This is a genomic window from Rhodococcus sovatensis, assembly GCF_037327425.1.
Taxonomy (GTDB): Bacteria; Actinomycetota; Actinomycetes; order Mycobacteriales; family Mycobacteriaceae; genus Rhodococcoides; species Rhodococcoides sovatense.
Genome location: NZ_CP147846.1, coordinates 5,120,643 through 5,235,985, shown reverse-complemented (window position 1 = coordinate 5,235,985; position 115,343 = coordinate 5,120,643). Strand labels below are relative to the sequence as shown.

Here is a 115,343-nt window from a genome sequence, read left to right as displayed (position 1 = left end):
CGTCCTCACCGAAACGCATCCAGGCAATGTCGTCACCGATGGTCTCGGCGCGCCATCCTGGGATGGTCGGCTGAATCATCGCCAGGTTGGTCTTGCCACAGGCCGACGGGAACGCCGCAGCGATGTAGTACGCCTTGTCCTCCGGCGAGATCAGCTTGAGGATCAGCATGTGCTCGGCGAGCCAGCCCTCGTCGTGCGCCATCGCCGACGCGATACGCAGCGAGTAGCACTTCTTGCCGAGCAGGGCGTTGCCGCCGTAGCCCGAGCCGAAGCTCCAGATCTCGCGATCCTCGGGGTAGTGCGTGATGTATTTGGTGTCGTTGCACGGCCACGGCACGTCGTCCTGGCCTTCGGCGAGGGGAGCGCCGAGCGAATGCAATGCCTTCACGAAGAATCCGTCTTCGCCGAGCTTGTCGAGCACAGCGGCACCCATGCGCGTCATCACGCGCATGGACACGACGACGTACTCGGAGTCGGTGATTTCGACGCCTAGCTTCGGATCCTCGGCGCCGAGCGGGCCCATGCAGAACGGGACGACGTACATGGTGCGTCCGCGCATGCAGCCGCGGTACAGCTCCGTCATGAGACTGCGCATCTCCGACGGGTCCATCCAGTTGTTGGTCGGTCCGGCGTCGATCTCGCGCTTGGAACAGATGTAGGTCCGCGACTCGACACGAGCGACGTCCGACGGGTCCGAGTTGCCGAGGAACGAGTTGGGCTTCTTCTCGTCGTTGAGGCGGGTGAAGGTGCCAGCATCCACCAACTGGGTGGTCAGACGCTCCCACTCTTCGTCGGAGCCGTCAGCGAAAACCACACGTTCCGGCTCGGTGAGTTCTGCTACCTGCTGCACCCATGCAAGGAGTTCCTTGTGCTGGGTGGGAGGTGCGGCGTCAGTGCCGTTCAAACCGGGAATGGTCGCTGAGGTCATCTAACTCTCCTGGGGTGGGCCGGAACCAGAAACGACATCCAACCACTGGGGGGCAGAACAGCGGTTGGAGCAGATCCGATCATCCCCTCTCGGTGGGGAGCTGCCCGATCACTCGATCTGCGTATACCGCATCATAGACGGTTACGTCAATCCGAGGACAGGGCGCCGGGTGTCCTGGCCTTAGGTTAACGCTGGAAGTTCTCAATCCGGAATCTGGGTGTTGTCCGATAGGTCACAAGAACGATTCAGCTACCCGCAAGTAGGCTCCCACAGGCCCCGAGCAGCGCGAATTCCTTGTCAGGACATTACGTACTGGGTGCTCCAGCTCACTCGAATACGTCCCCGGACGAAGCCTGCTCCCACCTCGACGTGCCATCGGCAGCCCGAAAAATCTCCCATGTCTCGTAATGCCCACCACGTCCGACGGTGGTGAACGTATCCATCACACCATCGGCGTCGCGGTCTCTGGCGACCGTCATTCCCGCCTCGGTGTAGCTCGTTCGCGTTTCCTCGTATCCGTCTCCGTCGACGTCGAACATCTCGACCGAGTCCACGGCGCTCCCCAACGACTCCCCATCGTCTGCATGCGCATGACCCTCATCAGAAAACACATCGCTAGAAAACACGTCGCCGAGATCCATCATCCGCACTCCGATCGTCCAGCCACCCGACAGAACTGCCACCTTCTTGGTCAGACGCACGGACAGCGCCTCCGGTTCCATGCTCACCGGGTTACATGCCCGCCGACGCAGCTACCTCTCCGACGGCTGATAGGCGCTGCGGATGGGGCCGCCGAATCGCTCGATGCCACGATCAAGAGTCGCCAGGTCGCGGTCGCACCCAGCCAGGACGGCAGCCCGACGCTCGGCCGCCGCTCGCAGTTCGGACTCGACGCGCTCCAATTCTGTGTCCGCCGAGAGCGCGACCGAGCGCGAGGTCTCGTGGGTGGCAGCGGAGAACGCCGTCTCGGTCGCGAGAATCCGAGCCAGAGCCCCTTGTTCGAGTCCCGATCGTGCCGAGGCGGACACATCGGCGACCCAGGTCCGCAGATGCGCTCGGTCGGCGACGAGTGTTCGAGATCGGACCAGCCACCACGCACTCACGGCGCCGAGGACCAAGGACACCGGTATCACAGCGATGTCGAGTGCCGGAACCACCGACAGCGGTGACATGACGATGCGCCCCAGCCCCACACCAGCCGAAGCGCCGACAAGGATCATCATCTTGTCCTCGACACCTCGGCTGCGGACTGTGGGCTCCGCGCGGTCGACGATCAGAGCCCCCGAAGGTGGAGGTTCCGCTGACAGCGCGAGTTCGATGTCGACAGCACGCAGTCGTTCGATTAGTCGGGAATCTACGCTCGAAGCCACCAGTGCGAGCTGATCGGCCAGCTCGACGTGCAGATGCCGCAGTCCCGCCCGCCCTGCGGACTCGATCGCTCCCCTCGCCGACACTGCGTATCCGCGGGTCGCGTCGTTGATGTCATGAATGGTCTCGGAGCGTGCGAGTTGCATTCTGCTGCGCAGTGCGGCGGAGCGTTCCGCGCGCGTCCTGTCTCGAACATCGACGAGGCGTGCGCGTTCGGCACGCAGTCCCGCAGTGTTCGAGACGCTGGTCACCGCCCGCGCCTTGGCGAGGATTTCCTGTCTGGCACCGGCGGCAGCGTCCCGAACAGCGGCGTTGTACTTACGCTCACGCAACACATCTCGGTGTTGTGTGAGGGCGCTCTCGACGAATCCGTGGACATCGACGATCCCGGACTCCTCGTACAACGTCGAGCGCATCCTCGGGTCGACCGCGATACGAGCGCGCTCCGCGAGTGTGGCCGACGTCGGCCAGAAGGACGCATCGACCGCACGGGGGACGTACTCGGCGATGGACGCTGCCACGGCCCGCTGCACATCCCGCCAGTCCCGGTGTACGTCGATCTTGTTGACGAGCAGTCCGGTCGTCGTGGATTCGAGCGCCGATGCAAGATCGGTCAGCGCTCGCCGCCCGAGAGGTGCGGACGCGTCGAGCACGAACAGCACCACCGCTGCCGACGCCACGTCGGGGGCGCGTTCGAGCCGCGAACCTGGCAGTAGGTCGAGTTCGGCTTCGATCGACGACACTCCCGAACCACTCGTCCCGGCGATGAACACGCCAACCGGGTCGGCCTCCCGGGCGGACGCGATGGAATCCACGCCTGGTGGAAACCACCGCTTGACGACGCTGTCCATGTCATTGGGGAGGTCGATCATCGCTCGCGCATTCGCAGGTATCCCCGGGTGACAGCGAGGGCAGCCCGTGCTCGAGCCGGCTCGTCGGTGCTCTGCCATCGGCTCTGCCAGTGCTGGGCTGTGCTGAGGGTGGGGAGCTTTTCTTCCGGCTCGCCGAGCGCGCGTAGCGCCGAGCGCATCATCGCGACGACAGCCTCGTCGGAGCCCAGGTAGCGCTCGAGCTCGGTCGCGTCGGGATGCTGGGCAACGAGTTCGGTGAGCCGGTGCAGCAATTTCCCCTGGCGATCGATACGGACAGTGTCGACAGCCCGGCGCACCGCTCGAGCGACAGCGTCGACCCCACTTCTCTCTGCCAGCAGCAGCCGCAGCGTTGCATCATCGGTATCGGGATTGACCGTGAGCGTGTCGACCGCGATTCGCACTCCGCAGGTCTCGACCTGTTCGAGGAGTTCCACTCGCGCCTGCCTCGGCATCTGAAGTGTTGCTCTGACGAAGCGTTCGGGCGTCAGCAACATATCCGTGGTGACGGCATTCGCGGCCGGTCGCAGCAACCCGAACGAGGACGGGAGCCCCCGCATGACGCTCGCTGCGATGGTCGCCATGAGCGGATACACCGGTGCGCCGACCACGGCCGACAGTCTCTCGATCACTGTGTCGAGGTGATCGATCGTGTCTGCTTTGGCGAGTACGAACACGACTTCGGTTGCCGGCGCCACGGCATCGATGTCCGCTTGATGAGCTCCGCTGGCCAACACGTGAACCAACACATCACCGTCGAGGACGGGATCCGGAGACCATGGAACATCGATCGATGCGGCTTCCACGATGTCGACGCCGTCGATCCGTAGGTCGTGATGCGCGGTGAGCACCGTCCGTACCGAGGACTTCCCTACTCCCGTGCGTCCGGACACCTGCACTCGAACCGCCGAGAAACACCGGTCCGCAGCATCGCCGATTGCGCGTCCGAGAGCGGTGCCGTGCTCCGCTAGCCCCCGAACGATCGCCGAAGACACGCCATTGTTCGCCTCGTCGTTCACGCGATTCCCCACCCCTAGATCGTTGTAGATCCTTTTCGACCGGTCCCCACCCGTCGCGCTGCGCAATTCTGGCACAGATGACCGACAGAAGGCCGGAGAGAAGGCAGCTGGCCTGCGTAGACATCAGAAGTCTCAACTTCAACTCGAGACCCACCTGTCACACACTCGCCCGATGCGCGACAATGGGTGAGTGAACGACGCACGGAGCAGCACCCAACACCTCGATTCGGCACCTGACGACGCCCAAGGCGTCGAGCCTGAGCAGGGCGCCGAGCCTGAGCAGGGCGCCGATCGAGGCTCGCGGCTCTACCCGCGCGTGACCAGCTTCCGGTCGAGGCGAGGCGCGCTGACCGATGCCCAGCAACAGACGTGGGACTCTCTGTGGCCCCGCATCGGGCGCGACGTCGCCGACGACCGTATCGACGTCGACGCCTGGTTCGGCCGGACGGCGCCGACCGTTCTGGAGATCGGATCCGGTACCGGCACGGCCACGACGTCGATGGCCAAGGCCGAGCCGCACGTCAATCTGATGGCCGTCGAGGTCTATCGGCCCGGTCTCGCGCAGACGTTGCAGCAGATCGAGCGCGAAGGTATCGACAACATCCGCTTGCTGCGCGGCGACGCGATGGATGTACTGGAGAACATGCTGACCTCCGAGTCCCTGACGGGCGTCCGCGTGTTCTTTCCGGACCCGTGGCCGAAGGTGCGTCACCACAAGCGCAGACTGCTGCAGGGACCGACGTTCGCGATGATCGCAGATCGACTCGCACCCGGCGGGGTTCTGCACGTGGCCACCGACCACGCGGAATACGCAGAGTGGATTGCCGAAGCAGGGAACGCTGAGCCCGGATTGACCGTTCTCGACTGGAAATCTCCGATGACACACGAGCGGCCCGTCACCAAGTTCGAGGGCAAAGCCCAACTTGTAGGCAGCTCGGTGACGGAGCTCGTATGGGGAAAGAGTCCACGATGAGCTTCAACGAAGAGCTACCCGAGGCCACGGTTGCGCCCCTTCCTCACATCGACACGGGTGATTCTCGTCACACCAAGCGCGTGCTACTGGTCTGGGACGCACCGAATCTCGACATGGGCCTCGGCGCGATCCTGGGGGGTCGACCGACGGCTGCGTATCGCCCCCGATTCGATGCGCTGGGCCGATGGTTGCTTCAACGCACCGCTGAACTCTCGGTTACGGAGTCGTCGACACTCGAACCCGAGGCGACGGTCTTCACCAACATCGCCCCAGGTAGCGCCGATGTAGTTCGACCGTGGGTAGAGGCCTTGCGTAACGTGGGCTTCGCGGTATTCGCGAAACCGAAGGTCGACGAGGACAGTGACGTCGACGCCGACATGCTCGACCACATCGAACTGCGCAATCACGGTGGCGGGCTTGCAGGCGTCATGGTCGCGTCCGCGGACGGTCAGGCGTTCCGCGAGCCGCTGGAAAGCATTGCTGCAACCGGCGTGCCCGTTCACGTGCTCGGATTTCGAGAGCATGCGAGCTGGGCAGTCACGTCGGAGACGCTGACGTTCCTCGATCTGGAGGACATCCCCGGCGTCTTCCGTGAACCTTTGCCGCGGGTCAGTCTGGATTCACTGCCGGACGAGGGCGCATGGTTGCAGCCGTTCCGCCCACTGTCCGCCCTGCTCGTCGGGCGCCAAGGAGTTTCGTAGTGTTCGCCAGATGGGGAGATCTCGTCTACCGCTTGCGGTTCACGGTCATCGGAGTAATGGTGGCCGGCCTTCTGGGCTTCGCGGCGTACGGACTCGACCTCAGCGACCATCTGAGCCAGAGCGGCTGGGACGACCCCGGTTCCGAGTCGGTGGAGGCTGCGCGTCTGGCCGACCAGGCGTTCGGGCGTGACAAACAGGGCGACGTGATCGTCCTGTACACCGCACCCGAGGGTGAGACGGTCGACGATCCCGAGTTCAACGCCAAGGTCACCGACAGTCTCAATTCACTCGTCTCCGACAACCCCGATCAGATCGAGAAGATCAACGGCACCTACTTCAAGGTCGACGGCGTGGTCAGTGCACCCGCACTGGCGACGGTGGACCGTACGCACGCCATCGCCAGCATCGCCATCGTGGGTGCCAACGACACCGAGCTGACCAACAACTTCCAGGCCGTCAAGGACGTCTTCTACATCGATGGTGTCGACGTGCAGGTGACCGGTCTGCAGGCTGTCGCAGGAGCCCTGCAGTCGACGATGGCCGGCGACATTCAGCGCATGGAACTGCTGGCCATTCCGGCCGTCGCAATCCTGCTGTTCTTCATCTTCGGCGGTGTGGTCGCGGCCGCGCTCCCGTTGATCGTCGGTGGCCTGACTGTCGTAGGCGCCAACGGAATCGTCAAGGTCTTCACCAACTTCACCGAAGTCAACAGCTTCGTGGCACCGGTCGTTTCGCTCGTCGGGCTCGGCTTGGCAATCGACTACGGGCTCTTCATCGTCTCGAGGTTCCGCGAGGAACTCGGTGACGGGTACTCGACGCAGCAGGCGGTGCGCAGGTCGGTCATGACGGCCGGTCGAACCGTTGTGTTCTCGGCGACGATGATCGTCGCCAGCCTGGGCGGTCTGCTGCTCTTCCCTCAGGGATTTCTGAAATCCGTAGCCTATGGATCCATCGCGACGGTGGCGCTGGCCGCACTGACAGCGATCACGATCCTGCCCGCGATGCTGGCAATCCTCGGACCTCGCGTCGATGCCCTCGGGCTCAAGTTCATGCGCAAGACCAAGTCGTCCGAGGAAATCGAGAACGGCATGTGGGGCAAGTTGACCAGGTGGGTCATGCGCAACCCACTCAAGGTCACCATCCCCATCGTCCTCGGCTTGGTACTGCTGACATTGCCCGTGGGCAACATCAAGTTCGGTGGAATCAACGAGACCTACCTGCCGCCGGACAACGTCACCCGGCAGGCACAGACCGAGTTCGACACCTTGTTCCCCGGTCAGCGCACCGAGCCGATCAAGGCGGTCATCGAGAACGCTCAGGGCGCGAATCTGGCTGCGATCACCAGCCAACTGAACCAGGCGCCCGGGCTCATCGAGAAGTTCTCGCCGACGGGCGCCAGCAAAGACGGAATCATCGTTTTCAAGGCCGGACTGGTCGACCGGAACGACTCGACACCGGCCATCGACTATCTGCGCAGTATCGACGTCCCCGAGGGCGCGACGGTCATGATCACCGGTACGCCCGTCATCGAGCAGGACTCGATCGCGGCATTGATCGACAACCTTCCGCTGATGGCGATTCTCGTCGTGTTCATCGTGACGCTCCTGATGTTCTTGACCTTCGGATCGTTGGTGTTGCCGATCAAGGCCGTCCTCATGACGACGCTCGGCCTCGGTGCGACGATGGGCATCTTGACGTGGATATTCATCGACGGCAACGGCGCCAGTTTCATGAACTTCACGCCCGGTCCGATCATGGCTCCGGTTCTGGTGCTGATCATCTCGATTGTGTTCGGGTTGTCCACCGATTACGAAGTGTTCCTGCTCTCGCGCATGGTGGAAGCCCGAGAGAAAGGCGCGAGTACCAGCGAAGCCATCCGCGTCGGTACCTCGCATACCGGGCGCATCATCACCGCTGCGGCACTCATTTTGATCGTTGTGACCGGAGCATTCGCGTTCTCGGATCTGGTGATGATGAAGTACATCGCCTACGGCATGATCGCCGCACTCATCATCGACGCCACCTTGATCCGGATGTTCCTCGTGCCTGCGACCATGAAACTGCTCGGCGACGACTGCTGGTGGGCACCTGCGTGGATGAAGCGTATCCAGCAGAAGCTCGGCCTCGGCGAGACGATCCTCGAGGACGAGCTCATGCCGGCAGACGTCCCGGAGCTCGCAACCGTAGGCGGGGTTGCACGTACCACCGTCGCACCGCCGATACGGCCGGCGGCGCGCCCGAGTGAGCCACTCACCGAACCTATTCCGGTCGTCGCACCGGTAGGTTCGGGGCCGATTCGCGCCACTCACGTGGCCAAGGAAGACGAGCGTCGGTCGGCAACGGGTAGGCCCGCGCGCGCCCCGATCGTCGACCAGCAGGCGGAGCCGGCGTGGCGGTCGCAGCAGCCTGCCACACGTGAGCCCCAGGTTCCGCCCGCAGTGTCCACCCCACATGGGGTGTCGACCCCACAGGCAGAAACGACCCCACCGGCACGACCGGCTCCGCAGGCGCCCCCGGCACCGGCGCAGTCCCCTGCTCGCGAGCCCGCGCGGTCGAACGGTCATCGCACGCCCGTGCCGGATCCGAGGTCCATCGAGAGCTGGCTCGCAGATCTCCGAGCACCATCCGACAAGCCCCAATCCGAGCCCCAGCGTTCAGTAACACAGCGTTCAGAAGTACAGGGCCCGGAGGTGCCCAAGGGTTCCGATAGCGACAGTCCTGTCTCGAGCGGAACATCGGCACGGAACGGGCACTACTCGCCCACCGTCAACGGGTCGGGCAGCAACAGTTCGGCCACCAACGGCCGTCAGCCCTACGGCACCGGCTCAGCTCCCGGCGGCCCCGACCGCAGTGCCAGCAGACCCACGCCGGACACCGCTGGCTCGAACAGCAGTCCAAGGCCCGGGGGCATTCGCGGATACTCGCAAAGTGCCGGTAGCGCGAACGGTGGCAACGATCCACGAGTGAGACCGGACAGCCCCACTGCAAACGGACATGGGTCGAGCGGGCATGAACAAGAACGACTTCCGAGCACACCCCGTGCCCGCTACGACATCTCGACGCGGAATGCGCCTCGCAACCCGACGCCCGAGGACGCGCCGAACCGATCACGATCGGGTGGTGCAACACCGGATTCGACCGCTCCGCAACCATCCCGTCGAGCCGCCGAACCCGACGATGCAGACGCCACGGCCGACAACGACAGCGGCAAGCACCGCGGCGGTGACGGTCGACAAGCACTGAGCGTCAGCGAATTGCTTGCGCGGGAGCGACGACAGTAGATCGACGCGCTGGTCGGTCGGCGGCCGCAACACCCTCCGGTAGGGTTCCGATGCGCGAACCTCGACGACGGATCTTGGTTCGATGCACCGCCAGCCGTCCGACAACTTGCGAGGAGCAGCCTGAGTGTTCGCCACCTGGGGAGATCTCGTCCACCGCTGGCGCTACACAGTGCTGGGCGTCATGATTGCCGGCTTGTTGGCGATGGCCGGATACGGAGTGGGCTTCGAAGACCATTTGAGTCAAGGTGGTTTCGACGATCCCGGCTCCGAGTCAGTCGAAGCCGGCATTCTCGCCGACAGCACCTTCGGCCGAGACACACAGGGCGACGTCATCGTGCTGTACACGGCACCCGAGGGCAGGACCGTCGACGATCCCCAATTCAGCGCTGCAGTTGCCGACAATCTGGAAACCCTTGTCGCCGAACATCCCGATCAGATTCTGAAGATCAACGGCACATACTTCCCCGTCGAGGGCACGCTCAGTGTTCCCGCGCTGGCGACCGCGGATCGACAACATGCCATTGCCAGCATCGCGATCGTCGGCGACAACGACACAGAGCTGACCAACAACTTTCAGGCCGTCAAAGATGTCTTCTACATCGACGGCGTCGACGTGCAGGTGGCCGGTCTGCAAGCAGTGGCGGGCGCCCTGCAGTCGACAATGTCCGAGGACATCCATCGGATGGAAATTCTCGCGATTCCCGCGGTAGCGATACTGCTGTTCTTCGTATTCGGAGGTGTCGTCGCCGCGGCACTTCCGTTGATCGTGGGCGGTCTGACGGTCGTCGGCGCCAACGGAATCGTGCGTGTGTTCACCAACTTCACCGAGGTCAACACATTCGTCGCGCCGGTGGTGTCGATGGTGGGCCTCGGTCTTGCGATCGACTACGGCTTGTTCATCGTCTCCAGGTTCCGTGAGGAACTCGGAGACGGACGGTCGACCCGCGACGCAGTGCGGCGTTCGGTCATGACAGCCGGCCGCACCGTGGTCTTCTCGGCAACGATGATCGTCGCGAGCCTCGGTGGGCTACTGGTGTTCCCACACGGATTCCTGAAGTCGGTCGCCTACGGATCCATCGCCACGGTCGCACTCGCTGCACTGACGGCGGTCACCGTTCTCCCTGCACTGCTTGCGATCCTCGGCCCGCGAGTCGACGCATTCGGATTCAAGTTCATTCGGAAGACCAAGTCGTCCGCGGAGATCGAGAACGGCATGTGGGGCAAGCTGACCGAGTGGGTGATGCGCAGGCCGATCAAGGTCGCTGTCGTCATCGTGCTCGGGTTGCTCGTCCTCACGCTCCCGGTCAGCAAGATCGAATTCGGCGGGATCAACGAAACCTATCTGCCACCGGACAACCCGACGCGCGTCGCCCAGGAGCAGTTCGACGAATTCTTCCCCGGTCAGCGCACCGAACCGATCAAGCTCGTCATCCAGGGTGCTCAGGGCGCGTCCCTCGGGCAAATCACGAACCAGGCGAACGAGGCCCCGGGCCTTATCGAGAAGTTCACACCCGAGGGGTCGAGCAAAGACGGGATCATCATATTCAAAGCCGGACTCGAAGATAGAAACGATTCCGCCGAGGCCATCGAGCACCTGAGAAGCATGGAAATCCCGGACGGTGCAACGGTGTCAGTCGCGGGGACGCCTGCCATCGAGTACGACTCGATCGCTGCACTGGAGGACCGTCTCCCGCTGACGGCGCTACTCGTCGTGTTGATCGTGACGCTGTTGATGTTCCTGACCTTCGGCTCGCTTGTGTTGCCCATCAAGGCCGTGTTGATGACCGCTCTCGGCTTGGGCGCGACAATGGGCATACTGACCTGGATCTTCATCGACGGCCACGGTGCGAGCCTGATGAACTTCACGCCCGGCCCGATCATGGCGATGATTCTCCTCTTGATCGGTGCCATCGTGTTCGGATTGTCCACGGACTACGAGGTTTTCCTACTCTCCCGCATGATCGAAGCGAGAGAGAAGGGGGCCAGCACAACTGAAGCCGTGAAGATCGGTACCGCCCATTCGGGCCGGATCATCACTGCTGCTGCGCTCATCCTCATCGTGGTGACCGGTTCCTTCGCGTTCTCCGATCTGGTCATGATGAAGTACATCGCCTACGGAATGATCGCTGCCCTCATCATCGATGCCACCGTGATTCGAATGTTCTTGGTGCCCTCGGTGATGAAGCTTCTCGGCGATAGCGCGTGGTGGGCTCCGAAGTGGATGAAGCGAGTTCAGCAGAAATTGGGACTGGGCGAAACGTACCTCTGATCCGTGCGCGGAAACCCACAGCACAGCATGGTTTTCCGCGCACAGTCGTCAGCTCGCTGCCCGATCCGCGAACACCTTCGCGTATCGCGTTCCGGCGAAGAGTAGAAGCAATCCGACGACGATGAACGCGCAAACACGGAACAGTCCGTCGAGCGCAACCAGGTCGAAGAGGAACAGCTTCGCAACGGATGCCGCCGTCAACGACAGGCCAGCCAACAACGCTGTGTGAGCATACTTCTCACTACGCAATCCAAGGACCAACAGCGCCATCGCTACTGCCATCCATTCGATCGTGGCCGCGCAATGTCCTGCGACGAATCCCGTCATACCTCCGATTGCCACAAGTCCGAGTGCAACGGTCGCCGATGTCAGCGCGTACAGCGACACAAGGCCGGCCCCGACCCAGAACGCCTGCAGATTCTTGTCAGCGATTTTCAGCTGTGCAGCGACGTACACCAGGCCCGCCGCGACCGCCACCAGTAGCAATCCGGCGAGAACGACACCGAATTCATCTACCGCATAGCGTGAGTCCGTGATCGAAGCCGGGGGTGACACGACGACATATCCGAGCGCCCCCAAGGCGGCGAACGCTACGCCGACGAAGTAGGCCAACACGGACGACGTGCGATACGCGGCGACCACCAACACCGCGGCAACCACGAGCAGCGCGAGCGGACGGAGTTCGACCGACGTCGGGACCAACACTGCCTGCAGAAGTGCCAGTGAACCGACCACCGCAAGGACGATCTTGGCGCCGGCGGGGAGCCACGTGCCCACAGCGATCACCAGCAGACATCCGAGTGCCACAAGACCGTGCACGAGCGTTGCAGTCCACGGCTCGAACAGAGCACCCACGACCAGGACCGGAATCGCCGATGCCGCCATCATCGCTGTCGCCATGACATCTGCGACGTTGCGACGCAACAACTCCACCGAACTACCGATCCCAAACGTGGCGACGATGGCAGACACGATCAAAAGCGGTATCGCCTCCGATACGGACGCACCCCAGTTCTCCGCTTGCGCAATTCCGAACAGCGTGACGAGGACGACCGGCAGCGTCCGTGCGCCCGACAATATCGGCCAGTCTCGGCCCAGTTGCGCCGCGAAGCTTGCGATGAAGGTTGCCGTGAAGAATGCGATGAGCGACAAAGTGACTCCGCCGGTTACCACGGGCGCACAGATCGCGACCCCGATCAGAATCAGTACCGCCATCGGCTGCGACCGCCACGACACCGCAAGTGCGACGCCTGCCGCCGCGATTCCGAAGGCGGCGATCAATCCGATGACCGGTTCGAGCCATTCGTAGAGGACGGTCACCGCCACGACATCGAGGTAGAGACCCGCGATGCCAGTCGCAGCAGTCGCTATTCCCCCGATTCTGCCGCCTGACTTGCCGTAGATCCGAGACCCGATGTACACCAGCGCGATCGAGAACACCGCGCCCGCGCCGACTCGAAGTTCCGGGCCGAACCATCCGGCTTGTGCCGCGAGGACGAGCAACATGACCACACCGATCAGGGTGACGCCTGCGCCTGCGACGGCCAGAACACGGCTGATGACCCCGTCACGTTGCCACCACGGCTCGGACTTCTTCGTTGATGTCGCCCGCCGCGACGGTGCGTGTGGCCTCGGCCGAACTGCCGGCGCACGTGGAGGCGTCGGGGGTTGCTGAGGCTGGGCTTGTTGGGGCTGGGCTTGTGGGTGGGTCTGCTGTGGGTGTGTGGGTTGTGGGTATGCGGGTTGTGGGTACGGGGGCTGTGCGTGAGCTTGGGGGTATGGCGGCGCTGGATGCTGCTGCACAGGCTGGCGCGGTACCGGCGCAACGATCTGCGCCTGGAGAACGCCAAGATCACCCGATACCCGACGCATCTGTTCGCTCAGCGTCGCGAACTGGCTCGCGAGGCCTGAAATCAATCGCGGATCTATCGCTGGTGTCGTCATACATCGATACTTGCCGTCCGCGTCTCCGAAGTCGTGAGTAGTTCTACCCCCTCGACCCGAGTACTTCCGCCCGCATACGTTCGGGCATCCACATCGCGTAGGCGGCCTCAGTGCCCGAGCATTCTCCGAATTGACGTGCCGAACGGATGCTTGGCGGTGACGGACCCGAACCGAATCTTGCCCCGCACGACGACGTGCAGTGGACCGATGGGAGGACCGGTACGAACTTTGTTGCTCGCACTTCCACCGACCGTCTCGACGGCATTGAGATCGACGGTCGCCTCCTGCGGCACGATGATAGAGAGGGTGCTGCAGTAGTCGTCGACCGTCACCTCGACCACCTGACTCGACATGATGGCCTGAGTGAAGTCGAGGGTAACGGTCGACATCTTGCTCTGAATTCCGAGCTGCGGTGGAACGTGCCACGGGCCTTTGCGTGTGACTGTGGACATCGTGCCGCGGACGATGTCGTTCGTGCTCGACTGTGTGCTGTGAGGGCGCGAGGTGTAGCCATGCGGCGAGTAAGACTGTGATGCGTAAGTCTGCGGTCCGTACGACTGCGCTGCATGTGGCTGAGCTGCATGTGGCTGTGCAGTAGGCGGGGACGGTTGCCAGCTCGGCGGTCGATGCTGCTCGGCGATCTGCATTCCGGGAAGGTCGGCGAGGACGGAATTGAGTTCACCGCGAGTCTTGGCCGCGAGAGCGGTGTCCATCCGCTCGGTGAACTCACCGAGCGACAGCATCCCCTGCCCCACCGCACGCTGCAGCAGCTGACCCACGTGTTCCTTCTCTGCGTCAGACACCCGCAAATCCCTCGCCTCCATGCCCCAAGGATAGGGGGCCATGGGCGTGGTTGCCATGTTCGAGGACCTCGAGCATTCCGTCGACCGACGCGGGCCAGCCGAACTGCTCGGCACGGGCGCGGGCGGCAGTTCGGCCGGCGGCATTCGAGAGCTCGAAGACCCGGGACAGCTCCGACGCCAATCCACCTGCGGTGTCGTCGAAACGCCCGCCGCATTCGGAGGTCACGATGTCGGCCAGCGCGGACGATTTCGACACCACCACGGGCGTCCCGGAAGCGAGCGACTCCAATGCAGCAAGTCCGAAGGTCTCGTGCGGACCCGGAGCCACGGCAGCGTCCGCGGATGCCAGGAGTGCCGCGAGCTCTTCGCGTCCGTGGACGAATCCGAGAAATTCGACCGGCAGTCCGCGTGCTCGGCGTTCCAATCCGGATCGCCTCGGCCCATCTCCCGCGATCACGAGCCGCACATCGATCCCTGAATCAACCAATGCTGCAACCGAATCGATGCTGCGATCGACACGCTTCTCCACCGACAGGCGACCACAATGCACGAGCAGTCGTTCGGCGTCACCGTGCCAGGGCGAGCGAAAGCCGTCGACACTCGACCCGCCGTTTCTCGAATTATCGATACGACGCGTCGGATGAAAAATATCGAGATCGACACCGAGGGGGACTTCGGAAACGTTGCGGGCGCCGATGCGCTCGAACTCACGCCGAGCGAATGCAGTAGTGCAGACGACCGTGTCGTAGGAGTCGGCCGTCCGTCGGTTTGCGACGTCGGCGAACGCCCGAGCGACCGCGTGTGGGAACACTTGCCCGAGCAATCGATCGAGCCGTTCGTGCGAGATCATGACGCTGTGCACCCCTCGGCGTGACGCCCAGGCACCCATGCCACGAAGCGTCAGTCGATCCGATACCTCGATTACATCGGGACGAAGAGCCGCGGTGATGTCGGCGGTGGTACGTGGATCTACCGCACGGTACCCACCGGTGAACGGAATCTTCCTCGCAGGCCTGGTGATCCGCAGAACCCCGGAAGGCAATACCTCCTCGGACGCGACCGCACCCGGTACGACGAGGGTCACCTCGTGGCCGCGTGCTGTGTATCCCGCGCCCAATTGATCGATCGCGGTCCGCAACCCACCCGAGCGCGGACCGTAGAAGTTCGCAAGTTGCACGATGCGCATTGCAGCGAGTGTGACGCCGCGGCGTTACCACCCAGCGACGAGGAAGCGAACAGTGTCGACGTTGTCGGTGTCGATCGGGTTGCCTCTGTGACCGTTCACGACCCTCGAGCCGGGAAAATGACCGCATTCTGCGTTTTTTTCGGCCACTCGTCGGGTAAACACACTCATGGAGTTCACAATCGACGCGGTGGGATCCGCACCTGCGGGAGCCGTCTGGGAGAAGTACATGGACCCACGACAGTGGTCATCGTGGGCAACGCAGATCGTCGGCGTCGACTACTCCGAGGAGCGAATCACCGCCGGAACGTTCGGCCGCGTCGAGGGCCCACTGTGGATTCACGTCGACTTCGAAATACTCGACGTCGACGAGTCCGAGTGGATGTGGACATGGAGCGCGTGGTGGAAGCACCGACGTGTCGGGCTGACGTTGACGCACGGCGTGGCGTCGAGGACGGATGGGTCACGGACCTGGCTGAGAATCTGCGGTTCGCCCGCCCTCATCATCCCTTACCTGCCAGTCGCCAAACTCGCGCTGATGCGGTTGGTCCGGCGCTGAATTACTCCGATGCTGGATTACTCCGAGCGCGTGATCGTCTTCGGGTCGGACGGGTCGCCGCCGACGTCCTCGGGGTCAGGCGTCGGCAACGACTGAGAGTCGCCTGCGCCGTCCAGATGGCTGTCGAATTCAGCGATCGCTTCGCGGAGCTCGTCCGAGCTCTGGGCCGTATCGGCGTCGGTTCCGCGAGTCTTCTCGGTGGGATCGACGGTCGTGTCGACGGGCTTGTCGGTGTCGGTCATGAGTTGGAGAGTGCCCCGACCGCTGACCTCGCAAACCGAAGTTCACAACCCCTGTTCGATGGCATAGCGCGTCAATTCGACCCGATTCGCCAGTTGGAGCTTCCGTAGCGTCGCCTGCACGTGGTTTTCGACGGTTCGGTGACTCAGAGTCAGCTTCGTTGCGATCTGCTTGGAGCTCAACCCCTTTGCGACCAGCCGTAGGACCTCGGTCTCCCGATCGGTCAGAGTAGGACGAGCGATCGACTCGTCGACGGCAGGTGCGGAGGAGATTCGCCGGTACTCGCCGAGCACAAGCCCTGCAAGACCTGGGGTGAACACGGCCTGACCTGCTGCAGTAGAGCGAACTGCCTCATACAACTCTTCCGCAGACGCGCTCTTGACCAGGTACCCGGTGGCACCTGCCTTGATCGCATCGAGCACGTCCTCGCGTTCGGCCGAGGCGGACAACACCAGGATGCGACTGTCCTTCGAGCCTGCGAGCACCTCCGTGGTCGCGTCCGCGCCGTTGCCGTCGGGCAGATGCATGTCCATGAGTACGACGTCGGGCTTCGTCGCGGTGGCACGCCGCCCCGCCGCCCCGACACTGTCCGCTGTCGCCACGACGTGAAATCCGGCCGCCTCGAGGTCACGGGCGACTCCGTCACGCCACATCGGATGGTCGTCGACGACCATGATCGATATCTGCTTGTCAGTCACTTCGCGATCCCTTCGGTACCCGAATTTCCCACTCTGTTCCGGCACCGACGGCCGTGTCGAGCACTGCCGTCCCGCCGATGGCCTCGACCCGACCGAGGATCGACTTCGACACTCCCATACGGCCTTCCGCTTCGGCCGCAGCCAGGCGTCCCGGTGCGATACCGAAACCGTCGTCGCGGATACTGACGATGATCTCACCGTCCACGTCTTCGAGCAGAACGTAGGCGCGGGCACCGTCGCCCGCGTGCAGCGCGACGTTGGACAAGGCAGTCGCGACCACCGCCGAAAGCTCCTCTGCAACAACTCTGTCGACCAGTACGGGGTCCGGAGGGGCAGACACCGAGACGGTGGTGCTCCCCCGGGGACGCAGCAATGAACGCAGGTCGACTTCCGCTTGGGTCGCGTCGACTCGGTTCGCCTCGCCCTGTTCGGAGATGAGCATCCGCAGAGCTACTTCCTGCTCACCGGCAAGTTCAGCTAATTCCCCTGCTGCCCCGCCTATTTCAGAACCGCGCCGACGAACCAACGCGAGCACCTGCAGAACACCGTCGTGAACCTGACGGGCGAGCCGCTCTCGCTCCTCGGTGATCGCAGCCAGCCGCACGGCGCGTTCGAGTTCGGCGTGTGCACGCCGTGCGGTGTTGCTGGCCAGGCCGAGAGCGAGACCGACCGACACCAGGACCGGCGCGGTCGCGTCTGTCCACAGATCGAGATCGATCTGGTCCCGTACCACCGCGCTCACGGCGGACAGAAGGATGCCCGACGCGATTCCCCCCTTGGGTCCGAACAGGATTGCCGCCGAGATCACCGCGTTGGTGGACCACAGTGTCGTGGGGAGTGTCTGGTGGTTGCTGTACCAGTCGTAGTCCGAGACCAGGCGAGTCGACGCCATCAAGCCGATCACGACGAACTGGTCGGCCAGCACGACCTTCCACCGCGGCACGCTCGCGCGGGAGAGCAGCACAGCTGACAATCCCGTCCAGACGGCCATCAAGGAGACGAAGAACCAACTCAGCCGGACGTTGCTGTAGTACCCCATGGACGCGATCTGATAGCTGACGGCATACAGCAGCGTAACGAGCCGCAGAGCCTGCGACGCCCGCCACAGCGGAGTGACAGCGTCAGTCATCGTCCGGCTTCTTCAGCGACCCCGGGTCGAGTTCACGGTTGCGCGCATGCGGGCTGTCTGCGGTCGCCGGGAACAGCGGTTTCGAGGGGTCGTTCTCCTCCAGTTGCTCGTATACCTCGTCCGGATCCTCGGCGAGCAGCGAGCGAATCGCAGTGTTGAGCACCGCAACGATAGGAACGGCAAGCAGTCCGCCGACGATGCCTGCCAACAGAATTCCTACGGTGATCGCCAGAACCACAGCCAACGGATGCAACCGAACCGCACGACCGAGCAGAAGTGGTTGCAGCACATGCCCCTCCAGCTGCATGACTGCGACCACGATCCCGAGCGTGATGAGCGCGGTGAGCAACCCCTTGGTCACCAGAGCGATGAAGACCGCCACGAATCCGGTCAGGAATGCACCGATGATCGGGATGAACGCGCCGATGAACACCAGCGACGCCAACGGCAGCGCCAACGGCACGCCGAGAATGGCCAGGCCGGCTCCGATTCCGATGGCGTCGGCCGCCGCGACCGCAACAGTCGCGCGGACGTATCCGACGAGCGAACCGAAACCTTGACTGCCTGCCAACCGAATTCTGCGTCGTGCAGCCGTCGGCGCAAGCCTGGTGACGAACTCCCAGATTTGATCTCCGCCGTACAGAAAGAAGATCAGAATGAACAGGGTCAGGGCGGCTCCGGTGAAGATTTCACCGATGACGGTCGCCGTCGTCAACGCTCCGGACGTGACTGCGGCCTGGTTGTCCTGAATGACTTTGACGAGGTTCTCGCTCGCCTGGTCGATTTGATCCTGGCTGATGTGCAGCGGACCGTCCGCCATCCATTCCTGAACGCTCTTGATCGACGTCGTGAATTGATCTCCGAGCGCAGGCAGGCCCTCGATGAACTGTTCGACGACGAACGTCATGATGCCCGCGACGACGCCGATGCTCGCGATGATGGCGATGACGACCCCAGCCGCCCGTGGCACTCCGCGGCGCTGCATCCAGTCGACGATCGGTACCAACATCGCCGACGCCAACAATGCGAGGCCGAGGGGGATGATGACGATGTCGAGCCGCGCGACCATGTAGCAGAACGTGATGATTCCAGCGAAGATGACGAGTAGCCGCCACGTCCACTCGGCGCCCACCCGGACGAGCGGATGCACCGAATCAGCGGCCGACGAACGCCCCTCGAATGCCCCCGAAAGTGCGTTTGACGCTTCTGCCTGCGGCTCGCGTTCGGTCACCCGGTAAATTTAACCTGTGCTGGCATCTTTGAGAGCGGTCTCGCTCACTCTGAAGAGTCGCTGGCCGCTCTATATGCTCTCCATGCTGCTGTCGAATCTCTTCGGTGCGGTGCTCGTGTTCGCGTTCGTGCGTTACGGACTTCCCATCGAGGAATCGCAGTCGATCGTCGCGGATCGGGTTCGCAACGTCTACATCTTCGGCGCCTACCTAGTCTTCGCAGGCGCCGTCAGTCTCTACTACGCGGCCCGGATGCTTCGATCGGTCATCCGCTGGCAACTGCGCGGCGGTCCCCCGACTCGTCGGGAACAGATGACGACGCTGCATGCGCCGCTGCGTCAGGCCATCGTGCACCTCGTCCTGTGGATGATCGGCGGTGTCCTGTTCGTCGTGCTCACCGTGACCGACATGCCGTCGCTGGCGATCGCCGTCATCGTCACCGTTGTCATGGCCGCGACAGTGACGTTCGGCTTCACCTACATGCTCGGTGAGCGGATCCTGCGTCCCGTGGCTGCCATGGCTCTGAGCGAAGGTCGCTTCGACCGGACCATGACGCCGGGAGTCGGCACCAGAATGGCAATGACCTGGGGCTTGGGCACGCTGATGCCCGTCATCGGGATCATTTTGCTGTGTGCGACACAGCTGACGACCGATCTGGTCTTCTCCACCGATTCGCTCGCCATCGCGATCATCCTGCTCAGTGTTCTGGCGATCGGGCAGGCCTTCATTCTGTCGATGCTCACCGCGAGCCAGATCTCCGATCCGATCCGCCAGCTGCGTCGCGCCATCGAACGTGTCCAGCGCGGCGACAACGACGTCGAGGTCGACGTCTTCGACGGCAGCGAGATCGGTCGACTACAGGTCGGCTTCAACCGCATGATGGAGGAATCCGCCGAGCGACGGGTTCTGCGCGAGCTATTCGGCCAGCATGTGGGCGAGGACGTGGCGCGCCGCGCATTGCAATTCGGTACCGAATTGGGTGGCGAAACTCGCTTCGTCGCGGTGCTGTTCGTCGACATGGTCGGTTCGACCGCGACGGCGTCCGAGCGTCCGCCGGGAGAGGTCGTCGTCCTTCTCAACGAGTTCTTCCGAGTGGTCGTCGATGTCATCGACAAGCACCACGGTTTCGTCAACAAATTCATGGGCGACGCTGCTCTCGCCATCTTCGGTGCACCCCTCGATCGCCCCGATGCACCGACCGCCGCGCTCGCCGCAGCCCGTGACCTGCGGTTCGCTCTCGACGACATCACCGGGCTCGACATCGGCATCGGCGTGTCCGCCGGCCTCGCGGTCGCCGGAAACATCGGCGCAAAGGAGCGGTTCGAGTACACGGTCATCGGCGATCCGGTCAACGAAGCATCGCGATTGACGGAATTGTCGAAGCTGCGTCCGGGCCGTGTGTTGGCGTCGACCTCCGCTCTGTACTTCGCCAGCGACGAAGAGCAGGAGCATTGGGAGCTGGGCGATCGGGTTCAACTCCGTGGCCGGCGCAGGCTTACCCATCTCGCCTGGCCGGTCGAGCACCCCTGAGCCTGCGGAGTGACCGAGGTTCTCGAGCGGAGCCTGCGGACTGAGCATGGTTCTCGAGCGGAGCCTGCGGACTGAGCATGGTTCTCGAGCGGAGCCTGCGGACTGAGCATGGTTCTCGAGCGGAGCCTGCGGACTGAGCATGGTTCTCGAGCGGAGCCTGCGGAGTGAGCATGGTTCTCGAGCGGAGCCTGCGGAGTGAGCATGGTTGTTGTGGTTACCCTGTCATGGTGGCCGAACCGAGATCCGAGCACGCGGCCGGCGGTCCTCGCACGAGGAACCGCCTCCGTTGGCTCAAGTGGGTTGCCGGGATCGCCCTGATTGCACTGCTCGTAGGCGAGGCAATCTATCTGTGGCCGCGTTTGCACGAGTCGTGGCAGGCGCTCACCGAAATCCACTGGGGTTGGCTCGCGGTATGCATCGTCACCCAGGCCGTGTCCTTGAGCGCGTTCGGCCGGGTTCAGAAGCAATTGCTCCAGGCCGGTGGCGTGCGGGTTCGGCAGTCGAAATCGCTGTCGGTCATCTACGGCAGCACCGCGATGTCCCTTACTCTTCCCGCCGGCCAGGTGTTTTCGACGGCGTTCACATACCGGGAGACCAGGCGTTGGGGTGCGAGCCCGGTCGTGGCGTCGTGGCAGCTCGCCATCTCCGGCGTCATCGCGGCAGCCGGTTTGGCTGTCCTCGGTGTCGGCGGCGCATTGCTCGTCGGCGGGTCGGTCAATACATTCACACTCGTCCTACCGATCGCGGGAGTGCTCGCGATCGTGTTCGCCGTGCGGTACGTCTCCGAGCACCCCCAGTCGATTCGCAGCGTGGCACGGTGGGTGCTGCACAAGGTCAACGACGTTCGGAACCAGCCACCCGACGCTGGCCAGGGCCGGATCGACGAGGTCATCGAACAGGTTCAGTCGGTTCAGCTCGGTAAGCGAGACGCGGGGCTCACACTGTCCTGGTCCGTCGTCCACCGACTCGCCGACGTAGCGTGCCTCGGAGTCGCGTGTCTCGCCGTCGGTGCCGAACCACGGTTGTCCGGCCTGTTGTTCGCCTTCGCCGCAGCCAAAGCCGTCGGTTCGGTCCCCCTGGCGCCGGGCGGACTCGTGGTCGTCGACGCCACTCTCATTGCACTCCTCACCAGCGCAGCGTCGATCAGTGCATCCCAGGCCGTCGCAGCCGCATTCGTCTACCGGGCCGTCAGCTTCATCCTCGTCGCAATCGTCGGCTGGATCGTCTTCCTCGTCCTGTTCAGAAACCACCGGCATGAGGACCTCGAATACGACATAGCCTTCGAGCAGCGCGAAACGAAAGAGCTGCAGCGTGAGGCGAAGAACGCTCGTACGGACGCCGAGTTCGGCGGGGACGGCAGCACTCACCGCGAGCCGCAGAATCCGGGAATCGACAAGACGGATCCCGAGCCGGCGTGATCAGCGGTCGGTGCTTCGGTGTGTGCACACCCTTGGAGTGACCGAATGAGTCGTTCGCTCCCAGCCGGAGACCGAATCAGTCGTTCGGTCACTCTGAGTGACCCAATGAGTCGTTCGCTCCCAGCCGGAGACCGAATCAGTCGTTCGGTCCCATAACCGGGACCGGCTACTTAGCCAGAGTCATGATCTCGGCCCCGTGATCGGTGATGGCGACGGTGTGCTCGCTGTGCGCGGTCCGGCAGCCCGTAGAGCTTCGGAGGGTCCAGCCGTCGTCGTCGGTGACGAGTTCGGCGGTGTCGGCCATCACCCACGGTTCCAGGGCGAGCATCAGGCCGGGACGCAGTGTGTATCCGCGGCCCGCCCGGCCGGTGTTCGATACATGCGGGTCCTGGTGCATCGTCGACCCGATACCGTGGCCGCCGAACTCGGTGTTGATCGGATAACCCGCCGCGCTCAGGACGGAGCCGATGGCATGGGAGATGTCGCCCATGCGAGCCCCAGGTCCGGCGGCCGCTATTCCCGCCGCCAAGGCACGTTCGGTCGCGTCGATGAGTGCGACGCTCTCCGCCGGCTTGTTCTCGCCGACGATGAAGGAGATCGCGGAGTCCGCAGCGACACCTCCGAGGACAACGGCGAGGTCGAGCGACAGCAGGTCCCCGTCGGCGAGCTCGTAGTCGCGCGGTAGCCCGTGGAGCACGGCGTCGTTGACACCGGTGCAGATGTAGTGCCCGAAGGGACCACGCCCGAACGACGGCGCGTAGTCGACGTAGCAGGATGTCGCTCCAGCCGCGACGATCATTTCCTTGGTCCACCGGTCGATGTCGAGCAGATTGGTGCCGACTTCCGTCCGCTCCTTCATCGACTGGAGGATGCCGCCGACGAGAGCTCCTGACTCCTTCGCCTGGGCAAGCTGGGCGGAATTCAGAATCTCGATCATGCGACGCCTCCGAAACAGTCGAATAACTATACCGGCCGAACTATACCGACGACACGGAATAGATGCGGACCTCGGTCCGTTTATGTACAATACAGATTGAACCTTCAACCAATCAGGAGTTGCCATGACCACCGCTATCGCATTGCCCGAACTCTCCGCAGGAACCTGGAACATCGACCCTTCTCACTCGACCGTCGGTTTCTCCGTGCGCCACCTCATGGTCAGCAAGGTCCGCGGACGCTTCCAGGCATTCACCGGCACCATCACGGTCGCCGAGGACGGCACCCCGTCGGTCAACGCCGAAATCGACGTCACCTCCATCACCACCGACAACGAGCAGCGCGACGGCCACCTCAAGACTGCAGACTTCTTCGAGGTCGAGAAGTTCCCGACCGCAACGTTCACCTCCACCTCGGTCAAGGCCGACGGAAGCGACTTCGTTGTGACCGGTGACTTCACCCTCCACGGCGTCACCAAGTCCATCGACCTGAAGCTCGAGTTCAACGGCGTGAACCCAGGCATGGGTGCAGGCCCGGTTGCAGGGTTCGAGGCCAGCACCACGATCAACCGTCGCGACTTCGGCATCAGCATCGACATGCCCCTCGAAGGCGGCGGCGCAGTCGTCGGTGACAAGATCGCCTTGACGCTCGAGATCGAAGCCGGATTCGCTTCCTGATCAGCCTTCCCACGTGAATGTGCCGCCGCGTCAGTTCGATTGACGCGGCGGCACATTCATATCGTCCGGGAACTAGAGTAGGGCCGGTGAGCAGCCGCAGACCCGTCATCGCCGCCGTCATCGATCTACTGTTCGTCGTGATCTTCTGCGCCATCGGCCGCCGAAGCCATGACGAGGCAAACGCCGTCGCCGGACTCGCCACCACTGCATGGCCGTTCATCATCGGCGCACTAGTCGGCTGGGTCGCGACGTGGGTGCTGTACCGGGACAAGTTCGACGCCTACCTGATCATCCCGACGGGCGTGCTCGTGTGGGTATGCACGGTCGTCGCCGGGATGCTCTTGCGCGTGGTCAGCGGGCAAGGAACGGCCGTCAGCTTCATCATTGTCGCGTCGACTGTTCTGGCTGTGTTCTTGTTGGGCTGGCGAGGGCTGGCAAAATTGTTACCTGCCCCGAAAAACTGAGCTGATCTGCGCCATTTCGCCGCGTAAGTCTGGGACAGTTCACTCATGACCGACGTGCAGAGCAAGCAGGACACCGCGTTCTTCGGGCAGCCGTTCGCGCTGGCAAACCTCTTCGGCGTAGAGATGTGGGAACGATTCTCGTTCTACGGGATGCAAGGCATCCTCATCTACTACCTCTACTACTCGACCGCAGACGGCGGACTCGGTATCTCCGAGGCCTCGGCGACGTCCATCGTCGGCGCCTACGGCGGCACGGTCTACCTCTCCACAATCCTCGGCGCATGGATCGCCGACCGGCTTCTCGGATCCGAGCGCACGCTGTTCTACAGCGCTGTGATGATCATGTTCGGCCATATCGCCCTGGCCGTTTTGCCCGGATTCCTCGGTGTCGGAGTCGGATTGGTTCTCGTCGCATTCGGCAGCGGCGGGCTCAAGGCAAACGCGACGTCACTCGTCGGCGATCTCTACGACGAGAAAGACAATCGCCGCGACGCGGGGTTCTCCATCTTCTACATGGGAATCAACCTCGGCGCCTTCATCGGACCGTTGCTCACCGGGTTGGCCTGGGACACAGCCGGATTCCATGCCGGTTTCGGAATTGCCGCGGTGGGAATGGCTCTCGGACTCATCCAGTACACGATCGGCCGAAAGCACCTACACGGCATCGGAGCGGTTCCATCGAATCCGTTGCCTGCGAGCGAGCGCCTCCGGTGGGGCGGTATCGCCGTCGTTGCAATCGTCGTCATCGCATTGCTGTCCGTATTCGGCGCCATCACGGCGTCGAACATGTCCGACATCGTCGTCGGCGTCACTGTCGTCGCCGCTGTCGGCTACTTCGCGCTCATATTGTCCAGCAAGCGCATCACGCAGATCGAGCGTAGACGGGTCATCTCGTTCATTCCGATGTTCATCGCCAGCGCAGCTTTCTGGTCCCTCTATCAACAGCAATTCACCACGGTCCCACTCATCGCGAACAGCAGCCTGGACCGCAACCTGTTCGGCTGGGACTTTCCACCGAACTGGGTGCAGTCCATCAATCCGATCTTCATCATCATTTTTGCCGGTGTGTTCGCGGCGGTGTGGACAAAGCTCGGAGACCGGCAACCGTCGACTCCGCTGAAATTCGCAGCGGGTGTGTTCATCATGGGTCTGGCGTTCCTGGCCTTCGTGCCCTCCCTCGCCGGAAGCAGCATGCCGTTGCTCGCCCTCGTCGGCATCCTGCTGATGTTCACGTTGGCCGAACTGTTCCTGTCGCCGGTCGGCCTATCCCTCTCGACCAAGCTTGCTCCGGAGAACTTCCACACTCAGATGGTGGCATTGTTCTTCCTGTCCGTCGCGTTGGGCTCGGCAATGGCGGGCACCCTGGCCGGCTACTACGACGAGGATAACCCCGATCCGTTCTTCTACAGTGTCGGCGGAGCATCGATTGCCGTCGCTGTCCTGCTGCTGGCCGTGACACCGTGGATCAAGAAGATGATGAGCGGAGTCCGATGAGGGCGCCTATTTCCACATCAACCAGGCGGCCAACCCGAGACCGAGGATCCCGACGGCGGTACGCAGCACCTTCGGGGGAATGACCTTCACCACGGGCGGCCCGCAGTAGCCGCCCGCGAAGGCTCCGATCGCGAGAGCCAGTGCCGCAAGCCAGTTCACGTCGCCCGAAAACGCGAAGATGATCGCCGCGACGGCGTTGGCAATGCCGAGGAAGAAACTCTTGAGGATGCTGACGCGCCAGATGGAGTCCGAGGTGCAGATCAGCCCCAGTGCAAGGAAAATCACGCCGGCTCCTGCCCCGAAGTAACCTCCGTAGATGGCGACGAGGAACAGCGAGATCGGATACAGCGTCGGGAATTCTTTGTCGCCGGCCAGATTTCGGATGCGTGGTTGCAGCAGTAGAGCGACGGCCGCGAAAGCGACGAGGTAGGGGACGACCGCCTCGAAAGAACCTTCCGGCGCGACCAACAGCAGAATCGCACCAGCAAGACCACCGAAGGCCGAGACGATCGCGAATCGGATCAGCTGTTTTCCGCCCCTGGCGATTTCGCTCGACGCTTTGGTCGTTGCCCCGACGCCCGCCGCCACAAGCGCAACCGTGTTCGTGACATTTGCCGCGACCGGCGGTACGCCTGCGACGAGCAAAGCCGGATAGGACACCAGCGATGCGAGACCGGTGACGAACCCGACGAGACCGGCGAAATAACCGGCGACGACGAGGAGTCCGAATTCGAGCAGGGTCACAGAGAACAAAGCTACCGGGAGCGCAGCCTGCGGAGTGACCCGCGGGGGCAGGAGCGCAGCCTGCGGAGTGACCCGCGGGGGCAGGAGCGCAGCCTGCGGAGTGACCCGCGGGGGCAGGAGCGCAGCCTGCGGAGTGACCCAGATAGGCCGCGAGCGGTGGCCGGTGGTTATTCGGCGGCGCCGGAGTCCATTTCGCGGAGTAGCCGGGTGCTCATCTTCACGGCCTGGTCTGTTCCGTCGGCGTCTTCGATGTAGACGGCGAAGGCCAGGTCACCTCTGTTGGCGATGAACCAGCGGTCGTCGCCGCTGTTGCCGGCGAACCCGGTGAGACCGTCGTAGGCGTCGAGGCCCTCGTCGTGCGCCGAGCTCTGGAACATTTCGCGTAACTTCGCCAACGCGTCCGGGGGGATCGACGACGCCTCCGTGTCGGCCACCGCTGTCTGTCCTACGACGATCGATGGAAGCGGAGCGCTGCCTCGTGACACCGCTGCGCCCATCTGTGCTAGTCCGAACGGTGTCACGACTGCCTCAGTCGTCTCGTGTCCGACCGTGCGGAACCGTTCGATCGCAGCGCTTCCGGATGGGAGTTGTCCAGTGAACGCGTCGAGTCCCGGCATCGAGTAGTTCACGCCGATACCGAGCGCTGTGGCGTCGATGCCGTCGACAGTGAGCAGATCGGATGCCGATCCTGCCGGATACATTCCCGAGAATGCGATCTGACCTTGCTCGTTGGCGTAGCTGTTCTGCGCTGCGGCGACGATCGCGCCGGTCGACGGGACAATTGCCACGATCGAAGCAGGTGTACCGACGCTGACGACGGCCTCTTCTGCGGCGAGCTGGATTCGAGGATCGAGTGTCGCGTGCAAGTCGGGACCACCCGGGCCCTGGAAACCCGCCTGACGCGTCAACGATCCGTCGGGTCCGATTACGTCCACGGCCCATCCCGCGGTGGCATCACGATTCTGCTGCCACGCATTTCGAAGTGAATCGAGCAGCGGGGACGTAATTCGCCGGTCGCCGGCGATCAACTTCGGGGTCTGGGCGACGACCACACCCGGAATGGCCCGCAGGTCATCCTCGAGGACGGCGAAATCGTCGTCGCGCAGGTTGACAGCGAGGATCGAACTATTCGGAGATGCCGCGAGGTCTGAGAGCAGCGTGTCCGCGGTGATCAGCGGTGCGACGACATCGATGACGTCGGCGAGCTGTGCCGCAGACGCCGCCGGGTCCGGCATCTGGGCTGGATCGAGAAGGATCGCGTTGATCGTTCGCTCGTTCATCAGCACGTTCTGCGCCGAGTCGAACACCAACGGGGGCGCAGCATCGGTACGTACGTACCGCACGCTTCCACCCGGCGGTAGATCCGGTGCGAGAACGTCTGGTTCCCAAGCGATTCGCCACCCGACACTCAGCTTCTTCGCTGTGCCGCGGGTCGAGTACTGCCAGTCCTTGCCTTCGCCGAAGTTCCACCCACTGTCGACGGTGAAGAACCCGGAGTCGCCAGAGAGATCGATGAACTGCCCGAGTTCGAAGTCCCCCGTCGACGCACCGTTCGCCGACAGTCCGTCGAACATCTGAGTCAGGCTTGCTGCCGCGGCGTTGGGGTACGTCGTCAGCGCTGCGGCTGCTTGGATGTCGTGGTCGTTGAGGGCTGCGACGAAATCGTCGACGACTCCCTCGGCCTCACTCTTCGGGTCGTCGATCGTCCAGAACGCGACCGTCGACGTCAGCACGAGGCTCGCCCCCACAGCGACCACGTAGCGGCCGCGAATCCGGCGCACAACCGGCCTCCCCATAGAACTCATGAGTCACAATATTCACTGTAGTCACATAAGTAACAAGCACGGTATTCACACGCTACGGTCACGATTTCGCTACGCGGCCTCGGTGTGGGGCACAGACTCGCACCGAACGACTCATTCGGTCACCACCGCCGCCGAACGCGCACCTTCCAGCACACGCCCACGTTGCAACCTGCGCCCCGGCTGCAACCTGCGCAACCAGGTCACCGCACCCGAACCCGCACCGAACGACTCATTCGGTCACCACCACCGCCGAACGCGCACCTTCCAGCACACGCCCACGTTGCAACCTGCGCCCCGGCTGCAAACTGCGCAACCAGGTGGGACTACCGCAAGAACCGGCCCGCGGCTTCGAGGGCCGGCGCAGAGCTCTCACCACCCGCGACGAAGACCGCGAACGCCAGATCGCCTTGGATGCCGACGAACCAGCCGTGCGCCCCCTCGTTGTTCGGACCGAATTCGGCGGTACCGGTTTTGCCGAGCAGCCCCGGGATGTCCTGAAGCTGCGTAGCGGTCCCACCCGTGACGGTCTCGCGCATCATGGTCTTGACCTGCTCGGCGACCACCGCATCGACGGGCGCAGGCGTCACGTCGGCGACACCGGGCTGCCCGCTCACAAGGGTCGGAGCCTTCAGTGAACCACCGGCAATCGACGACGCCACCAACGCCATCCCGAACGGGGACGCCGTCACCTGCCCCTGCCCGATCGCTGCTTCGACACGAGCTGCGGGAGTGTCGGCGACGGGCACGCTACCGGTGACCGTCGTCAGACCCGGTGTCACGTAGTCGACGCCGAGCCCGTACTGCTGTGCGGTCAGCTGGAGCGCGTCCGCCGGCAGTCCGACGCCGAGCCGCCCCATCGTCGTGTTGCACGAGCGCGCAAAGGCGGTGTGCAGCGGAACATCACCGAGATCGAAGTTGTCGTCGTTCGGGATCTGACGCCCCTCGATGTTCTCGGTGCCCGGGCACGGCAGGATCGTGTCCGGTGTAGCGATGCCGGCGTCGAGCGCAGCGGACGTCGTCACGGTCTTGAATGTCGATCCCGGTGGGTACAGACCGGTGAGGGCGATGGGGCCCTCGGCGTCTGCCGCTGAGTTCTGGGCGACAGCCAGTACGTTGCCGGTGGACGGCTGCAGAGCGACGATCGCAGACTGCTGCGGAAGCGAAGCCAGTGCGTTCTCGGCTTTGATCTGTAATCCGCTGTCGAGTGTGGTCGCGATGTCGGGTGCCGGGCTCGCATCGACCCCTGCCAGCTGCTCGACGGATCCGTCCGCTTTCAGAGACTGAATCGACCAGCCCTTGTTGTCGTCGAGCTGAGTTTGCCAGAGATCGGCGACCCCGGTGAGCGCGGGCGAGGCGAGGGCGCGGTCGGTCGTCAGCAGACGAGTTTGTGGGGCGAGTGTGACTCCGGGCACTGCCGTCAGTTCCGCGGCGATCGGGTCGAGGTCCGACTGCCGAAGCGAGACGAGCGTGACGGAATTGCCCTGCGACTGAGCCTGATCCGCGGCAATGGATTGGGCAGTGATCGTCGGGACGATCGGCGTGAGGTACGACGCCACTACAGCGGGATCAGCCGTCGAATCGACGTTGACCAGTGTGACGACCTGCTGCGACATCAGCTCGGCGCCGGTTCGGTCGAACACTTTGGGCGTCACGAGCGCATCGGTCGAGATGTAGCGGACAGTCGAGTCGGCAGCGAGACCAGGCGCGAGCACCGCCGGGTCCCAGTTGATCCGCCAACCTTGGTCGGTTTCGGTCGCGGTGGCTGTGGTGTCGTACTGCCACTGCTTCGGCTCGCCGTCGGGCTCCTCCGTCCCGTCCGTCGTAGTCGAGAAACGCCATGTGGCATCCAGCGTCACCGATCCGCCCTCGTCCGAAGCCGATTCGACGGCGAAGTCGGGAGTCGCGGTGACAGTCCCGCTTGCGCTCAACCCGTCGTACAGCCCGGCCAGCGCTGCCGACGCAGCGGCCGGATCGGTCGTCAGCGCGGCCGCCGCATCAGCCGAGCCGCTGTTGATCGCGTCGACGAACTGCTCGGCGGTGGTCTGCGGTTCGGGCGGGCCGTCGTCTCCGCAGCCTGCCAGGACCAACGCCCCGACGGCGACGAGGGAGGAAACCGTCTTCTTCGATGTGCGCACCCGTCCGATCATGCCTGAATCGTGGCGAAGTGATGAACAACGGTGTAATCACGTAATCAGGAACTGAAAAGGAGTAGTCATGAGAAAGTTCGGAAGACCAGGCGGATGGCAGCAGGCCGATGTACCCGACGCGTCGGATGCGCCCGAGTGGTTCGGCGGCAGACTTCCCGAGAACTGGTTCGCCGGTGCAGCCACTGTCGAGGTGGACCGCGAGGAAATCGTTGTGATCGGTGAACTCCCCATCGGCGACGACGAGGGATCCGCGGCAACCGAGGGCCGGATCGCTCGATTCCGCGAGACCACACGTCAGGACAGAATGCAGATCGCCGACGAGGCCGAGGCGCGCTACGGCCGCAAGGTCGCATGGGGAGTGACCGTCGACGGGGAGGCCGTGCTCTTCACGCACCTCGCTGTCCCGGTCATGACGAGACTGCGCCAACCGGAACGGAAGGTGCTCGACACACTCGTCGACGCAGGGGTCGCGCGATCACGTGCAGATGCATTGTCGTGGGCGGTCAAACTGGTCGGGGAGCACACTCAGGACTGGCTGGGCGAGCTGCGTGAGGCAATGACGAAGGTCGACGACCTGCGCAAGAAGGGCCCGACGTCGTAATTCGGTTGCATGCTGCCGGTGATCCCACCTAACCTGGGAATTACCTTGTCGTCGACAGATTCGGAGAGGCCGTTGCTCGTTTAGAGGTTTTCACGCATGCCAGCACGCACGCACACCTCTGGAGCAACCTTGTCTACTTCACCATCCCTGTCCATATCCGGTCTCGATTTCACCTGGCCCGACGGCAGTCCGGTATTCGACGCACTCGATGCCGTATTCCCCACCGGTGCAACAGGTCTTGTCGGATCGAACGGCACCGGCAAATCGACGCTGTTGAAACTCGTCGTCGGAGAGTTGACGCCGACGCGCGGGTCGATCACGATTCCCGGCACTCTCGGCTACCTACCGCAGGATGTCGCGCTGCGGCCGGGTAGGCGCGTCGACGAGGTCCTTCGTCTTCGTGAAATCCGAGAGTCTCTGCACCGCATCGAATCCGGAGATTCGACCGAGAGTGACTTCGCGACCGTGGGGACACAGTGGGATGTCGAGGAACGCGCCGTGGCACTGCTCGACCGGCTCGGACTCGGCCATCTCGTCGCCGTGCCTGCAGATCTCGATCGGGTTCTCGGAACGCTGTCCGGCGGCGAATCGATGCTGCTTGCTCTGACTGCTGAACTGTTGGCCGAACCCGACGTCCTACTGCTCGACGAGCCGACCAACAACCTCGATCTGCATGCGCGCGCACGCCTCTACGAGGCGATCGGTGCGTTTCGAGGTGTACTGATCGTCACCAGCCACGACCGCGAACTTCTCGACGCCATGGATACCATCGCCGAACTCAGAGCCCACCGCGACGGTCCTACGCGACTGCGGATGTTCGGCGGGAACTACACCCACTATCGAGCCGTCGTCGATGCAGAGCAGGAGGCAGCCCGGGCCGCGGTGAACGACGCGAAAAACGATGTGCGCAAGCAGGAGCGGGAGCTGGTCGAGACGAGGACCAAGATCGACCGTCGAATCCGATATGGCCAGAAGATGTACGAGCAGAAGCGTGCGCCCAAGATCCTCATGGGCAAGCGCAAGAGAGCCGCGCAGGTGTCGGCGGGCAAACTGCGCAACACCCACCTCGAGAAAGTCGACGATGCTCACGACGTGCTCGCCGCCGCCGAGGAGCGGCTACGCGACGATCGCGAAATACGCGTCGCGCTGCCTGCGACGAAAGTTCATGCCGGACAAGCGGTTGCTCACGTTGGAGATCTCGAGATCGTCGGGCCCGAACGGATCGCGCTGATCGGACCGAACGGAAGCGGGAAGACGACACTGCTCGACACGATCGACGCTTCGGGGCCGGCCGTGCCGTGGCGCTACCTTCCGCAACGACTCGATGTCTTCGACGAATCACGCACCGTCGCAGAGAACGTCGCCGACGTCGCGGAAACCGCGTCGAACGAGCAGATTCGAGCTCAGCTCGCTCGATTTCTGTTTCGTGGCTCCGACGCGGACGCGGTCGTCTCGACGTTATCGGGTGGTGAGCGATTGCGTGCGGCGTTGGCACGGATTCTTCTGGCCGAACCAGCCCCTCGACTGCTGATGCTCGACGAGCCCACCAACAATCTCGATCTCGTCAGCAAGGCACATCTGACCGAGGCGCTGTCGAGCTACGAGGGAGCTCTCGTCGTCGTCAGCCACGACCTGCCGTTCCTCCGCGAACTGCACCCGACGCGGTGGATCGAGCTCTGACGCACTTCGCGCACCCCGGCCTGCGCATCGTCTCGCTGTGAGGTCGATACTGCAACGTATGTCCTGGACGAGCGGTCTCGGTCGACTGCCGGGTGTCGCGACGGCCCGCGCCTACCGCCGGGAATGGTTGCGAAACGACATCACGGCAGGGCTCGTTCTCACGGCCCTGCTGATTCCGGCAGGAATGGGGTACGCGCAGGCAGCCGGGTTGCCTGCATACGCAGGCCTGTACGCGACGATCGTGCCGCTGCTCGCATATGCAGTCGTCGGGCCGTCGAAGATTCTCGTCCTCGGTCCGGATTCATCGCTGGCGCCTCTCATCGCCGCAGCGATCGTGCCGCTGGCCGTCACCGACGATCCGGCGAGCGCGTTGGCCCTGGCCGGCGTCCTCGGCGTCCTTGTCGGCATCATCCTGCTGGCCGGCGGTTTCCTACGGCTTGGTTTCGTCACCGCACTGCTGTCGAAGCCCATTCGACTCGGCTACCTGAACGCGATCGCGCTCGTCGTCATCGTCGGTCAATGTCCGAAGCTGCTCGGTTTCTCGGTCGACGCCAGTGACCTTCTCGGACAGATCGAGCAGACCGTGCGATCGGTCGCCCTCGGCGGCGTCGACCCCGTCGCAGCGGCGGTGGGCATCGGCTCGATTGCCGTCATCGTCGCATTTCGTCGTTGGCTTCCCCGTGTCCCGGGAGTTCTGGTCGCGGTGATCGGAGCGGTCGTGGCGTCCGCTGCGCTGGATCTCACCGACCGAATCGACATGGTCGGCGCATTGCCGACAGGGTTGCCGCTGCCCTCGTTCGGCGGCGTCGACTGGGGAGACGTCGCCGCGTTGATCGGGCCGGCTGCGGCGATCGCCCTCATCGCATTCGCCGACACAGGAGTTCTCTCCCGAACGTTCGCAGCCAGACGCGGTGACGATGTGGACGGCAGCAGCGAGATGAAGGCGATCGGTGTCGCCAACGTCACCGGTGGATTGTTCGGTGGTTTCCCCATCTCTGCCAGCGGATCACGCACGCCGGTAGCCGAACAGAACGGTGCTCGAACACAACTGACCGGTGTTGTGGGCGCGCTCGCGGTCCTCGTCTTCGTTCTCGTCGCCCCCGGCGTCACCGCTTATCTGCCCGACGCGGCGCTCGGGGCAGTGGTGATCGTGGCGGCTACTTCGCTCGTCGACGTGAGCGGAACAGTACGAATGTGGCACCTGAGTCGCGTCGAATTCGCCACCGGTGCAGCAGCGTTCCTCGGGGTCGCACTCGTCGGGGTGCTGGAGGGCATTCTCGTTGCAATCGGTCTGTCCTTCGTCGCCGTCGTGGCGCGTGCGTGGCAGCCGTACCGCACGGAACTCGTTCGTACGCAGCACCGCCCGGGATTCCACGACGTTCAACGCCATCCCGACGGTCACCGCATCCCTGGACTCGTCCTGCTCCGATTCGACGCTCCGCTGTTCTTCGCCAACGGTGAGATCTTCGATCAGTACGTACGCTCGGTCGTCGACGCCGCCCCGACACCCGTCGAGTGGGTTGTCATCGCAGCCGAGCCCATCACCGGACTCGACACGACCGCCGTCGACGAGTTGGTCGACCTCGACCGATTCCTCCGAAGTCGAGAGATACGGCTGGTCTTTGCCGAGATGAAGGGCCCGATCAAGGATCGGCTCATTCGCTTCGGTGTCGGCGGTAGGTTCGACTCGACGCGCTTCTACTACACCGTCGAAGCCGCAGTGAACGCGTTCGAGCTGAGATAATCACCGTCGTGGACTACGCAGTGAACCCGGACGACGGCACTCGGATCGCATTTCAGGTCGTGGGCTCGGGCCCGCCCCTCCTCCTGGTGCATGGCAGCCTGTTGACGCACGCGATCTGGCGGACGTTCGGATACGTCAGAGCACTGCGTCCATCACGCACGCTGATTCTCCTCGACATGCGCGGCCACGGCCGCAGCGACAAGCCGCACCAGGTCTCGGCATACCGAATGGAGTCGATCGTCGGAGATCTCGTGGCGGTGCTCGATGCCGCCGGTGTGTCCAGCGCCGACTACTGGGGCTACTCGTACGGGGGACGCGCCGGATTGACACTGGCTGCCCGCGCACCGGAGAGAATCAACAGCCTCGTCGTCGGCGGCGGTTCCCATGGCCCGCAGCGCGGGGCATTCGATCGGCTGTTCTTCCCCGGATGCGCGGACGTGCTCGCAGAGCACGGAATGGGAGGGTTCCTCGACGAGTGGAACAACCACCGACTGTTCCCGGTCGACGCCGCGACCCGAGCGGTGTTCTCCGCCAACGATTCCGATGCGATGGCCGCATACTTCCGCGCATCCGATCTCGAACCCGGGCTTTCGGACGGCGATCTCGAGCAGTTCGATATGCCCAGCCTGTTCTACGTCGGCTCGGAAGACCGCACCAGGCTCGACGATTCACGTTCAGCGGCCCGGCTGGTCCCGCGCGCCGAGTTCCATCTCATCGATGGATTCGACCATTCCACGACGCCCGCCGCGAGTGCGGAAGTGTTGGGCGTCGTTCAGCCGTTTCTCGAGCGCAATGTCCCGTCTTACTTCAACCCCGCGAACTGATCGTCCCGCCACTCACCGGACAACACCTCACCTGAATCCTCACGCGCCCGCAGCTCCACCCGTCGAATCTTGCCCGAGATGGTCTTCGGTAGCTCGAAGAACTCGATTCGGCGCACACGCAGGTACGGCGCCAGATGCTCGCGTGCGTACTTCAATATTTCGAACGCGGTGTCCTCGTTCGGTTCCCAGCCCGCAGCGAGTGCGACGTATGCTTTCGGAACTGCCAGGCGAGTCTCGTCGGGGGCGGGTACGACGGCAGCCTCCGCCACCGCTGGGTGCTCGATCAACACGCTTTCCAGTTCGAACGGCGACACCTTGTAATCCGACGCCTTGAAGACGTCGTCGGTGCGGCCTACGTAGGTGATGTAGCCACGCTCGTCACGGGAGGCAACGTCTCCGGTGTGGTAATAGCCGCCTTTCATCACCTCCGCGTTGCGTGCCGGATCGCCCAGATATCCGGTCATCAGGTTGTACGGCTTCTTCGCCAGATCCAGACAGATTTCACCTTCGTCGGCTTCCAGTCCGGTCACCGGGTCGATGATGACGACCGGGACGCCGGGGAGGGGGCGTCCCATCGATCCGAACTTCAGCTCCGAACCAGGCGTATTGGCCACGAGCGCAGTGGTTTCCGTCTGGCCGAAGCCGTCGCGGATGTTGAGCCCCCACTCCTTCTGTACGTGCGAGATCACCTCGGGGTTCAGGGGTTCACCCGCTCCGATCGCTTCACGCAGCGCTCCCCCACCGCCGGAGATATCCGCTTGAATCAGCATGCGCCACACCGTCGGTGGGGCGCAGAACGTCGTCACCTCGGCGCGACGGATCTGACCGAGGAGGGCTTTGGCGTCGAAGCGCGTGTAGTTGTATACGAAGATCGTGGCCTCGGCGATCCACGGCGCAAAGAAGCAGCTCCACGCGTGCTTCGCCCAGCCGGGTGAACTGATGTTGAGGTGCACGTCTCCCGGTTGGAGCCCGAGGAAGTACATGGTGCTCAGGTGGCCGACAGGGTAGGAGACCTGCGTGTGCTCGACGAGCTTCGGTTTGCTCGTCGTTCCCGAGGTGAAGTACAGAAGCAGCCGGTCGTCGGGTGACGTGACGGCCTCGAACGGCTCCGCATCCTGCACGTCGTACGCAGCATGGAAGTCGGTCCATCCCGGAACGTCGCCGACGGAAATCTTCAGATAGTCACCGGGAACGTCGTCGAATTTCGCTGCATCCACTGGGTTGACGATGACAGCTTTGGCTTGCCCGCGCTCGATACGATCGGTGAGGTCGGCGGAACCGATGGCCGTTGTCGTCGGCATCAGCACAGCCCCGAGCTTCATGACCGCCAGCATCGATTCCCACAGCTCGACTTGGTTGCCGAGCATCAGCACGACGGCGTCGCCACGGGAGATCCCGAGCGAGGAGAGCCAGCGACCGACCTGGTCCGAGCGTCGGGACATGTCGTCGAAGCTGTATTTCGCCTCCGAGCCGTCTTCCTCGACGATCCACAGAGCAGTTCCGTCGTTGTCACGCGCGAACGCGTCGAACCAGTCGATCGCCCAGTTGAAGTTGCCCTCGAACGTGGGCCATTCGAATTTCTCCAAGGCGGTGTCGTAGTCGCCGTGGGCGCCCAGCAGGGTGTCCCGTGCCTGCTTGAACCTCGCGAATGCTGTTCCGTCCGTCATGGTCACTCCTTGCTGTGGCGCACATCTCACTGATCGACCACGGTATGGACCTCGGCTACGGGCGCGCTACCCCCGGATGGGGGCATGAGCACCGGTCGACGCGGCGGCCCGGACTGGGCCTAGTGGCGCGGTTAAGTGCACGGGAGTGCCCCCCCCCCCCCCCCCACTGGGGGCGGAGCCCCCAGGTAGACCTCGCTCAGATCCGCGCACCGGTCTCCGGGTGGAACAGGTGAATCGCGCCCTCGAGTCGGGTCAGGCCGATGCTCTCGCCGATCTTCGCCGGCGCCCGCACTGCGGACCGAGCAACGAGCGAAACCGGTCCACCGTCGAGACCCTTCACCTTGGGATCGTCCAAATGCGCGTACAGGTACGACTCGCTGCCGAGCTCCTCGATGAGATCGACCTTCCCCTCGAAGCCCTCACCACCGCCGTGCACGATGCCGAGCTGCTCGGGGCGCAGTCCGACCGTAACCTCGTCGAGCCCCAGGCTCGCAAGCTTGGTGAGTTCATCGCGCTCGAGCGGCAGCAGGAACTCCCCGATCTGAACTCCACCGGAGCCGATGGGCACCGTCATCAAGTTCATGGCCGGTGATCCGATGAAGCCGGCGACGAACGCATTGACCGGGTTGTCGTACAGATCCGTCGGGCTCGCGAACTGCTGCAGCTTGCCGCCGCGCAGAACTGCGACGCGGTCCCCCATCGTCATGGCCTCGACCTGGTCGTGGGTCACGTACACGGTGGTGGTGCCGAGCCTGCGCTGCAACGCCGCGATCTGAGTACGCGTCTGGACACGCAGCTTCGCGTCGAGGTTGCTCAGCGGCTCGTCCATGCAGAACACCTGAGGTTCACGAACGATAGCGCGGCCCATGGCAACTCGCTGCCGTTGGCCACCGGAAAGCTTGCCCGGCTTGCGGTCGAGGTACTCGGTGAGGTCGAGAATCTTGGCGGCTTCGGCAACTTTCTGCTTGCGCTCCTCGAGCGAAACGCCGCGCATCTTCAAGGCAAATCCCATGTTCTCCCCGACGGTCTTGTTGGGGTAGAGCGCATAGTTCTGGAACACCATGGCGATGTCGCGGTCCTTCGACGGAACACCGACCATGTTCTTGCCGCCGATTTCGATTGCACCACCGTCGATCTCCTCCAGCCCGGCGAGCATACGCAGAGCGGTGGACTTTCCGGAGCCGGACGGTCCGACGAGGACGACGAACTCACCGTCCTGGATGTCGAGGTCGAGCGAATCGACAGCGAGCTTGTCGGCACCTTCGTAGACGCAGGATGCCTTCTTGTACGTGATTGCAGCCATGACTTGTTTCTCCTGAGTTTCGAAAGGCCGAGTTACTTGATGGCACCGAAGGACAGACCGCGCACGAGCTTGTTCTGCGCAAACCATCCGGCAAGGACCACAGGGAGTGCTGCGAACGTCGCAGCCGCGGACAACTGGGCCCAGTACAGGCCCTGCCCGGTGATGAAGCCGACGAGGTAGACCGGGATCGTCTGGGCCTGAACGGCAGTGAGGTTGACGGCGAAGAAGAATTCGTTCCACGAGAAGATCACGCAGATCAGCGATGTCGCCGCGATACCGGGTGAAACGAGAGGCAGGATCACCTCGCGGACCGAGGTCCACAGTGATGCACCGTCCATACTCGCGGCCTCGAGCAGTTCGCTCGGCACCTCGAGGAAGAACGAACGCATCATCCACACCGCGATCGGCAGATTCATTGCGGTGTAGAGAATCACCAGCGTCCAGATGTTGTCCAGCATCCCGATATCGCCGACGATCACGTACAGGGGCACGATCGCCGCGACGACCGGGAGCATCTTGGTGGAGATGAAGAAGAACAGCACGTCCTTCGTCTTCTTCACCGGCCTGAGCGAGAGGGCGAACGCAGCGGGAACACCGAGCAGCAGAACGAGCAGCGTCGAAACGATGGTCGCGAACGCCGAGTTGAGCAACGCGGTACCGATTCCGCTTTCCAGCACCCCGCGGTACTGATCGAGGGTCGGGGTGAAGAACAGCTTCGGTGGGTCGGAGTAGGCATCGGCCTCCTGTTTGAACCCGGTCAGAACCATCCACAGCACGGGGAAGAAGAACACGATGCCTGCCACCCAGGCCACGACGGACCAGATTGTTCCCGTTCCCCAATTGCTGCGGCGTTTGATCGCCACGCCGTCAGATGTCTGCGGTGTCGATTTCTTGGACTTGTTCGTGGTCGCGGTACTCATCACGCCGCCTCCTCGTTTCCACTGAAGCTCTTGAAGATCAGTCTCAAAGCCAGGGTGCTGACGATGATGGTGGCCACCACGGTAACGACGCCCATGGCTGCGGCTTGACCGATGTCGAAGCCGAGGAACGCACGTTGGTAGATGTAGAACGGAAGGTTCGCCGACGCGACTCCTGGCCCGCCCGAGGTCATCATGTACACGGCGTCGAATGTGTTGACCAGGTAGATCGCGCCGAGGACGGCACCGAGTTCGATGAAGCGTCGTAGATGCGGGAACGTCAGTTCACGGAAGAGTGCGACCGGCCCTGCGCCGTCGACTCGAGCCGCCTCGGAGATGTCTTTCGGCATCGACTGAAGTCCGGCCAGGATCAACAGCATCATGAACGGGGTCCACTGCCAGATCAGGTTGGCCATCACCGCAGGCAATGGGAACCGCGAGACCCAGTCGATCTGGTCCACCCCGAACGGACTCAGCACGAAGTTGATCAGCCCGAAGACCGGGTCGAACATCGTGGTCTTCCAGATCAGCGCACCTGCAACGGGAGTGATCAAGAATGGGGTGATCAGCAACGTGCGAATCAGGCTGCGGCCGATGAACTTACGATCCAACAGCAAAGCCAGGAACAGCCCGAGAATCACCGAGATGATGACTGTTCCGACGATCATGATCACGGTGTTGAGCGCGACCTCACGGAACTGACTGTCTCGGAAGACATCGACGTAGTTGTTGAGCCAGTTGAACTCTCGTGAGCCCGGCCGGACGAGATTCCAGGACTGCGTCGAGTAGTACAGCGTGAACAAGAACGGAATCTGCGTGACGACTATCGCGAACACCATCGCCGGCAGCAGCGGGCCGCGTCGACGCCACCCCTCCGCCTTGGAGACGGTCCTTCGCCTCGGTACGAATTCTTCGGAATCGGCGTCCGCCGACCTCGTTTCGGTGGTGGTCATCCCTGGCCCTCCTGGTACGTCTTGCCGACCACTTCGGCGTACTGCTGCGCTTGAGCGAGCGCGTCCTGGACGCTGATTCGTCCTGCCACTGCTGCACTGATCTGCTGACTGACACGAGTTCCGAGATCCTGAAACTCAGGAATGGTCAGGAACTGCACTCCGGTGTAGGGAACTGGATCGACGGTCGGATCGTTGGGGTCCGCGCCGTTGATCGAGTCCAACGTCACCTGGCCGTACGCAGCCGACGCTTCCTTGTACTCGGGAATCTCGTAGGTGGACAGTCGGCTTCCGGGTGGCACTCGCTCCCAGCCAAGCTCGTTGCCGACCTTGTTCAGGTATTCCTTGCTGGTCATCCACGACACGAACTTCCAGGCGTCGTCCGGGTTTTCCGAGGTCGTCGGGATTCCGAGAGCCCAGGAGTAGAGCCAGCCGTTGTCACCCTTGGCTTCGCTCGGCGCCTTGGCGTAGCCGATCTTGCCGACGACATTGCTCGACGTCGGATCCTCCAGGACCGAGACGGCGGAGGTGGCGTCGTACCACATCGCAGTGTTGCCCTGCGACAGCTGCGTACCGCATTCGCTGAAACCACTTGTTGCTGCGCCTGCTTGACCGTGTTCGCGAACGGTGTCGACGTAGAACTGCACTGCAGCCTCGGTTTCAGGGCTGGTCAGCTGTGCATTCCAGTTCTCGTCGTACCAGCGTCCGCCGAAAGCGTTGATGACGGTGTTCAACGGCGCGAGTACCTCACCCCAGCCGGGCTTTCCGCGTAGGCAGATGCCGGAGACATCGTCACTGTCCAATGCGGCTGCGGCGTCGGCGACTTCCTGCCAGGTTGGCTCCTCGGGCATTGTGATCCCCGCCGCTTCCATCAAGTCCTTGCGATACATCAGGAACGAGGATTCACCGTAGAACGGCACCGAGTACATGCTTCCCTCGTAGGACAGCGATTCCTTCAGCGTCGGGATGAAGTCGTCCTCGTCGTACCCCGGCGTGGCATCGGCGTACTCGGAAAGATTGGTGAGCCAGCCGTTCTCGGCCCATTGCGGGGTCTCGAAGTTGCTGATCATCACTACGTCGAACTCACCGCCACCGGTGGCGACCGAGGCTGTGATCTTTGCGCGCGCCTCGTTCTCCGACAGCGAGACAAACTTCAGATTGATCCCGGGATTTTCGGCCTCGAATGCTGGCGCCAGGGAAATGGCGTCGGACATCTGCGAGTTCGAGACGATGGCCACGGTGATCGTCGTACCGTCGCCGTCACCGCCGAACGACCCCGCGCCGGCACAGCCGGACAGCACCAAGGTCGTCGTAAGCGAAGCCGCGACAACCACTTTCGGGAGTACCCTCATGTTACGAACCTTCTTTCGTATGCGCCATCAACCAACGCGCGCTTTCGATATCGGTCACCAATACGGTGGCGAATCCTCCGCGCAGCGCGCCGAGAATCGCCTGATGCTTCTTCTTCCCACCCGAGATCAGAATCGCCCGGTTGCAGTCACGGATGGCGTCGAGACCAACCGATACGGTGCGCCCAGGCAAGGATCCTTCGGTCGGAGTGCCGTCGGGACCGAAGAACCTGCCACCTATCTCGCCGACAGCGCCCAGGTGGTGCAGCTCATCGAGAATCTGAACGTCGAGGAAGCTGCCCTCGAAGAGCGTGGTGGACGTGGACACGGGACCGAGGCCGTACATCATCACGTCGGCCTCGGTCCCGGCCTGCAGGGCGCGTGAGATCACCGAATCCTGTTGCAGAGCAGTCACTGTGGCCGGGTCGGCGTACAGCGGAGCATTGAGGCGAACCGGCCTAGCCTGCAGATATTCGGCGCACCGCCCCAGGGTGTATTCGACGCCGGTCTGGTAGTCGGCCGCACTCATCGAACCGTCGAGCTGGACGACCTGGGCACATTTCACACCCCGAGACCTCAGCGAATGCGCGACGGCAACCGTCTCCGGCCCCCACGTGAATCCCAGGGTGTCGGTTGCACCCAGTCGACGCGAGAGCATTGCAGCAGCCGCACGTCCGAGAGAGCCGTAGCCGTTGTCGGTGCCGTCGATGACATCTGGAACCACCAGCGCCTCGGTGAGACCGAATGCGCGTTCGAGATCACGCTCGATATCGGCGTGGACGGTGCCCTGGAGTTCGTCGGGCACATTGATCTCGATGGTCACCAGCCCGAGGGCCCTTGCCTTGGCGACGAGCCTGCCCGCGGTGGGACGCGAGACACCGAGCTTGACCGCGATCTCGGCCTGTGTCGCTCCTTCCAGGTGATACATCGATGCGGCACGAAGAGCGAGCCGCAGGTCGTCGGTGCTTTTCGACGACCGCTGCGGGCCCGGCACCTCTGGAACCGTTGTGGTCACGACCCGCTCCCTTGACGTCGACCACTCTGAGCAGATGCTCATAGTGTGTTCTTCTGCTCACTAAGCTAACATCAAGGTGTGATCTACACAACACCCACCGATCGAAGGGATCCCGTGTCACAGTCGATGCAGGTCAGTGTTCTCACCGGGCCGCAGGAGATCCGTTTGGAATCTCGGCCGGTTCCGACTCCCGCTGCCGACGAGGTTCTGGTTCGCGTCACAGCGGTCGGCGTGTGCGGTTCGGACGCCCACTACTACCGCGAGGGACGCATCGGAGACCATGTGGTGAACGGCCCGTTGGTGTTGGGTCACGAGGCCGCGGGCGTCGTCGTTGCCGTCGGTTCGGCCGTGGCAGACACTCGAATCGGGCAGCGCGTGTCCATCGAGCCGCAACGCCCGGACCCCACGAGCTCGCAGTCGCGCGCCGGCCGATACAACCTGTGTCCCGCGATGGAGTTCTTCGCGACGCCGCCGATCGACGGCGCCCTGGCCGAGTACGTCCTGATTCAGTCCGTGTTCGCCCATTCGATTCCCGACGAGATTTCCGACGAGGCGGCCGCCCTCTTCGAACCGTTGTCCGTCGGTATCGCGTCGGCGCAGAAGGCGTGCATCACCGCCGGGTCGAGCGTCCTCATCACCGGCGCCGGTCCGGTCGGACTCGTCACCGCTCAGGTCGCCCGCGCATTCGGCGCAACTGAGGTGATCGTCTCCGACATCGACGAGAGCCGACGTTCCAATGCGTCTCGCTTCGGCGCGACTCGCGTCGTCGATCCCGCCGCGACCGACGTACGGAACCTCGAGGTAGATGCGTTCATCGACGCCTCGGGCGCACCGCGAGCCGTCGTCGACGGCATTCACGCGGTCCGCCCTGCCGGTACCGTCGTACTCGTAGGCATGGGCGCATCGGACTACGCGCTGCCGATCTCGCTGATCCAGAACCGCGAGCTCGTTCTGACCGGCGTCTTCCGCTACGCCAATACCTGGCCGATCGCCCGGGAACTGGTGCTCGCCGGACTCGTCGATCTCGACTCGATGGTCACTGCGCGCTTCGATCTCGCGGGCGTCGAGGATGCACTGAACGCCGACACAGTGGCGGGAAGCATCAAAGCTGTTGTCATTCCCGGATTCACGAAGGAGCACGACGCATGAAGTTGAACTCGCACAACCTCGACGACTTCATCGAAGATGTCGCAGTGCCGACCTACGATCGAACCGAGGTGACAGTCGGGATCGTCCATTTCGGGGTCGGCGGCTTCCATCGCGCTCATCAGGCCATGTACGTCGACCGCCTGCTGCAACAGGGTGAGGCGTCGCACTGGGGTATCTGCGGCGTCGGCGTCCTTCCCGGGGATCGGAAGATGAAGGACGTCATGGATGCGCAGAATTGCCTGTACACGTTGACCCTCAAACATCCCGACGGGACGTGGGACACTCGCATCATCGGCTCTATCGTCGAATACCTGTTTGCGCCGGACGACGCCGAGGCAGTGATCGAGAAGATGGCGTCCGAGTCCGTCAAGATCGTCTCACTCACGATAACCGAAGGTGGATACAACTTTTCGGCCACGACGGGTGAATTCGACACCGAGAACCCTGCGATAGTTGCCGACCTCGCAGACGGTGCAACACCGTCGACCACGTTCGGATTGGTCGTCGAGGCGTTGGCGCGACGCAAGAATCGTGGTCTGCAACCGTTCACGATCATGTCCTGCGACAACATCGAAGGCAACGGGCACATGGCGCAGTCGACGTTCACCACGTTCGCGCGCCTGCGCGATCCAGCTCTGGCGGAGTGGATCACGGCCGAGGGTGCATTCCCCAACTCGATGGTCGATCGCATCACCCCCGTCACCACCCCTGAAGTGATACAGGGACTTTCGGATCGATACGCGATCGACGATCAGTGGCCGGTAGCCGGTGAACCGTTCACGCAGTGGGTACTCGAGGACAACTTCACGCTCGGCCGTCCGCCGTTCGAGGACGTCGGAGTACAGGTCGTCGACGACGTCACTCCGTACGAGCTGATGAAGCTCCGGCTGCTCAACGCCAGCCATCAGGCACTCTGCTACTTCGGTTACCTCAGCGGCTACCGGTTGGTGCACGAGGTCGCGCAGGATTCGCTGTTCGCCGAGTTCCTGCTTGCATACATGAACACCGAAGCAACGCCGACGCTCGCGCCCGTGCCCGGCATCGACCTCGACGAGTACAAGAAGACGCTCATCGAGCGGTTCTCCAATCCGGAGATCCGAGACACCGTGGCGCGGCTGTGTGCGGAATCGTCGGATCGAATTCCGAAATGGGTCCTACCTGTGATTCGACAGAATCTAGAGACCGGTGGCGAAATCGCCCTGGCCACTGCCGTCGTGGCCAGTTGGGCTCGCTACGCCGAGGCCGTCGACGAGCAGGGGCAGCCCATCGAGATCGTGGATCAGCTGAAGGATTCACTCGTCCCACTCGCCCGCACACAACACGAGAATCCGACGGCGTTCATTTCCAACCGCGCTGTCTTCGGCGATTTGATCGACAACGAGCGCTTCGTCGCGGAGTACACGAAGCAGCTCGAGTCGCTGCACCTCAATGGTGCCCGGGCGACCCTTCAGTTGCTGCGCGCCTAGAGCGATCTCTCGCCTGCCCGTCACTGTTGCTGGGGCGTAACTTGTTCAGGAATGAAAGTCGCGTCGTCCCGCGGCCCGCTCGATATGCAAGCACGCAAGCATAGAAGGCTGCGGGGGCACGATCACTACGACTCGTGGTCGCGGAGTTGAGGGGACGTCCAGCTGCGCGGCAGACGACCGACCGCCGGACGCAAGAGCACGACGAACAGGGACACGAGCAGGACGGCCAGGGCGAACCCGGAGGCGACGTCGTGCAGATAGTGGACGCCTGCGGCCAGGCGGGAGACACCGACCAGCAGCGCGGCAGGGACCGCGAACCAGGCGGTGCGGGGCACGGAGACGATGCAGGAGGTGGCGAACGCGGCCGCCAGGACGGAGTGATTCGAGGGCCAGGACCAGTCCCCGACTTCGGGGCAGGCCAGAGCTGTGGCCACGTCCCACACGCGGCAGGGGCGTTCCTCGCTCACCAGCAGCTTCACAGCCTCGCTGATCACGTAGGCGATGATCGCGCCGACGCCTCCGCACACGAGCCGCCAAAACGCGGCACGGTCGCGCACCAGGGACCAGAGGGCAAGAAGCCCGGCCAGGGCAACCAGCGCGAGCAGCCCGTAAGAAGCCACGTCCGCGACAACCGAGGCTGCCGCAGAGCCCGCGACAGCCGGGGCGACGGCGAGGTATAAGTCTGCACGTACCGGCCAGGCGAACACGGCCAACAGGGCGAAGAGCCCGGCAATAGGAAGAGCCCGGGCGAGGACGGGCAGAGAGTTCTGAGGCATGTCTTCGACGCTAAAATTCCGCTAGTCCTCGCGAATCAGCCCCACGGTGGCGGTTCTCTACGACCTGGGTCGCAGGCGGGTTCTGCAGATGTCGTACCCGAGGCTGATCCGGATGCGGACGAGACCCAGCAGGATGGATGGCATGACCTCCTCTACGCACACCGCGCTCAGCCTGCTGGGCGTGATTGTCGTAGCCGCTGTCCTCACGCTGCACGCACCTGGTCCGTGGACGACGCTTCTTGCGATCCTGACGGCTCTCGTGTTGGGTGCTGGCCGGCACGGGGCTCGCTGGCTGATGACAGCGGCAGTCGCCGGGACGATCGGGACGGCGTTGATCGCGGCGGCCGGGCTTTCCTCTTGGGCGGAAGGGGCGCGGGAGCTGGTGTTCGCGCTGGCCTGGGTAGGGCTGCCGTGGTTGGCTGGCCTTGCCTGGCGGCTGCGTTCTCAGGTCCGGGCCCAGGCAGCGGAGCAGGCGCAACAGGAACGGCAGCAGCGCCTCGAACGGGAGCAGCGGGAGCGCGACGCAGAGCGTTTGGCGTTGGCAGGGATCCTGCACGACGACCTGGGGCATGCGCTGAGCCTGGTCGCACTGAACCTGGGGAAGCTCGAGCTGGACGAGTCTCAACATGATGCCGCACGGAAGACCGTGGAGACTGCGCGCGAGCAACTCACCGACGCGGTCGGCCGGCTGGGGGCCTCCGTGCGAATGCTGCGCAGCGGGCAGGTGTCCGGTCTGGCCCCTCAGAGCGAGGCAGATCTGGCAGGCCTGGTTGACCAGTTCCGGGCCGCGGGGGCGACGGTCGTTCTCGAAGGCCGCACCGGCTCCGGTGCCGACGAGTCCAGGGTCGTGAGGGTGGTCCGTGAGGCGCTGACGAACGCGGCCAAGCACGCTCCGGGTGCCGCGATCACCCTGAATATCGAGACCACGGCCGACGGGACCGCACGGGTGAAGGTGACCAACCCAGTGGCCGCTGCAGGATCGGAGCCCGGTACGGGGTCTGGTACCGGGCTGAGCGCCCTCGAGCAGGTTCTCACGGACGCCGGCGGTGCTCTCGAGGCTGGATTGCGGGACGACGTGTTTCGAATGGAGGCTCTGGTGCCGCCCGTCGATCACCGGGCAGTCGCCCCAGAGCCGGAGCGGCGTCCCGTCCAGGTCGGACGGCGCACGATGCTCATCGCTGCCGGCCTGGTGGTGTGCTCGGTGGTTGTGCTCGGTGGGCTACAGCTCTTCGCCCAGGCCGAGGCACGTCGTGCTCTGCTGCCCGCCGAGGACTACGCACGTTTGATCCAGGGCATGTCTCGCTCGGACGCCCAAGCCTTGCTGCCCGACCACGAGCTCCTGCCTGTCCCGTCCTCTCCGGCGGGAGTCGAGTGCCACGACTACGCCGTAGAGTCTGACTGGCTGGCAGACCAGTCCGGCGACGTCTACCGAGTCTGCTTCGTCGGAGACCGCCTGGCCTCGACTGCGCTGCTGGCCAGTCAGGGACGATGAGTGTTGTGGAGAATATTGCTGTGCGCGTCCTGGTAGCTGACGACGAGCCCCTGGTGCGAGCCGGGATCGTCGGGCTGTTGGGCACCGACCCCGGCATCGAAGTCGTCGCGCAGGCCGGCGACGGTCAGCAGGCCCTGGACGTACTGCGCTCCCGCCGTGTCGACGTCGCTCTGCTGGACGTGCGGATGCCTGGAACCTCGGGACTGGAGGCCCTGGCCCAGGCCCGGCGCGAGGGCCTCGGCGGGCGGTACGTGTTCGTCACGACGTTCGGCGAGGACGAGTACGTCTCTCAGGCGATCGTGCTCGGGGCCGACGGGTTCGTTCTGAAGGCAGGAAGTCCGCGCGAGTTGCTCATGGCCGTCCACGCTGCGGCATCCGGTGGCGCGTTCTTCTCCCCAGCCGTGGTCCGCCGGGTCCTTGAAGAAAGCCAGATCGCCGGGTTTGGTCAGGCCCAGCAGGCCCGCACGCTGTTCGACCGGCTGACCGCCCGTGAGCAGGACGTGATCCGACTGGTTGGCAGGGGCTGCTCCAACGCAGAGATCGCCGCCGACCTGTTCATGGCCGAGGCCACGGTCAAGACGCACATGACGTCGATCTTGAGGGCCACAGGCGCACGCAACCGGGTCGAGGTCGCGCTCGTCGCGGTACGCGCAAGCGAGGCCTGACCATCACTGAACGGCGCTTTCCAGGTGACCGAGCGCGCTCGATCTCGTTGTAACCGAAGCCACGTCACCACGAAGTACCAGGTGTCACCGAACTGTGCCCGGTAGTCCCGCATCTCCTCGGCATCGAGGTGGGCGAAGCGCCGCTCGTACGACAACCGACCGACAGAGAACCATCGCAAAGCGAACGAGTGCCGCAACATGTGCGCGGTCGCGGCCAACCCGATCGAACCTTCACGCTCGACCCGCCGGTGTGCGGTGACGAACGTGTGCTGCCAACCGTGCGGTATCCGCGGCATGCCGTCCTCGTTCACCCACAGCGACGCCGGGCTCAGCCCGCCGGCATCGTCGTGGAACCGATCCAGCCGCGCGGCCGGGTCGAGGGCGTCCAACGACACCACGGATTTAGCACCGCTGCGGTCGCGGAGTTCGAGCCGGCGGCCACCGAGCATACGAATCACTATCCGGCGCTCCAGGATCCATCCGTACGCAGCAGAAACGGTTGTCCCGCACGCGTCCCATGCCATCGGGCCCACTCCCACAACGAGGGCAACCCCGCCAGCACCGGATCGTCGACGACATCAGCCGACGAACCGGCTGGATTACACCAGAACACCTGCCACCGACAAAGACCGACCATTGCGAACCACCGTATCGGCAGGCACCACGCTGACGACCCGAAATCAGTCAAATCAATTGCAACAACAACACTTCACTGGCTAGAGACCTTCGGCTCCGTGCCCCAGTGGCTCGGTTGGGGCCCCTCGGGGACACTCAACCGTGCCACTGGGGTGGCTCCTACTTGCCGAATTCGGCCGTCCCGATGGTCCAGGCCTTGGCCTGATCGCTGAGGGTGAAGCCGAGACCGGGCCGGTTGGAGAGATGCATTCTGCCATCGCGGGTTTCGAGGTGCTCGTTGAACAGCGGGTCGAGCCAGTCGAAGTGTTCGACCCAGGTCTGCAACGGGTAGACCGCCGCGAGGTGCAGGTGAATTTCCATCGCGAAGTGCGGTGCGAGCTGCAGATTGTGGTGCTCTGCGAGGCCTGCAAGCTTCATGAACTGAGTGATGCCGCCGATGCGCGGAGCGTCGGGCTGGAGGATGTCAACCGATCCTGCTTCGATCAAGCGGATATGCTCACCGACGCTGGCGAGCATCTCACCCGTCGCAATCGAGGTGTCGAAGTTGCGAGCGAGCATCGCGTGCCCTTCGGCGTCGTACGCGTCGAGCGGTTCTTCGATCCAGACGAGATCGAACTGTTCGAGGATGCGGCACATGCGGTTGGCTGTCGGTCGATCCCATTGCTGGTTGGCGTCGACCATGAGCGGTACATCGTCGCCGAGGTGCTCACGAACGGCCGTGACGCGCGCGATGTCTGTTCGCCAATCTGGCTGGCCCACTTTGAGTTTTATGCCGCCGATACCTGCTGCCAACGATGCGGTGGCGTTGTCGAGCACTTCCTCGATCGGCGTATGGAGGAAGCCTCCGGAGGTGTTGTACGTCTGTACCGAATCGCGTGTCGCGCCGATGAGCTTGGCGAGCGGCAGCTGCGCACGCTTGGCCTTGAGGTCCCACAGCGCGACATCGATGGCCGCAATCGCCTGCGTTGCAACGCCACTGCGCCCGACCGACGCCCCGGCCCACTGCAACTTGGTCCATATCTTGCCGATATCGCTGGGATCCTCACCGATGAGTACCGGAGCGATCTCTTTGGCGTGCGCGAACTGCGCGGGGCCACCGGCACGTTTGGAGTAGCTGAAGCCGATGCCTTCGTGGCCCTGCTCGGTCCTGATCTCGGCGAACAGAAAAGCGACTTCGGTCATGGCCTTCTGCCGCCCGGTCAGCACTTTGGCGTCACTGATCGGGTTCTTCAACGGCAATGTGATCGACGACAGAGTCACGTGCGCGATCCGGTCGATCGTTGCGTCACCCGAAGCGAGGGCCTTGATCGCGGCGTCGGGAGCGGTGAGGCCGCTCGTGGGCTTCGAGGCTCTTGTCTCTACGTCGATGGACACTGCGGCTAGTCTCCCTTGATCGGCTGTGGTGGTCTTTGTTCACACGCTATTCCCGAGATCCATTCAAGTCCAAGACTTTTTGTGGATGCATTGATTCAACAACGGCATCACCCAGAAGTGGCACGGTTAAGTGCCCCCTGCGGGCTGTTGCTTTTTGAAGCCAACCGGTTCTGAGGACCGCGAACTAACGCTCTCAGATCGACGGAGAGTGGTTCGAGGGATCAAATCACTCTCCGTCGATTGGCCAACAGTCGTGATTCTCAGGCTTGGCTTTCATTTTGCAACAGCCCGCCTGAGGGACTCAACCGTGCCACTGAGGCCGCAGGACTCAACCTTGGCACTGAGGCCGCAGGACTCAGGCCGCCAGAACCTTCCTGCCCGCAGCGAGGATCTGCTCCAGCGCAAACTTGTCCTTCTCCGTAGCGTCGGTCAGCGGAGCGCGGACGGATCCGGCGTCGATGCCGCTGAACGTGACGCCTGCCTTCACCAGCGCGACGGCATATCCGGGCGTGGTGTCGCGCAGACGGACCAGCGGATGGAAGAACTCGCGATCCAAGGCCTCGACCAGTTCGGTGTTCCCGTCTTCCAACGCCCCGTAGTACGCGAGCGCCACATCGGGCGCGAACGCGAATGTCGCCGACGAGTACAGCGTCACCCCGATACTCCGGAACGCCCGCTGCGACACCTCCGCGGTCGGGAGGCCGTTGAAGAACTGGAACTCTTTGTCGCCGATACCATCACGAATGGTCCGAACGATCCTCGACGTCAGATCCAAATTTCCGACGCCGTCCTTGAACCCGATCACCTTCGGTAGCAGTGCCACGGCAAGCGCGCTCGCCTCGGTGAACTGCCCGTTCGCCCGGTGGTAGACGATGACCGGAAGTTCGCTGACATCCGATACCTGACGTACGTACTCGACGAGTCCAGCGGCGGGCGACCCGACGAGGTACGGCGGAAGCAACAGAATGCCGTCCGCGCCCGCCTCCGATGCGATCGTCACCAGTTCCTTGGCGATCGGCAAAGCCCCACCGGCTCCGGCGAACACCGGGACGCGGCCGGCGACCGCTTTCACCGTCGTTTCGACCACGACACGAAATTCAGCGGGCGACAGCGCATGGAATTCGCCTGTGCCGCAGGCGGTGAACACCCCGCCGGGGCCTGATGCGACGCCTGCCTCGATATGGGCGGTCAAAGCCGCGGTGTCGACATTGCCGTCGGTGTCGAACGGTGTCACGGGAAAGAACAGAACTCCAGCAAGCATTGTCGTCACTCCTGAGTGAGGCTGCCGTCGATGCGGCGCCAGATCTTGTCGGGGTTGCCGTCGGCGATCGCCGACGGAAGTAGTGCAGAGGGCACGTCCTGATAGCTGACGGGCCTGAGGAACCGATCGATCGCAAGGCTGCCGACCGAGGTCGTGCGGGAGTCACTCGTCGCAGGGAACGGTCCGCCGTGCACCATCGCATGACCGACCTCGACGCCGGTGGGCCAGCCATTGAACAGAATTCGGCCAACCTTGCGTTCCAACTTCTCGACGAGCACTTCGGCATCGGGCAGGTCGGTGTCGGTGGCATGGATGGTGGCGGTGAGCTGTCCTTCGAGACCCTTCACTACATCCAGCAATTGATCGAGGTCCTTGCACCGGACTACGAGTGACGTAGCTCCGAACACCTCCGCGTGCAGCGATGGGTCGGCCAGAAAGTTCTCGGCATCGGTGACGAGGAGTTCTGGTACCCCTTGGGACACGCACGAACCAGGTTGCCCGGTAGCGACGGAGTCGACGTCCCCGTGGTTTCGGAGCGCCTTCTGTCCTGACGCGTAGGCTGCAGCAATTCCCGGTGTCAACATCGCGGCCCCGGTGGAAGAACCGACCGCGTCCGACGCAGAGCGGAGGAACTCGCTCAGTTCTGCACCCACGACGGCGAACACGAGGCCGGGGTTGGTGCAGAACTGACCGGATCCGAGCGTCAGCGATACCGCGAAGCCTGCCCCCAAAGCGGCCGCGTCGGCACACAACGCGCCGGGCAACAGAAAGACCGGATTGATGCTGCTCATCTCCGCATATACAGGGATAGGAACGTCGCGTCCTGCTGCCGCCCGCGCCAAAGCCATGCCGCCACCGCGTGATCCGGTGAATCCGACGGCGGCGACGGCCGGGTCGGTGACGAGTTCGACGCCGATGGTCTGGCCGAGTCCGTAGATCAGTGAGAACGTGCCTTCGGGCAGACCGTGTTCGACGACGGCAGCCGCTATCGCCCGGCCGACCAACTCGGACGTTCCGAGGTGGGCGTCATGCGCTTTGACGATAACTGGACAGCCGGCCGCGAGCGCCGACGCCGTGTCGCCTCCTGCGACCGAGAAGGCCAAGGGGAAGTTGCTGGCCGCGAACACGACGACCGGCCCGAGAGGTATGTTGCGCAGCCGAATATCGCTGCGCGGAGCTGGTTTACGATCAGGCTGCGCGGGGTCGATGCGCGCACCGTTCCAGCTTCCTTCACGGAGTACTGCGGCGAAGAGCCTGAGCTGACCGGTGGTGCGTCCACGCTCACCTAGTAGCCGTGCTCGTGGCAGGCCGCTCTCGGCGGACGCTCGGTCGATCAATTCGTCACCGAGGTTGTCGATGTTGTCGGCGATGGACTCGAGGAAGCGAGCTCGTGCTTCCGACGTGGTCCGACGGTAGATGTCGAAGGCCTCGTCGGCCAACGCGGTGGCGTCGCGCACGTCTTTCGAGGTCGCGTAATGGAAGGTAGGCCCGAGAGTGTCGCCGGTGGACGGGTTCAGGGCCTCGATGGCGTCGCCTGCACCCGTTCTAGCCCTGCCGCCCACCAGAAATTCGCCGGTGATGGATGTGTTGATTGCCGTGGTCATCGAATGCTCCTAGTCGACGAGGCGTTCGCCGGTGACGGTCGAGAACAGGTGAGTGCGCTCGGCCGCGTAGGACAGGGTGATCTTCTCGCCGCGACGAGGCGGGATCCGGCCGTCCGCGCGGACGACGATGGGCTGCTTGGTCCCGTTGATGTCGGCCTGCCCGTAGACATAGGCGTCGGCGCCGAGCTCTTCCACGACGTCGATGGTGACTTCGAGGCCCGGTCCGGTCGTGAGTTCGAGGTCCTCGGGACGGACACCGAGGGTGACCAAGCTTTCGCCGATACCCGCGACGGCCGCGCGCGGAACGGGGACAACCTCCCCTCCGAAGCGGACCCCACCGTCGACGAGAGGCAGTTCGAGAAGGTTCATGGCAGGCGAGCCGATGAAACCGGCGACGAACACGTTGTTCGGGTGCTCGTACATGCGGCGCGGGGTGTCGCACTGCTGCAGCACTCCGTCCTTGAGGACGGCGACGCGGTCACCCATCGTCATGGCCTCGACCTGGTCATGGGTGACGTAGACGGTGGTGGTCGCCAGACGCCGCTGCAACGCCGAGATCTGCGCGCGAGTCTGCACACGCAGCTTGGCGTCGAGGTTGGACAGCGGCTCGTCCATGAGGAAGACCTGCGGCTTGCGGACGATCGCACGTCCCATCGCAACGCGCTGACGCTGACCGCCGGACAGTGCCTTGGGCTTGCGATCGAGAAACTTGGTGAGGTCGAGGATCTTGGCGGCATCCTCGACGCGACGCTTGATCTCGGCTTTGTCCTCACCTGCGATGCGGAGTCCGAAGCCCATGTTCTCCCCCACGGTCATGTGCGGGTACAGCGCATAGTTCTGGAAGACCATCGCGATGTCGCGATCCTTGGGCTGGAACTCGGTGACGTCGTTGCCGCCGATCGTGATGGCGCCGCGATCGACGTCTTCGAGACCCGCGAGCATTCGGAGTGACGTCGACTTGCCGCAGCCCGACGGTCCGACGAGGACGAGGAACTCGCCGTCCTCGATGGCGAGGTCGAGCTGGTCGACAGCGGGCTTGTCACCGCCGGGGAAGAACTTGGTGACGTTCTCGAACGCAACAGTTGCCATGATGGGTGTGCTCCTTCACCGGCAGGAACGTGCCGGACGATCCGAGTCAGGTGTTCATGTATGTGAACTTAGGTCAAGATGATGACTTCGTTTCGAACTATGCACTAACGTGATGCGCAGCACAAGACTTTTCGACGAGAAGCGAGGAAACATGACACGGCTTTTGATCACCGGCGCCGCCGGAAACATGGGAAAGATGCTTCGCCCGTTGCTGCGTAGACCGGATCGCCCACTTCGGCTTTTCGACATCGCCGAGATCAGCGATATCGATTCCGCTACAGAGGAATTCGTCCAGGGATCGGTCACCGACCGGGAGGCCGTGGCCCGCGCGGTCGACGGCGTCGACGCCATCCTGCACCTGGGCGGACTGAGCACCGAGGATTCCTGGGCCAACATACTGTCCGTGAACGTCGACGGATCGCAGGCCGTCTTCGAGGCCGCAGTCGCGCACGGGGTCACCCGAGTTGTCGCCGCGTCGAGCAATCACGCGGTGGGTTTCTGGACGCACGAAGAAGCAGGCGGCGAGGCCTTGGCCGGTGACGTCGGGCCTCGTCCCGATGGTTTCTACGGCTGGTCGAAAGCTGCGGTCGAGGCACTGGGGAGGCTGTATCACGACCGCTTCGGCATCGACGTCGTGAACCTCCGTATCGGATCGAGCTTCGAGAAGCCGCCGAACTACCGCGGCTTGGCCAGTTGGATGTCGCCGGCAGACACAGCGCGCCTCATCGAGGCATCACTGTCCGACAGCGCCAAGGGATTTCACACCGTGTGGGGAATCTCGAACAACTCGCGCGCCTGGTGGTCGGGTGCACAGGGTGAAGCGATCGGTTACGAACCCCAGGACGATGCAGAACAGTTCGCGGAGGAATTCCTCGCCGAGCACGAATGGACCTTCGACGATCCGATCCTCCAGCGCGTCGGCGGTGCCTTCTGCGACCATCCCCTCGGTCAGCGCATGCGCTGAGCAGGCGGTTTTGGGGGTTTGCCCGGGGGTGACCGAATGTCTGTTTCGGTCACCCCCGGGGTGAGCGAATGTCCCATTCGGTCTCCGGCAGTGAACGAATGTCCGTTTCAGTCACTCAGAGTGTGCGAATGTCTCTTTCGGTCACCCAAGCGCTAGCGAATGTCTCTTTCGGTCACCTCCGAGGCGAGCGAATGTCCCATTCGGTCACCTCCGGACCGCCGCTCTCCCCTCGCTAGAGCGTGTCTCCCAAATTTGAGAGGTGCTGTCAGCGATGATATTTCGATGACGCGCGTGGGAGTGATCAGTGACGAGTTCTGGGAGATCGTCGAGCCAGTGATACCCACCGACGTGGGAAAACGTGGGCGGCGGTTCGCCGAGCACCGGCGAATTCTGGAGGGCATCGCATACCGATTCCGTACCGGGTGTCCGTGGCGAGATCTGCCGGAGGACTTCGGTCCGTGGCAGACGGTGTGGAAACGCCACCACCGATGGTCCTTCGATGGCACCTACGACGAGATGCTTGCCGCGGTGGCCGAGGTGTTCGGTCTCGACCCGGAAGAACTCGACGGCGATATCGGGGCGGTGCTCTCGATCGACTCGACCAGCGTCCGGGCGCATCAGCATGCGGCCGGTGCGCGAGCCGACACTCTCACAGGGGGCCTTGTCGAATTACAAGAAATCCGTCGACGAACCCGCTGACCACGCGTTGGGTCGATCTCGCGGAGGATTCACCACGAAGATCCATGCACTGACCGACCTGACGTGCTCGCCGGTGACGATGCTGCTGACCGGTGGGCAAGCCGGGGACAATCCACAGTTGGTGCCGTTGCTCGATGCCCACCGAGCTGCCGGTGGGGACCAGGACTACCGATTGCTCGCCGACAAGGCGTACACCCATCCCAGTACCCGCACCGAACTGCGTCGCCGCAAGATCAAACACACCATTCCCGAGCGCAGCGACCAGAAGCAGCGACGGGCCGACAAGGGGTCCGCCGGTGGTCGTCCACCGGGTTTCGATCCGACGATGTACAAGCACCGCAACACCGTCGAGCGTGGCTTCGGGCGGCTCAAACAGTGGCGTGGTGTGGCCACTCGATATGACAAGTACGCCATGACATTCCTCGGGGGCGTTGTCCTGTGCGCGGCAGTTCTGCACTCCCGCAACCACAACCACCGCCCGGCGATGAAAACGAAAACGGACCCAATTTAAGAGACACGCTCTAGGCGTACTCGCGAACGATCGAGCCGAGGGCATCGAGTTGAGGCTGGTTGACGAGTCCGAGGTGGTAGAGGTGCAGCTCGTTGACCCCCGCCTCGACTGTGGCCGCGACGTGGGCTCCGACCTCGTCGAGCTTCTTCGGCGGCAGAACCGACACGTACGCACCGACGGCAACGTCCTCGCCGACCAGGGCGCGCGTCTTTTCCACGACAGACACCGTCTCGGCAGTCCCCGGCCATGCCGACACCAACACTGCGTCGATGTTCACAGCAGCGGTCGAGGTCAATGCGGGCGATGGGCCCGTCTTCCACGGATCAGGGTGTCCGTGCAGCGTGACGCGAACATCTGGGATCTCGGCTCGGACAGCTCCAAGAACCTCACCGCGAAGGAGGTCCGCGTCGGCATGCCGCACCGCCAACACAGCGGCAGCCTCGTCACCAGCAAGAACGTCATCGATCGTCGAGGAGGAGGACAACGTCCCGCCCGACAACGCGTCGATCCCGTCACGCAGCTTGGCGACGATCTTGTCCGAGTCGACTCCGCGCTCCGCCCAGGCCCCGAGCTCACGAGGGGTGCAGCTGATCGACATCAAGGTGTCGCCGATGCCGGGGTACGCACCGTCGGTCTTCTCGTGCGGGCCGACGTGCGCGAACCCCAGTTGACCGGCCGCCTCGATGGATACTCCGGCCAGTTCGACGCCCCGTACAGCTTCCGCGGCAAGGGTGCGTGCGTAGGCGACGATGTCAGGGTGACCAGGGGAAAGTGCATACGGGTAGCGGTCGCCAAACGCGTTGACCACAGTAGCGTCGGGATACGCGTGACCGAGAATAGTGCTGTGCGACAACACGATCCATGCGTGTACCGTGATACCTGCCGCGATCAACACTGCAGCGGCGTCGCCGAACGCGTCCTCGGCGCCAGCCCACGATGCCGTTCGAGCAGCAACGGCAAGCCCGTCCCATGCCTCCGAGCGCAATGGCCGATACAACGCCGCATGATGGGCGTCGACGACCTTGTGCGATGGGTGCAACGGTGTCGCGGCCCTGGTCGAGTGATAGCTGGCGGCAAGCGCAATCTCAAGGATGCCGAGCGCGTGCACGCGGTCGACGAAGTGCGGATCGCCGAGCACGTCCCATGGATATGCGTGCGCGACGATGCGATCGACAGAGGTCATTGAGCGGCCCTTCAGAGTATTCAACAGACAGAACGGGGTTCACACATGGGAACACATTCAGGCGTGAACTGTCCACGATCCGCGCTACGAACAGACATCCTGCAAGCCCTCGGCGCCAGTGACGACCTGCCCCAAGACCTTCTCGAGCCCGAATACGGCCCAACCTGGACGCGCGACGGCATCGATGGGGTCGAGCTGACGTGGACCGTCCCCGACCAGAGCACGGCAACCGAAGCATGGTTCCTGAAACCCGCAACGACCTGCAGCGGCGACCTGCCCGCAGTCCTCCTCATGCACGGTCACGACGGGACGAAGTTCTACGGCAAGGAGAAGGTCGCCGACGGTCCGGACGGGCCCGCTCCCGGCATCCCCGAACTGCGAAAACACGCGTACGACGGCCGATCCGTCGCAGCAGGGCTCGTCGCCGCCGGCTTCGCAGTGCTGGTTCACGACGCGTTCCCATGGGGAAGCCGCCGCATCCGATGGGACGAAATGCCCGAACGCGCGCGCAAGGCCGCCGATATGGACGAACGCCGATACGAAGCCGCCGCCCGCGAGCACGAACACGGCCTCGCCAAAGTTGCTGCGCTGACGGGATCCTCCCTGGCCGGGCAGGTGCTGCACGAAGACCTCGTCGCACTGAACGTCCTACGCAGCCTCCCTGGCGTCGACCCCTCACGTATTGCGACCACCGGGTTCTCCGGAGGCGGCGCACGCGTCACACACCTACTGGCTGCGGCCGACGTGACGGCAGCCGTTGTCACCGCGATGACCAGCACGTTCATCGATATTGCCGACGGTCATGCCGACGACACCACCTGGCTGATGATCACTCCCGGCCTGCCGGCTGTGTGCGATTGGCCCGATGTGGTCGCGTCCGGATTCCCGACGCCTCTGCTGGTGCAATTCGCCCGGGACGACACACATTTCGGAATCGAAGGGATGCGCGATGCCGAGGCTGCACTCGAGCGAGCGTATGCAGGTACCGAAGCCCTGGTCACGCAGTGGTTTTCGCACGGCCATCAGTTCTCGACGGAGATGCAGGACGAAGTGGCCCTCTGGCTGCAGCGGCACGTATGACCGAGCACGCTTGACATGTCTTGTGACTGCCGTCATAGTGAATCGAAGAATTCACATAGAAGACGTGAGTTCATATATATGAACGGACGATGATGGGCGAGAGAGACCCGAACGACGCGCGTGCAGCGCGAACCTCGTGGATCACTCGCTTCGCGTTCGACTTTGAACCCAGCAGCCTCCGGCAAACAAGCCGAGACACAAGACCCCAGACCGCCGGTCCCCACCGGCCCGACATACTCGGAGCGTCCCTGAAATGGTCACCACCACACCACCGAGATCGGGAGGCAAGCAGGCGCCCGCCGCCCCAGCCCCGATCCGCAAGAAGCGCCGCATCTCGGCGCCGTACATCCTCATCGCCCCGGTTGTCGTTCTGCTCGCGGTGTTCATCTTCTACCCGGTCGGTAGCGTCTTCTACTACAGCCTTCAGTTCTACAATCCGACAACACCGTGGGACAACGGTTTTGCCGGCCTCGAGAACTTCAAGCTCATGTTCGCCGACGACGCCTTCTGGAACAGCTTGGTCGTCACGGCCAAGTGGGTTGGCGTCCAGGTCGTCTTCCAGCTGATCCTCGGTCTCGGACTGGCACTGCTCGTCAACGAGGTCTTCCGCGGACGCGGACTTGCCCGCGCACTGGTGTTCTCGCCGTGGGCCGTCTCCGGCGTGCTCACCACGGGCATCTGGCTACTGATCTACAACCCGTCGACAGGCTTGTTCAAGCTGCTCGGCAACATGGGCATCGGCGACGGTACCGCCGCTCCCATTGCAGATCCCGACACCGCGTTCTGGGCAACGAGCGTTGCTGAATTGTGGCGCGGCGTGCCCTTCTTCGCGATCCTGATCCTCGCCGAACTGCAGAGCGCCCCAAAAGACCTCTACGAGGCTGCGAACGTCGACGGCGCAAACCGTTGGCAGCGCTTCCGTTTCGTCACACTCCCGCACCTCAAGGCAGTCATCATCCTCTCGACACTGCTTCGCGGTGTGTGGGAGTTCAACAACGTCGACCTGCTCTACACACTCACGGCAGGTGGCCCAGCGGACGTGACAACGACACTGCCACTCTATGTTTCGCAACTCGCCACCACCGCCCAGGACTTCGGATACGGCTCGGCCCTGACCACCGTGGCATTCGTGATCCTGCTCTTCTGCTCGATCCTCTACTTGCGCCTGAGCAAGTTCAACAGCGACAAGGCCTGAGATACATGACCACTACAGCCGATCGACCGGTGATCACCTCCCCGGCAAGCGACTCCCACAACGAACTGCGCGTGCATACCAAGAAGCCTCGCTTCTTCAGCGTCGGATTCCCGCTCGCGCTCTACCTCCTCTTCACGCTCGTTCCGTTCTACTGGATGATCGTGTTCGCGTTCAGGCCAGCAGGCTCGAACAGCATGCTCCCCTGGCCCATCACGTTCGACCACTTCGACACCGTGTGGAACACCCTCGGCTTCAGCTTCTTCTTCAAGAACTCGCTCATCGTCGCGGGACTCTCGCTCGTCCTGACGACCTTCGTCGCACTCGCCACCGGATATGCGTTGGCGCGCTTCAAGTTCCGCGCCAAAATCCCACTGGTGATGGCGCTGCTGTGCAGTCAATTCGTACCAGGTGCGATGCTGCTGATCCCCCTGTTCCAGGTGTTCCGCGAGATGGGCCTGGTGAACAACCTCTTCGGCCTCATCGTCGCAGACACGGTGTTCCAGCTTCCCCTCGCCGCAATGCTGATGGCCGGTTTCATTTCGCAGATCCCGGTGGAGTTGGAAGAAGCAGCGATGGTCGACGGATGTTCGCGGCTCAAGGCATTTCGCCTCATCATGTTGCCGCTGCTACGGCCGGGGCTCATCGCCGTCGGTTCGTTCGCCTTCATCGGTAGCTGGAACAACTTCCTCTTCGGCCTGATGTTCATCAGCAGCCAGGAGAAGTTCACGTTGCCAGTCGGTTTGAGCTACACCATCGGCTCCTACAACGTCGACTTCGGTGTCCTCGCGGCCGGCGGACTCATCGCCGCAGTGCCCGTCGTAGCCGTCTTCGCCGTCATCCAGAAGTACCTCGTCCAGGGCCTGAGCGCCGGAGCGGTGAAAGGCTGATCATGAGAAACACACACCTGACCCGTCGGACGTTGCTCATCGGTGCCGTCGCTGCGCTCGTTCTCGCTGGGTGCAGCTCGGAGACCTCCTTGCTCGACGGCGCACTCGGCGATCCGAACAGCGGAACCCTCACCTTCTGGGACAACAATGCCGGCCCCGACCGAACACCGCTGTACGAAGAGCTGATTCGCCGCTTCGAGACCGCAAACCCCGGTATCGACATCGAGTACGTCGGACTTCCCTCGGACAGTGCTCAGCAGAAGTACCAGACGGCGCTTGCCGGTGGATCGGCCCCCGACCTCGGCATCGTGTCGACGGCGTATCTTTCCCCGCTCGTCGCGCAGAATGCAGTGATTCCATTGGACGACTTCCTCGCTGCGTCACCGAGGAAGGACGAGTACGACCCGAAGATCATCGAGTCCGCCAAGGAATCCGGCGGCGGCGATATTCTGTACGGCCTGCCGTTTACCAGTAACAACGCCACGCTCTGGTACCGCGCAGACTGGTTCGACGAAGCCGGACTCCAGCCTCCCGACACCTGGGACGAGTTCTACGAGGCCGCAGACGAACTCACCGACAAGTCCGCCGGCCGCTACGGCTTCACCATCCGCGGCGGCGCCGGTTCGATCTACCCACTGCTGCAGCATATGTTCGCCACCACGGGCATCGAGAACTTCTTCGACGGCAGCGAGTCGACGCTCAACCGTCCGGAGATGGTAGAGGCCATCGAGCGATTCGCAGCACTCTACGACGTCGACACACCCACTGCGGACGTCAACAACGGCTTTCCTCAGATGGTGGCCAGCTTCGGCGGCGGGTCGGTTGCAATGATGCAGCACAACCTCGGATCTCTCAGCAATCACAAGAAAGCACTCGGCGACAAGGTCGGTGCGGTTGCGCTCCCACTGGCGGACAACGGCGTTCGCACGGTGATGACGGACCCGTTCCCGTCGTACACCGTCTTCAAATCCAGCCAGCACCAAGCTGCGGCGTGGAAGTTCCTCGAGTTCATGACGTCTCCGGAGTCGCAGGCGTACTGGAACGAGAACGTCGGACAGATTCCGGTCAACACTGTCGCTCGTTCGGCGCCGTCGTTCCAGGCGATGCCGTCGGTGCAGGCAGCGCAGGCTGCACTCGACGATCCGAAGACCGTTCTCGTGACGCCGCCGGACTACTTGCCCGACTTCGGCAAGATCGTCCAGGTTCAGATGCTCGGCCAGTGGCAGAAGGTGCTCATCGGTCAGCTCAGCGCCCAGGATTTCGCCGACGACTTCGCCGAGAAGCTCAACCGCAGCAAGGCCAAATACGATGCCCGTCAGGGCAAATAGGGGATAAGACACCATGTCCAGCGTCATCACGGAAGTTGCCGTGCAGGTGTTCAAGACGGAGGCGCGCACTGCGGTCGACTCGTACGGACATCGTCATCCAGGGCCATCGATACAGACGACGCAGGCCGTGCTCCGTATCACCGATTCCGACGGAGTCAGCGGGTATGCACTCGGCAAGGCGAATTACCTTCGTCAGGATCAGGTGGAGCAGTCGTTCCGCGCAGTCCTGATCGGCACCGATCCATTGGCCCGCGAGGCGATCGAGAAGAAGTTCGCCATCCGGCAGCGCACCAAGGCCGTCGAACTGCCCGAGCACACGCTCAGCTACATCGACCAGGCCCTGTGGGACCTGGCGGGCAACAAGTTCGACACCCCGGTGTGGAAGTTGCTGGGCGCTGCGCGTTCGGAAGTGAAGGCCTATGCGAGCACGATGTGCGGTGACGAGACCCCGGGCGGACTGTCCTCACCCGAGGACTACGCGGCCTTCGCCGTCGAACTGAAGGCCCGCGGCTACCAGGGCATCAAACTGCACACCTGGATGCCGCCGCTGCCAGGGGCTCCCGACGTCCACCGCGACATCGACGCCTGTGCTGCGGTGCGCGACGCCGTCGGACCCGGTTTTTCTCTGATGCTCGACGGTTATCACTGGTATTCGCGTACCCAGGCTCTCACGCTCGGCCGTGAACTCGATCGACTGAAGTTCGACTGGATCGAAGAGCCGATGGACGAGTTCTCGCTGCGCTCGTACAAGTGGCTCGCCGACCAGATCGACACGCCTGTCATCGGGCCGGAGACCACACCGGGCAGGCACAGGTCGCGCTCGGAGTGGATCGTCAACGAAGCCTGCGACATTCTGCGGGTCGGCGCGATGAACGGGGGCGGCATCACGCCTGCTCTCAAGACCGTGCACATGGCAGACGGGTTCGGGCTCGACTGCGAGATCCACGGCAACGGTGCCCCCAACCTCGCACTCGTCGGCGGCGCGCCCAATATCCAGTGGTACGAGCGGGGCCTGTTGCACCCCCACACGGACTACGACTGGGTTCCGCCACACGTGAAATCCATCGTCGATCCCATCGACGAGAACGGCATCGTGCGCATGCCCGACCGCCCTGGCCTGGGAGAAGAGATAGATTTCGAGTACATCTCCGCCAACCTCGTTCAGGAATACTGAGCTACATGGCGTCCAGGGGTGTAACTGCGTTCCATATGAGGGACACTGTCCTCATGGTGAACGACGTCAAAGCGGTTACTCCCGGATCTTCTGGTCATTCCGCAGGCTCCACTCCCGGATCTTCTGGTCATTCCGCAGGCTCCACTCCCGGATCTTCTGGTCATTCCGCAGGCTCCACTCCCGACACCCAGCCGGTGAAGTCTGCCGAACGGACCATCCACATCCTCGAGACGCTGGCGGCCTCGCCGACGCGGATGAGTCTGGGTGAGCTGCAGGAGGCGTGCAAGTACCCCCGATCGTCCTTGCACGCGCTCCTGCGCACCCTGAAGGACCTGCGGTGGATCGAGGCCGACGAGTCGGGTTCGCGCTACGGCATCGGCACTCACGCCCTGTTGACCGGCACGTCGTATCTGGACAAGGATTCCGTGGTCGGGCGCGCCGCGGCGGTGCTCGAAGCGCTTCGCTCGGACGTTCGCCACACCGTTCACTTCGCGCGGCGCGACGAGGACCACGTCATCTACCTCGCCAGCCGAGGGTCGAAGCTGGAAGTCCGCCGAATGCACCGCGTCGGCCGCAAGTTGCCCACCCATGTCACCGCGCTGGGTCAGGCGTTGCTCGCGGAGCTCACCACCGACGAAGTCACCCGGCTCCTTCCGAAGACTCTGGAGCGGTACACCGACGACACCATCGTCGACCGCGACGCGCTCATTGCCGAACTCGCCGAGGTCCGCAGGCGCGGATGGTCACTCGAACAGGAACAGGGCACGGTCGGCGTCGTCTGCATCGCCACCGTCGTGCCGTACCGGATCCCCGCCACCGATGCGCTCAGCGTGTCCATGCCGGCGGAGGTGGCGTCGTATCCCGGAGAACTGGAGCGTATCGCCGGCGTCCTGACCACACACGCCGACGCCTGGGCTCGCGAACTCCGGACCGAAGGAGTGCGGTAGGCGCCTCCGCGCCAGTGGCACGGTGGGCGCTCCGCGCCAGTGGCACGGTGGGCGCTCCGCGCCAGTGGCACGTTTGAGTGCCCTGCAGGGGCCCTAATCACGCCACTGGTGGCGACGCCCGTCAGCCGGAGAGCCGCCCAATGTTTGCCGCCATATCCGCGACCCGCCCGACGAAGGTGTGGTGGGTGACGCCCGAGGAATGCGGCGTCATCAGGATGTTCTCCAGGTCCGCGAACGGCAGTGTGCTCGGCTGGCCGACACCATCGGCACCGGGGTACTGGTACCAGACGTCGATGGCGGCCGCCGCAATTACGTTTCGAGACAACGCATCGAACAGCGCCTGCTCCTGAACCAGCGGCCCCCGGCCCACGTTGACAACAATGCCGTCACGTCCGAGCCTTCCCAGCTCGTCTGCACCGATCATCCCGCGCGTCTTGTCGGTCAGCGGTGCAGACACCACGACGATGTCGGCCCAGTCCATCAAGGTTCCGAGCCACGACGCGTCAGCGCTCCACTCGAGACTGTCCGACGACGCATTGCCGCTGCCGGTGACGGCCGCACCGTGGGCTCCGAAGGCTTCGAAGAGCCTCCACGCCCGCTGACCGATGTGCCCGAATCCGACGAATCCCACCCGGGAGCCGTTGAGCGACAACGGTTGCGCGATGGACGGGTCGTAGACCGACGTCTGGAACACCCCGGTCCGCAGCGCACGATCCTGCGCCAAGATTTTACGACGGAGCATGACGGTGGCCGAGACGATGTACTCCGCGATCGACTGCTCGTGATGGAAGGTGTTGCACACCTGCACATCCGGTCCGAGACCCGACCGTTCGACATTGTCCGTTCCGGCCCCTGCGACGTGCACCATCTTCAATGCAGGAGCGGCGGCGCCCATCGCCGCGCTGAACTTGCCTCCGACGTACACGTCGGCATCGGCCAATTCGGCGATAGCTCTGGATTCATCGAAAGGGACGACCCACACAACCTCGGCTCGATCCGGCAACGCCTTCTCGAACTCGGCCCGGTGCGGCAGTACATTCCGATCGCCGACGACAACCTTCATCGCACGAGCGCTGGGCGCTTGCTGTCGAAGGCCCATCCATCGATCAGATACTGCATTCCGATGGAGTCGTCGCGTGCGCCGAGGCCCTCACGCTGATACAGCTCGTGTGCAGCGTCGACGCGGTCCCAATCCAGTTCGACTCCGAGGCCGGGCTTGTCGGGGACCGTCAGGAATCCCCCTTCGATCTCGAAGGGCTCCTTGGTCACTCGCTGGCCGTCCTGCCAGATCCAATGCGTGTCGATAGCGGTGATGTTCCCCGGCGCAGCAGCTGCGACGTGAGTGAACATAGCGAGTGAGACGTCGAAATGGTTGTTGGAATGCGATCCCCACGTCAGTCCCCAGGCGTCGCACAGCTGCGCAACACGCACGGAACCGTTCATCGTCCAGAAGTGCGGGTCTGCCAACGGAATGTCGACGGCGCCGGAGCGAATGGTATGGCCCATCTCCCGCCAGTCGGTGGCGATCATATTGGTGGCGGTCGGCAATCCCGTCGCGCGCTTGAACTCCGCCATCACTTCGCGGCCGGAGAAACCGCCTTCGGGCCCCACCGGGTCCTCGGCGTAGGCCAGCACATCGCGCAAACCGCGGCAGGTCTCGATCGCGTCCTTCAGAAGCCATCCGCCGTTGGGATCCAACGTGATTCGCGCGTCCGGGAATCGCTCGGCCAGTGCCGTCACGGCCGCAGCCTCCTCCGCCGCCGGGAGCACACCGCCCTTGAGCTTGAAGTCCTGAAATCCGTAGCGGGCTTGCGCGGCTTCGGCGAGGCGCACGACGGCGTCGGGAGTCAGCGCCACGGAGTGACGGATGCGTGACCACTCGTCGGAGCCTGCGGCCTCGTCCGCAGGTGTGCGGTACGCCAGATCCGTCTTGCCTGCATCGCCGACGAAGAAGAGGTAACCGAGCGCCTGAACCTTCTCGCGCTGCTGCCCGTCACCGAGCAATGCAGCAACACTGACGCCGAGGTGCTGACCGAGCAAGTCCAGCAAAGCCGATTCCACGGCGGTGACCGCATGAACAGCGATACGCAGGTCGAACGTCTGCGCACCGCGGCCACTGGAATCGCGATCGGCGAACGCCGACTTCATCGACGCCAAGATCGCGTTGTACTTACCGATGCTCGCGCCCTCGACCAGCGGCCGAGCATCGTCGAGGGTTTTCCTGATCGGCTCTCCGCCCGGAACTTCCCCGACACCGACATGGCCGTTCGAGTCGGTGAGAACAACGAGGTTCCTGGTGAAGTACGGGGCGTGCGCTCCACTGAGGTTGAGCAGCATGCCGTCGTGGCCCGCAATGGGAACAACCCGCATCTCGGTGACGACGGGGGTGGAGGTGTTACGCGCGTTCATGACAGAACCTTCCGTGTGCGTGACTCGGCTCACACGAACCCTAAGGTTTCCGGCCGATGCATGTCCAAGATTAAATAGACATCGATCGATGCTCGATGGGCATCGATACTCGGGGGGGGGCTCCGAACCTGAGTTTGGCAACCCTAAGATCGGACGGGTATGAGCTGAACAGTCTCCAGAAAGTTGCCCAGATGCCCCCGATCGCCCCGTCGGAACCGAGGACGTTCGACGCCGTCACCCTGTCGTCGTGGCATGTGACGCCCTCCATGATCCGCGTCCGTCTCGGCGGCGCCGGCCTGTCCGAGTTCGCGAGCACGGGCGTGCCCGACGAAAGACTTCGATTGATCTTCGACGACGACGTCGTGCGCAGCTACACCGTCCGACACTTCGATCCGGTGGGCCCGCACCTCGACATCGACTTCGTCGTGCACGACGGCGGAGTCGCCGCGGACTGGGCAATGCACACGCAGCCCGGTGATTCGATTCGCGTGTCCGAGGCCCGCGGATGGTATCGGCCGCCGGCCGACACCGAGTGGCAGTTACTGGTTGCCGATATGACCGGATTACCTGCGCTCACCCGCGCCCTCGAGGAACTCCCCCATGGCGCTCGCGCACACGTCATCGCGTCGATTCCGGGCCGAGAGGACGAACAGCACGTCTCGACCGAAGCCACCGTCACGTACCGATGGACGGACGAGCACGAGTTGCTCGATGCAGTTCGTTCCTTCGAAAGACCGAGCGGTATCGGCTACCTGTGGGCTGCAACCGAGGCATCCGATGCACGAGCGATCCGGAAGCTCTACCACCGCGAGTTGGGTTGGACACCGGACCGATTCGAGATCAAGGGCTACTGGAGGCGCAACAAGGAAGCCTGGCAACAACGGTTCGCCGAGGTTCGCGAGCACATCGATTTCGTCCGTGACCGCGCACTCACCGACGGTCTCAGCGGACACGAACTGACGCAGGTCGTCGACGCCGCCCTCGAAGAATCCGGCCTCTGACCCCACAACACATCAGGAGAAGACATGACCATCCTCACCGCCACCATGCCCGTCACCGACGATCTGAATCGCAGGAACTTCGGTGCCGCGGCCGGACTCGCGCTGGCCTCGCTACTCACCGCGTGCGCAACCGACAGCGACGACGCACCCGCACCGAACGACGCGACACGGACCCTCTCGACGCCCATGGGGGACGTCGTCGTCCCGGCACAGCCGACACGAATCGTCAGCCTCGACGCCTACGTCGGTTTGCAGACACTCGACGAACTCGGCGTTCCCGTCGTCGCGACCGGCACCTTGGGCGGAGGCATCCGCACGCTTGTGGGCGAGACATCTCAGCAATTGCCGTCCATCGGAGTCACCGCCCTCGGCGACGTGCAACTCGAGGCCATCGCGGCGGCAGCGCCCGATCTGATCGTCGGCCGTCAGCCTATCGGTGAGCCGTTCTACTCCGAACTGTCGACGATCGCGCCCACCGTGCTGATCCCGTTCACGTATTGGCGCGACCAATACATCGACGTTGCCGACGCGGTTGGCCGAAAGGACGATGCTTCGCAGTCGTTCGTCGGGCTCGACGGCCGCATCGCCGCCCTGCGAGCCGATGTCGCTCAGGCATGGCCGGACGGGCTCCGATTGTCCGTGGTACGCGTGTCGGACACCTCGGGAGACGTTCGGTCGTACAACACACTCGCAGCGTCGTCGACGTTCCTGTACGCGGACATTCTGTCCGGCGCAGGGATCTCCCCGACGGCCGACACCGCGCCCGGCGCAGACCCGACCAAAGTCAACGTCGCGGTCAGCTCGGAGAACCTTCCGATGATCGACGCCGACGTCATCGTCTACTACGTCGGAGCCGGTGGTCAGGCCGACGCGGGGGACGACGTGGAACAGTCGCTGCTGTCGAGTCCACTGTGGTCGACGCTGTCCGCGGTTGCCGGAGGCCGTGCCCACAGGGTCGATTCGGCGCCGTGGTTCGACGGGTACAACCTCGCGGCGGCGTCTGCGGTCATCGATGACCTGAGGCACATCCTGCTGTAGCTGAATCGATCGGCCGCCGCCAATGACGTGGATCACTGGCGGCGCCTCGATCGATACCGATGATGTATCGAAGTACCGAGTTTTTAACTTGGACATGTATCGATGCGGCTTCTAACGTCAATGCCCATGAGTCAGGCCTCGTCGAACATTCGCGAGGCCGATCGAATGAAGACGAAGGAGCACCCATGACAGCATCGTTGACGCAGTCCACCGAGTTGACCGGCAAGATGATCATTGCGGGCAAGGCGGTGCAGGGCTCCGGAACCGCAGTACGCGGCATCGATCCGAGCACCGGTAAGACACTCGAACCCGCGTACAACCACGGCGATCTCACCGATGTCGACGCCGCTGCTTCGGCCGCCTCGGCCGCCTTCGGCGACTACCGCGCCACCACGTCCGAGACCCGCGCACAGTTTCTCGACGCCATCGCCGACAACATTGCGGCCCTCGGTGACACGTTGATCCAGCGAGCCGTCGCCGAATCCGGCCTGCCCGTCGGCCGCATCACCGGCGAAGTCGGACGTACCACCGGTCAGCTCCGGCTGTTCGCATCCGTTCTCCGCGAGGGAAGTTGGAACGGCGCGCGTATCGATCCGGCCCTACCGGACCGCGCGCCACTGCCCCGAGCCGACATCCGCCAGCGCAAGGTTGCGCTCGGACCGGTCGCCGTCTTCGGCGCCAGCAACTTCCCACTCGCGTTCTCCGTCGCGGGTGGCGATACCGCATCGGCGCTCGCCGCAGGCTGCCCCGTCATCGTCAAGGCGCACGATGCACACCCCGGAACTTCGGAACTCGTCGGCCGCGCCATTTCCGACGCCGTTGTCTCCACCGGAATGCCGTCGGGAACCTTCTCGCTGCTCTACGGCTCGGGCCGCACCCTCGGCACCGCACTGGTCACCGATCCACGCGTCAAGGCAGTCGGATTCACCGGATCACGTTCGGGTGGAACCGCTCTCGTCGCAGCTGCCGCCGGACGCCGCGAGCCCATCCCGGTCTACGCGGAGATGAGTTCGATCAACCCGGTGTTCGTTCTCGACAAGGCTCTCGAGACCCGCGGCGCAGATCTCGGACGCGCGTTCGTAGCGTCCTTGACGCTCGGATCGGGCCAGTTCTGCACCAACCCGGGCCTCGTCATTGCGGTCGACGGCGCCGGCCTGGATTCGTTCGTCGACGCAGCCCGAGTCGCAGTGTCCGAGACCGCGCCGACGACGATGCTCACCCCGAACATCGCCTCCAGCTACGCCGAGGGCGTGGACAAGCTCTCGAAGTCCGCTACCGAGGTTGCCCGCGGTACAGAGACAGATGCACCGAATGCGTGCCGTGCAGCGCTTTTCGTCACCGACGCCGACACCTTCCTCACCTCCGAGGTGGAGCAGGAAGAGGTCTTCGGTGCGTCGTCGCTGATCGTCAAGTGCACAGATGCACAACAGGTTCGCGACGTCGCCTCGCTCCTCGAAGGTCAGCTGACCGCAACCATCCACGTCGACGACGACGATCACGCCGAAGCAGGCAAGCTTCTGTCGGTTCTCGAACTCAAAGCTGGGCGCATCCTGTTCGACGGCTGGCCCACTGGCGTCGAGGTCGGCCATGCAATGGTTCACGGCGGACCGTTCCCCGCGACATCCAATTCGGCTACCACCTCCGTAGGCTCTCTCGCGATCGAGCGCTTCCTGCGGCCCGTTGCATACCAGGATGTCCCGACGGCATTGTTGCCCTCCGCAATCGCCGACGGCAATCCGGACAAGATCTGGCGCCGCATCGACGGCCAACTCACCCAAGACTGATTTCTTACATCCTCATTACTAGGAGACACAATGCTCGACGGAGTCCTCTTCTTCCCTGTCACCCCGTTCACCGCCACCGGTGACGTCGATTACGAATTGCTCGCCGCCCACGTCGCCAAGGGTGTGGACGCCGGCCCCGGTGGAGTCTTCATTGCCTGCGGCACCGGTGAATTCCACGCCCTCGAAGCCGAAGAGTTCGGCAAGATCGTGCGCACCGCGGTGGACGTCGTCGCAGGCCGCGTTCCGGTCTACGCAGGCGCAGGCGGATCCGTGGCTCAGGCAAAGGCATTCGCCCGCAGCGCCAAGATCAACGGCGCTGACGGCATCCTCCTGCTCCCGCCGTACCTGGTGACGATGCCGCAGGCCGGTCTTGTTGCCTACACCAAGGCAGTTGCAGACTCGACCGATCTGCCTCTCATCGTCTACAACCGCGGCAACGCGCGCTTCACCGAGGCATCGGCCGTCGAGGTTGCTCAGTTCCCGACGGTCGTCGGATTCAAGGACGGCACAGGCGATCTTGACCAGGTCGGCCGCATCGTTCGTGCAGTCCTCGACGCGCTGGAGCCGTCGGGCAAGCCTTTCCAATTCTTCAACGGATTGCCGACCGCCGAGGTCTCGCAGCAGGCCTACCACGCAATCGGCGTGACGCTGTATTCGTCCGCAACGTTCGCATTCGCGCCCGAACTGGCCCTCGCCTTCTACCAGTCGATCCAGACCGGAAACGAAAAGCTCACTGCTGCACTGCTTCGCGAGTTCTTCCACCCGCTCGTCCGGCTGCGTGACCAGGTTCCCGGGTACGCCGTCGCGCTCATCAAGGCGGGCGTCACGATGGAAGGCATCGAAGCAGGACCGGTCCGTCCTCCGCTGGTCGACATCAGCGCATCACACCTGGACGAGCTCACCCAGATCGTCGCAGCCGGCCGCGCAGTACTCGCGAACGAGCTCGCGGTTCACTGATGGTAGGACCTATCAGGATTGTCGGAGCGCGCATCACGCCTGTTGCATTCGTCGACCCACCGCTGCTCAACACAGTGGGTGTGCATCAGCCGTACGCGCTGCGCGCGATCATCCAGCTCGACACCGAGGCCGGCATCGTCGGCCTCGGTGAGACCTACGCCGACACTGCCCACGTGGCCCGCATGGAAGCTGCCGCGGAGACAATAGTTGGTCTCGATGTGTTCGCACTCAACGAGATTCGCGCAGCGATCGACGCGCAGCTGGCGACGTCGACCATCACCGGTGGTGACGGTGTTGCCGGAATGATCACCACCGCCAGCACGACGGATCGGGTGTTCTCCCCATTCGAGGTGGCGTGCCTCGACGTACAGGGCAAGGCCCTCGGCCGACCCGTCTCGGATCTTCTCGGCGGCAAGGTGCGCGACGCTGTGCCGTTCAGCGCCTACCTGTTCTACAAGTGGGCCGCTCACCCCGGCGCCGAGGCCGACGAGTGGGGCGAAGCGATCGATCCCGACGGCCTGGTGCGTCAGGCTCGAAAAATGATTGCCGAGTACGGATTCGGCGCAATCAAGGTCAAGGGTGGAGTATTTCCTCCCGATGAGGAGATTGCGGGAATCAAGGCTCTGCGCAAGGCCTTTCCGGACCTTCCGTTGCGTTTGGATCCCAACGCAGCCTGGACCGTCGATACTTCCATCAGGGTGGCGTCGGAACTGGACGGCATCGTCGAATATCTGGAGGATCCGACGCCCGGTCTCGATGGCATGGCCCAGGTTGCACGCGAAGCGAAGATGCCTCTGGCAACCAACATGTGCGTCGTCGCGTTCGATCAGCTCAAGCCTGCAGTGGTGAAGGATTCGGTCCAGGTCGTGCTGTCGGATCACCATTACTGGGGTGGCCTGCAGCGTTCCCGTCTACTCGCTGGGGTGTGCGACAACTTCGATCTGGGGTTGTCGATGCACTCCAACAGCCACCTCGGTATTAGTCTCGCAGCGATGGTCCATCTGGCGGCAGCCACACCGAACCTCACCTACGCCTGCGACACCCACTGGCCGTGGAAGAACGAGGATGTCGTCAAGCCAGGGATTTTGAAGATCGTCGACGGAGCCGTCGCGGTTCCCACCGGCCCTGGGCTTGGCGTCGAGATCGACGAGGACGCTCTTGCCTCGCTGCACCAGCAGTATCTCGACTGCGGCATCCGCGACCGAGACGACACCGGATACATGAAGAGCATCGACCCGACCTTCGAGAACACCAGCCCTCGCTGGTAGTCCCAGCACGGCCGCCCGTGGTTTAAGTTGATACTCGACATAGCCACGGACGGCTTGCTGCGATTCAAGGAGTGAATGGATGTTCTCACTCAACCGACTGACATGCTTCATCGCTGTCGCCGAGGAATTGCATTTCGGCCGGGCTGCGGAGCGGCTGCACATGACCCAGCCGCCGCTCAGCCGCCAGATTCAGCAACTAGAGAACGAGGTAGGCGTTCAACTCATCGACCGCACCAGCAGGTCGGTGACGCTGACTGCCGCAGGAGTCGCGTTTCTTCCCGATGCCCGCCGGATTCTCAACCTCGCCGAAGGTGCAGTTCTCACTGTTCGACGCGTACCGACCGGCGACCTGGGAACCGTCGTCGTCGGTTTCACCGGGGCATCCGCCCATGCAGTCCTCCCACAGTTGCTGGAGAAGGCGCGCGTGGAGTTGCCCGATGTCAAAATCGTTCTGCGCGAGATGGTGTCGGCCGTGCAGATGGAGTCACTTGCCATCGGGGACCTCGATCTCGGCCTCGCACGACCGCCTCTGAAGCGTCCCGGAATCGCATCGCGTCCGGTGTTGCACGAAGCTCTCGTCGCCGCGTTGCCGTCCGATCACCCCTTGACCGAGCGTGATCGGTTGACCGTCGACGATTTCGACGATCAACCGATCGTCATGTACTCGCCGGTCGACGCCCGCTACTTCCACGAACTGCTGATCAGCACGTTCACCATCGTTGGCGTCACTCCCCGGTACGTGCAGTACGTGACTCAGGTCCACACAATGTTGGTTCTGGTCCGTTCCGGAATCGGTATGGCCTTGGTGCCGGAGTCGTCGACCACCATGCAACCGAGCGGCGTCGTATTCCGGCCAGTCGATACCACCCCCAAGCGTCCTGTCGAGCTCAATGCCGCCTGGCGCACCGACAACGACAACCCCGCGCTCCACCGCTTCATGTCGGACGTCCTGCCTACCCGCGAGTGGTCTTGATACGGACACTGCGCACCTGACTGCACATTATCGCGGAGAATCGACGGGATCCCGCGAATACGCACCGATAGTGTGCAACCAGAGCCACCGTGCGGCATGGGATGACCACTGAGCCTGCCGAATTTGTAGTTGTGCAGAGGATTCTCGGCGTGTCGTCTGCGCAACTACAAACTTGGCGACACAGAACTCAGCGCGGCAAACCGACAGGAGGTTTGACGGCGACCACGGGGCACTGCGCTTCCAGCAATACCCTTTGAGAGATGCTGCCCAGGAACAGTTTTCCGACGGGCGACCGCCGACGAATTCCGATCACAACGAGGTCAGTACTCTCACCGTACGACAGGTCGATCACGTTGTCGGCCTGTGAGCGCCCCTTCTCGTTGTCGTGGACTTTCACCACAACGCCGGCAGCACCAGCTTCATCTCGCGCGGATTCGATCGCAGCAGCGAATCCCTCCTCGGATGCCGAATCCTCTTCCGCGACGATGATCAGGTCGACCCCGCGTTGCAGAGCTTCGCCGAATGCGAACGGAAGGGCGCCTTTGCCTTCGGTGGTCGGCGAGTAGCCGACGACGACGGTCATCGCGTCACCGGCGTGGTGAGGGTGCCGTCGGCGAGGAACTGGTCGAGGTTCTCGAGAGTCAGCGCCTGCATGGCGGCCCTGGTCTCGATCGTGCCGCTCCCCACGTGGGGTAGCAGAACCACGTTGTCCAAGCCGAGAAGCGTTTCAGGCACTCGGGGTTCATCTGCGAACACGTCGAGGCCTGCGCCTGCGAGTCGTCCGTCTGACAAATACGACACCAACGCCTCCTCGTCTACGACGCTTCCGCGGGCGACGTTGATCAGATAGCCTTGCGGCCCCAATGCGTCCAACACATCACTGTCGACGAGATGCTTGGTTCCCGCGCCTCCCGAAGCAGCGACGATCAGGATGTCGACGCCGCCGGCCAGCGCCTGAGGCGTCGACGCGTAGGTGTACGGAGAACCTTCGATCTCGTTGCGATTGTGATAGCTGATCGGGCAACGGAAACCGCTGAGGCGATCCGCAATTGCCGTTCCGATCCGACCGAGACCGATGATCCCGACGCGCTTGCCGGTGACCTGGCGTGTCAGAGGAGTGTTGCCTTCCGCCACCCACCGGCCTTCGCGCACGTAGCGATCGGAGAAGGAGAGTTGGCGCACCGTGTCCAGGACCAAGCCGACAGCGATGTCCGCAACGCAGTCCGTCAGAACATCTGGGGTGTTGCTGACGCCGATACCTCGCGCACGTGCCGCATCGACATCGGTGGTGTCGTAACCGACTCCGAAGTGGACGATGGCGCCGAGGTTGGGCAAGTGGTCCATCAACTCGGCGTCGACGCCGGTCCGCCCCGACGTGACGGCGGCGGTGATCGACTCACCGTGGAGGGCGAGGAAGGCACCTCGCTCGTCACCGTCAGGAAGAACGAGGGCGTCGTAGTTGCTGGAAAGCGACTCCATCAACGACGGCTTCAGCGGCCCGACTCGGAGCACGCGGCCCGCGCGGACCGAAACCTGTTGTGCCTCAGCCGAAATTTCCGATCCAACCGATGTCATGGTCGTCCAACTCCTCGCTGTCGTCGTGGCTATCCGGCCCAGCTCACAGGCCGCACGCACACAGGCGCGTTTGCATGTACGCTATGCCGCTTCTCGGATACCTGTCCAACACGTAAATAACATGGATTGATACCCAAAGAGCATCATATGCATACTTACTGCACCCTATCTCCAGTGCACATCTCTCGTCCCACCTGGTCAGACGGCTTTCCATGTGACCTGGACCGCTCTCAACGACGCCAAGTGACCCACAAAACTCCCGCTCGAGGCCTTCGCGCCGTGTTGACGGCGATTACCACCGCTCCTACCGTGTGTCTACCGTCACAGATTCGCCACGCAGCCCTTGCCGACGCGATTCACATTCCCTCAACTGGAGGTCACCATGAGCCCTGCACGAGCAGTGCAGCAGGGACGGACCCGTCATACCGCCCTCGGTCGTTCCGCAGGCTCCACTCCCGCGACCATACTCGCTGGCGCACTTGCCTTTTCGATGGTCGCCAGCGGTTGCACGGTGGCGAACTCCAACCGAGGTTCGGCCGCGAGCCCGGACACCCTGCGCATCGTATTGCAGGAAGAGCCGCCGACCCTGGAAGCGTGCGACGTCTCGCTCACGTCGGTCGGCGTCGTCACCCGGTCCAACATCACCGAACCGCTGATGGAGCGAAACCCGTCCACAGGCGACCTGGAGCCGCTGCTGGCGGATTCGTGGGAGCAGACGTCCGACACCGAGTGGACCATCAAGCTGCATCCCAGTGTCACGTTCAGCGACGGAACTCCATTCGAAGCCGCAGACGCCGCGCACTCGATCGAACGGACGGTCAATTCCGACCTCGCATGCAATGTGGAGGGTTACGTCTTCGGCGACGCCGACCTCGATGTCGAGGTGATCGATCCACTCACGCTCACCGTCGCCTCGCCGGAACCCGATCCCATCCTCCCGCTACGTGTGTCCTTCGTCGAGATGGTTCCGAGGACCACGCCACTGACTGAACGCGTCCGCCAGCCCATCGGCACCGGGCCGTACGCCATCGACTATTGGGATGCCGGCCAACGACTATCCCTCGTCCGCAACGAGACCTATTGGGGACCGAAGCCCGACTACGCCCGCGCCGACTATCAGTGGCGCAGCGAGGGCAGTGTCCGTGCCTCGATGGTCACCAATGGCGAAGCGGAGATCGCAGTAGGTCTCGGTCCAGAGGACGGCGCAGGAGACCTCGGCGTCGCGTACCCGAACAACGAAACGACGGCGGTGCGTATCCAGCTCGAGGAACCGCCACTCGACGACATCCGCGTTCGACAGGCCATCAACTACTCGGTCAACCGCGAGGGCATCGTCAAGGCATTGTTCCGCGGCCTCGGAACACCTGCGGAACAACTGATCTCGGAAGGTGTCATCGGTTTCAACGAGAACTTGGAGCCGTGGCCCTACGATCCCGAGAAGGCCCAGCAGCTCATCGACGAAGCCAGGGCGGACGGAGTACCCGTCGACACCGAAATCCGAATGATCGGTCGTACCGGGCAATTCCCTAAGGTCAACGAGACGCTCGAGGTCATCCAGAACGCGCTCTCCGAACTCGGCATGAACGTGTCGATCGAGATGACCGACTCCGCAGGCACTGCCGAGTACCAGGAACGACCGTTCCCGAAGGTCGGGCCGTACCTGCTGATCATCCAGCATGGCAACCAAGCAGGCGACGCTGCCTTCACCGCCGATCAGTACCTGAAGAGCGAAGGTTTCCAGAGTGCAGGCGGTACACCGGAGTTCGACGAGCGTGTCAACGAGGCGGGCACCAAGACCGGGGAAGACCGTCAGGAAGCGTACGCACAACTCTTCGCCGACGAGCCGAACGAGGTCATGCAGATGGCATTCATCGCGCACATGAACGGCGTTCTTGCCAAGGCCGATTCGGTCGATTACACGCCGAACTCTGCGACCGTCGACGAGATGCACCTCAAAGCAATGACTCGCGCCGACACCACCGAAACCGACTGAGGCCATCATGATCACTACACATGCAGGGAGGCGATGAAGACATGTTCCGTTTCCTTCGCCGTCGGATCTACACCAGTCTCGTCCCGCTTCTCGTCGTGCTCATCGGAGTCTTCTTCCTGGCCCGACTGACCGGCGACCCCACCAGCCTGTACTTGCCGGAATCGGCGACGCAGGCGCAGCGCGAAGCCTTCCGGGCCACCAACGGGTTCGACCAGCCGATCCTCACGCAGCTTTTCGACTACTTCAAGGGTGTCGTACATCTCGACTTCGGCGACTCGCTCCGCACAGGCGAAGCCGCATCGACGATGGCGCTTCGCGCATTCCCCGCCACACTGCAGCTCGCGTTCGCAACGATGTTCCTCGCCATCCTCGGCGCAGTGATCATCGGCTGCTGGGCCGCCTACCGCCCCAACTCGCTCGCCGACCGCATCTCGAGCCTGCTGTCGATGACCGCAGCATCGATCCCCGACTTCTGGTTCGCCATCATGGGCGTCTACGTCTTCGCCATCCTGTTCGGCTGGCTGCCCACCTCGGGTGTCGACAGCGGCATGCTCTCCTGGATTCTGCCCATCGCCACACTGCTCATCCGCCCACTCGGGGTTCTGACCCAGGTCGTTCGAGGCGCCATGGTCTCGGCGCTGTCCGCCCCGTACGTCCGACTCGCCAGAAGTAAAGGTGCAGGCGATCTTCGAGTGGTCACTCACCACGCTCTGCGGAACGCAGCTGCGCCTGCGTTGACTGTCGCCGGCGACCTGATGGTCGGCCTCGTCAACGGAGCAGTCGTCGTCGAGGCGATCTTCGGATGGCCAGGCATCGGCAAACTGATGATCGACGCCATCCTGCAGCGCGACTTCGCGGTCCTCCAGGCCGCTGTGCTGCTGACCGCGGTGAGCATCTTCATTCTCAACATCGTCATCGACGCCTGCTACGCACTGCTCGACGCCCGCGTTCGCGACAAGGCGAAGGTCTAGGAGGCCCACCGATCATGTCACTCGACTTCGAAGCACCAAAAACATCCGAGCCCGAGGATGTTCCGCCGGCCGTGGCAGTATCCCGGAAAAGTTCGGCGCCTCTGTGGAAGCTGCTACTGCGTGACCGTGTCGCCACCGTCGCAGCCGGAATCCTCGTCATCGTCTTCCTGACGGCCATCTTCGGTCCGATGATCATCGGCGACGCCGCCACCGACCAGGATCTCGATCGTTCCAATCTGCCTCCGTTCAATCTGGACACCGGCTGGATGAATGTGCTCGGCACCGACCCGCTCGGCCGAAGCATGTTGGCGCGGTTGATCGTCGCGTGCCGGACGACACTGTCGGTTGCGATCCCCGCAGTTGTTCTGTCGGCGATCATCGGGTCCATGATCGGTATGTGGGCCGGCTACCACCGAGGCTGGCGTGAGACCTCGGCAATGCGTGTCGCCGACGTCATCATGAGCTTCCCGTCCCTGCTCATGGCCGTTGTCGTGCTGTACGTCTTCTCCCCGAGCGCCGCCAACATCGTCCTGGTTCTTGCTATCACGCGCATCCCGATCTACCTGCGCACCGCTCGCGCCGAATCGGCCGAACTGCAGAGCCGCCTGTTCGTCGACGCAGCCCGCACGTTCGGAGCGTCGAGCGGAGCGGTCATCAGACGGCACGTCGCACCGATTCTGCTGCCCACGCTGCTGACAGTCGCAACCCTCGACTTCTGCTTCGTCATGCTAGCCGAATCGTCGCTCAGCTTCCTGGGCATCGGCATTCAGCCGCCCGATGTGAGCTGGGGTCTGATGGTCGCCCAGGGCCGCACCTACCTGCAGACCGCATGGTGGCTCTCGTTCTTCCCCGGCCTCGCCATCGTGCTCACCACCGTCTCAGCAACCGTGCTCGCAGCCTGGGCACGCATCGCCACCGACCCAGCCCAGCGTTGGCGTCTCAACGTCCCCCGCTCGAAGAGGTCCCGCCTCCTTCCTGTCCGAAAGGTCGTCTCATGAGTGCACCAGCGCCTGCCAGGGAGAAGAGCCCCGATACCGACCGCATCGCCATGGACGTGCGGAATCTGACAGTCGATCTACGGACACCGTCGGGAGTCATCAGAGCCGTCGATCACGTCAGCTTCAGCGCTCGTCGCGGCGAAACACTCGCTTTGCTCGGCGAATCCGGCTGCGGCAAGTCGATGACGGCACAGGCCGTTGTCGGACTGCTCGAGCCGATCGCCGATATCACCGACGGTTCCGTCGAGCTCGGCGATATCGACCTCGTCACTGCCAAGAACAAGGTACGACGCCACATTGCGGCCACCGAACTGGCCATCGTCTTCCAGGACGCCCTGACGGCACTCAACCCGGTCTACACCGTCGGAACACAGCTGGCCGAGCCGTTCCGCATCCATCGCGGCCTGTCAGCGAAGGAGGCGCGTCAAGAAGCCATCTCGCTGATGACGCGCGTCGGGATTCCTCAGCCGGAGGAACGCGTCGACTCGTACCCGCACCAGTTCTCCGGCGGTATGCGCCAGCGTCTGCTCATCGCAATGGCTGTCGCGCTCAGTCCTTCGGTTCTTCTCGCAGACGAGCCGACGACCGCCCTCGACGTCACCGTTCAAGCACAAATCATGGCACTGCTCAGGGACCTCAGAACAGAACATGACATGGCCGTCGTTCTCATCACCCACGACCTGGCTCTCGTCGCGGAGGAAGCCGACCGCGTTGCCATCATGTACGCGGGCAACGTCGTCGAAACCGGCTTGGTTTCGGAGGTTTTCGGATCACCTCGTCACCCGTACACGAAGGGTCTGCTCGATTCGGTTCCGGTGCATGCCGTCCGAGGCGAGGACCTCAAATCCATCGGCGGCACTCCGCCGGACCTGCACTCCATTCCCGACGGTTGTGTCTACCAGGCCAGATGCCCCCTGGCCCGCGATATCTGCATCACGCAGCGTCCCGCACTCGAAGCTGTAGGTGACGGACGCCTGTCCGCTTGCCATTTCCCGAACGAGGTGTCCTCCAATGTCTGATCAGCTACTCACGGTCCGTGGCTTGAACAAGACCTTCAAGGTCGGCGGCGGCAATCTCCGTGCGCTCGACGCCATCGATCTAGACCTGCGCAAAGGTGAGACACTCGGCCTCGTCGGCGAATCGGGTTGTGGCAAGTCCACTCTTGCACGCACGCTGATGATGTTGGAGCGTCCGGACTCCGGAACCGTCGACTTCGACAGCGTCGACCCGTTCTCGCTCAAAGGCAAGGAGCTGCTCGGTTTTCGACGACGAGTTCAGATGGTGTTCCAGGACCCCTACGGCTCACTCAACTCGCGCATGAACGCTGGCGACATCATCAGCGAACCGTGGCGGAGCCACAAGAGTCTGTACAAGACTCGCCGTGACCGCTCGGCACGCGTACGTGAGTTGCTACATCTGGTCGGCCTTCGCCCGAGCGACGAGCACCGCTTCCCACAGGAATTTTCGGGCGGTCAGCGTCAGCGTCTCGGTATCGCTCGTGCGCTGGCTCTCAACCCCGACGTGATCATCTGCGACGAGCCGGTGTCTGCACTCGACCTGTCAGTGCAAGCGCAGGTCCTCAATCTGCTCAACGACCTGCAGAAGCAGCTGGGCATCTCCTACGTGTTCATCTCTCACGATCTGTCGGTGGTTCGTCACGTCGCCGACCGGGTGGCAGTGATGTACCTCGGCCGGATCGTCGAGTCCGGTGCAACGGACGCGGTCTTCGATCGTCCGAGCCATCCGTACTCGGCGGCGCTGACGTCCGCCGCACCGAAGCTCGACGCTGCCTCACGAGGGGAACGCATCCTGCTGAAGGGCGAGGTGCCGTCACCGCTCAACCCGCCGTCCGGCTGCCGATTCCGAACACGATGCTGGAAAGCCACGGATCTGTGCGCGTCGGATGCGCCTCCCGTTGCTCTCGATCGCGACGAGTCCGACCACATGGCCGAGTGCCACTACCCCCTCGTCTCAGGCAATCTCGGTTTGGTCGCCGCGGGAGCATGAATGCTGCGCCCATCAGCACGACGGGGTTCGTCGTCGTCGCGCTTGCGATCTTCTTCGCGTCCTGTATGCAGGCGACGATCGGGTTCGGCATGGGCATGCTTGCCGCTCCGATCGTTGCAATCGTCGATCCAAGTTTGGTGCCCGGCACCCTGATCATGCTGGCGATCCTTGTAAGCACTCTTGTTCTGGCGAGGGAAGGGGGATCGCTGGATCTGTCCGGCGCGAGTTGGGCTCTGGCCGGAAGGATTCCAGGCACCATTGCAGGTGCGTTGCTCCTGGTACTGCTTCCGGAGCGGGGCCTTGCACTGATGTTGGCCGCCGTAGTGCTGTTCGGCATCGCACTGACGTCGTTCGGGTGGATTCCGTTGCCTCGCAGGCGGAATCTCGTGGTGGCCGGCGCAGCATCCGGGTTGTTGGGCACCGCAACCTCGATCGGTGGGCCTCCGATGGCGCTGATCTGGCAACGCAACACCGGAGCCGAACTGCGTAGCACGATGAGTGCGTTCTTTCTGGTCGGCTCGATCATGTCGCTGGGAGCCCTTGCGGTCGCCGGAGCAATCGACCGACACACCGCGCTGCTGTTCGTTGTCCTGGCACCGGCGACGATTCTCGGGTACATACTTTCCCGGTACGTCAATCGCGTGATGGACAGGAGACGGCTGAGGCTGACGGCCATCACCGTCTCCACCATCGGAGCGGTCGTACTGATCGGGCAGCAGCTGATGGCACTGTAGGTGGCAACTGCTCACCAACGCATAATCGTCGTCGGCGCTACCGGCATCTCCGAAACTCTGGTAGGGGATGAACCACCCACGGCACGAGCTCGCTAGCTCGGCATGTCGACCGTCCGGAACATGAGGTCGACGATGGCACGTTTGGAAACGTCGTCCTGGGGATGCGTCAGCATGCTCTCGATCACGAAGACGATCATTCGCGTCATCGGTTCGGTGTCACCCTCGGGTGTGCCGGAATCACGCAGTGCTGCGGCGATCCACCCCTCCCAGCGGTCATGGAAGTTACTGTGCCACTTGTCGATACATGCTGACATCGACGTCCGCGCATGCACTGTGTCGACCAACCGGTGGTACTTTTCCAATTCGTCCACCACCCAGATGACTCGCTCCGGCAGGAGCGAGGACCCGAGCGCCATGAATCGACTCAGCGCCTCGTCGTGGATGTCGTCGAGTACGCCCACCAGCAGCTCGTCCTTGTCACGGAAGTACCAGTAGATGGTGTTGGTGGTAACTCCCGCCGCCTTTGCGATCCGCCCCATCGACGTGTGCTCATAGCCGTCACCGGTGAACAACGTTGTTGCTGCCTCGACGATCTCGGACCGCTTCTCGGCTCGGTCGACGGGTCGGCGGTTGCGAGGCATCCCGACACTCTATCTAGATCGAAAGTTCAAGATCCTGTTAGTGTCTTCTTGATTCTCGATCAAGATGACGACCGAAGGGCGAGTTCGTGAACTCCGACGACAGTAGCGAGTACACCCGCAGTGACGAGTGGTTCCAATCGAACGGTGTGCGCTGCGCGATCGCGGTGTACCGCCCGACCGGTGCTACCTCCGACACACCGGCGGTCGTCATGGCCCACGGATTTGCCACCCCTCGCGCCATACGCCTATCCGCATATGCGGAGGTCTTCGTCCGAGCCGGCTACGCGGTTCTCGTTTTCGACTACCGCCACTTCGGCGACAGCGACGGGCAACCACGACAGTTGCTCGACATCAAGAAACAGCTCGAGGACTGGCACAACGCCGTCGCCTACGCCAGAACTGTCGACGGCGTGGACGCCAACCGCATTGTCGGTTGGGGCACCTCGTTCGCCGGCGGACACGTACTCACCAGAGCCGGTGCGGGCGAGCATTTCGCGGCCGTCATCGCTCAGATTCCGCACGTGAACGGACTCGCTGCTGTCCGAGTGACCGGACTGCGGCGCACGCTGCGGCTCCTACCCTCGGCAGTGATCGACCAGGCCCGGGCGCTCCTGAAGATGTCACCGCGCTACGTCGAATCAGTGGGCCGTCCAGGAGATGTCGCAGTCATGACCTCACCCGATGCCATGCCCGGGCGCGACCGACTACTCGCCGAGTCCAATCTCAGCTACGGCGACTACCCCGAAACTGTCGCTGCTCGGATACTTCTACGCGTCGGGCTCTACAACCCCGGTCGAACAGCGTCGAAGATTCAGTGCCCGACACTGATTCAGATCATGTCCGACGACGCCGTCACCCCAGCGAAGGTGTCATTGAAGACAGCACAGAAGATCTCCGACGTCACCGTGCACATCCACAAGGGCGGCCATTTCGACCCATATACCCAACCACTCTTCCCGATCGTCGTCGAAGAGCAGTTGGCATTCCTGAAATGGGCAGTGCCGCTGACGCCGTAAACCGTCAGCCGCGCTGCGCGTTTCCGGTCAACGGTACGACGATGCTACTGAGGAATGCTGCGGTGGTCGCGACGACTATGTGACGTTCGGCCGCGTACCCGCTCGCGAACCACGTCATCGCAGTATGGCTGATTCCGCCGACTGCGGCAGCCGCGAGGAGATCGAGGTCTACGTCGCGGCCGGGTGCAAGATCGCGGTCGAATGTGCGGACGTAGTCGAGCATCAGCGAACCGAACTTCTTCATTGCGCTGAGGTACGTCCGTTCGACGCGAGGACTGACCCCGAGCACCTCGATCCAGACCACTCGCGCGAGGTGCGGGTCCTCGACGCACTCGAACAGTGCATCGAGACCCCGTCCGACAATCGCCCCGATATCACTGGTCCCGATATCACCGCCGGAGTCGACGTCCGCCAGTGCGTGGGAAATCGACTCTGTCAGGTGCGCAATGCACTCGCCGTAAACAGCGAGCAGCAGATCTTCGGTCCTGTCGAAATACTGGTAGAAGTGTCGATCGGCGACCTTGGCTTCGCGACACAGACCACGAACCGTTGCCGCTCGATAACCGACACTGCCGAACACCTGCAGTCCGGCATCCAACAGTTGCCTTCGACGCCGCTCGTCGCGATCCTCGGCGCTCTCGCCGCGATACGCCCGTCCGGATGTCTCGGAGTCTGTGGTCATTTCCTGCGACCGTCGAGCTCCGTTGTGAGACGGATGATGTCGGCGTCCCGACCGAGCATCGCATCGGAGATGGGGTTGACGATGCCCCTGAGAAGAGAAAACGGGATCCATCGTCCGGGTACCTGAATACGCGGTGCTCGACGCTCGATCCCCCGCACTACCGCACGTGCGAGCTTATCGGTCGAGATGGGGCGCCGCAGGGGCGTCGGGAATGCCCTGGCGACAAGCGCTGTCGCGATGTCGTCTCCACCGAACGCGACGTCGGCGATTGGCGTCGAGACCCACCCCGGATAGAGAACCCCGGCTGTGGCATCGGTGCCCGCCAATTCGGTTCGCAACGCTCGACCGAGCTGCTCGACAGCAGCTTTCGAGGCTGCGTACGGCGCATTGGCGAGGCCGTTGAGATACGCGTACGTCGACGAGGTCAGCAGGATGTAACCGCCGGATTCGACGACATGTGGCAGTGCAGCTCGCACTGTGTTCCACACCCCGAGGAGGTTGACGCCGATCACTCTCTCGAAGACCCCATCCTCCGCGGAACGAATGGTCGACGCCGTTGCACCACTGGAGATCCCCGCATTCGCCAGTACCACATCAAGTCGACCGAAGGTCCTCAGTGCAGTGGCAACTGCCGCGTCCAATTGCTCTCGCTGCGTTACGTCCGCGTAGGCGATGGCAACTCGGTCGTTCCCCAGCGCCGCAGCAACCCCGTCGAGGTCGGACGAGACGACGTCGACCAGCACGAGAGAGGCCCCGCGGCGATGAAGCGCTGTGGCCACCGCAGCGCCGATCCCTCCGGCCGCACCGGTGATCAGAACGACCTGCCCGGAATGGTCTTTCATGCCGATACCTCTTCCTTCGCGGTCGTGGGTGCCATGTGAATCGTGTGCGCGGCCGGTCGAAACCGCTTGGCCCAACGCCGAAACGTGAAGCTGAATCCCGGAAACATCGCCACGACGTGCCCGGACCGCGACTGGTACCAGCTGTGGCAGCCGCCGTCCTTCCACACCGTGCCCTCCATATCGCGGTGAATCCTGTCGGTGTAGTCCTGTTCCGCAGCGGAGGTGACTTCTACCGCGACAGCACCTGCCGCGCGCACCGCGTCGATGGCTCGCACGATGTACTCCATCTGCGCCTCGATGAGGAAGATCGCGGACGTGTGCCCAATTCCGGTGTTCGGGCCGGTCACGATGAAGAGATTGGGGAATCCCGGAACGGTCGTGCCCAGATAGGCCCGCGGGTAGGGGTTCCAGATGTCCGACAATGCGCGGCCATCGCGTCCGATCACCGGGTAGGAGATGACGCCGTCGGTGGCGTCGTATCCGGTGGACCACACCAGGAGATCGATGTCGACGCGTTCGCCGGAGGTGGTGACGACACCTGTTTCGGTGATCTCGGCAATGCCGTCGTTCTTGTCGTGCAGGGTGACGTTCGGCGCGCCCAACGATGGGTACAGCGTGTCGGACAGAATCACTCGCTTGCAGCCGATGAGGTAGTCGGGAGTGAGCTTCGCTCGCAGGTCCGCGTCCGGCACCTGAGTTGCCAAGTGTTTCAGCGCAGCACGCTGGGCTACTGCCTTCAGAGCGCGTCGTGAATACTTGAAGCCGATGATCCGAGTCTCGAGACTCCAGTAGATCGCGGCGCGCACGAGCCTGCGGATGGGTTCCACGCGCAGCAATCTGCGCTGAAGTGGAGTGAATTCGCGGTCGTTGCGCGGCATCACCCAGTGCGGTGTGCGCTGAAAAACGTGCAGGTGCTTCACGTCAGGCGCGATCGCAGGGATCACCTGCGCTGCGCTTGCCCCACTACCGACGATCGCGACGCGTTGGCCTGCGTGGTCGAAGTCCGTGTCCCAGTCGTTGGTGTGGAACTGAGTGCCCTGGAATCGCTCGCGGCCAGGAAACGGTGGTACGACGGGAGTGCTGAGCGGGCCCGATGCGTTCACCACGAATTTCGCTGCGTAGTCACCGCGCGATGTCGTGATCTTCCAATGGTCTCCGGACCACTCGATTCTCTGAACGTCCGTGTCGGAATGCGTCCGAGCTGGCAGCCCGTTCGACTCGAGTACGTGGTCGGTGTAGCGCTCGAGCTCCTCCCTCTCGGCGAACATCCGCGTCCATTCGAACGGCTCGGACGCTATCGAGTACAGCGGGCTCTGCACGTCCACCGCTGCACCCGGATATCGATTCTGTCGCCAGGTCCCGCCGAGAAACGATCGCCTCTCGAGGATGACCAGATCATCGATGCCTCGATCGAGCAGCGCCTTCGCTGCGCATTGACCACCGAAGCCGCTCCCGATGATCACTACCGAATGTACGTGCATCCCCTGCCCCTCCCGCCAACACGCGACAACCGATGACGCGCGTCATCACATCTAAAGTGATGACGCGTGATTCCGCAATGGCCGGGCGACTCACGGCTGTCGCACGACCGTCTCCTACGGTTCGGGGTCCTCGGGTTCCTGATACAGGTATTCCTGCGGATGGTGATAGTGGTTGACGAGCCCTCTACGATCCGGGTCGACAGCCTCCGGTGGATGCCACTGGGTTCGCCCCGGCTGCGGATGATCAGGGCCCGTGGTGGTCGTCGCCCAGTCGTTCGGCCCGTCGCCGACGAGCGGATGATGCGTATCGCATCCGAACGTCAGCGAATCGACATCGGTATCGCCGCCACGCGCCCAATCGGTCACGTGATGAGCCTGAGACCACACCGCAGGCCGAGTACAACCCGGAAAGCTACACCCGCGATCGCGAGCGGTCAGCACGATCCGCTGATCAGCAGATGCAATACGTTTGGAGCGGCCCAAATACAGGGCCCGTCCGTCGTCGTCGAAGATCGCCAGGTAGTGACGAGCATGCGCGGCCATGCGAATCGCATCCCGAATAGCCACCAGAGACCCAGTGCCGGTCACCGCATGCCCGGACGCGGTTTCGAGTTCCTTCGCCGTCATCGTGATGATCGCAGTGACCGGCAACCCGCGATGCTGCCCAAGCGTGCCGGAGGCAAGCATCTGGCGCAGAATCACCTTGAACGCATCATGATTCCGCTGCCCCTGACTGCGTGCATCCCGGCCCGCTCGACGCCCGTCATCCTCGATAGTCCGGGAACGGGCTTCACTGTCATCGGACTCGCTGCCGCCAGACCCACCACCGCCAGACCCACCACCGCCGGACCCACCACCGCCGGACCCATCGCCGCCGGGACCGCCGAACAAGGTGGGATCGCTGTCTGTTTCATCCCCCGGTCCGGACTCCTCGTCACTGCCACCAGGTTCGTCACTGCCACCGGACTCGTCGCTGCCACCAGGCTCGTCGCTGCCACCAGGCTCGTCGCTGCCACCGGGCTCGTCGCTGCCACCGGGTTCGTCACTGCCACCAGGTTCGTCGACCACAGGCTTCGGCTCGTCGGGGTTGCAGTTGCCGGGCTTGGCCAGTTTGGCCAGGAGCGGCTCGAGATACGCCCGGCACTCCGCGTCGATGACGAAGCTGCCCTTGCTCAGCCCGTCGGAGTCCTGAGGCCCGAGCCGGAAGTAGCACTTGCTCGACGGATCCTTGTCATCGAGCGTCCCGTCCGGATCCAACAGCGCATGCAGACGTGCTGCAGCAACGCGAAGCTGCTCGGGCGTCACCTCTTTCGCAAGATTCCCCAGCAGAATCTCGGACTGGACTTTCGACTCGTGATCGACAGCCGAAGGCAACTTCGTGAAGAACTTGTCGATGACCTTCGCATGCGCAGCATCGATCTCGCCGCTACCATGCGCATCCGCGGTCGTCGGGTATTCCGGATCGAGCTTCTCCCCGGTCATCGCCCGACGCCGCGAAAGCTTCGCAGCAATCTTGATGCGCTTACCCGCCACATATGGATCGACGCGTAGCAAACACCCCAGTCGCGCAGGGTTGCTCCTCTCCGGCAACACCGCCAACCCGTCGCTGTCTATCAATTCGGTCAGCCATGTGTGCGAGGTGCCGTACATCGCCCGCGACAACGTTTCCATTCGAACCATCAACGCACGCCGATCAGCATCGACGAGCAGGCTCGAATCAACGGCTGCAACAGATTTCCACGCGGCTTCCATCGATTCGACTGCACCGCACAGGATCTGATCGGAAATCGCGAGCACACCACGTGCACTCGCGACCCCTACGTCGTCGGCTACACCGGCGACACCCTCCCCCGAAAGCATGCTCCAAGAATACCCCGAAAACCACAATATGTCGAACATCTGTTCGAACACGCGTACATCAGTAGGCTCAGAGGGCGGCTCTCGCATCCTTCAAGGACCTCTACCCCGACTCATGCATCTGACCCGACGCGATCGAAGGCGCATCTCAGCTATCCGGCGCAGGCGGCTACCCGGAAGGCAACGAGTTCTGCGCCTTCACACGCTGAGAAGCTCGAAAACGCCAGTCAGACGCCTTCGGTCAGATCCCGGACCTCCGCGTACCGCTCACGGATTTCCGGATTCGGGTCGGCTTCGAAGGTGCGGGCACGCGCCGACGCCCACTGCGGCGGCTCAGGTGTGCCCGCCAGTGCCCAGGCCGCTTGGCGCGCTGCACCGTCGGCGACGTACTCGCCCGGCTCGGGGACGACGATGGGTACGCCGAGGATCGCCGGGGCGAGTTCGCACAGCGCTGCCGACTGGGCGCCGCCGCCGATGAGCAGGACCCTGCGCGTGTCGACCCCCGCGGTCCGGAGCGCGTCGATGCCGTCGGCCAAGCCGCACAGCAAGCCCTCCAACGCGGCGCGCGCTAGATGGCCTGGCGTCGAATTACCAAGGCGCAGACCGTGAAGTGCACCGGATGCGTCGGGACGATTCGGGGTCCGTTCACCTTCGAAGTACGGAATCAGTACGAGACCTTCGCTCGGAGTCGACAGCGCGAGCCGGGACAGTCCGTCGTGATCGACGCCCAACAACGACGCCGTCGCGTCGAGAACACGCGCAGCATTCAACGTGCACACCAAAGGAAGCTGCCGACCTGTCGCGTCGGCGAACCCTGCAATGATTCCCGACGGGTCGGCCGCGGCGATATCGGTGACGGCCGAGACAACACCGGATGTGCCGACCGAGACGACCACATCGCCGACCTTCGCGGCCAAACCGAGTGCAGCTGCGGCATTGTCACCGGTTCCCGGTCCGATCACAGCGCCGGACGCTGTTTCGCCGATCCGGTCGTACGGCCCCGCAACGCGTGGCAAGCGCGGCCTACGCCCACGCATACCCAGCTCCAGCAGATCCTCGCGGTAGGCGTCGGTCCGGGCCGAGTAGTAGCCGGTGCCGCTGGCGTCGCCGCGGTCGGTAGCCAACGAGTCGAGCCCTGCCGCGCCGCCGAGTTGCCAACTGAGCCAGTCGTGCGGGAGGCAAACCGCCGCGGTGCGATCAGCGTTCTCGGGTTCGTGGTCAGCGAGCCACCGGAGCTTGGCGACGGTGATCGCCGCGACCGGGACGACGCCCACTGCATCTGCCCATGCTTGGCCTCCCCCGAACTCCTCGACGAGATCCGCTCCGGACGACGCAGATCGCGTGTCGTTCCACAGCAATGCCGGCCGAACGACCTCACCGGACTCGTCGAGACAGATCATCCCGTGCTGCTGAGCACCGACGGCAACCGCGTCGACGTCGTCGAGACCACCTGCTTCGTCGAGAGCGGTCTCGAGCGCGGCCTTCCACACCGCTGGACCGATCTCGGTACCGTCGGGATGACGTGCCCGTCCACGCCGCACGACTTCGCCCGAATCAGCATCTCGGACAAACACTTTGCACGACTGGGTGGACGAGTCGATTCCTGCTACGAGAGCCAAGACTTCCATCCTTCACGGTGAGGGGATTTCTTTCACGACCCTACAGTCGTACGCGCTACTCGTTCGGAACTTCGGCTCGGTCGAATCGGATCTCCCCGGCCCGGAATCTCGCCATGACCGAGGGCGTGGACGCGCTATGGACTACGTTCATGCAATGCGTGACTCCGAGGACTCCGACGCCTTTCGCCTGTCCGTGGCGAAAGCAGCCCTCGACCTGTTCGCAGTGAACGGCTACGAGGCCACCTCGGTCGACGACATAGCCGAAGCGTCGGGAATCTCGCGCAGGACGTTCTTTCGTCAGTTTCGCGGTAAGGACGACGTCATCTTCGCCGACCACGAAATCCTGCTGGAGCAGACTGCATCGTTTCTGGAACGCCCGCACAAGGATCCTTGGATAGCCGTCTGCGAAGCAGCCCAACTGGTATTCGAGCGATTTTCCGGCTGGAAGGAACAGTCTCGGCTGCGGTATCAGGTCGTGCACGAGAACCCGGCGCTGCGCGACCGCGAAATCGTCACGGTCTTTCGGTACGACCGGTTGTTCGTCGACTACCTTCGCCAAGCCCTACCCACGCACTCCCACCTGGAGATTCTGCAGTTCTCGGCGTCGGTCACGGCGACGCACAACTACATACTGAGGCGAATGATTCGGGACGGCGTCCCGACCAGTGCGAGCGACCTTCAAGAGGCACTCGGCAAGGTCCGAGCCGGATTCGACACCGGATCCGAGCAGGTCGTCGTCGCTGTCTTCCCCCGCGGCACCTCGCGTACGGCGATCGCCGACGCCCTCGCCGAACACTGGGACTAGCCGAGACCGAGGATGCTGGCACTCGGTGCCACCTATCCTTGTCTTCAACGCGCCACCTCGGTACCATCAAGAAATCTGTGGCACTCAGTGCCGCGCAGCCCATAGCCCGAGGAGAGTGGCAGCATGGCCGGAAATCCGGATTTCGATCTCTTTCGCCTGCCGGAAGAGCACGATGAACTACGCGCGGCCATTCGCGCGCTCGCCGAGAAGGAGATCGCTCCGTACGCCAAGGCGGTCGACGAGGACGCACGCTTCCCCGACGAGGCACTGTCTGCACTCAACAGTTCCGGTTTCAACGCCATCCACGTTCCCGAGGCATACGACGGCCAAGGTGCCGACTCGGTAGCCACCTGCATCGTCATCGAGGAAGTTGCCCGCGTCTGCGGCTCGTCCTCGCTGATTCCTGCCGTCAACAAGCTCGGCACGATGGGCCTGATCCTCAAGGGCTCCGAAGAGCTCAAGCAGCAGGTTCTGCCGTCCCTCGCGGGCGGCGCGATGGCGTCGTACGCGCTGTCCGAGCGTGAAGCCGGCTCCGACGCGGCCGGCATGCGTACCCGCGCCAAGGCCGAGGGTGACGACTGGATCCTCAACGGTTCGAAGTGTTGGATCACCAACGGCGGCAAGTCCGACTGGTACACCGTCATGGCCGTCACCGACCCTGACAAGGGCGCAAACGGTATCTCCTCGTTCATCGTCCACAAAGACGACGAAGGATTCGTCGTCGGGCCGAAGGAGAAGAAGCTCGGAATCAAGGGTTCGCCCACCGCCGAGCTGTACTTCGAGAACTGCAAGATCCCCGGCGACCGCATCATCGGAGAGCCCGGCACCGGATTCAAGACGGCGCTCGAGACCCTCGATCACACCCGCCCCACCATCGGTGCTCAGGCTGTCGGTCTCGCCCAAGGTGCCCTCGATGCGGCGATCGAATACACGAAGGACCGCAAGCAGTTCGGGCAGTCGATCAGCAGCTTCCAGGCCGTGCAATTCATGCTCGCCGACATGGCGATGAAGGTCGAAGCCGCGCGTCTGATGGTATACACCTCGGCCGCTCGTGCCGAGCGCGGTGAGAAGAACCTCGGGTTCATCTCCGCGGCAGCGAAGTGCTTTGCCTCCGACGTGGCCATGGAGGTCACCACCGACGCCGTGCAGCTCTTCGGCGGCGCGGGCTACACCACCGACTTCCCGGTCGAACGCATGATGCGCGACGCCAAGATCACCCAGATCTACGAGGGCACCAACCAGATTCAGCGTGTCGTCATGTCGCGGGCGCTGCTCAAATGAACGACATCAACCTCGTAGGCGTCATCGGTGGCGGCACCATGGGAGCAGGCATCGCCGAGATGTGCGCCCGCTCCGGTAGTTCCGTGCTGATTCTCGAAACCAGCCAGGCCACGGCCGACGCCGCCGAAGCGCGCCTCGACAAGTCGTTCGCCCGCGCCGTCAAGTCCGGCCGCATCGAATCCGATGCAGCCGAGAAGGCGCGCGCTGCAATCTCGTTGACTCTCGACATCAACGATTTCGCAGACCGCGACCTCGTGATCGAAGCGGCACCGGAGATCGAATCGCTCAAGCTGGACCTGTTCGGCAAGCTCGATTCCATCGTCAAGCCCGAAGGAATCCTGGCCACGAACACCTCGTCTATCCCGGTCATCAAGATGGCCAATGCGACGAAGCGTCCCGACAAGGTCGTCGGGGTCCACTTCTTCAACCCCGTGCCGGTGTTGCCGTTGGTGGAGATCGTCGTCAGCTTGCTCACCAGCGAAGAGACCGTAGCTGCGGTAACCGACTATGCAGGAAACACTCTCGGCAAGAAGACGATTCGTGCCGGGGATCGCGCCGGATTCATCGTCAACGCGTTGCTCATTCCGTACATGGTCTCGGCCATCCGCATGCTCGAGTCCGGCTTTGCGAGCGCCGAGGACATCGACGAGGGCATGGTCAACGGGTGTGCGCACCCGATGGGGCCGTTGCGTCTCACCGACACCGTCGGGCTCGACGTCACCCTGGCTGTCGCAGAATCCCTGTACGCAGAGTTCCGCGAGCCGCACTACGCCCCGCCGCCGCTCCTGCAGCGGATGGTCGATGCTGGCATGCTCGGCCGCAAGAGCGGCAAGGGTTTCTACACGTACTGACCCGTAATTTCAGACAAGAATGGGCTACAGCTGAACTGCTGTAGCCCATTCTCTGCATTCAGGGCGAGCCCTATCAATCCTTCGGGCCACCAGCGGCGTAAACGACCTGGCCCGAGATGAAGCCCGCACCCTCGCTGACGAAGAAGGACGCGAGATGCGCTATGTCATCCGGATTTCCGACGCGATTGACCGGAATCTGCGACGCTGCAGCTGCTTTGAAGTCCTCGAACGGCACCCCGACACGCTCCGCAGTGGCGGCAGTCATCTCGGTCTCGATGAACCCCGGGGCGATCGCATTGGCGGTCACGCCGAACTTGCCGAGTTCGATGGCGAGGGTCTTCGTGAATCCCTGCATGCCGGCCTTGGCTGCCGAGTAGTTCGCCTGCCCGCGATTACCGAGTGCCGACGTGCTCGACAGGTTGACAATCCGACCCCACTTGGCGTCGATCATGTGCTTCTGGACCGCGCGGGTCATCAGGAACGATCCGCGCAGGTGCACGCCGAGCACGGAATCCCAATCCTGGACGGTCATCTTGAACAGCAGGTTGTCGCGCGTGATCCCCGCGTTGTTGATCAGCACGGTCGGCGCACCGAATTCGGACGCGATACGGTCAACCGCCGTCTGCACCGATTCCTCGTCGGCCACGTTGGCCCCGATTGCGACGGCCTGACCACCGGCCGACTTGATGGCGTCGACGGTATCGGCACACGCGGCTTCGTCGAGGTCGACGACGGCGACTCCGAATCCGTCCTTGGCCAGTCGCTTGGCCACGGCGGCGCCGATTCCTCGTGCGCTTCCGGTCACTACGGCGGTCTTCACTGCATCACTCACGTGTGTCTCCTGAAGTTACGAAATACGGGAACCTTGTGATCTGTTCTACCAACACCGAGTTACCGCTCAGTAAGCGGCCACTGCACCGTCGAGTGCTTTCTGCATTCCGTCCGCCACGGTGCGGACGATATGGAGCGGCTTGTCCGGTAATCCGGTGATCGGTTGGTCGATGTAGACGCTCGCAGACTTCAACTTCTGCGCAGGCCCGTAACTCAAGCCCATGCAGATCAGAACCGGCTCGACGCCTAGCTTGCGAATCCGCGCGGCGATGTGGCCGATGCCGCTGCCGACATGTTGAATCTGCGTCGGGTCGACCAGGTTGCACGTACCTTCCGGGAACACTGCAAGATCGTCCCCACGCCGGACGCGTTCCGCGCTGACATCCATCATCCTGTTTCCCGCTGCGCTGACCGCGCGCATGCCGTGATTCTTGCCCCGAAATACCGGGATGCCGCCCATCATGTCGATTCGCTTGCGCTGCTTCGGTTCCTGGAACAGTTCGTCCTTGGCCAACACCCGCGTCCTACCGATCGCCGGACGCAAGGGACTTGCCCAGGCTGCTGCGGCGACGGTATACGGGTCTGTCTCGGAGACGTGATTGACAGCGATGATCAGTCGGGTGTCGTCGTAGACCAGCCTGCGTATTTCCTCGCGTGCACCTTCGGAATAGCTCACCCGCGGCTTGAACCGACGGGCAAGGGCCGCATAGGCCAGCCTCGCGACCTGACGGTTCTGCTGGTGACGCAGGTAGAAGTCGTAAACGGTCTCGTCGTTCTCCAGAATTACCGCGGGTCGATCCATGAGTCGAGCTTAGCTACCCGAAGATCGGAAACCGTCGCTTCCTGGCCAGATCGTCCATCCCGCTTTGAATCTGTCGCCGAACTTCCTGGTATTTGGCTTCGACGTAGTCCTCGTCCTCACAGCGCGACGGATCGTGGTCGACGGCCACGTGCGGCATGAATCGCGTGCGGATCTTGGCAGGCAGCGGTATCTGAGGCAGTGCGGCGGGCGAGATGATCCACGGCAGCGACAGCGCGATCGGGAACACTTTCAATCGTGCGATTCGATCCAGCCTCAGCACCCGCGCAAGCGTGTCGCCCCGGACGAGCACCGGCATCGCATCGGCACCACCGACGGTCGCGACCGGCACGATCGGAACACCCATCCGGATAGCGAGTTTGACGAATCCCATCCTGCCGCCGAGCGTCGCGACGTCGCGTTCGCTCCACGGCCGTAGGGAGTCGACCTCACCTCCCGGCCAGACGATGACGTCCCGGCCCTCGGCCAGCGCCGTCGACATCGAATCCGGAGCAGCGGGCAACACCCCCATCGACCGGAACACCTTCCCGATGATCGGAAAAGCCATCAACGCGTCGTGTGCCGTTCCGTGCAGCGTGCGCGAGGAGCCGAAACGACGCCACCACTGCGCACCGACGGTCCATGCGTCCCATACGAACGGCGCGCCGGAATGGACTCCGACTACGAGGACCGGTGGTTCCGGAATGTTCTCCCACCCGTCGATCTCCATGCGGAACCACCGGTCCGTGACAACACTCCAGAATCGGGCCTGCTTGTCCATCGCAGCAGTGTTCTGGTCGTCGAGACTCCAGTCACCGGCGCGCTCGGCAACAAATCCCCCCAATCCCCCATCTTGCTGCTCGCGACGATGCTTCATCTTCACTCTGGCAGCTGCGGCCAGTCGCAGAGCTTGCTCCTGGAGTTCAGCGTTCCCGTGATCTGCATCACTCATACAGGGCACGGTACCCGCGCAGTCAACGCCTCGAGATCGACGTGTTGGAACCCCGCGGGACGCGGTATATGTCCGATAGGGTCGAAATCTCCTGCAATGAACGAGGTACCCATGGATCCGATCGAACCGGCATACGGAACGACGGCACTGCTCTTGATCGCTGCAGCAGCGGTTGCCGTACTGCTGTTCCTCATCATGAAGGTCAAACTGCACGCGTTCGTCTCACTCGTGCTGGTCAGTGCCGTCACCGCTGTTGTAGCCGGCATCCCGTTGGCGGAGGTGCCGGACGCGCTGATGTCGAGCTTCAGCTCGACCCTCGGATCGGTGGCGCTGCTGGTGGCCCTAGGAGTGATGGTCGGGCGACTGCTCGAGATCACCGGTGGCGCACAAGTATTGGCCGACACCCTGATCAACCGGTTCGGCGCCAAGCGAGCACCGTTGGCACTCGGCGTCGCCGCTCTGATCTTCGGTTTCCCCATCTTCTTCGACGCAGGCCTCGTGGTCTTTCTTCCCATCATCTACACCGTCGCCCGCCGCTTCGGCGGGTCGATCCTGCTCTATGCACTGCCGACCGCGGGTGCATTCGCCGCCATGCACGCGATCGTTCCGCCGCACCCCGGTCCAGTGGCAGCAACGGAACTGCTGGGCGGCGACATCGGTACCGTTCTACTCGTCGGTGTCCCCGTGGCGATCGTGTCGTGGTTCGTCGGCTCCTACCTCGTGGGTACTGCGTTGGGTCGCCGATTCGACGTCGCAACAGTCGACCTGCTCGCCGGACCCCAGAACACCGGACCTCAGAAGACCGGGACCAACAAGACCGGGTCCGCAGGCACCGGTGACAGCGCAGACAGTAGTGACAGCGACACCCGAGACGACTCGTCCGGACAGTTCGGGTCCTCGCCGAGCTTCTCCACCGTTCTGTTGATTCTGTTGACACCGCTGGTCTTGATCTCGTTGAACACCGTCGTCAACACCTTGTCGAGTGCAGGTGTGATCGACGGCGACACAACGTGGGCATCTGCATTCGTGCTCCTCGGTCAGACGCCGATCGCATTGCTGATCACACTGCTGCTCGCGCTGTTCCTGCTGGCACCGGGTCGCTTCCCTATCGGCGATGCTGCCAAGTTCATGGACCAGGCACTCGGACCCATCTGCTCCATCATCCTCATCACCGGTGCCGGCGGAATGTTCGGCGGCGTGCTGCGAGCCAGCGGCATCGGCCAGTCGCTGACCTCGTCGTTGTCGGGATTGGGTCTGCCCATCCTCCTGCAGGCATTCCTCATTGCCACTGCGTTGCGAGTCGCCCAGGGATCGGCGACGGTCGCGTTGACCACCACTGCCGGACTCATCGCAGTGCAGGTAGGCGAGCAGGACCTCAGCAATTTCAAGATCGCGCTTCTCGTCTTCGCGCTTGCAGCCGGTGCCACTGTGCTCTCGCACGTCAACGATTCCGGCTTCTGGCTCGTCAGTCGCTTCTTCGGTATGGACGAGAAGACGACGCTCAAGACGTGGACCGTGATGGAGACGACGCTCGGTCTCGCGGTATTCGCGGTGGCATCGATACTCTGGGTCATTTTCTAGCGACGGGTGATTTTCTAGCTGCCGGCGTCAGCACCCCGCGGCAGGTAGCGGGTCAGCGGAAACGACCGACCGACGACGTGGCGCATCTCGGCCACTCCGCCCGCGATCGCGCCGGCCGCACGGGCTTGCACCAGTACGTTTCCGAGCGCCGAACCTTCCACCGGTCCAGCGACGACCGGTAGGCCGGTCGCGTCGGCGGTCAGCTGGCACAGGAGTTCGTTCTGCGATCCTCCTCCGACGATATGCACCGTCTCGATGTCGATTCCGGCCAACTCACCGGCGGTGCGAACCGATCGGGCATATGCCGCCGCGAGGCTGTCCATGATGCAGCGGACGGTCTCGGCAGGAGTGGACGGAACGGGAACACCTGCGGCCCTGCACTCCTCGGCGATTCTCGACGGCATGTCGCCCGGTGGCAGAAACACCGGAAGATCCGGATCGACTACGGCCCCCACGCCACCGAGGCTCTCGGCTTCGGCCAGCAGGTCGCCAAGCGAATACGTGACGCCATCACGTTCCCATTGACGTAGGGACTCCTGGACGAGCCACAAGCCCATGACATTGCGCAGCAGGCGAACAGTCCCGTCGACGCCGGCTTCGTTGGTGAACCCGGCGTCCCTGGCTGCGGCCGAGATCACCGGCCCTGGTGCCTCGACTCCGACGAGAGACCACGTGCCGGACGCGATATAGGCGAAGCTCGACGATTCCGCCGGAACTGCGACGATCGCCGACGCCGTGTCGTGGGTCCCGACGGCAACGACGTCCGCACGAGATCCGACGAGCGCTGCCACATCCGGTCTCAGCGAACCGATTCGCTCACCTGGAACGAGCAGCGTCGGCAGCATATCGGGCTTCAACCCGACTTCGGCGACGAGCTCCCGATCCCATTGCCGCGTAGTCGGATCCAACATCCCACTCGTGGATGCGTTGGTGACTTCACCTGCTGCGATACCGGTGAGCCAGTACGCCAGCAGGTCGGGAATCATGAGCATCCGGTGTGCCGACGCGAGTCGATCGGTCGATTCGGTCAGCAACTGGTACACGGTGTTGAACGGAAGCTGCGCGATGCCGTTCCGTAGGAACAGGTCGGCATGCTCACCGTCGTTGCGTGCATCGCGGTAGTGGAAGGGGATTCCGAGCATCGAGCCGTCTGCAGCCAGCAGTGCGTAGTCCACTGCCCAGGTGTCGATTCCGATCGACGTCAGGGTCTCACCTTCGAGGCCGTCGACGAGAGTGCGCAACCCGTCGAGAACCCCCTGATACAGATCGACGATGTTCCAGTGCAGCGAACCGTTCAGTCGCACGGGCCGGTTCTCGAACCGTGCGACTTCGTCCAACCTGACTTGACCGTTCTCGACCCGACCGAGCATGACCCGTCCACTCGACGCGCCGAGATCGACGGCCGCGAACACGCCCATCAGCGCAGGAATGCGGCTGCGACGCCTGCATCCACCGGAATGTGCAGGCCAGTGGTGTGGGTCAGTTCCCCGCCGGTCAACGCGAACACCGCATTGGCTACATGTTCCGGGAGCACCTCGCGCTTGAGAAGCGTTCGTTGTGCATAGTATTCGCCCAACTTCTCCTCTTCGACGCCGTACACCGCGGCACGCTTTGCGCCCCAGCCGCCCGCGAAGATCCCTGACCCGCGAACGACCCCGTCGGGATTGATACCGTTGACGCGGATGCCGTGCTCGCCGAGTTCTGCTGCCAACAGCCGAACTTGATGTGCCTGATCTGCTTTCGTCGCCGAGTACGCGATGTTGTTAGGACCGGCGAATACCGAGTTCTTCGACGAGATGTAGACGATGTCCCCGCCGAGACCCTGCGCCATCATGATTCGGGCCGCCTCGCGCGAGACGAGGAACGACCCGCGGGCCATGACGTCGTGCTGCAGATCCCAGTCCTTCACCGTCGTCTCGAGCAGTGGCTTCGAGATGGACAGGCCCGCATTGTTGACCACCAGATCGATACCGCCGAAGGCGAGCACAGCCGCCGCAACTCCGTCGGCGATCTGTCCTTCGTCGGTGACATCCGCTGCGATACCCACCGCCACATCGGAGTTGCCGATCTCGGCTGCCGCGGCAATCGCCTTGTCGGCGTCGAGATCGGCGATGACGACGCACGCACCCTCGGCGGCCAGACGCGTCGCAATCGCCTTTCCGATTCCCGACGCCGCCCCGGTCACCAGTGCGATTCTCGTGGCCAGCGGTTTCGGCTTCGGCATCCGGGCAAGCTTGGCTTCTTCGAGAGCCCAGTACTCGATCCGGAACTTCTCGCGCTCGTCGATCGGCGAGTAGGTGGAGATGGCCTCGGCGCCCCGCATGACGTTGATGGCGTTGAGGTAGAACTCCGCTGCGACGCGGGCGGTCTGCTTGTTGGTACCGAACGAGAACATCCCGACGCCCGGAACGAGGACTATCGCCGGGTCTGCGCCCCGCATGGCAGGGCTCTCGGCGTCGGCGTGTTCGTCGTAGTAGCGGGCATAGTCGTCGCGGTAGGCCTGATGCAGTTCCTTCAGTCGCACCGAGACCTCGTCGTCCGACGCGGCGGGAGGCAGGTCGAGCACCATCGGACGAACCTTGGTACGCAGGAAGTGGTCCGGGCAGGACGTGCCGAGTGCTGCGAGGCGTGGATGCTCCTCCGCGGCGAGGAATTCGAGGACGGCGGCGCTGTCGTCGAAGTGGCCCACCTGTGGCCGATCGGTCGATGCAAGACCTCGGATCAGTGGGAACAGCGACGCGGCCTTCGCGCGGCGCTCCTCCGCAGGCAACGCTTCGAATCCGGCGATGACACCACCGAACGGTGCGGTCCGCCCATTGTCGAGGATGAACTTCTCTGCGGTACGAATGATCTCCAGCGATCGCTGCTCGGATTCCTCGCTCGTCTCACCCCAAGCCGTGATGCCATGACCGCCCAGTATGCAGCCGATTGCCTGTGGGTTCTGCGCCGCGATGGACGCTATGTCGAGACCGAGCTGGAACCCTGGACGACGCCACGGCACCCACACGACACGATCGCCGAAGCACTTCCGCGTCAGTTCTTCACCGTCCGCGGCGGTTGCGAAGGCAATCCCGGAATCGGGATGTAGGTGGTCGACATGATTCGCTTCCACGAGACCATGCATGGCGGTGTCGATCGACGGTGCAGCGCCGCCCTTTCCGTGCAGGCAGTAGTCGAACGCCGCGACCATGTCGTCCTCGCGTTCGACGCCAGGGTAGACATCCTTCAGCGCCAGTACCCGGTCGAGCCGCAACGCAGCGAGACCGGACGGTCGAAGCGTGCCGAGATCTCCGCCGGATCCCTTGACCCACAGCAGGTCCACGCTCTCACCGGTGACGGGGTCAGTGGCGGTTCCCTTGGCAGAAGTGTTGCCACCTGCGTAGTTGGTGTTGCGTGCATCCGCGCCGAGTCGATTGGAGCGAGATATCAGATCGTCGATGGTAGTCACTTGTCGTTCTCCTCTGACTTCAGACATGGGCGTACGAATTGCCGATCAAATCTGCTGCGGCTGTGATGGCTCGACCATCAGGCTCCCCAACTCGCTTGGTTTCCGCCGATCCGCTCGGATTCGATGCGCTCGGCGTAACCCGATCGCGCATAGGCCGCAACCGGATCACGATCGATGCCCTTGGACTCCCGCAGATCACCGAGCAGTCCACGGACGTCGGTGTTGTACGCATCCATCAATACCGCGTGTGCGCCCAGGACGTCCCCGCCCAGTTGGGCCTCGTCGAGGGCTACGGCGTCGACCAGCAGGGCCTTGGCCGTCGCTTCCTGGACGTTCATGATCGAACGAATCTGACCGGGAATCTTCGGCTCGATGTTGTGGCACTGATCGAGCATGAAGTTGATCCCCGACTCCGGCAGATGCGCCCCAGCGGAGACGATCTCGTGCATGATGCGGAACAGCTGGAACGGATCGGCCGCACCGACGATGAGGTCGTCGTCGGCGTAGTTGCGCGAGTTGAAGTCGAACGCACCGAGCTTGTTCTGACGAATGAGCTGGGTGACGATGAACTCGATGTTGGTGCCGGGAGCATGATGGCCGGTGTCGAGGACGACCTGAGCTTTGTCGCCCAGGGCCAGACAGTGCAGGAGCGAGGTTCCCCAGTCGGGAATATCGGTGGTGTAGAAGTACGGCTCGAAGAACTTGTACTCGATGAGCAGCCGATGATCGTCGTCGAGGCCTGCGTAGATCTCCTGCAGCGACTCTGCCAGACGATCTTGCCGTGCGCGGATGGAATCCTGGCCGGCGTAGTTGGTGCCGTCGGGCAGCCAGAGCTTGAGCACCTTCGAGCCGGTCGCCCGCATTACATCGATGCATTCGAGATGGTGTGCAACCGCTTTCGCGCGGATCCTCGGGTCGGAGTTGGTCAGCGAGCCGAGTTTGTAATCGTCGTCCTGGAAGACGTTGGAGTTCACCGCACCGAGCGCGACTCCGCTGTCGGCGGCGAATGCAGCCAATTTGCCGAAGTCGTCGACGTAGTCCCACGGAATGTGCAGCGACACCCGCGGAGCTGCGCCCGTCACTCGGTTGACCTCGGCCGCATCGGCGACCTTCTCGAACGGCGTTCTCGGCACACCTGGCGTACTGAAGACTTTGAATCGAGTGCCGGAGTTGCCGTATGCCCAGCTCGGCACCTCGATGCCGAAGTCGGCGAGCGCCGAGATGTCCTGTAGTGCAGCGGTGGTCATGATTCGATACCCATCTGACTCTCGAGGTGAAATAGTTCGGACAGCAGCACGAAGCCTTCGTCCGGGGTGGCAGAGCCGAGATCTGTGAAGAACGGCGCCATCTCGGCCTGCCACCGCGCGTTGACTTCGGTACTGCTCATCGCCTTTTGCGACGCTCCGAGATCAGGACTTTCGACGTATCCGACGATCAGCCCGTCGTCGCGGATATGCAGCGAATAGTTGTTCCAGCCGTTGGCTTTCAATGCCTCGAGCATCTCGGGCCATACCGCGGTATGGCGCTCGGTGTACTCGGGGACGGATTCAGGCCTCAGTTGGAGCGTGAAGCAATACCTGTTCATGATCTTCGGTGGCCAGTTTCGATCAGAAGTCGTACTGGTCGATGTTGGCAGCGTCGAACACGGTGGGCGGTCCGAGCACCAGTTCCCCGTCGGCGCCGATCGTGTACTCGCCGAGCTCACCTGCCGTGAACGTTTCGCCTTCGGCTCCGGTGATCTGGCCCGAGGCCAGTGCCGCACCCGCGTACGCAGCGAGGTATCCGATGTCGGTGGGATCCCACAGCGCGAACTGCTTCACGGTGCCGTCCTTGACGTACTCGCGCATCTGATTGGGAGTTCCGAGACCGGTGAGGACGATGTTGTCCTTGTAACTCGACGACGAGATGTACCGTGCTGCGGCTGCGATACCGACCGTCGTCGGGGACACGATGGCCTTCAGGTCCGGGTAGGTCTGCAGGAGCCCCTGGGTTTCCTGGAACGACTTCTGGTCGTCGTCGTTTCCGTAGACCGTGGTGACGAGTTCGATGTTTGCGTACTCGGGGTTCGAGGCGAGCTGTTCCTTCAGCACCTCGATCCAGGCGTTCTGATTGGTGGCGTTGGGGGTTGCCGACAGGATCGCGATCTTGCCGCTGCCACCGATCTGATCGCTGGTCATCTTCGCGAGCGCCTCGCCGACGCCCTCTGTGGTGGCCTGGTTGATGAACAGGTCCCGGCAGTCCTTCGATGCGTCGGAATCGAACGTCACGACCTTGATGCCCGCATCGCGTGCCTGATTCAGCGACGGGCACACGGCATTCGGATCGTTCGCGGCGATACCGATGACGTCCTGGTTCTGCTGGATGAGGGTATTGATATAGGACACCTGCGAAGATGCGCTTGCATCGTTCGGTCCGACGAGCTTGTACTCACCACCGAATTCGCCCACTGCGGTCTCACCGCCCGCGACCTCGATGTCGGAGTAGGGATTGTTGAGCTGCTTGGGCAAGAATGCGACCTTCAGTCCCTCGGTGATCGGGGCGTCGGGGTTGGCGGTGCCGGTGGCTCGGCTGCCGCTGTCGGAGGAATCCGAGGCCGAATCCTGAGTGGTGCCAACGCATGCGGTCAACACGAGGGACAAGGCTGCGACGCCTGCCAGTGGCGCGAGGCGCCGGGAGAAGCGGGACATGAGGGTCCTTTCGAGGGAGGGAAATCCTAGAGAGCGCGAATGGCTTTGCGACGTTGGGAGGAGGTTCGGACAATTTTCAGTACGTTGGGCAGAAGAACGGCGACGATGAGCAGTACGCCGGTGACGACGGTGAGCGCCTCGTTCGAGATGTCCTCGAGCCGGAGGGCATTCTGCAGGGTGGCAAGGAGAACCACGGCGGCGAGAACTCCGAGCAATCGACCTTTGCCGCCGAAGATGGAGACGCCACCGAGCAGTACCGCGGCAACGACGGATAGTTCGAGGCCGGATCCGTTGTCGGCGCGTGCACTCGAATACCGCAGACTCCACAGGACTCCGGCGAGCGCTGCGACGGCGCCGGCGACCACGTACAGCCAGAACTTGATTCGGTTTCCGTCGATTCCGGCGAACTTCGCTGCTGTCGCACTCGCTCCGGTCGCATAGATGTTGCGCCCCAACGCTGTCGATTGCAAGATCACCCCGAAGACGACCGCGAGGATCACCAACGGAATTGCGAGATTGGGTATCGGGGTGTCACCGACGGTTCCAGTGACCCACGAGGTATAGGCACGAGGGAAGTTCGACACCGCCTGATCACCCAGCAGTACGAATGCCAATCCACGGAACAACGCAAGCGTCCCGATCGTCACTGCGAGAGAGGGTAGTCCGAGCCCAGCGACGAGGAATCCGTTGAGCGCTCCGAGCAGTGCACCGAGCAGGATGCACATCGGGACGATCATCTCGATCGTGAACCCGTTGTTCCACATCCAGCCCATGGCCGCTCCACTGAGCCCGAGCGTACTTGCCACCGACAGATCGATTTCACCGGTCACGATGATCAGGGTCATCGGTAGTGCGATCAGGAAGATCGGCGCCAGGTCGAGGACCAGGAAGGTGAAGTTGGTACTGCTGCCGAAATCGGGGTTGGTGATGGAGGCTCCGATCAAGACCAGAACCGTGAGCGTGATGATCGCGGTGTCCCAGTTCGCGAGGAGCTCGCGCCACCGGCTCCCGGACTGCGGCGCCGGGGCTGTAGGACCGGCCGGTGCCGTGGCGAGATCACTCGACATGAGCGCTCCTCTTTCGAAGTTGCTGCGCAGCACGGACGGCCGCGATTCGGTCCGCCGCGATGGCGATGAGTATGAGCGCACCGACAATGGCCTGCTGCCAGAACTGGTCGATCTGCAGGACCGGGAGTGCGCTGTTGATCGTCGTCAGGAGCAGCGCGCCGAGGGCGGCGCCCCAGATGGTTCCGATGCCGCCGACCACCGCGACTCCGCCGACGACGCACGCGGCGATGACGTTGAGTTCGTATCCGGTTCCCGCGGCTGCGTCGACGGTTCCGAATCGTGCGGCGAACATGACTCCTGCGATACCTGCCATCGCCCCCGAGAACGCGAATGCCGCGAGCGTCCTCCTGCCCACCGCGATTCCGGCGAGTTCGGCGGCCTGTCCGTTGGATCCGATGGCGTAGAGGTCGCGTCCGCTGCGGTAGCGGCCGAGGTAGGTCCCGGTGACCGCGATGGCGACGAGAGCGATCAGTACCAGAACAGGGATGCCCACAATGCTTGCGGTACCGAGGTCGAGGAACGATCCGGGCATCTCGTCGGCGGTGATCTGTTCTCCACCTGCCCAGAAATAAGCGACACCGCGGAAGATGTACATCGTTCCCAGGGTCACGACCAGTGCAGGTACGCCGCCGAATCGGACCAATACTGCGTTGACCACGCCGCATACGGCTCCGACGGCGACACCTGCGAAGATCCCGACGACGATCGGTAGGTCAGGCGAACTGTGCATGACCGAACCCGCGGCGAATGCAGACAGTCCGAGAATCGATCCGACCGACAGGTCGATGTTCTTGGTGATCATCACGACGGTCTGGCCGACTACGAGGACCGCGACGATCGATGCAGCAAGTAGCAGGTCCCTGATGCTTTGTGAGGACAGGAATCCGGAGTTCTTCGCTGTGGTGACTGCTACGAGCACGATCAAGGCAGCGAGTATCCCGAGCGAGCGCATCCGCAGCACTTTCTCGACGAGTGACGTGCCGTCCTTCTGCACCGGCTTCAGCGGGTCCGCAGGCGCGCTCACGTCCGTGGTGATGCTCATGCTGCAGCACCCGGCCCTGTGGCCGTTGATCCCATCGCGGCGTACATGACGGATTCCTCGGTGGCGTCGGCTCGGTCGATCTCCGCGGCGATACGGCCCTCGCGCATGACCAGCACACGGTCTGCCATTCCGAGGACCTCGGGCAGCTCGGAGGAGATCATCACGATTGCGACGCCGTCCTGTGCGAGTTGGGAAATGATCCTGTGCACTTCGGCTTTCGTCCCTACGTCGATTCCTCGTGTCGGCTCGTCCACAACGAGGACCGTTGGATCGGTGGCCAGCCACTTGGCGAGGACCACCTTCTGCTGGTTTCCACCGGACAGAGTCCCCACAGGATCGGTGATGCGAGCGAACTTCGTCTGCAGCTTCTTGGTCCACTCGTACGCGGAACGTCGTTCCCGACCACCGACGAGAAATCCGAAGCGCGCCAACGCCGCCGATCGAGTCAGGGTCGCGTTGCGTTCTATGGACATCTCTGGAATGAGGCCCTGCTGACGTCGGTCCTCGGGCACCAGTGCGATCCCGGCACGCATCGCAGCTTTCGGATTCCCGGGTTTCAGTGTTCTTCCTCTGACGCGCACTTCACCCGAATCGCGGGGGTCGACGCCGAATACTGCTTGCATGACCTCGGAGCGGCCCGCCCCGACGAGCCCCGCGAGTGCCACGATCTCCCCAGCTCGGACGGAGAAGCTGACGTCGGTGAACACTCCCGCCCGGCTCAACCCGTCGACCTCGAGCACTACCGCGCCCGGCTCGACATCCAGCTTCGGGAACAGCGCGCCGAGCTCGCGGCCCACCATGGCTTTGACGAGATCGTCGACGGTCAGTCCGGCGAGCTCGGAAGTCGAGATGTGTTTGCCGTCGCGCATCACGGTCACTCGCTGGCACAGTGCGAATATCTCTTCGAAGCGGTGCGAGATGAACAGCACTGCCGCTCCGTCCGCGCACAGTGAACGCGCGACCTTGAACAGTCTCTCGACCTCGTTGCCGGACAGCGCCGCCGTCGGCTCGTCCATGACGATGACCGACGCCTGCGTCGACAGCGCTTTGGCGATTTCGACCAGTTGCTGATCTGCGATCGAGAGTCCACTTGCCAGTCGATCGGGATTCATCGGTACCCCGAGCCGTGCGAACAGCGCTTCTGCCGCAGCATTCATCGCGGACCGGTCGATCATCCCGCCGCGACCCTTCGGTTGCGCTCCGATGTAGATGTTCTCGGCTATCGAGAGATCGGGAAACAGTGTGGGCTCCTGGTAGATCACCGCGATGCCCTTCGACTTCGCTTCGGCCGGAGAACCGAGGGTCACGTCCGCACCGCCCACGACAAGGGTGCCGGTGTCCGGGGTGTGGACGCCCGCGAGCATCTTGACGATGGTCGATTTGCCCGCACCGTTCTCGCCGACCAGTGCATGGGCCTCTCCCGCGAACAGCGGGAACGACACACCTGCGACCGCGGACACGGCACCGAAGGTCTTTCTCACGTTCCGAACCTCGAGCAAGGGGGTTGGCATCGTGCCACCACCGCCGGGCGTCGTCGAGACGCTCATGAAAGGACCTCCCGGTCGGATCGAACCGTCTCGATTGAAACGGTTCATTTCGTTCCTAAAAGCTAGAAGTGACGGTGGACACAAGTCAACCCCGTGACACGGATCACTCCCTGACGTTACTGAATCGTTACAAGCGCCCATCCAACGTCTCGATGGCATCCAGCACGATCGACGTAAGGTTTCTCCACTGAGTCCGTCGTCGATTGGACGCAGATGTTGCGCACCGAGCGATGAACCGATTCAATGGATAGGAACTTCGTCACTGCGTGGTGCATATCCGATCCTGGGGAGGGCTGATCCGTATGGCAGCGAGCATGCGTGAGGTCGCGGCCCTCGCCGGTGTGTCCATGGGCACGATCAGCAATGTCCTCAACCGTCCTGACATGGTGTCCGAGACCACTCGCGAGCGCGTCGAGGCAGCGATCGCCCAGCTCGGATTCGTCCGGAACGATGCCGCGCGTCAACTCCGGGCAGGCCAGTCCCGCATGCTTGCCGTCGTCGTGCTCGATGCACGAAACCCGTTCTTTCTCGACGTCGCGGCCGGAGCAGAGTCGGTAGCCGACGCCAACGACCTGCTGATGGTGCTCGTCGGCAGCGGTGAGTCCGAGGATCGAGAGAATCGCCAGTTGCGGCTTCTGATGGAGCAGCGCGTGCAAGGCATCCTGCTCAGTCCCGTCGGGGAGAACATTCCGATGCTCGACAAGCTCGATCGTCAGGGAACGCCTGTGGTGCTTCTCGACCGGGGATCACGCACTCCGGGCAGGTCCTCGGTCGCGGTCGACGACGTGCACGGTGGGCATCTCGCGACGCGACATCTGATGGACCTCGGCCATCGGGATCTCGTATTCGTCGGCGGGCCGCCGAGTATCCGGCAGGTGCGAGATCGGCGGGCCGGCGCGCTCGATGCCGTCGCAGACTCGGCCAGCACCCGAATGTCGACCATCTGGGCGGAATCGCTCAGTATCGAGGCGGGCGCGAAGGCCGCCGGGCGAATACTCGATATGACCGACAATCCTCCGACCGGCGCAGTGTGCGCGAACGACTTGCTCGCGCTGGGCGTTCTGCAAGAATACATTCAACGCGGATTGCGGGTTCCCGACGACCTGGCCATCGTCGGGTACGACGATATCGACTACGCAGCAGGCGCGGCCGTCCCCTTGACCTCGGTGTCGCAGCCCCGAGCCGAACTGGGCCACGCCGCCGCGGAGCTACTGATGGAGCAAGTGAACAATCAGGGTGAGAACACTTTTCGGCAACTGACGTTCACCCCGTCGCTCGTCGTGCGGGGGTCCACCGATCACGGCTGGAGAGGCGCCAGGGCGTAGAACCCTTCGATGTGCTCACGGACCAGGATTGCAGCTCGTCCGCCGTCGCCCCTGCGAACCGCATCGACTATCCCCCGGTGCTCACATCGCAGATTGACCGCGACGGATTCCCAATCATTGAGTGCTGGAACAGCTTCCATCACATAGCCGTGAATGGCCTCTCTGAGGGAGGTCATCATCGCCTCGACCAGTACGTTGCCCGCCAGGCTTGCGAGCCGAACATGCAATTCGGCGTCGAGACGATGGAACTGCTCGGGAGGCAGCTCCAGGTCGTCCATCCGATCCAGCAGTGACTCGACAGCGGAGAGATCGGGATCCCGGCCTGCCGCCTCCCGAAGTGCCCAGGATTCGAGGAGCACCCTGGTTTGGACCACATCGGGAATCGATAGGAACCGGGTCGCCATGTGCAGGCGGAGGGCCGATCCGATCGACGTCGCCGGATCGGCCATCACGTACGCACCCGCGTCGGGCCCCGACCCCACTGCGGTACGTACGACTCCCATTGCCTCGAGCACCCTGATGGCTTCTCGGATGGACGAGCGCCCGACACCCAGCTCCTCCGCCAACGCCCGCTCCGACGGAAGGCGGTCGCCGACGCCGATCTTGCCTGCGGCCAGATCCTGCTCGATCCGCCCCAGAACCACCTCGTGCGCTCGCATCGACTCAGCGTAGAGCAGACCGCGTCACCGGCGCATCGCTCTGATTCCCACGGCGAGACCCACCACCGCGACGCTGACCGCGGCCACGATCCCGTGCAGTACGGTCATGCTCGCGAATTCACCTGCAAACAATGCTCGTTCGGCGCTCACCACGTAGCCGAGCGGATTGATGTCGACGAGAAACTGCATCCATCCGGGCGCACCATCGAGCGGAAGCATGGTGCCGGACAGGATCAGCAGCGGGAACATCAAAGTCTGCTGCACTGCCCAGAACACCCAATCCTGCGCTCGAACCGCAAGCGCGAGCGAGTACGACAGCGCACCCAGCCCGATCCCGAAGATCCCCAGCAGGACGATCCCAACTACAGCGCCCAACGGATCGACCGACAGCCCGAGCGGCAATGCGACGAGAACGATCAGCACAGCCTGCGCAGCGAGCGGCACCATCTCCTTCACCGCACGCCCGATCAGCAGCGAGGACCGAGGAAGCGGAGTGACCAACATTCGCTCGTGAGAACCGTCGTGCAACTCGGTCAACAGGTTGGACCCGGTCATGGACGTTCCGAAGATCGCGATCATGGCCAGCACGCCAGGGACGAACCAGTCCCATACGTTCCCGTCACCGAGTCCCGGGACAGTGCCGAGCAGCGGCCCGAACAATGCGAGCAAGATCAGGGGTTGAGTGAGGCTGAAGACGACAGTGAACGGGTCGCGGACCATGGGCCGCAGTTCGCGCACCATTACTATGGAACTTCCGGTCAGTGTATTCATGTCTGCTCCTTAAACGGTTGCGGTTTCACGAAGGCTGGTTTCACGAAGGCTGCGGCCGGTGAGGCCGAGGAACACGTCGTCCAGGGTCGGACGGGACAGGTCAGCTGATTCGACTACGAATCCGTGAGATTCACTGCGCCTCAATAGTTCCGGAAGTGCACGATCCCCACGCACGACCCGAATGTTCAGTCGTTCTCCCGACGTCGTGATGTCGCGGACTCCGTCTGCACTGCCGAGGATGGACGCCAATCCGATCGCGGCGTCGGCCGAAGCAACCGACAGCGTCACCAGATCGCCGGCAAGATTCGCTTTCAGCGCGTCGGCTGTGTCGTCGGCGATGATGGTTCCCGTGTCGATGACGATGACGCGCTCCGCCATCGAATCGGCCTCGTCGAGATAGTGCGTCGTCAGCACGATCGTGGTGCCCATCTCCTGCCGTAGCCGAAGTATGTGCTCCCACAGGTTGGCTCGGCTCTGCGGATCCATGCCCGTCGACGGTTCGTCGAGAAAAAGCAAGGGTGGACGGTGAACGAGTCCGATCGCGATGTCGAGGCGACGACGCTGCCCGCCGGACAGTGTCGAGACCGTCCGCTTCGCCAGATCCCCGAGGTCGAGCGCCGACAGTAATTCGTCCGCGCGGACACCCGCTCTGTGCGCGGACAGTCCGTAGCACCGGCCTTGCGTGAGCAATTCGTCCCGAACTCGCTGGTTGTGCCCACCTCCGTTGCCCTGCCCGACGTACCCCAGGCTGCGTCGGACGGCGTCGCGATCCTCGGTGATGCTGTGCCCCGCGATGCGGGCCGATCCCGACGTCGGCGCCAGCAGGGTCGTGAGCATGCGTAGCGTCGTCGACTTGCCCGCACCGTTGGGGCCGAGCAGCGCGACCAGCTCCCCCTCCGCCACCGACAGATCGATGCCTCGCACCGCGTCGACCTTCGTCTTTCCTCGTGTGAAGCTCTTGGTCAAACCTGTCGTCTCGATCATCACTGCGCCACCCCTTGGTTCGTGGATTCGGTACGAACGCTGACGCTAAGAGCTATTGCGGTCGGTTCCGGTCCGCAATTCCAACTCCGACGGACGCGTGTGAATCTTTCTCAGACGGGTAACTCGAGGAGGGAGAAACACGAAGGGACGCGAAACATGGCAGATCAGAATAATTCTGGGGATCAGAAGCCCACGCCAGGACCACGGTGGATCAAGAATGTGCAAACGCGAGGCGCCGTCATCATGCTGATGTCTGCGATTGTCGCGGCAGGGCTGTTCATCACTGCTCTCGCCGGCGGGTTCGAAGGCTGGGTTGCGATCGCCGCAGTAGCAGTGGTCATCTTGTTCGTGGGCGGGTTCTTCTCACTCCGTGCAGGCACACGCCGAGCGGTGGAACACGAGCCCATCATCTACCATCCCGATTCGACCGATATCCCGGTGGAGATCGATCCCGACACCGGAGAACGCTTGCCGCACAGAGAGTGACGACGTGACAGGTCCTTCGACACCGGCGGAGCCCGAGAGAATGCTTCGTGTCGCGATAGATCAGGCTCGTCTCGGTGCGCGCGAGGGCGGGATACCCATCGGAGCGGCGTTGTTCGCGGCCGACGGAACTGTGCTCGGGGCAGGCCGCAACAGACGCATCCAACACGACGACCCATCGGTACACGGGGAGACGGACGCGTTTCGAGCGGCAGGTCGGCAGCGTGACTACCGCTCGACCACGATGGTGACAACGCTGTCGCCGTGCTGGTATTGCAGCGGGCTGGTACGCCAATTCGGTATCGGCGCGGTGATCGTGGGCGAGAACGTCACGTTCGACGGGGGCCACGAATGGTTGCGTGAGCACGGGGTCGAGGTGACGGTACTCCGAAATCAGGAGTGCATCGATCTGATGGCCGACTTCATCGAGCGTGAACCACTCGTATGGAACGAGGATATCGGTCGCTGAATTTATTGTCTTAACATTCGTACATGGTGTCGTGTACTCTTCAACCACCAGAGTGACACAGCACACATGACGGCCGCACACCGGACCCGTCCCGAACGTAGAAGGACACACCCATGTCCGCGTCCAACGCGCCCGAACTCACCCCGGCACTCGCCAGGCGGCTCCATCGACATCACGTCGTCATCATCGGTTCCGGGTTCGGTGGACTGTTCGCAGCGAAACAACTACGGAAAGCCAACGTCGACGTCACTCTGATCGCCAAGACCACCCACCACCTCTTTCAACCCCTGCTGTACCAGGTGGCAACCGGCATCCTCTCCGAAGGTGAGATCGCACCGTCGACCCGGATGATCCTCAAGGATCAGCCCAACGCGTCCGTCATTCTCGGCGAGGTCAACGGCATCGATCTCGACAACAGAACTGTCACCTCACAGTTTCTCGAACGCGTCACCGAAACCAGCTACGACAGCCTCATCGTCGCCGCGGGATCCGGCCAGTCGTACTTCGGCAACGACCACTTCGCCGAATACGCACCGGGAATGAAGACCATCGACGACGCCCTCGAGCTGCGCGGCCGCATCATCGGCGCCTTCGACCAGGCCGAACTCGCCACGGATCCAGCCGAAATCGAACGCCTGCTCACCTTCGTCGTCGTCGGCGCGGGACCCACCGGTGTCGAAATGGCCGGACAGATCGCCGAACTCGCCAACACGACCCTGAACGGCACCTTCCGCCACATCGACAGCCGCAGCGCCCACGTCATTCTGCTCGACGCCGCACCCAAAGTGCTGCCGCCGTTCGCCGACTCCCTCGGACAGGCCGCAGCCAAGCGGCTCACCAAGATGGGCGTCGACATCCAGCTCGGCGCGATGGTCACCGACCTCGACGCCAACGGTCTGACCGTCAAAGATTCCGACGGAACTGTTCGACGTATTTCCTCGCGCACCAAAGTCTGGTCTGCAGGTGTCGCGGCCAGCCCACTCGGGAAGACCCTCGCCGAACAGTCGGGCGCCCCGATCGACCGCGCCGGACGTGTGCTCGTCGAGAAGGACCTGTCGTTGCCAGGGCACCCGGAGGTGTTCGTCGTCGGCGACATGATGGCGCTGGACAAGCTCCCCGGCGTCGCACAGGTTGCCATCCAGGGTGGACGCTACGCAGCGCGCGTCATCTCCGACGGCGTCGAAGCGGTTCGCTCGGGCAAGGATGCGCCCGAGCGCAAGGACTTCAAGTACTTCGACAAGGGATCGATGGCGACGGTGTCTCGGTTCTCGGCCGTTGCTCAGGTCGGACCGATCAAGGTCACCGGTTTCATTGCCTGGGTCATGTGGCTACTCGTGCACCTGCTCTACATCGTCGGATTCCGCAGCCGCCTCACCACCGTCATCTCCTGGCTGACGGCGTTCTTCTCCAAGAGCCGCGGGCAGCTCGCGATCACCGAGCAGCAGGTCGACGCGCGTCGGGCGATGTTCTACTTCACCGCAGGTGAACCGGTCACTGCACCGGAACCAGAATCCGCCACGCGCCCATTGCAAGCGAGCCGACCGTAACCAGCAGGAACAGGCCGACCCACACGATTCCGGGGAGGAACGTCAGGCGAGCCAACTGATCGGCGTCGGAGTCCCGTGCCCGCCCCGAACTGCGCGATCGTTGCAGTTCGAGGACCGGACGGGGTCCGGCGATCAGCAGGAAGAACGTCAGGAAATAAGCAACGGCAACCTGCTGCTCTCCGGTTCCCCACCAGGACACGACGAACAGCGCGGCACCGACGGTGACCAACGACGCGAACCCGTAGATGTTCCGAATCATCAACAGCATCAGAGCGATCGAGATGATTCCGATCCAGAGCACCGCGGATGCACGTTGAGTGCCGAGCACGAACGCCGCACCGAGTCCGAGCAGCGACGGCCCGATATAGCCCGCAAACGTCATCGCGATGACACCGAGACCTGTCGGCTTGCCCTTGGAGATCGCCACCCCTGATGTGTCGGAATGCAGCCGCAGGCCCATAAGCTGCCTGCCGGTGATCAGCGCAACGAAGAGGTGAGCGCCTTCGTGGGCGATCGTCACGACGTTGCGGGCGATCCTCCACGTCTGCGGAATCAGCACGATCGCGAGCGCCACCAGCGCTGCAGCTTGGACGATCCATACGGGCGGATCAGGACTTACCGCGGAGATGCGGTCCCAGAATTCGGTCACCACACATTATGGCGGCTCCGCCGCCAGTGGCACGATTGAGTGCACTGGAATGCACTTAACCGCGCCACTGATATGGGAACAACTTTGTCAAGAGGGCAGGGTGAGACGCCGCCGGGGAGCGACCCCGACGGCGTCTCTGCGCTTCGTCGGTGAGTCTGTGGTGGTGAGCGTGTCGTATCTCGACGCGCGGTCAGACTGATATACGCGGGTTGGGTACCGCAGGACGGGTGTTCGGCAGGATCGTATCCGCGTATCTGGCATCGAGCGTCGACCGTGCAGGTCTGCTCACAGGGGCGTCGCGGGTCGATCCACGCGCTGTCACCACCGGTGTCTCTGGCCGGCGAAGCGGGTTCAGGAGGGTCTCAGCAGTCCATCACTGCCAGTGACCAGCACCAGCCGGCCATCTCTCGTGCGATGGCGACGTTGGCTACTACGGGCCGTTTGCGGCGTTCGGTGAATCGGACCCACCGATTGTGCAGGCGATGGTTGCCGGCATTGCCGCGAGCTCGTGCTGCGGCCGGGGCCAGGTCCCACCGTTTGGTCATGGTGGCGCCGAGCGTGTAGTGCGGGCGGTGTTGCCAGGCGGACTCGATGAGCAACCTGCGTATGTGTGTGTTGCCGGTCTTGGTGATCGACCCCTGCGCCCGCGATCCGCCAGAGGAGTGTTCACTCGGTACCAGTCCGACGAACGATCCAATTGTGTTGCCAGTGAAGCGGTTCCAGTCTCCGATTTCCACTGCCAAGGAGAATCCGGTCAGCGTCGCCACCCCGCGTAAGCATCCGAGTCGATGCACGATGGGTGTGAATTCGCTGTCGGCGGCCATCGCCTCGATTGCTGCATCCAACCTGTCACGGCGCGCGGTCATGGTCAGTACGTGGTCGTAGTCGGCGTCGAATGCCAATCGCGTCGCGGGCATAGTCAATGCTCGGCGCGCGTCCCCCCGCAGCCATCGGTCGTGGCCCTGGGTCCAGGCGTTGCCAGCGCAGTAGACGATGCCATGACGCAGAAGTAGTTTGGACAACCGGTGCCGCGAGCGCATCAGGTCACCTCGGCAGTCCTCGCGGGCACGCACGAGATCACGCGCCGCTTCCTGTTCGACGGTCGGGATCGAGATCGAGGTGATCTCGTCCAGACGCAGAAGTTTCGCCAGGTGCAGTGCGTCGCGGGCGTCGGTTTTGATGCGGTCACCTGCAGGTCGCTGCAATTTCGACGGCGCTGCGACTTCGCAGCGGATGCCCGCTTCCGTCAGCGCCCTGTAGAGCCCGAACCCGGTCGGGCCTGCTTCGTACGCGACCGCAGTCGGGCCGGGTAACGAGGCTATCCAGGATCGGATGTGTTCGTAATCCGGGGTCAACGTGGATCTGAAAATTTCGCCGCTCACGCCGTCGATCGCTGCTGCCGCGACCGAACGTGCGTGCACATCGAGACCAACACTCGTACGCTCAGTAATCACCGGGGCCTCCCACCACTGTTGGATAGACCGAGCAGGGCCAATTCCTACTCGGTAACCCACGAACATGGGTGAGAGGGGCCCCGGCCCGCATCCCCCGAAGCTGATGAAATCTCCGGGGCACCCTCATACCGTCTGGGGCGGGACGCCCAGCACTAGATAGGACGCAGGAGCGATCTGCGCCGCGGCGGGAGTGGGTCGGGCGTCTTGTCCGCCAACAACATCAATGCCCGGCGGATCTCGAGGCGCGTCTGCGACGGTTCGATCACCGCATCGATGTATCCACGCTCGGCCGCGGTGTAGGGCGTCGCGACGAACTCGTTGTAAAAG

General features: G+C 63.4%; 100 protein-coding genes and 1 pseudogene (2 of these 101 cut by a window edge). 47 read left to right on the top strand and 54 right to left on the bottom strand.

The genetic code is table 11. From position 1 onward, the window contains the following. The 4 genes from WDS16_RS24370 to WDS16_RS24355 form a co-directional block, all read right to left on the bottom strand. Positions 1–928: the 5' portion of a phosphoenolpyruvate carboxykinase (GTP) gene (locus tag WDS16_RS24370; RefSeq protein WP_338888400.1), read on the bottom strand. Its footprint begins 905 nt before the window's first position; only the first 928 of its 1,833 coding nucleotides appear in the window; it begins with the start codon at positions 926–928; the stop codon falls past the left edge of the window. 326 nt (positions 929–1,254) lie between these two features. Continuing rightward, the gene (locus tag WDS16_RS24365; RefSeq protein WP_338893603.1) at positions 1,255–1,650 is read right to left on the bottom strand and encodes a DUF6802 family protein; all 396 of its coding nucleotides are present in this window, start codon (positions 1,648–1,650) and stop codon (positions 1,255–1,257) included. 30 nt (positions 1,651–1,680) lie between these two features. Then, positions 1,681–3,168, bottom strand: coding sequence for a hypothetical protein (locus WDS16_RS24360; RefSeq protein ID WP_338888398.1), 1,488 nt, complete (start codon positions 3,166–3,168; stop codon positions 1,681–1,683). After that, positions 3,165–4,184 (bottom strand): hypothetical protein, encoded by a 1,020-nt coding sequence (locus tag WDS16_RS24355; RefSeq protein WP_338888396.1) that lies wholly within the window; start codon positions 4,182–4,184, stop codon positions 3,165–3,167. The genes WDS16_RS24360 and WDS16_RS24355 overlap by 4 nt, the downstream gene beginning before the upstream one ends. A 190-nt stretch (positions 4,185–4,374) precedes the next feature. Here WDS16_RS24355 and trmB point away from each other — a divergent pair, with 190 nt between their 5' ends. The 4 genes from trmB (at position 4,375) to WDS16_RS24335 (ending at position 11,408) form a co-directional block, all read left to right on the top strand. Beyond that, entirely contained in the window at positions 4,375–5,157 is a 783-nt protein-coding gene (trmB, locus tag WDS16_RS24350) for a tRNA (guanosine(46)-N7)-methyltransferase TrmB (protein ID WP_338888395.1), read from the top strand. Next, a complete protein-coding gene (locus WDS16_RS24345) occupies positions 5,154–5,858 on the top strand; it encodes an NYN domain-containing protein (RefSeq protein WP_338888393.1) in 705 nt (234 codons plus the stop codon). Before trmB ends, WDS16_RS24345 begins: the two co-directional genes overlap by 4 nt. After that, positions 5,858–9,139 carry an MMPL family transporter gene (locus WDS16_RS24340; protein ID WP_338888391.1) on the top strand — a complete coding sequence of 1,094 codons (3,282 nt, stop codon included), beginning with the start codon at positions 5,858–5,860 and terminating at the stop codon, positions 9,137–9,139. The genes WDS16_RS24345 and WDS16_RS24340 overlap by 1 nt, the downstream gene beginning before the upstream one ends. A 124-nt stretch (positions 9,140–9,263) precedes the next feature. After that, entirely contained in the window at positions 9,264–11,408 is a 2,145-nt protein-coding gene (locus WDS16_RS24335) for an MMPL family transporter (protein ID WP_338888389.1), read from the top strand. A gap of 48 nt (positions 11,409–11,456) precedes the next feature. Here the strand turns inward: WDS16_RS24335 and WDS16_RS24330 are convergent, their stop codons facing one another. The 3 genes from WDS16_RS24330 to WDS16_RS24320 all read right to left on the bottom strand — a co-directional run bounded on the left by WDS16_RS24330 (position 11,457) and on the right by WDS16_RS24320 (position 15,341). Continuing rightward, positions 11,457–13,352 carry a DUF2339 domain-containing protein gene (locus WDS16_RS24330; RefSeq protein ID WP_338888388.1) on the bottom strand — a complete coding sequence of 632 codons (1,896 nt, stop codon included), beginning with the start codon at positions 13,350–13,352 and terminating at the stop codon, positions 11,457–11,459. Positions 13,353–13,459: 107 nt separating this feature from the next. Then, entirely contained in the window at positions 13,460–14,176 is a 717-nt protein-coding gene (locus WDS16_RS24325; protein ID WP_338888387.1) for a DUF1707 domain-containing protein, read from the bottom strand. Beyond that, complete coding sequence (locus tag WDS16_RS24320; RefSeq protein ID WP_338888386.1) at positions 14,148–15,341, bottom strand: glycosyltransferase; 1,194 nt, start codon at positions 15,339–15,341, stop codon at positions 14,148–14,150. The genes WDS16_RS24325 and WDS16_RS24320 overlap by 29 nt, the downstream gene beginning before the upstream one ends. A 187-nt stretch (positions 15,342–15,528) precedes the next feature. Between WDS16_RS24320 and WDS16_RS24315 the strand changes: the two genes are divergently transcribed. After that, positions 15,529–15,897 (top strand): MarR family transcriptional regulator, encoded by a 369-nt coding sequence (locus tag WDS16_RS24315; protein WP_338888384.1) that lies wholly within the window; start codon positions 15,529–15,531, stop codon positions 15,895–15,897. Positions 15,898–15,914: 17 nt separating this feature from the next. On the opposite strand, the gene WDS16_RS24310 is transcribed toward WDS16_RS24315, so the two are convergent. The 4 genes from WDS16_RS24310 to WDS16_RS24295 are packed head-to-tail and all read right to left on the bottom strand — an operon-like array spanning position 15,915 to position 19,114. Further along, positions 15,915–16,139 carry an autophagy-related protein 2 gene (locus WDS16_RS24310; RefSeq protein ID WP_338888383.1) on the bottom strand — a complete coding sequence of 75 codons (225 nt, stop codon included), beginning with the start codon at positions 16,137–16,139 and terminating at the stop codon, positions 15,915–15,917. A 42-nt stretch (positions 16,140–16,181) separates the two neighbouring features. Beyond that, positions 16,182–16,811, bottom strand: coding sequence for a response regulator transcription factor (locus WDS16_RS24305; RefSeq protein ID WP_338893602.1), 630 nt, complete (start codon positions 16,809–16,811; stop codon positions 16,182–16,184). A 16-nt stretch (positions 16,812–16,827) separates the two neighbouring features. Continuing rightward, positions 16,828–17,964: a MacS family sensor histidine kinase gene (gene macS / locus WDS16_RS24300; protein ID WP_338888382.1), complete on the bottom strand. Its 1,137-nt coding sequence runs from the start codon at positions 17,962–17,964 to the stop codon at positions 16,828–16,830. Next, complete coding sequence (locus WDS16_RS24295) at positions 17,957–19,114, bottom strand: AI-2E family transporter (protein ID WP_338893601.1); 1,158 nt, start codon at positions 19,112–19,114, stop codon at positions 17,957–17,959. The genes macS and WDS16_RS24295 overlap by 8 nt, the downstream gene beginning before the upstream one ends. A gap of 154 nt (positions 19,115–19,268) precedes the next feature. Here WDS16_RS24295 and WDS16_RS24290 point away from each other — a divergent pair, with 154 nt between their 5' ends. Together WDS16_RS24290 and WDS16_RS24285 are read left to right on the top strand one after the other, a co-directional pair. Then, positions 19,269–20,723, top strand: coding sequence for an adenylate/guanylate cyclase domain-containing protein (locus tag WDS16_RS24290; RefSeq protein WP_338893600.1), 1,455 nt, complete (start codon positions 19,269–19,271; stop codon positions 20,721–20,723). Positions 20,724–20,947: 224 nt separating this feature from the next. Continuing rightward, complete coding sequence (locus tag WDS16_RS24285; RefSeq protein WP_338888381.1) at positions 20,948–22,141, top strand: YbhN family protein; 1,194 nt, start codon at positions 20,948–20,950, stop codon at positions 22,139–22,141. 166 nt (positions 22,142–22,307) lie between these two features. On the opposite strand, the gene map is transcribed toward WDS16_RS24285, so the two are convergent. Then, positions 22,308–23,078, bottom strand: a complete 771-nt coding sequence (gene map / locus WDS16_RS24280; RefSeq protein ID WP_338888380.1) for a type I methionyl aminopeptidase — start codon at positions 23,076–23,078, stop codon at positions 22,308–22,310. A gap of 124 nt (positions 23,079–23,202) precedes the next feature. Here map and WDS16_RS24275 point away from each other — a divergent pair, with 124 nt between their 5' ends. The 3 genes from WDS16_RS24275 (at position 23,203) to WDS16_RS24265 (ending at position 25,712) form a co-directional block, all read left to right on the top strand. After that, positions 23,203–23,754, top strand: coding sequence for a YceI family protein (locus tag WDS16_RS24275; protein WP_338888378.1), 552 nt, complete (start codon positions 23,203–23,205; stop codon positions 23,752–23,754). A gap of 86 nt (positions 23,755–23,840) precedes the next feature. Beyond that, positions 23,841–24,218 (top strand): DUF3054 domain-containing protein, encoded by a 378-nt coding sequence (locus WDS16_RS24270; RefSeq protein WP_338888376.1) that lies wholly within the window; start codon positions 23,841–23,843, stop codon positions 24,216–24,218. Between the two features lie 45 nt (positions 24,219–24,263). Continuing rightward, positions 24,264–25,712, top strand: coding sequence for an oligopeptide:H+ symporter (locus WDS16_RS24265; protein WP_338888374.1), 1,449 nt, complete (start codon positions 24,264–24,266; stop codon positions 25,710–25,712). 6 nt (positions 25,713–25,718) lie between these two features. On the opposite strand, the gene WDS16_RS24260 is transcribed toward WDS16_RS24265, so the two are convergent. The 3 genes from WDS16_RS24260 to WDS16_RS24250 all read right to left on the bottom strand — a co-directional run bounded on the left by WDS16_RS24260 (position 25,719) and on the right by WDS16_RS24250 (position 30,408). Continuing rightward, entirely contained in the window at positions 25,719–26,456 is a 738-nt protein-coding gene (locus tag WDS16_RS24260) for a sulfite exporter TauE/SafE family protein (RefSeq protein ID WP_338888372.1), read from the bottom strand. A gap of 167 nt (positions 26,457–26,623) precedes the next feature. Next, a complete protein-coding gene (locus WDS16_RS24255; RefSeq protein WP_422395860.1) occupies positions 26,624–28,252 on the bottom strand; it encodes an NTF2-like N-terminal transpeptidase domain-containing protein in 1,629 nt (542 codons plus the stop codon). Positions 28,253–28,584: 332 nt separating this feature from the next. Beyond that, positions 28,585–30,408 carry a penicillin-binding transpeptidase domain-containing protein gene (locus WDS16_RS24250; protein WP_338888370.1) on the bottom strand — a complete coding sequence of 608 codons (1,824 nt, stop codon included), beginning with the start codon at positions 30,406–30,408 and terminating at the stop codon, positions 28,585–28,587. A 67-nt stretch (positions 30,409–30,475) separates the two neighbouring features. On the opposite strand from WDS16_RS24250, the gene WDS16_RS24245 reads away from it, so the two are divergent. From WDS16_RS24245 to WDS16_RS24230, 4 genes are all read left to right on the top strand, one after another. Next, entirely contained in the window at positions 30,476–31,009 is a 534-nt protein-coding gene (locus WDS16_RS24245) for a hypothetical protein (protein ID WP_338888368.1), read from the top strand. Positions 31,010–31,105: 96 nt separating this feature from the next. Then, on the top strand, positions 31,106–32,689 hold the full coding sequence (locus tag WDS16_RS24240) for an ABC-F family ATP-binding cassette domain-containing protein (protein ID WP_338888367.1): 1,584 nt from the start codon (positions 31,106–31,108) through the stop codon (positions 32,687–32,689). Positions 32,690–32,747: 58 nt separating this feature from the next. Continuing rightward, complete coding sequence (locus WDS16_RS24235) at positions 32,748–34,433, top strand: SulP family inorganic anion transporter (RefSeq protein WP_338888366.1); 1,686 nt, start codon at positions 32,748–32,750, stop codon at positions 34,431–34,433. 8 nt (positions 34,434–34,441) lie between these two features. Next, positions 34,442–35,257, top strand: a complete 816-nt coding sequence (locus WDS16_RS24230) for an alpha/beta hydrolase (protein ID WP_338888365.1) — start codon at positions 34,442–34,444, stop codon at positions 35,255–35,257. Here the strand turns inward: WDS16_RS24230 and WDS16_RS24225 are convergent. From WDS16_RS24225 to WDS16_RS24200, 6 genes are all read right to left on the bottom strand, one after another. Beyond that, positions 35,236–36,924 carry an AMP-binding protein gene (locus tag WDS16_RS24225; RefSeq protein ID WP_338888364.1) on the bottom strand — a complete coding sequence of 563 codons (1,689 nt, stop codon included), beginning with the start codon at positions 36,922–36,924 and terminating at the stop codon, positions 35,236–35,238. The two genes, WDS16_RS24230 and WDS16_RS24225, sit on opposite strands and share 22 nt — an antisense overlap. Before the next feature lie 196 nt (positions 36,925–37,120). Continuing rightward, a complete protein-coding gene (locus WDS16_RS24220; RefSeq protein ID WP_338888362.1) occupies positions 37,121–38,227 on the bottom strand; it encodes an ABC transporter ATP-binding protein in 1,107 nt (368 codons plus the stop codon). Positions 38,228–38,259: 32 nt separating this feature from the next. Further along, complete coding sequence (locus tag WDS16_RS24215; RefSeq protein ID WP_338888360.1) at positions 38,260–39,147, bottom strand: carbohydrate ABC transporter permease; 888 nt, start codon at positions 39,145–39,147, stop codon at positions 38,260–38,262. Then, complete coding sequence (locus WDS16_RS24210) at positions 39,147–40,097, bottom strand: sugar ABC transporter permease (RefSeq protein ID WP_338888359.1); 951 nt, start codon at positions 40,095–40,097, stop codon at positions 39,147–39,149. Before WDS16_RS24210 ends, WDS16_RS24215 begins: the two co-directional genes overlap by 1 nt. Continuing rightward, the gene (locus WDS16_RS24205) at positions 40,094–41,446 is read right to left on the bottom strand and encodes a sugar ABC transporter substrate-binding protein (protein WP_338888357.1); all 1,353 of its coding nucleotides are present in this window, start codon (positions 41,444–41,446) and stop codon (positions 40,094–40,096) included. Before WDS16_RS24205 ends, WDS16_RS24210 begins: the two co-directional genes overlap by 4 nt. A gap of 1 nt (position 41,447) precedes the next feature. Continuing rightward, positions 41,448–42,500 carry a sugar-binding transcriptional regulator gene (locus WDS16_RS24200; RefSeq protein WP_422395711.1) on the bottom strand — a complete coding sequence of 351 codons (1,053 nt, stop codon included), beginning with the start codon at positions 42,498–42,500 and terminating at the stop codon, positions 41,448–41,450. Between the two features lie 84 nt (positions 42,501–42,584). Between WDS16_RS24200 and WDS16_RS24195 the strand changes: the two genes are divergently transcribed. Together WDS16_RS24195 and WDS16_RS24190 are read left to right on the top strand one after the other, a co-directional pair. Then, entirely contained in the window at positions 42,585–43,607 is a 1,023-nt protein-coding gene (locus tag WDS16_RS24195; protein WP_338893599.1) for an NAD(P)-dependent alcohol dehydrogenase, read from the top strand. Then, positions 43,604–45,073, top strand: a complete 1,470-nt coding sequence (locus WDS16_RS24190) for a mannitol dehydrogenase family protein (RefSeq protein ID WP_338888354.1) — start codon at positions 43,604–43,606, stop codon at positions 45,071–45,073. The genes WDS16_RS24195 and WDS16_RS24190 overlap by 4 nt, the downstream gene beginning before the upstream one ends. Before the next feature lie 125 nt (positions 45,074–45,198). Here the strand turns inward: WDS16_RS24190 and WDS16_RS24185 are convergent, their stop codons facing one another. Beyond that, positions 45,199–45,849 (bottom strand): phosphatase PAP2 family protein, encoded by a 651-nt coding sequence (locus tag WDS16_RS24185; RefSeq protein WP_338888353.1) that lies wholly within the window; start codon positions 45,847–45,849, stop codon positions 45,199–45,201. A gap of 142 nt (positions 45,850–45,991) precedes the next feature. Between WDS16_RS24185 and WDS16_RS24180 the strand changes: the two genes are divergently transcribed. Next, a complete protein-coding gene (locus tag WDS16_RS24180) occupies positions 45,992–47,341 on the top strand; it encodes a sensor histidine kinase (RefSeq protein ID WP_338888351.1) in 1,350 nt (449 codons plus the stop codon). Between the two features lie 5 nt (positions 47,342–47,346). Next, positions 47,347–48,006 (top strand): response regulator transcription factor, encoded by a 660-nt coding sequence (locus WDS16_RS24175; protein ID WP_338888350.1) that lies wholly within the window; start codon positions 47,347–47,349, stop codon positions 48,004–48,006. Between the two features lie 795 nt (positions 48,007–48,801). Here WDS16_RS24175 and WDS16_RS24170 read toward each other — a convergent pair. From WDS16_RS24170 to WDS16_RS24155, 4 genes are all read right to left on the bottom strand, one after another. Next, positions 48,802–50,016, bottom strand: a complete 1,215-nt coding sequence (locus WDS16_RS24170; protein WP_338888349.1) for an L-talarate/galactarate dehydratase — start codon at positions 50,014–50,016, stop codon at positions 48,802–48,804. Positions 50,017–50,371: 355 nt separating this feature from the next. After that, positions 50,372–51,277, bottom strand: coding sequence for a 5-dehydro-4-deoxyglucarate dehydratase (locus WDS16_RS24165; RefSeq protein WP_338888348.1), 906 nt, complete (start codon positions 51,275–51,277; stop codon positions 50,372–50,374). Positions 51,278–51,282: 5 nt separating this feature from the next. Next, positions 51,283–52,881, bottom strand: a complete 1,599-nt coding sequence (locus WDS16_RS24160; RefSeq protein WP_338888346.1) for an aldehyde dehydrogenase (NADP(+)) — start codon at positions 52,879–52,881, stop codon at positions 51,283–51,285. Positions 52,882–52,890: 9 nt separating this feature from the next. After that, positions 52,891–53,970 (bottom strand): sn-glycerol-3-phosphate ABC transporter ATP-binding protein UgpC, encoded by a 1,080-nt coding sequence (locus WDS16_RS24155; RefSeq protein WP_338888345.1) that lies wholly within the window; start codon positions 53,968–53,970, stop codon positions 52,891–52,893. Between the two features lie 151 nt (positions 53,971–54,121). On the opposite strand from WDS16_RS24155, the gene WDS16_RS24150 reads away from it, so the two are divergent. Both WDS16_RS24150 and WDS16_RS24145 read left to right on the top strand, forming a co-directional pair. Next, positions 54,122–54,934, top strand: a complete 813-nt coding sequence (locus tag WDS16_RS24150) for an NAD(P)-dependent oxidoreductase (RefSeq protein ID WP_338888343.1) — start codon at positions 54,122–54,124, stop codon at positions 54,932–54,934. A 282-nt stretch (positions 54,935–55,216) separates the two neighbouring features. After that, positions 55,217–56,144: pseudogene (locus WDS16_RS24145) on the top strand (IS5 family transposase). A gap of 10 nt (positions 56,145–56,154) precedes the next feature. On the opposite strand, the gene WDS16_RS24140 reads toward WDS16_RS24145, so the two are convergent. Further along, the gene (locus tag WDS16_RS24140) at positions 56,155–57,327 is read right to left on the bottom strand and encodes a hypothetical protein (protein ID WP_338888341.1); all 1,173 of its coding nucleotides are present in this window, start codon (positions 57,325–57,327) and stop codon (positions 56,155–56,157) included. A 45-nt stretch (positions 57,328–57,372) separates the two neighbouring features. Between WDS16_RS24140 and WDS16_RS24135 the strand changes: the two genes are divergently transcribed. The 6 genes from WDS16_RS24135 (at position 57,373) to WDS16_RS24110 (ending at position 63,938) form a co-directional block, all read left to right on the top strand. After that, entirely contained in the window at positions 57,373–58,407 is a 1,035-nt protein-coding gene (locus WDS16_RS24135) for a hypothetical protein (RefSeq protein ID WP_338888339.1), read from the top strand. 253 nt (positions 58,408–58,660) lie between these two features. Continuing rightward, positions 58,661–59,602 (top strand): sugar ABC transporter permease, encoded by a 942-nt coding sequence (locus WDS16_RS24130; RefSeq protein WP_338888337.1) that lies wholly within the window; start codon positions 58,661–58,663, stop codon positions 59,600–59,602. A gap of 5 nt (positions 59,603–59,607) precedes the next feature. Beyond that, positions 59,608–60,489, top strand: coding sequence for a carbohydrate ABC transporter permease (locus WDS16_RS24125; protein WP_201265264.1), 882 nt, complete (start codon positions 59,608–59,610; stop codon positions 60,487–60,489). 2 nt (positions 60,490–60,491) lie between these two features. Next, positions 60,492–61,817 (top strand): sugar ABC transporter substrate-binding protein, encoded by a 1,326-nt coding sequence (locus WDS16_RS24120; protein WP_338888332.1) that lies wholly within the window; start codon positions 60,492–60,494, stop codon positions 61,815–61,817. Positions 61,818–61,830: 13 nt separating this feature from the next. Then, a complete protein-coding gene (locus WDS16_RS24115; RefSeq protein ID WP_338888330.1) occupies positions 61,831–62,991 on the top strand; it encodes an enolase C-terminal domain-like protein in 1,161 nt (386 codons plus the stop codon). Positions 62,992–63,044: 53 nt separating this feature from the next. After that, entirely contained in the window at positions 63,045–63,938 is an 894-nt protein-coding gene (locus tag WDS16_RS24110; RefSeq protein ID WP_338888328.1) for an IclR family transcriptional regulator, read from the top strand. A gap of 121 nt (positions 63,939–64,059) precedes the next feature. Here the strand turns inward: WDS16_RS24110 and WDS16_RS24105 are convergent, their stop codons facing one another. Beyond that, positions 64,060–65,001, bottom strand: a complete 942-nt coding sequence (locus WDS16_RS24105) for a 2-hydroxyacid dehydrogenase (protein ID WP_338893598.1) — start codon at positions 64,999–65,001, stop codon at positions 64,060–64,062. Further along, entirely contained in the window at positions 64,998–66,347 is a 1,350-nt protein-coding gene (locus tag WDS16_RS24100) for an enolase C-terminal domain-like protein (protein WP_338888326.1), read from the bottom strand. The genes WDS16_RS24105 and WDS16_RS24100 overlap by 4 nt, the downstream gene beginning before the upstream one ends. 191 nt (positions 66,348–66,538) lie before the next feature. Here WDS16_RS24100 and WDS16_RS24095 point away from each other — a divergent pair, with 191 nt between their 5' ends. From WDS16_RS24095 to WDS16_RS24070, 6 genes are all read left to right on the top strand, one after another. Continuing rightward, positions 66,539–67,348: a siderophore-interacting protein gene (locus WDS16_RS24095; protein ID WP_338888324.1), complete on the top strand. Its 810-nt coding sequence runs from the start codon at positions 66,539–66,541 to the stop codon at positions 67,346–67,348. 24 nt (positions 67,349–67,372) lie between these two features. Next, complete coding sequence (locus tag WDS16_RS24090; protein ID WP_338888323.1) at positions 67,373–68,386, top strand: ABC transporter substrate-binding protein; 1,014 nt, start codon at positions 67,373–67,375, stop codon at positions 68,384–68,386. 185 nt (positions 68,387–68,571) lie between these two features. Next, positions 68,572–70,170 (top strand): aldehyde dehydrogenase (NADP(+)), encoded by a 1,599-nt coding sequence (locus WDS16_RS24085; RefSeq protein WP_338888321.1) that lies wholly within the window; start codon positions 68,572–68,574, stop codon positions 70,168–70,170. A gap of 30 nt (positions 70,171–70,200) precedes the next feature. Then, entirely contained in the window at positions 70,201–71,127 is a 927-nt protein-coding gene (locus tag WDS16_RS24080) for a 5-dehydro-4-deoxyglucarate dehydratase (RefSeq protein WP_338888319.1), read from the top strand. Beyond that, a complete protein-coding gene (locus WDS16_RS24075) occupies positions 71,124–72,395 on the top strand; it encodes a glucarate dehydratase family protein (protein WP_338893597.1) in 1,272 nt (423 codons plus the stop codon). The genes WDS16_RS24080 and WDS16_RS24075 overlap by 4 nt, the downstream gene beginning before the upstream one ends. 79 nt (positions 72,396–72,474) lie before the next feature. Continuing rightward, positions 72,475–73,368 carry a LysR substrate-binding domain-containing protein gene (locus tag WDS16_RS24070; protein WP_338888317.1) on the top strand — a complete coding sequence of 298 codons (894 nt, stop codon included), beginning with the start codon at positions 72,475–72,477 and terminating at the stop codon, positions 73,366–73,368. A gap of 187 nt (positions 73,369–73,555) precedes the next feature. Here WDS16_RS24070 and WDS16_RS24065 read toward each other — a convergent pair whose 3' ends face one another. Together WDS16_RS24065 and WDS16_RS24060 are read right to left on the bottom strand one after the other, a co-directional pair. Then, positions 73,556–73,951, bottom strand: a complete 396-nt coding sequence (locus WDS16_RS24065; protein WP_338888316.1) for a universal stress protein — start codon at positions 73,949–73,951, stop codon at positions 73,556–73,558. Next, positions 73,948–74,943 (bottom strand): 2-hydroxyacid dehydrogenase, encoded by a 996-nt coding sequence (locus tag WDS16_RS24060; RefSeq protein WP_338888315.1) that lies wholly within the window; start codon positions 74,941–74,943, stop codon positions 73,948–73,950. Before WDS16_RS24060 ends, WDS16_RS24065 begins: the two co-directional genes overlap by 4 nt. A 382-nt stretch (positions 74,944–75,325) precedes the next feature. On the opposite strand from WDS16_RS24060, the gene WDS16_RS24055 reads away from it, so the two are divergent. From WDS16_RS24055 to WDS16_RS24030, 6 genes are read left to right on the top strand one after another with little or no spacing between them, the layout of a single operon-like run. Further along, entirely contained in the window at positions 75,326–76,936 is a 1,611-nt protein-coding gene (locus WDS16_RS24055) for an ABC transporter substrate-binding protein (protein ID WP_338888314.1), read from the top strand. A 41-nt stretch (positions 76,937–76,977) separates the two neighbouring features. Continuing rightward, the gene (locus tag WDS16_RS24050; RefSeq protein WP_338893596.1) at positions 76,978–77,907 is read left to right on the top strand and encodes an ABC transporter permease; all 930 of its coding nucleotides are present in this window, start codon (positions 76,978–76,980) and stop codon (positions 77,905–77,907) included. Positions 77,908–77,921: 14 nt separating this feature from the next. Next, positions 77,922–78,905, top strand: coding sequence for an ABC transporter permease (locus WDS16_RS24045; protein WP_338888312.1), 984 nt, complete (start codon positions 77,922–77,924; stop codon positions 78,903–78,905). Further along, positions 78,902–79,924 carry an ABC transporter ATP-binding protein gene (locus WDS16_RS24040; protein WP_338888310.1) on the top strand — a complete coding sequence of 341 codons (1,023 nt, stop codon included), beginning with the start codon at positions 78,902–78,904 and terminating at the stop codon, positions 79,922–79,924. Before WDS16_RS24045 ends, WDS16_RS24040 begins: the two co-directional genes overlap by 4 nt. Next, on the top strand, positions 79,917–80,912 hold the full coding sequence (locus WDS16_RS24035) for an oligopeptide/dipeptide ABC transporter ATP-binding protein (RefSeq protein ID WP_338888308.1): 996 nt from the start codon (positions 79,917–79,919) through the stop codon (positions 80,910–80,912). Before WDS16_RS24040 ends, WDS16_RS24035 begins: the two co-directional genes overlap by 8 nt. Positions 80,913–80,923: 11 nt before the next feature. Then, positions 80,924–81,646, top strand: coding sequence for a sulfite exporter TauE/SafE family protein (locus WDS16_RS24030; RefSeq protein ID WP_338893595.1), 723 nt, complete (start codon positions 80,924–80,926; stop codon positions 81,644–81,646). Between the two features lie 92 nt (positions 81,647–81,738). On the opposite strand, the gene WDS16_RS24025 is transcribed toward WDS16_RS24030, so the two are convergent. After that, the gene (locus tag WDS16_RS24025; protein WP_338888306.1) at positions 81,739–82,287 is read right to left on the bottom strand and encodes a TetR/AcrR family transcriptional regulator; all 549 of its coding nucleotides are present in this window, start codon (positions 82,285–82,287) and stop codon (positions 81,739–81,741) included. 86 nt (positions 82,288–82,373) lie between these two features. Between WDS16_RS24025 and WDS16_RS24020 the strand changes: the two genes are divergently transcribed. Further along, positions 82,374–83,303 (top strand): alpha/beta hydrolase, encoded by a 930-nt coding sequence (locus WDS16_RS24020; protein ID WP_338888305.1) that lies wholly within the window; start codon positions 82,374–82,376, stop codon positions 83,301–83,303. Positions 83,304–83,307: 4 nt separating this feature from the next. Here the strand turns inward: WDS16_RS24020 and WDS16_RS24015 are convergent, their stop codons facing one another. The 5 genes from WDS16_RS24015 to WDS16_RS23995 form a co-directional block, all read right to left on the bottom strand. Next, positions 83,308–83,985 (bottom strand): TetR/AcrR family transcriptional regulator, encoded by a 678-nt coding sequence (locus WDS16_RS24015; protein ID WP_338888304.1) that lies wholly within the window; start codon positions 83,983–83,985, stop codon positions 83,308–83,310. Continuing rightward, on the bottom strand, positions 83,982–84,827 hold the full coding sequence (locus WDS16_RS24010; protein ID WP_338888302.1) for an SDR family NAD(P)-dependent oxidoreductase: 846 nt from the start codon (positions 84,825–84,827) through the stop codon (positions 83,982–83,984). Before WDS16_RS24010 ends, WDS16_RS24015 begins: the two co-directional genes overlap by 4 nt. Next, positions 84,824–86,308: an NAD(P)/FAD-dependent oxidoreductase gene (locus tag WDS16_RS24005; RefSeq protein WP_338888300.1), complete on the bottom strand. Its 1,485-nt coding sequence runs from the start codon at positions 86,306–86,308 to the stop codon at positions 84,824–84,826. The genes WDS16_RS24010 and WDS16_RS24005 overlap by 4 nt, the downstream gene beginning before the upstream one ends. A gap of 114 nt (positions 86,309–86,422) precedes the next feature. Then, positions 86,423–88,168 (bottom strand): HNH endonuclease signature motif containing protein, encoded by a 1,746-nt coding sequence (locus WDS16_RS24000; protein ID WP_338888298.1) that lies wholly within the window; start codon positions 88,166–88,168, stop codon positions 86,423–86,425. A 224-nt stretch (positions 88,169–88,392) separates the two neighbouring features. Next, positions 88,393–89,784 carry an FGGY-family carbohydrate kinase gene (locus tag WDS16_RS23995; protein ID WP_338888296.1) on the bottom strand — a complete coding sequence of 464 codons (1,392 nt, stop codon included), beginning with the start codon at positions 89,782–89,784 and terminating at the stop codon, positions 88,393–88,395. Between the two features lie 154 nt (positions 89,785–89,938). Between WDS16_RS23995 and WDS16_RS23990 the strand changes: the two genes are divergently transcribed. The 3 genes from WDS16_RS23990 (at position 89,939) to WDS16_RS23980 (ending at position 92,721) form a co-directional block, all read left to right on the top strand. Then, positions 89,939–90,589 carry a TetR family transcriptional regulator gene (locus tag WDS16_RS23990; RefSeq protein ID WP_338888295.1) on the top strand — a complete coding sequence of 217 codons (651 nt, stop codon included), beginning with the start codon at positions 89,939–89,941 and terminating at the stop codon, positions 90,587–90,589. Positions 90,590–90,712: 123 nt separating this feature from the next. Continuing rightward, entirely contained in the window at positions 90,713–91,870 is a 1,158-nt protein-coding gene (locus WDS16_RS23985; protein WP_338888294.1) for an acyl-CoA dehydrogenase, read from the top strand. Between the two features lie 5 nt (positions 91,871–91,875). Further along, on the top strand, positions 91,876–92,721 hold the full coding sequence (locus WDS16_RS23980) for a 3-hydroxybutyryl-CoA dehydrogenase (protein ID WP_338893594.1): 846 nt from the start codon (positions 91,876–91,878) through the stop codon (positions 92,719–92,721). A gap of 73 nt (positions 92,722–92,794) precedes the next feature. On the opposite strand, the gene fabG is transcribed toward WDS16_RS23980, so the two are convergent. The 3 genes from fabG to WDS16_RS23965 form a co-directional block, all read right to left on the bottom strand. Then, on the bottom strand, positions 92,795–93,553 hold the full coding sequence (gene fabG, locus WDS16_RS23975) for a 3-oxoacyl-ACP reductase FabG (protein WP_068371616.1): 759 nt from the start codon (positions 93,551–93,553) through the stop codon (positions 92,795–92,797). Between the two features lie 66 nt (positions 93,554–93,619). Beyond that, positions 93,620–94,354, bottom strand: a complete 735-nt coding sequence (locus tag WDS16_RS23970; protein WP_338888291.1) for a 1-acyl-sn-glycerol-3-phosphate acyltransferase — start codon at positions 94,352–94,354, stop codon at positions 93,620–93,622. Positions 94,355–94,367: 13 nt separating this feature from the next. Beyond that, complete coding sequence (locus tag WDS16_RS23965; protein WP_338888289.1) at positions 94,368–95,303, bottom strand: lysophospholipid acyltransferase family protein; 936 nt, start codon at positions 95,301–95,303, stop codon at positions 94,368–94,370. A gap of 111 nt (positions 95,304–95,414) precedes the next feature. On the opposite strand from WDS16_RS23965, the gene WDS16_RS23960 reads away from it, so the two are divergent. Next, a complete protein-coding gene (locus WDS16_RS23960; RefSeq protein WP_338893593.1) occupies positions 95,415–96,884 on the top strand; it encodes a GntP family permease in 1,470 nt (489 codons plus the stop codon). Between the two features lie 14 nt (positions 96,885–96,898). Here WDS16_RS23960 and WDS16_RS23955 read toward each other — a convergent pair whose 3' ends face one another. The 8 genes from WDS16_RS23955 to WDS16_RS23920 form a co-directional block, all read right to left on the bottom strand. After that, positions 96,899–98,302, bottom strand: coding sequence for a rhamnulokinase family protein (locus tag WDS16_RS23955; RefSeq protein ID WP_338888288.1), 1,404 nt, complete (start codon positions 98,300–98,302; stop codon positions 96,899–96,901). Then, the gene (locus tag WDS16_RS23950; RefSeq protein WP_338888287.1) at positions 98,302–100,332 is read right to left on the bottom strand and encodes a bifunctional aldolase/short-chain dehydrogenase; all 2,031 of its coding nucleotides are present in this window, start codon (positions 100,330–100,332) and stop codon (positions 98,302–98,304) included. Before WDS16_RS23950 ends, WDS16_RS23955 begins: the two co-directional genes overlap by 1 nt. A 77-nt stretch (positions 100,333–100,409) precedes the next feature. Next, positions 100,410–101,579, bottom strand: coding sequence for an L-rhamnose isomerase (gene rhaI / locus WDS16_RS23945; RefSeq protein WP_338888285.1), 1,170 nt, complete (start codon positions 101,577–101,579; stop codon positions 100,410–100,412). Further along, entirely contained in the window at positions 101,576–101,917 is a 342-nt protein-coding gene (locus WDS16_RS23940; RefSeq protein WP_338888283.1) for an L-rhamnose mutarotase, read from the bottom strand. Before WDS16_RS23940 ends, rhaI begins: the two co-directional genes overlap by 4 nt. 22 nt (positions 101,918–101,939) lie before the next feature. After that, a complete protein-coding gene (gene rhaS / locus WDS16_RS23935) occupies positions 101,940–103,019 on the bottom strand; it encodes a rhamnose ABC transporter substrate-binding protein (protein WP_338888281.1) in 1,080 nt (359 codons plus the stop codon). A gap of 26 nt (positions 103,020–103,045) precedes the next feature. Beyond that, positions 103,046–104,086, bottom strand: a complete 1,041-nt coding sequence (locus WDS16_RS23930) for an ABC transporter permease (protein ID WP_338888280.1) — start codon at positions 104,084–104,086, stop codon at positions 103,046–103,048. Further along, positions 104,076–105,128 carry an ABC transporter permease gene (locus WDS16_RS23925; RefSeq protein ID WP_338888278.1) on the bottom strand — a complete coding sequence of 351 codons (1,053 nt, stop codon included), beginning with the start codon at positions 105,126–105,128 and terminating at the stop codon, positions 104,076–104,078. The genes WDS16_RS23930 and WDS16_RS23925 overlap by 11 nt, the downstream gene beginning before the upstream one ends. Next, positions 105,125–106,675, bottom strand: coding sequence for a sugar ABC transporter ATP-binding protein (locus tag WDS16_RS23920; protein ID WP_338888276.1), 1,551 nt, complete (start codon positions 106,673–106,675; stop codon positions 105,125–105,127). Before WDS16_RS23920 ends, WDS16_RS23925 begins: the two co-directional genes overlap by 4 nt. Positions 106,676–106,977: 302 nt before the next feature. Here WDS16_RS23920 and WDS16_RS23915 point away from each other — a divergent pair, with 302 nt between their 5' ends. Further along, entirely contained in the window at positions 106,978–108,000 is a 1,023-nt protein-coding gene (locus tag WDS16_RS23915) for a LacI family DNA-binding transcriptional regulator (protein WP_338888274.1), read from the top strand. Here the strand turns inward: WDS16_RS23915 and WDS16_RS23910 are convergent. Genes WDS16_RS23910 through WDS16_RS23900 form a run of 3 tightly spaced genes read right to left on the bottom strand, consistent with a single transcriptional unit; the run spans position 107,973 to position 110,414 of the window. Further along, positions 107,973–108,659: a FadR/GntR family transcriptional regulator gene (locus WDS16_RS23910; protein ID WP_338888272.1), complete on the bottom strand. Its 687-nt coding sequence runs from the start codon at positions 108,657–108,659 to the stop codon at positions 107,973–107,975. The two genes, WDS16_RS23915 and WDS16_RS23910, sit on opposite strands and share 28 nt — an antisense overlap. Positions 108,660–108,683: 24 nt before the next feature. Beyond that, entirely contained in the window at positions 108,684–109,430 is a 747-nt protein-coding gene (locus WDS16_RS23905) for an ABC transporter permease (protein WP_338888271.1), read from the bottom strand. Between the two features lie 9 nt (positions 109,431–109,439). Next, entirely contained in the window at positions 109,440–110,414 is a 975-nt protein-coding gene (locus tag WDS16_RS23900) for an ATP-binding cassette domain-containing protein (protein ID WP_338888269.1), read from the bottom strand. Positions 110,415–110,570: 156 nt separating this feature from the next. Between WDS16_RS23900 and WDS16_RS23895 the strand changes: the two genes are divergently transcribed. The 3 genes from WDS16_RS23895 to WDS16_RS23885 all read left to right on the top strand — a co-directional run bounded on the left by WDS16_RS23895 (position 110,571) and on the right by WDS16_RS23885 (position 112,913). After that, positions 110,571–110,900, top strand: a complete 330-nt coding sequence (locus WDS16_RS23895; protein ID WP_338888267.1) for a hypothetical protein — start codon at positions 110,571–110,573, stop codon at positions 110,898–110,900. Between the two features lie 40 nt (positions 110,901–110,940). Further along, positions 110,941–111,366, top strand: coding sequence for a nucleoside deaminase (locus tag WDS16_RS23890; protein ID WP_338893592.1), 426 nt, complete (start codon positions 110,941–110,943; stop codon positions 111,364–111,366). Between the two features lie 113 nt (positions 111,367–111,479). Next, positions 111,480–112,913: an NAD(P)/FAD-dependent oxidoreductase gene (locus WDS16_RS23885; protein WP_338888265.1), complete on the top strand. Its 1,434-nt coding sequence runs from the start codon at positions 111,480–111,482 to the stop codon at positions 112,911–112,913. Here the strand turns inward: WDS16_RS23885 and WDS16_RS23880 are convergent. The 3 genes from WDS16_RS23880 to WDS16_RS23870 form a co-directional block, all read right to left on the bottom strand. After that, the gene (locus WDS16_RS23880; RefSeq protein WP_338888263.1) at positions 112,858–113,562 is read right to left on the bottom strand and encodes a M50 family metallopeptidase; all 705 of its coding nucleotides are present in this window, start codon (positions 113,560–113,562) and stop codon (positions 112,858–112,860) included. The genes WDS16_RS23885 and WDS16_RS23880 overlap by 56 nt on opposite strands. A 362-nt stretch (positions 113,563–113,924) precedes the next feature. After that, a complete protein-coding gene (locus tag WDS16_RS23875) occupies positions 113,925–115,016 on the bottom strand; it encodes an IS110 family transposase (protein WP_338887872.1) in 1,092 nt (363 codons plus the stop codon). A gap of 152 nt (positions 115,017–115,168) precedes the next feature. Continuing rightward, positions 115,169–115,343: the end of an acyl-CoA carboxylase subunit beta gene (locus WDS16_RS23870; RefSeq protein ID WP_338893591.1), read on the bottom strand. Its footprint extends 1,376 nt past the window's final position; 175 of the gene's 1,551 nt are visible here — the last part of the coding sequence; the start codon falls outside the window, past its right edge; the stop codon is at positions 115,169–115,171.

Bases quoted from the DNA above. Each gene is read 5' to 3' on its own strand.
- WDS16_RS24005 (WP_338888300.1), bottom strand. From the start codon at position 86,308: ATGCACGTACATTCGGTAGTGATCATCGGGAGCGGCTTCGGTGGTCAA.
- WDS16_RS24045 (WP_338888312.1), top strand. From the start codon at position 77,922: ATGTCACTCGACTTCGAAGCACCAAAAACATCCGAGCCCGAGGATGTT.
- WDS16_RS24010 (WP_338888302.1), bottom strand. From the start codon at position 84,827: ATGAAAGACCATTCCGGGCAGGTCGTTCTGATCACCGGTGCGGCCGGA.
- WDS16_RS24240 (WP_338888367.1), top strand. From the start codon at position 31,106: ATGCCAGCACGCACGCACACCTCTGGAGCAACCTTGTCTACTTCACCA.
- WDS16_RS23895 (WP_338888267.1), top strand. From the start codon at position 110,571: ATGGCAGATCAGAATAATTCTGGGGATCAGAAGCCCACGCCAGGACCA.
- WDS16_RS24215 (WP_338888360.1), bottom strand. From the start codon at position 39,147: ATGAGTACCGCGACCACGAACAAGTCCAAGAAATCGACACCGCAGACA.
- WDS16_RS24325 (WP_338888387.1), bottom strand. From the start codon at position 14,176: ATGGAGGCGAGGGATTTGCGGGTGTCTGACGCAGAGAAGGAACACGTG.
- WDS16_RS24235 (WP_338888366.1), top strand. From the start codon at position 32,748: ATGTCCTGGACGAGCGGTCTCGGTCGACTGCCGGGTGTCGCGACGGCC.
- WDS16_RS23925 (WP_338888278.1), bottom strand. From the start codon at position 105,128: ATGAGCATCACCACGGACGTGAGCGCGCCTGCGGACCCGCTGAAGCCG.
- WDS16_RS24310 (WP_338888383.1), bottom strand. From the start codon at position 16,139: ATGACCGACACCGACAAGCCCGTCGACACGACCGTCGATCCCACCGAG.
- WDS16_RS24290 (WP_338893600.1), top strand. From the start codon at position 19,269: ATGCTCTCCATGCTGCTGTCGAATCTCTTCGGTGCGGTGCTCGTGTTC.
- WDS16_RS24360 (WP_338888398.1), bottom strand. From the start codon at position 3,168: ATGATCGACCTCCCCAATGACATGGACAGCGTCGTCAAGCGGTGGTTT.
- WDS16_RS24000 (WP_338888298.1), bottom strand. From the start codon at position 88,168: ATGCTTTCGGGGGAGGGTGTCGCCGGTGTAGCCGACGACGTAGGGGTC.
- WDS16_RS24025 (WP_338888306.1), bottom strand. From the start codon at position 82,287: ATGCCTCGCAACCGCCGACCCGTCGACCGAGCCGAGAAGCGGTCCGAG.
- WDS16_RS24135 (WP_338888339.1), top strand. From the start codon at position 57,373: ATGGGAACACATTCAGGCGTGAACTGTCCACGATCCGCGCTACGAACA.
- WDS16_RS24150 (WP_338888343.1), top strand. From the start codon at position 54,122: ATGACACGGCTTTTGATCACCGGCGCCGCCGGAAACATGGGAAAGATG.
- WDS16_RS24055 (WP_338888314.1), top strand. From the start codon at position 75,326: ATGAGCCCTGCACGAGCAGTGCAGCAGGGACGGACCCGTCATACCGCC.
- WDS16_RS24200 (WP_422395711.1), bottom strand. From the start codon at position 42,500: ATGAGCATCTGCTCAGAGTGGTCGACGTCAAGGGAGCGGGTCGTGACC.
- WDS16_RS24185 (WP_338888353.1), bottom strand. From the start codon at position 45,849: ATGCCTCAGAACTCTCTGCCCGTCCTCGCCCGGGCTCTTCCTATTGCC.
- WDS16_RS23910 (WP_338888272.1), bottom strand. From the start codon at position 108,659: ATGCGAGCGCACGAGGTGGTTCTGGGGCGGATCGAGCAGGATCTGGCC.
- WDS16_RS24305 (WP_338893602.1), bottom strand. From the start codon at position 16,811: ATGGTCGTCGACGACCATCCGATGTGGCGTGACGGAGTCGCCCGTGAC.
- WDS16_RS24070 (WP_338888317.1), top strand. From the start codon at position 72,475: ATGTTCTCACTCAACCGACTGACATGCTTCATCGCTGTCGCCGAGGAA.
- WDS16_RS23965 (WP_338888289.1), bottom strand. From the start codon at position 95,303: ATGAGTGATGCAGATCACGGGAACGCTGAACTCCAGGAGCAAGCTCTG.
- WDS16_RS23990 (WP_338888295.1), top strand. From the start codon at position 89,939: ATGCGTGACTCCGAGGACTCCGACGCCTTTCGCCTGTCCGTGGCGAAA.
- WDS16_RS24205 (WP_338888357.1), bottom strand. From the start codon at position 41,446: ATGAGGGTACTCCCGAAAGTGGTTGTCGCGGCTTCGCTTACGACGACC.
- WDS16_RS23890 (WP_338893592.1), top strand. From the start codon at position 110,941: ATGCTTCGTGTCGCGATAGATCAGGCTCGTCTCGGTGCGCGCGAGGGC.
- WDS16_RS23930 (WP_338888280.1), bottom strand. From the start codon at position 104,086: ATGTCGAGTGATCTCGCCACGGCACCGGCCGGTCCTACAGCCCCGGCG.
- WDS16_RS24250 (WP_338888370.1), bottom strand. From the start codon at position 30,408: ATGATCGGACGGGTGCGCACATCGAAGAAGACGGTTTCCTCCCTCGTC.
- WDS16_RS23900 (WP_338888269.1), bottom strand. From the start codon at position 110,414: ATGATCGAGACGACAGGTTTGACCAAGAGCTTCACACGAGGAAAGACG.
- WDS16_RS24190 (WP_338888354.1), top strand. From the start codon at position 43,604: ATGAAGTTGAACTCGCACAACCTCGACGACTTCATCGAAGATGTCGCA.
- WDS16_RS24100 (WP_338888326.1), bottom strand. From the start codon at position 66,347: ATGAACGCGCGTAACACCTCCACCCCCGTCGTCACCGAGATGCGGGTT.
- WDS16_RS24155 (WP_338888345.1), bottom strand. From the start codon at position 53,970: ATGGCAACTGTTGCGTTCGAGAACGTCACCAAGTTCTTCCCCGGCGGT.
- WDS16_RS24035 (WP_338888308.1), top strand. From the start codon at position 79,917: ATGTCTGATCAGCTACTCACGGTCCGTGGCTTGAACAAGACCTTCAAG.
- WDS16_RS23970 (WP_338888291.1), bottom strand. From the start codon at position 94,354: ATGGATCGACCCGCGGTAATTCTGGAGAACGACGAGACCGTTTACGAC.
- map (WP_338888380.1), bottom strand. From the start codon at position 23,078: ATGATCGAGATTCTGAATTCCGCCCAGCTTGCCCAGGCGAAGGAGTCA.
- WDS16_RS24050 (WP_338893596.1), top strand. From the start codon at position 76,978: ATGTTCCGTTTCCTTCGCCGTCGGATCTACACCAGTCTCGTCCCGCTT.
- WDS16_RS24195 (WP_338893599.1), top strand. From the start codon at position 42,585: ATGCAGGTCAGTGTTCTCACCGGGCCGCAGGAGATCCGTTTGGAATCT.
- WDS16_RS23905 (WP_338888271.1), bottom strand. From the start codon at position 109,430: ATGAATACACTGACCGGAAGTTCCATAGTAATGGTGCGCGAACTGCGG.
- WDS16_RS24245 (WP_338888368.1), top strand. From the start codon at position 30,476: ATGAGAAAGTTCGGAAGACCAGGCGGATGGCAGCAGGCCGATGTACCC.
- WDS16_RS23955 (WP_338888288.1), bottom strand. From the start codon at position 98,302: ATGGGCGTGTTCGCGGCCGTCGATCTCGGCGCGTCGAGTGGACGGGTC.
- WDS16_RS23940 (WP_338888283.1), bottom strand. From the start codon at position 101,917: ATGAACAGGTATTGCTTCACGCTCCAACTGAGGCCTGAATCCGTCCCC.
- WDS16_RS24180 (WP_338888351.1), top strand. From the start codon at position 45,992: ATGACCTCCTCTACGCACACCGCGCTCAGCCTGCTGGGCGTGATTGTC.
- WDS16_RS24105 (WP_338893598.1), bottom strand. From the start codon at position 65,001: ATGAAGGTTGTCGTCGGCGATCGGAATGTACTGCCGCACCGGGCCGAG.
- WDS16_RS23920 (WP_338888276.1), bottom strand. From the start codon at position 106,675: ATGAGCGTCTCGACGACGCCCGGCGGTGGTGGCACGATGCCAACCCCC.
- WDS16_RS24125 (WP_201265264.1), top strand. From the start codon at position 59,608: ATGACCACTACAGCCGATCGACCGGTGATCACCTCCCCGGCAAGCGAC.
- WDS16_RS24275 (WP_338888378.1), top strand. From the start codon at position 23,203: ATGACCACCGCTATCGCATTGCCCGAACTCTCCGCAGGAACCTGGAAC.
- WDS16_RS23960 (WP_338893593.1), top strand. From the start codon at position 95,415: ATGGATCCGATCGAACCGGCATACGGAACGACGGCACTGCTCTTGATC.
- WDS16_RS23985 (WP_338888294.1), top strand. From the start codon at position 90,713: ATGGCCGGAAATCCGGATTTCGATCTCTTTCGCCTGCCGGAAGAGCAC.
- WDS16_RS23915 (WP_338888274.1), top strand. From the start codon at position 106,978: ATGGCAGCGAGCATGCGTGAGGTCGCGGCCCTCGCCGGTGTGTCCATG.
- WDS16_RS24165 (WP_338888348.1), bottom strand. From the start codon at position 51,277: ATGCTTGCTGGAGTTCTGTTCTTTCCCGTGACACCGTTCGACACCGAC.
- WDS16_RS24095 (WP_338888324.1), top strand. From the start codon at position 66,539: ATGCCCCCGATCGCCCCGTCGGAACCGAGGACGTTCGACGCCGTCACC.
- WDS16_RS24090 (WP_338888323.1), top strand. From the start codon at position 67,373: ATGACCATCCTCACCGCCACCATGCCCGTCACCGACGATCTGAATCGC.
- rhaS (WP_338888281.1), bottom strand. From the start codon at position 103,019: ATGTCCCGCTTCTCCCGGCGCCTCGCGCCACTGGCAGGCGTCGCAGCC.
- WDS16_RS24115 (WP_338888330.1), top strand. From the start codon at position 61,831: ATGTCCAGCGTCATCACGGAAGTTGCCGTGCAGGTGTTCAAGACGGAG.
- WDS16_RS24060 (WP_338888315.1), bottom strand. From the start codon at position 74,943: ATGACATCGGTTGGATCGGAAATTTCGGCTGAGGCACAACAGGTTTCG.
- WDS16_RS24210 (WP_338888359.1), bottom strand. From the start codon at position 40,097: ATGACCACCACCGAAACGAGGTCGGCGGACGCCGATTCCGAAGAATTC.
- WDS16_RS24225 (WP_338888364.1), bottom strand. From the start codon at position 36,924: ATGACGGACGGAACAGCATTCGCGAGGTTCAAGCAGGCACGGGACACC.
- WDS16_RS24110 (WP_338888328.1), top strand. From the start codon at position 63,045: ATGGTGAACGACGTCAAAGCGGTTACTCCCGGATCTTCTGGTCATTCC.
- WDS16_RS24085 (WP_338888321.1), top strand. From the start codon at position 68,572: ATGACAGCATCGTTGACGCAGTCCACCGAGTTGACCGGCAAGATGATC.
- WDS16_RS24265 (WP_338888374.1), top strand. From the start codon at position 24,264: ATGACCGACGTGCAGAGCAAGCAGGACACCGCGTTCTTCGGGCAGCCG.
- WDS16_RS24120 (WP_338888332.1), top strand. From the start codon at position 60,492: ATGAGAAACACACACCTGACCCGTCGGACGTTGCTCATCGGTGCCGTC.
- WDS16_RS24320 (WP_338888386.1), bottom strand. From the start codon at position 15,341: ATGCGCATCGTGCAACTTGCGAACTTCTACGGTCCGCGCTCGGGTGGG.
- WDS16_RS24130 (WP_338888337.1), top strand. From the start codon at position 58,661: ATGGTCACCACCACACCACCGAGATCGGGAGGCAAGCAGGCGCCCGCC.
- rhaI (WP_338888285.1), bottom strand. From the start codon at position 101,579: ATGACCACCGCTGCACTACAGGACATCTCGGCGCTCGCCGACTTCGGC.
- WDS16_RS24080 (WP_338888319.1), top strand. From the start codon at position 70,201: ATGCTCGACGGAGTCCTCTTCTTCCCTGTCACCCCGTTCACCGCCACC.
- macS (WP_338888382.1), bottom strand. From the start codon at position 17,964: ATGACTGACGCTGTCACTCCGCTGTGGCGGGCGTCGCAGGCTCTGCGG.
- WDS16_RS23885 (WP_338888265.1), top strand. From the start codon at position 111,480: ATGTCCGCGTCCAACGCGCCCGAACTCACCCCGGCACTCGCCAGGCGG.
- WDS16_RS24345 (WP_338888393.1), top strand. From the start codon at position 5,154: ATGAGCTTCAACGAAGAGCTACCCGAGGCCACGGTTGCGCCCCTTCCT.
- WDS16_RS24160 (WP_338888346.1), bottom strand. From the start codon at position 52,881: ATGACCACGGCAATCAACACATCCATCACCGGCGAATTTCTGGTGGGC.
- WDS16_RS24330 (WP_338888388.1), bottom strand. From the start codon at position 13,352: ATGACGACACCAGCGATAGATCCGCGATTGATTTCAGGCCTCGCGAGC.
- WDS16_RS24015 (WP_338888304.1), bottom strand. From the start codon at position 83,985: ATGACCACAGACTCCGAGACATCCGGACGGGCGTATCGCGGCGAGAGC.
- WDS16_RS24040 (WP_338888310.1), top strand. From the start codon at position 78,902: ATGAGTGCACCAGCGCCTGCCAGGGAGAAGAGCCCCGATACCGACCGC.
- WDS16_RS24065 (WP_338888316.1), bottom strand. From the start codon at position 73,951: ATGACCGTCGTCGTCGGCTACTCGCCGACCACCGAAGGCAAAGGCGCC.
- WDS16_RS24220 (WP_338888362.1), bottom strand. From the start codon at position 38,227: ATGGCTGCAATCACGTACAAGAAGGCATCCTGCGTCTACGAAGGTGCC.
- WDS16_RS24140 (WP_338888341.1), bottom strand. From the start codon at position 57,327: ATGACCTCTGTCGATCGCATCGTCGCGCACGCATATCCATGGGACGTG.
- WDS16_RS24365 (WP_338893603.1), bottom strand. From the start codon at position 1,650: ATGGAACCGGAGGCGCTGTCCGTGCGTCTGACCAAGAAGGTGGCAGTT.
- WDS16_RS24285 (WP_338888381.1), top strand. From the start codon at position 20,948: ATGGTGGCCGAACCGAGATCCGAGCACGCGGCCGGCGGTCCTCGCACG.
- WDS16_RS24255 (WP_422395860.1), bottom strand. From the start codon at position 28,252: ATGGGGAGGCCGGTTGTGCGCCGGATTCGCGGCCGCTACGTGGTCGCT.